Origin of the sequence: Bacillus sp. TH50 (genome assembly GCF_016650565.1) — a bacterium.
GTDB classification, from domain to species: Bacteria; Bacillota; Bacilli; order Bacillales; family Bacillaceae_G; genus Bacillus_A; species Bacillus_A mycoides.
In genome coordinates this window covers 2,535,911-2,650,491 of sequence record NZ_JAEKFM010000003.1, presented here as the reverse complement: position 1 = coordinate 2,650,491, position 114,581 = coordinate 2,535,911, and the positions used below count along the sequence as shown (strand labels likewise).

General features: G+C 35.5%; 128 protein-coding genes, 1 tRNA gene, 1 other RNA gene, 4 pseudogenes, 1 riboswitch and 1 other annotated feature (1 of these 136 cut by a window edge). Of the genes and pseudogenes, 94 read left to right on the top strand and 40 right to left on the bottom strand.

Annotation, left to right across the window (positions count from 1 at the left end):
• Window positions 1–143 precede the first annotated feature (143 nt).
• The 4 genes from abc-f to JFU23_RS13920 form a co-directional block, all read right to left on the bottom strand.
• A complete protein-coding gene (gene abc-f / locus JFU23_RS13935; RefSeq protein WP_201032112.1) occupies window positions 144–1,778 on the bottom strand; it encodes a ribosomal protection-like ABC-F family protein in 1,635 nt (544 codons plus the stop codon).
• Between the two features lie 264 nt (window positions 1,779–2,042).
• Entirely contained in the window at window positions 2,043–2,588 is a 546-nt protein-coding gene (locus JFU23_RS13930; protein WP_002016115.1) for a flavodoxin family protein, read from the bottom strand.
• Between the two features lie 4 nt (window positions 2,589–2,592).
• Window positions 2,593–2,961 carry a MerR family transcriptional regulator gene (locus tag JFU23_RS13925; protein WP_002016114.1) on the bottom strand — a complete coding sequence of 123 codons (369 nt, stop codon included), beginning with the start codon at window positions 2,959–2,961 and terminating at the stop codon, window positions 2,593–2,595.
• Between the two features lie 51 nt (window positions 2,962–3,012).
• Window positions 3,013–3,906 carry a LysR family transcriptional regulator gene (locus tag JFU23_RS13920; RefSeq protein ID WP_201032111.1) on the bottom strand — a complete coding sequence of 298 codons (894 nt, stop codon included), beginning with the start codon at window positions 3,904–3,906 and terminating at the stop codon, window positions 3,013–3,015.
• Window positions 3,907–4,058: 152 nt separating this feature from the next.
• Between JFU23_RS13920 and JFU23_RS13915 the strand changes: the two genes are divergently transcribed.
• The 25 genes and pseudogenes from JFU23_RS13915 to JFU23_RS13795 all read left to right on the top strand — a co-directional run bounded on the left by JFU23_RS13915 (window position 4,059) and on the right by JFU23_RS13795 (window position 25,297).
• Window positions 4,059–5,081, top strand: coding sequence for a YeiH family protein (locus JFU23_RS13915; protein WP_201032110.1), 1,023 nt, complete (start codon window positions 4,059–4,061; stop codon window positions 5,079–5,081).
• A gap of 80 nt (window positions 5,082–5,161) precedes the next feature.
• A complete protein-coding gene (locus tag JFU23_RS13910; RefSeq protein ID WP_000538358.1) occupies window positions 5,162–5,359 on the top strand; it encodes a helix-turn-helix transcriptional regulator in 198 nt (65 codons plus the stop codon).
• A gap of 83 nt (window positions 5,360–5,442) precedes the next feature.
• The gene (locus JFU23_RS13905; protein ID WP_201032109.1) at window positions 5,443–5,760 is read left to right on the top strand and encodes a hypothetical protein; all 318 of its coding nucleotides are present in this window, start codon (window positions 5,443–5,445) and stop codon (window positions 5,758–5,760) included.
• 17 nt (window positions 5,761–5,777) lie between these two features.
• Window positions 5,778–5,999 carry a hypothetical protein gene (locus JFU23_RS13900; RefSeq protein WP_002089582.1) on the top strand — a complete coding sequence of 74 codons (222 nt, stop codon included), beginning with the start codon at window positions 5,778–5,780 and terminating at the stop codon, window positions 5,997–5,999.
• Window positions 5,996–6,388: an ATPase gene (locus tag JFU23_RS13895; RefSeq protein WP_201032108.1), complete on the top strand. Its 393-nt coding sequence runs from the start codon at window positions 5,996–5,998 to the stop codon at window positions 6,386–6,388. The genes JFU23_RS13900 and JFU23_RS13895 overlap by 4 nt, the downstream gene beginning before the upstream one ends.
• A gap of 16 nt (window positions 6,389–6,404) precedes the next feature.
• On the top strand, window positions 6,405–6,632 hold the full coding sequence (locus JFU23_RS13890; RefSeq protein WP_063219387.1) for a hypothetical protein: 228 nt from the start codon (window positions 6,405–6,407) through the stop codon (window positions 6,630–6,632).
• Between the two features lie 100 nt (window positions 6,633–6,732).
• Window positions 6,733–7,494, top strand: a complete 762-nt coding sequence (locus JFU23_RS13885; protein WP_002129901.1) for a MerR family transcriptional regulator — start codon at window positions 6,733–6,735, stop codon at window positions 7,492–7,494.
• Window positions 7,491–8,111 carry a hypothetical protein gene (locus JFU23_RS13880; protein ID WP_201032107.1) on the top strand — a complete coding sequence of 207 codons (621 nt, stop codon included), beginning with the start codon at window positions 7,491–7,493 and terminating at the stop codon, window positions 8,109–8,111. The genes JFU23_RS13885 and JFU23_RS13880 overlap by 4 nt, the downstream gene beginning before the upstream one ends.
• Before the next feature lie 36 nt (window positions 8,112–8,147).
• Window positions 8,148–8,588, top strand: a pseudogene (locus tag JFU23_RS13875) (DUF4362 domain-containing protein).
• A gap of 151 nt (window positions 8,589–8,739) precedes the next feature.
• Window positions 8,740–10,716, top strand: coding sequence for an excinuclease ABC subunit B (gene uvrB / locus JFU23_RS13870; protein ID WP_201032105.1), 1,977 nt, complete (start codon window positions 8,740–8,742; stop codon window positions 10,714–10,716).
• A gap of 5 nt (window positions 10,717–10,721) precedes the next feature.
• Window positions 10,722–13,592, top strand: a complete 2,871-nt coding sequence (gene uvrA, locus JFU23_RS13865; RefSeq protein ID WP_201032104.1) for an excinuclease ABC subunit UvrA — start codon at window positions 10,722–10,724, stop codon at window positions 13,590–13,592.
• 58 nt (window positions 13,593–13,650) lie between these two features.
• Window positions 13,651–14,100, top strand: coding sequence for a DUF4275 family protein (locus JFU23_RS13860; RefSeq protein ID WP_002139156.1), 450 nt, complete (start codon window positions 13,651–13,653; stop codon window positions 14,098–14,100).
• 114 nt (window positions 14,101–14,214) lie between these two features.
• Window positions 14,215–14,595, top strand: coding sequence for a phage holin family protein (locus JFU23_RS13855; protein ID WP_002089574.1), 381 nt, complete (start codon window positions 14,215–14,217; stop codon window positions 14,593–14,595).
• A gap of 156 nt (window positions 14,596–14,751) precedes the next feature.
• Window positions 14,752–15,681 carry an HPr(Ser) kinase/phosphatase gene (gene hprK / locus JFU23_RS13850; RefSeq protein WP_002016091.1) on the top strand — a complete coding sequence of 310 codons (930 nt, stop codon included), beginning with the start codon at window positions 14,752–14,754 and terminating at the stop codon, window positions 15,679–15,681.
• A gap of 24 nt (window positions 15,682–15,705) precedes the next feature.
• Entirely contained in the window at window positions 15,706–16,518 is an 813-nt protein-coding gene (lgt, locus tag JFU23_RS13845; RefSeq protein WP_002034719.1) for a prolipoprotein diacylglyceryl transferase, read from the top strand.
• A gap of 66 nt (window positions 16,519–16,584) precedes the next feature.
• The gene (gene ppaX, locus JFU23_RS13840) at window positions 16,585–17,232 is read left to right on the top strand and encodes a pyrophosphatase PpaX (protein ID WP_002112826.1); all 648 of its coding nucleotides are present in this window, start codon (window positions 16,585–16,587) and stop codon (window positions 17,230–17,232) included.
• A gap of 53 nt (window positions 17,233–17,285) precedes the next feature.
• Window positions 17,286–17,792: an acyltransferase gene (locus JFU23_RS13835; protein ID WP_002139159.1), complete on the top strand. Its 507-nt coding sequence runs from the start codon at window positions 17,286–17,288 to the stop codon at window positions 17,790–17,792.
• Window positions 17,793–17,937: 145 nt separating this feature from the next.
• Window positions 17,938–19,449, top strand: coding sequence for a tetratricopeptide repeat protein (locus tag JFU23_RS13830; RefSeq protein ID WP_061689018.1), 1,512 nt, complete (start codon window positions 17,938–17,940; stop codon window positions 19,447–19,449).
• Window positions 19,450–19,529: 80 nt separating this feature from the next.
• Window positions 19,530–20,486, top strand: coding sequence for a thioredoxin-disulfide reductase (trxB, locus tag JFU23_RS13825; protein WP_002089563.1), 957 nt, complete (start codon window positions 19,530–19,532; stop codon window positions 20,484–20,486).
• 160 nt (window positions 20,487–20,646) lie between these two features.
• Complete coding sequence (locus tag JFU23_RS13820) at window positions 20,647–21,453, top strand: DUF368 domain-containing protein (protein WP_002034722.1); 807 nt, start codon at window positions 20,647–20,649, stop codon at window positions 21,451–21,453.
• Between the two features lie 215 nt (window positions 21,454–21,668).
• A complete protein-coding gene (locus JFU23_RS13815; RefSeq protein ID WP_001190080.1) occupies window positions 21,669–22,127 on the top strand; it encodes an NUDIX hydrolase in 459 nt (152 codons plus the stop codon).
• 20 nt (window positions 22,128–22,147) lie between these two features.
• On the top strand, window positions 22,148–23,029 hold the full coding sequence (gene rapZ / locus JFU23_RS13810) for an RNase adapter RapZ (RefSeq protein WP_002016084.1): 882 nt from the start codon (window positions 22,148–22,150) through the stop codon (window positions 23,027–23,029).
• Between the two features lie 3 nt (window positions 23,030–23,032).
• A complete protein-coding gene (locus JFU23_RS13805; RefSeq protein WP_002016083.1) occupies window positions 23,033–23,986 on the top strand; it encodes a gluconeogenesis factor YvcK family protein in 954 nt (317 codons plus the stop codon).
• Between the two features lie 88 nt (window positions 23,987–24,074).
• Complete coding sequence (whiA, locus tag JFU23_RS13800; RefSeq protein ID WP_002016082.1) at window positions 24,075–25,025, top strand: DNA-binding protein WhiA; 951 nt, start codon at window positions 24,075–24,077, stop codon at window positions 25,023–25,025.
• A gap of 23 nt (window positions 25,026–25,048) precedes the next feature.
• Window positions 25,049–25,297, top strand: a complete 249-nt coding sequence (locus JFU23_RS13795) for an HPr family phosphocarrier protein (protein ID WP_002016081.1) — start codon at window positions 25,049–25,051, stop codon at window positions 25,295–25,297.
• Window positions 25,298–25,941: 644 nt separating this feature from the next.
• Here JFU23_RS13795 and clpP read toward each other — a convergent pair.
• The 8 genes from clpP to JFU23_RS13755 form a co-directional block, all read right to left on the bottom strand.
• The gene (gene clpP / locus JFU23_RS13790) at window positions 25,942–26,523 is read right to left on the bottom strand and encodes an ATP-dependent Clp endopeptidase proteolytic subunit ClpP (RefSeq protein ID WP_001049163.1); all 582 of its coding nucleotides are present in this window, start codon (window positions 26,521–26,523) and stop codon (window positions 25,942–25,944) included.
• A gap of 240 nt (window positions 26,524–26,763) precedes the next feature.
• A complete protein-coding gene (locus JFU23_RS13785) occupies window positions 26,764–27,633 on the bottom strand; it encodes a DUF421 domain-containing protein (RefSeq protein ID WP_201032103.1) in 870 nt (289 codons plus the stop codon).
• 20 nt (window positions 27,634–27,653) lie between these two features.
• Complete coding sequence (locus tag JFU23_RS13780) at window positions 27,654–27,860, bottom strand: DUF1657 domain-containing protein (protein ID WP_002034728.1); 207 nt, start codon at window positions 27,858–27,860, stop codon at window positions 27,654–27,656.
• A gap of 9 nt (window positions 27,861–27,869) precedes the next feature.
• On the bottom strand, window positions 27,870–28,220 hold the full coding sequence (gene spoVAE, locus JFU23_RS13775) for a stage V sporulation protein AE (RefSeq protein ID WP_000575919.1): 351 nt from the start codon (window positions 28,218–28,220) through the stop codon (window positions 27,870–27,872).
• Complete coding sequence (spoVAD, locus tag JFU23_RS13770) at window positions 28,217–29,233, bottom strand: stage V sporulation protein AD (RefSeq protein WP_000938981.1); 1,017 nt, start codon at window positions 29,231–29,233, stop codon at window positions 28,217–28,219. The genes spoVAE and spoVAD overlap by 4 nt, the downstream gene beginning before the upstream one ends.
• Entirely contained in the window at window positions 29,234–29,710 is a 477-nt protein-coding gene (gene spoVAC / locus JFU23_RS13765) for a stage V sporulation protein AC (RefSeq protein WP_002034730.1), read from the bottom strand.
• Between the two features lie 28 nt (window positions 29,711–29,738).
• Complete coding sequence (locus tag JFU23_RS13760; protein WP_085312774.1) at window positions 29,739–30,227, bottom strand: YhcN/YlaJ family sporulation lipoprotein; 489 nt, start codon at window positions 30,225–30,227, stop codon at window positions 29,739–29,741.
• A 107-nt stretch (window positions 30,228–30,334) separates the two neighbouring features.
• A complete protein-coding gene (locus tag JFU23_RS13755) occupies window positions 30,335–30,541 on the bottom strand; it encodes a DUF1657 domain-containing protein (RefSeq protein WP_000216167.1) in 207 nt (68 codons plus the stop codon).
• A gap of 204 nt (window positions 30,542–30,745) precedes the next feature.
• Here JFU23_RS13755 and JFU23_RS13750 point away from each other — a divergent pair.
• The 9 genes from JFU23_RS13750 (at window position 30,746) to JFU23_RS13710 (ending at window position 36,261) form a co-directional block, all read left to right on the top strand.
• A tRNA-Arg gene (locus JFU23_RS13750) sits at window positions 30,746–30,821 on the top strand.
• A gap of 296 nt (window positions 30,822–31,117) precedes the next feature.
• Complete coding sequence (locus JFU23_RS13745; RefSeq protein WP_201032102.1) at window positions 31,118–31,351, top strand: mersacidin/lichenicidin family type 2 lantibiotic; 234 nt, start codon at window positions 31,118–31,120, stop codon at window positions 31,349–31,351.
• A 32-nt stretch (window positions 31,352–31,383) separates the two neighbouring features.
• Window positions 31,384–31,617: a mersacidin family lantibiotic gene (locus JFU23_RS13740; protein WP_000033704.1), complete on the top strand. Its 234-nt coding sequence runs from the start codon at window positions 31,384–31,386 to the stop codon at window positions 31,615–31,617.
• A gap of 32 nt (window positions 31,618–31,649) precedes the next feature.
• A complete protein-coding gene (locus JFU23_RS13735) occupies window positions 31,650–31,883 on the top strand; it encodes a mersacidin family lantibiotic (protein ID WP_000033704.1) in 234 nt (77 codons plus the stop codon).
• Between the two features lie 32 nt (window positions 31,884–31,915).
• Window positions 31,916–32,149, top strand: coding sequence for a mersacidin family lantibiotic (locus JFU23_RS13730; RefSeq protein WP_000033704.1), 234 nt, complete (start codon window positions 31,916–31,918; stop codon window positions 32,147–32,149).
• Window positions 32,150–32,181: 32 nt separating this feature from the next.
• The gene (locus JFU23_RS13725) at window positions 32,182–32,415 is read left to right on the top strand and encodes a mersacidin family lantibiotic (RefSeq protein WP_000033704.1); all 234 of its coding nucleotides are present in this window, start codon (window positions 32,182–32,184) and stop codon (window positions 32,413–32,415) included.
• Window positions 32,416–32,447: 32 nt separating this feature from the next.
• Window positions 32,448–32,681, top strand: coding sequence for a mersacidin family lantibiotic (locus JFU23_RS13720; protein ID WP_201032101.1), 234 nt, complete (start codon window positions 32,448–32,450; stop codon window positions 32,679–32,681).
• Window positions 32,682–32,713: 32 nt separating this feature from the next.
• A complete protein-coding gene (locus JFU23_RS13715) occupies window positions 32,714–32,947 on the top strand; it encodes a mersacidin family lantibiotic (RefSeq protein ID WP_000033704.1) in 234 nt (77 codons plus the stop codon).
• A gap of 155 nt (window positions 32,948–33,102) precedes the next feature.
• Window positions 33,103–36,261 (top strand): type 2 lanthipeptide synthetase LanM family protein, encoded by a 3,159-nt coding sequence (locus JFU23_RS13710; RefSeq protein ID WP_201032100.1) that lies wholly within the window; start codon window positions 33,103–33,105, stop codon window positions 36,259–36,261.
• Between the two features lie 37 nt (window positions 36,262–36,298).
• Here the strand turns inward: JFU23_RS13710 and JFU23_RS13705 are convergent, their stop codons facing one another.
• Window positions 36,299–36,952, bottom strand: a complete 654-nt coding sequence (locus tag JFU23_RS13705; RefSeq protein WP_201032099.1) for a response regulator — start codon at window positions 36,950–36,952, stop codon at window positions 36,299–36,301.
• 5 nt (window positions 36,953–36,957) lie between these two features.
• Window positions 36,958–39,273, bottom strand: a complete 2,316-nt coding sequence (locus JFU23_RS13700) for a sensor histidine kinase (protein WP_201032098.1) — start codon at window positions 39,271–39,273, stop codon at window positions 36,958–36,960.
• Window positions 39,274–39,389: 116 nt separating this feature from the next.
• Here JFU23_RS13700 and JFU23_RS13695 point away from each other — a divergent pair, with 116 nt between their 5' ends.
• The gene (locus JFU23_RS13695; protein ID WP_201032097.1) at window positions 39,390–39,557 is read left to right on the top strand and encodes a hypothetical protein; all 168 of its coding nucleotides are present in this window, start codon (window positions 39,390–39,392) and stop codon (window positions 39,555–39,557) included.
• A gap of 1 nt (window position 39,558) precedes the next feature.
• Here JFU23_RS13695 and JFU23_RS13690 read toward each other — a convergent pair whose 3' ends face one another.
• A complete protein-coding gene (locus tag JFU23_RS13690; RefSeq protein WP_201032096.1) occupies window positions 39,559–40,488 on the bottom strand; it encodes a polyprenyl synthetase family protein in 930 nt (309 codons plus the stop codon).
• A 270-nt stretch (window positions 40,489–40,758) separates the two neighbouring features.
• Between JFU23_RS13690 and JFU23_RS13685 the strand changes: the two genes are divergently transcribed.
• From JFU23_RS13685 to eno, 14 genes are all read left to right on the top strand, one after another.
• Window positions 40,759–41,013, top strand: a complete 255-nt coding sequence (locus JFU23_RS13685; protein ID WP_201032095.1) for a response regulator transcription factor — start codon at window positions 40,759–40,761, stop codon at window positions 41,011–41,013.
• A gap of 19 nt (window positions 41,014–41,032) precedes the next feature.
• On the top strand, window positions 41,033–43,189 hold the full coding sequence (locus tag JFU23_RS13680; protein WP_201032094.1) for a peptidase domain-containing ABC transporter: 2,157 nt from the start codon (window positions 41,033–41,035) through the stop codon (window positions 43,187–43,189).
• Window positions 43,173–44,645 carry a S8 family peptidase gene (locus JFU23_RS13675; RefSeq protein ID WP_201032093.1) on the top strand — a complete coding sequence of 491 codons (1,473 nt, stop codon included), beginning with the start codon at window positions 43,173–43,175 and terminating at the stop codon, window positions 44,643–44,645. Before JFU23_RS13680 ends, JFU23_RS13675 begins: the two co-directional genes overlap by 17 nt.
• Window positions 44,646–44,740: 95 nt before the next feature.
• Window positions 44,741–45,625 carry an ABC transporter ATP-binding protein gene (locus JFU23_RS13670; protein WP_201032092.1) on the top strand — a complete coding sequence of 295 codons (885 nt, stop codon included), beginning with the start codon at window positions 44,741–44,743 and terminating at the stop codon, window positions 45,623–45,625.
• 3 nt (window positions 45,626–45,628) lie between these two features.
• Window positions 45,629–46,849 carry an ABC transporter permease gene (locus tag JFU23_RS13665; protein ID WP_201032091.1) on the top strand — a complete coding sequence of 407 codons (1,221 nt, stop codon included), beginning with the start codon at window positions 45,629–45,631 and terminating at the stop codon, window positions 46,847–46,849.
• A 19-nt stretch (window positions 46,850–46,868) separates the two neighbouring features.
• Window positions 46,869–47,066: a hypothetical protein gene (locus JFU23_RS13660; RefSeq protein WP_201032090.1), complete on the top strand. Its 198-nt coding sequence runs from the start codon at window positions 46,869–46,871 to the stop codon at window positions 47,064–47,066.
• A 300-nt stretch (window positions 47,067–47,366) separates the two neighbouring features.
• Window positions 47,367–48,674 (top strand): RNA polymerase factor sigma-54, encoded by a 1,308-nt coding sequence (gene rpoN, locus JFU23_RS13655; protein ID WP_201032089.1) that lies wholly within the window; start codon window positions 47,367–47,369, stop codon window positions 48,672–48,674.
• A 9-nt stretch (window positions 48,675–48,683) separates the two neighbouring features.
• Window positions 48,684–48,929, top strand: coding sequence for a glutaredoxin family protein (locus JFU23_RS13650; protein WP_002191142.1), 246 nt, complete (start codon window positions 48,684–48,686; stop codon window positions 48,927–48,929).
• A 135-nt stretch (window positions 48,930–49,064) separates the two neighbouring features.
• Complete coding sequence (gene cggR, locus JFU23_RS13645; protein WP_002089545.1) at window positions 49,065–50,093, top strand: gapA transcriptional regulator CggR; 1,029 nt, start codon at window positions 49,065–49,067, stop codon at window positions 50,091–50,093.
• Between the two features lie 26 nt (window positions 50,094–50,119).
• Window positions 50,120–51,124 (top strand): type I glyceraldehyde-3-phosphate dehydrogenase, encoded by a 1,005-nt coding sequence (gene gap / locus JFU23_RS13640; protein ID WP_002016071.1) that lies wholly within the window; start codon window positions 50,120–50,122, stop codon window positions 51,122–51,124.
• Window positions 51,125–51,263: 139 nt separating this feature from the next.
• A complete protein-coding gene (locus tag JFU23_RS13635; protein WP_002016070.1) occupies window positions 51,264–52,448 on the top strand; it encodes a phosphoglycerate kinase in 1,185 nt (394 codons plus the stop codon).
• 32 nt (window positions 52,449–52,480) lie between these two features.
• On the top strand, window positions 52,481–53,236 hold the full coding sequence (gene tpiA, locus JFU23_RS13630) for a triose-phosphate isomerase (RefSeq protein ID WP_002016069.1): 756 nt from the start codon (window positions 52,481–52,483) through the stop codon (window positions 53,234–53,236).
• Window positions 53,233–54,762: a 2,3-bisphosphoglycerate-independent phosphoglycerate mutase gene (gene gpmI, locus JFU23_RS13625; RefSeq protein ID WP_002129880.1), complete on the top strand. Its 1,530-nt coding sequence runs from the start codon at window positions 53,233–53,235 to the stop codon at window positions 54,760–54,762. The genes tpiA and gpmI overlap by 4 nt, the downstream gene beginning before the upstream one ends.
• 30 nt (window positions 54,763–54,792) lie before the next feature.
• Window positions 54,793–56,088 (top strand): phosphopyruvate hydratase, encoded by a 1,296-nt coding sequence (gene eno, locus JFU23_RS13620; RefSeq protein WP_002034740.1) that lies wholly within the window; start codon window positions 54,793–54,795, stop codon window positions 56,086–56,088.
• A 49-nt stretch (window positions 56,089–56,137) separates the two neighbouring features.
• Here the strand turns inward: eno and JFU23_RS13615 are convergent, their stop codons facing one another.
• Window positions 56,138–57,088 (bottom strand): nucleoside hydrolase, encoded by a 951-nt coding sequence (locus JFU23_RS13615; protein WP_063218051.1) that lies wholly within the window; start codon window positions 57,086–57,088, stop codon window positions 56,138–56,140.
• A 284-nt stretch (window positions 57,089–57,372) separates the two neighbouring features.
• On the opposite strand from JFU23_RS13615, the gene JFU23_RS13610 reads away from it, so the two are divergent.
• From JFU23_RS13610 to rnr, 5 genes are all read left to right on the top strand, one after another.
• Window positions 57,373–57,750 carry a CidA/LrgA family holin-like protein gene (locus JFU23_RS13610; protein WP_002016064.1) on the top strand — a complete coding sequence of 126 codons (378 nt, stop codon included), beginning with the start codon at window positions 57,373–57,375 and terminating at the stop codon, window positions 57,748–57,750.
• Entirely contained in the window at window positions 57,747–58,439 is a 693-nt protein-coding gene (locus tag JFU23_RS13605) for an LrgB family protein (RefSeq protein ID WP_002129877.1), read from the top strand. Before JFU23_RS13610 ends, JFU23_RS13605 begins: the two co-directional genes overlap by 4 nt.
• Window positions 58,440–58,533: 94 nt before the next feature.
• Complete coding sequence (gene secG / locus JFU23_RS13600; protein ID WP_002016062.1) at window positions 58,534–58,767, top strand: preprotein translocase subunit SecG; 234 nt, start codon at window positions 58,534–58,536, stop codon at window positions 58,765–58,767.
• A gap of 161 nt (window positions 58,768–58,928) precedes the next feature.
• Window positions 58,929–59,669: an alpha/beta hydrolase gene (locus JFU23_RS13595; RefSeq protein ID WP_162836430.1), complete on the top strand. Its 741-nt coding sequence runs from the start codon at window positions 58,929–58,931 to the stop codon at window positions 59,667–59,669.
• 222 nt (window positions 59,670–59,891) lie between these two features.
• Complete coding sequence (gene rnr / locus JFU23_RS13590; RefSeq protein ID WP_374191752.1) at window positions 59,892–62,318, top strand: ribonuclease R; 2,427 nt, start codon at window positions 59,892–59,894, stop codon at window positions 62,316–62,318.
• On the opposite strand, the gene JFU23_RS13585 is transcribed toward rnr, so the two are convergent.
• Entirely contained in the window at window positions 62,290–62,601 is a 312-nt protein-coding gene (locus JFU23_RS13585) for a hypothetical protein (protein ID WP_207200012.1), read from the bottom strand. The genes rnr and JFU23_RS13585 overlap by 29 nt on opposite strands.
• 178 nt (window positions 62,602–62,779) lie before the next feature.
• Between JFU23_RS13585 and smpB the strand changes: the two genes are divergently transcribed.
• Together smpB and ssrA are read left to right on the top strand one after the other, a co-directional pair.
• Complete coding sequence (gene smpB / locus JFU23_RS13580) at window positions 62,780–63,247, top strand: SsrA-binding protein (RefSeq protein WP_085312769.1); 468 nt, start codon at window positions 62,780–62,782, stop codon at window positions 63,245–63,247.
• 125 nt (window positions 63,248–63,372) lie between these two features.
• Window positions 63,373–63,727, top strand: a transfer-messenger RNA (tmRNA) gene (ssrA, locus tag JFU23_RS13575).
• Between the two features lie 114 nt (window positions 63,728–63,841).
• Here the strand turns inward: ssrA and JFU23_RS13570 are convergent.
• From JFU23_RS13570 to JFU23_RS13545, 6 genes are all read right to left on the bottom strand, one after another.
• The gene (locus JFU23_RS13570) at window positions 63,842–65,011 is read right to left on the bottom strand and encodes a site-specific integrase (RefSeq protein ID WP_201032087.1); all 1,170 of its coding nucleotides are present in this window, start codon (window positions 65,009–65,011) and stop codon (window positions 63,842–63,844) included.
• 105 nt (window positions 65,012–65,116) lie between these two features.
• Window positions 65,117–65,365: a helix-turn-helix domain-containing protein gene (locus JFU23_RS13565; RefSeq protein WP_201032086.1), complete on the bottom strand. Its 249-nt coding sequence runs from the start codon at window positions 65,363–65,365 to the stop codon at window positions 65,117–65,119.
• A complete protein-coding gene (locus JFU23_RS13560) occupies window positions 65,355–66,350 on the bottom strand; it encodes a DNA primase family protein (protein WP_242483501.1) in 996 nt (331 codons plus the stop codon). Before JFU23_RS13560 ends, JFU23_RS13565 begins: the two co-directional genes overlap by 11 nt.
• Before the next feature lie 35 nt (window positions 66,351–66,385).
• Window positions 66,386–66,871, bottom strand: a complete 486-nt coding sequence (locus JFU23_RS13555; protein WP_201032085.1) for a hypothetical protein — start codon at window positions 66,869–66,871, stop codon at window positions 66,386–66,388.
• Window positions 66,858–67,154 carry a hypothetical protein gene (locus JFU23_RS13550; protein ID WP_201032084.1) on the bottom strand — a complete coding sequence of 99 codons (297 nt, stop codon included), beginning with the start codon at window positions 67,152–67,154 and terminating at the stop codon, window positions 66,858–66,860. Before JFU23_RS13550 ends, JFU23_RS13555 begins: the two co-directional genes overlap by 14 nt.
• A complete protein-coding gene (locus JFU23_RS13545; protein ID WP_201032083.1) occupies window positions 67,151–67,420 on the bottom strand; it encodes a hypothetical protein in 270 nt (89 codons plus the stop codon). The genes JFU23_RS13550 and JFU23_RS13545 overlap by 4 nt, the downstream gene beginning before the upstream one ends.
• A 288-nt stretch (window positions 67,421–67,708) precedes the next feature.
• On the opposite strand from JFU23_RS13545, the gene JFU23_RS13540 reads away from it, so the two are divergent.
• Window positions 67,709–69,049, top strand: coding sequence for a hypothetical protein (locus JFU23_RS13540; RefSeq protein ID WP_201032082.1), 1,341 nt, complete (start codon window positions 67,709–67,711; stop codon window positions 69,047–69,049).
• 109 nt (window positions 69,050–69,158) lie between these two features.
• Here JFU23_RS13540 and JFU23_RS13535 read toward each other — a convergent pair whose 3' ends face one another.
• The gene (locus JFU23_RS13535) at window positions 69,159–69,617 is read right to left on the bottom strand and encodes a JAB domain-containing protein (RefSeq protein ID WP_201032081.1); all 459 of its coding nucleotides are present in this window, start codon (window positions 69,615–69,617) and stop codon (window positions 69,159–69,161) included.
• Between the two features lie 131 nt (window positions 69,618–69,748).
• Between JFU23_RS13535 and JFU23_RS13530 the strand changes: the two genes are divergently transcribed.
• Window positions 69,749–70,129: a hypothetical protein gene (locus JFU23_RS13530; RefSeq protein ID WP_201032080.1), complete on the top strand. Its 381-nt coding sequence runs from the start codon at window positions 69,749–69,751 to the stop codon at window positions 70,127–70,129.
• A gap of 32 nt (window positions 70,130–70,161) precedes the next feature.
• On the opposite strand, the gene dcm is transcribed toward JFU23_RS13530, so the two are convergent.
• Together dcm and JFU23_RS13520 are read right to left on the bottom strand one after the other, a co-directional pair.
• Window positions 70,162–71,412 (bottom strand): DNA (cytosine-5-)-methyltransferase, encoded by a 1,251-nt coding sequence (dcm, locus tag JFU23_RS13525; protein WP_201032079.1) that lies wholly within the window; start codon window positions 71,410–71,412, stop codon window positions 70,162–70,164.
• Between the two features lie 141 nt (window positions 71,413–71,553).
• Window positions 71,554–73,038: a MutH/Sau3AI family endonuclease gene (locus tag JFU23_RS13520; RefSeq protein ID WP_201032078.1), complete on the bottom strand. Its 1,485-nt coding sequence runs from the start codon at window positions 73,036–73,038 to the stop codon at window positions 71,554–71,556.
• A gap of 387 nt (window positions 73,039–73,425) precedes the next feature.
• Between JFU23_RS13520 and JFU23_RS13515 the strand changes: the two genes are divergently transcribed.
• The 10 genes from JFU23_RS13515 to JFU23_RS13470 all read left to right on the top strand — a co-directional run bounded on the left by JFU23_RS13515 (window position 73,426) and on the right by JFU23_RS13470 (window position 84,179).
• The gene (locus tag JFU23_RS13515) at window positions 73,426–74,793 is read left to right on the top strand and encodes a DUF262 domain-containing protein (protein ID WP_201032077.1); all 1,368 of its coding nucleotides are present in this window, start codon (window positions 73,426–73,428) and stop codon (window positions 74,791–74,793) included.
• A gap of 5 nt (window positions 74,794–74,798) precedes the next feature.
• On the top strand, window positions 74,799–75,290 hold the full coding sequence (locus JFU23_RS13510; protein ID WP_201032076.1) for an HNH endonuclease family protein: 492 nt from the start codon (window positions 74,799–74,801) through the stop codon (window positions 75,288–75,290).
• A 533-nt stretch (window positions 75,291–75,823) separates the two neighbouring features.
• Window positions 75,824–76,501, top strand: a complete 678-nt coding sequence (locus JFU23_RS13505) for a response regulator transcription factor (RefSeq protein WP_002034688.1) — start codon at window positions 75,824–75,826, stop codon at window positions 76,499–76,501.
• Between the two features lie 430 nt (window positions 76,502–76,931).
• A complete protein-coding gene (locus JFU23_RS13500) occupies window positions 76,932–77,945 on the top strand; it encodes a siderophore ABC transporter substrate-binding protein (protein WP_201032075.1) in 1,014 nt (337 codons plus the stop codon).
• Window positions 77,946–77,964: 19 nt separating this feature from the next.
• The gene (locus tag JFU23_RS13495; protein ID WP_085312767.1) at window positions 77,965–78,981 is read left to right on the top strand and encodes an ABC transporter permease; all 1,017 of its coding nucleotides are present in this window, start codon (window positions 77,965–77,967) and stop codon (window positions 78,979–78,981) included.
• Window positions 78,978–80,042, top strand: coding sequence for an iron chelate uptake ABC transporter family permease subunit (locus JFU23_RS13490; protein WP_085312766.1), 1,065 nt, complete (start codon window positions 78,978–78,980; stop codon window positions 80,040–80,042). Before JFU23_RS13495 ends, JFU23_RS13490 begins: the two co-directional genes overlap by 4 nt.
• The gene (locus JFU23_RS13485) at window positions 80,039–80,791 is read left to right on the top strand and encodes an iron ABC transporter ATP-binding protein (RefSeq protein ID WP_201032074.1); all 753 of its coding nucleotides are present in this window, start codon (window positions 80,039–80,041) and stop codon (window positions 80,789–80,791) included. Before JFU23_RS13490 ends, JFU23_RS13485 begins: the two co-directional genes overlap by 4 nt.
• Window positions 80,792–81,358: 567 nt before the next feature.
• Complete coding sequence (gene alo, locus JFU23_RS13480) at window positions 81,359–82,897, top strand: anthrolysin O/cereolysin O family cholesterol-dependent cytolysin Alo (RefSeq protein ID WP_201032073.1); 1,539 nt, start codon at window positions 81,359–81,361, stop codon at window positions 82,895–82,897.
• Window positions 82,898–82,992: 95 nt separating this feature from the next.
• Window positions 82,993–83,289, top strand: a complete 297-nt coding sequence (locus JFU23_RS13475) for a transposase (protein ID WP_201031948.1) — start codon at window positions 82,993–82,995, stop codon at window positions 83,287–83,289.
• Window positions 83,290–83,297: 8 nt separating this feature from the next.
• Complete coding sequence (locus JFU23_RS13470; protein ID WP_201031949.1) at window positions 83,298–84,179, top strand: IS3 family transposase; 882 nt, start codon at window positions 83,298–83,300, stop codon at window positions 84,177–84,179.
• A gap of 74 nt (window positions 84,180–84,253) precedes the next feature.
• On the opposite strand, the gene JFU23_RS13465 is transcribed toward JFU23_RS13470, so the two are convergent.
• The 3 genes from JFU23_RS13465 to JFU23_RS13455 all read right to left on the bottom strand — a co-directional run bounded on the left by JFU23_RS13465 (window position 84,254) and on the right by JFU23_RS13455 (window position 86,748).
• Window positions 84,254–85,534, bottom strand: a complete 1,281-nt coding sequence (locus JFU23_RS13465) for a purine/pyrimidine permease (protein WP_201032072.1) — start codon at window positions 85,532–85,534, stop codon at window positions 84,254–84,256.
• A 127-nt stretch (window positions 85,535–85,661) separates the two neighbouring features.
• Window positions 85,662–86,111: a cyanase gene (cynS, locus tag JFU23_RS13460; RefSeq protein WP_201032285.1), complete on the bottom strand. Its 450-nt coding sequence runs from the start codon at window positions 86,109–86,111 to the stop codon at window positions 85,662–85,664.
• 55 nt (window positions 86,112–86,166) lie between these two features.
• On the bottom strand, window positions 86,167–86,748 hold the full coding sequence (locus JFU23_RS13455; RefSeq protein ID WP_201032071.1) for a beta-class carbonic anhydrase: 582 nt from the start codon (window positions 86,746–86,748) through the stop codon (window positions 86,167–86,169).
• Window positions 86,749–86,915: 167 nt separating this feature from the next.
• Here JFU23_RS13455 and JFU23_RS13450 point away from each other — a divergent pair, with 167 nt between their 5' ends.
• Window positions 86,916–87,347 (top strand): Lrp/AsnC family transcriptional regulator, encoded by a 432-nt coding sequence (locus tag JFU23_RS13450; protein WP_088079693.1) that lies wholly within the window; start codon window positions 86,916–86,918, stop codon window positions 87,345–87,347.
• Between the two features lie 279 nt (window positions 87,348–87,626).
• Here the strand turns inward: JFU23_RS13450 and JFU23_RS13445 are convergent, their stop codons facing one another.
• Window positions 87,627–88,592, bottom strand: a complete 966-nt coding sequence (locus JFU23_RS13445) for a DUF4822 domain-containing protein (RefSeq protein ID WP_201032070.1) — start codon at window positions 88,590–88,592, stop codon at window positions 87,627–87,629.
• A gap of 429 nt (window positions 88,593–89,021) precedes the next feature.
• Between JFU23_RS13445 and JFU23_RS13440 the strand changes: the two are divergent.
• Window positions 89,022–89,450: pseudogene (locus JFU23_RS13440) on the top strand (Lrp/AsnC family transcriptional regulator); the annotation flags it as partial.
• A gap of 45 nt (window positions 89,451–89,495) precedes the next feature.
• On the opposite strand, the gene JFU23_RS13435 reads toward JFU23_RS13440, so the two are convergent.
• From JFU23_RS13435 to JFU23_RS13425, 3 genes are all read right to left on the bottom strand, one after another.
• Window positions 89,496–90,053 (bottom strand): cysteine hydrolase family protein, encoded by a 558-nt coding sequence (locus JFU23_RS13435; RefSeq protein WP_201032069.1) that lies wholly within the window; start codon window positions 90,051–90,053, stop codon window positions 89,496–89,498.
• Between the two features lie 434 nt (window positions 90,054–90,487).
• The gene (locus JFU23_RS13430; protein ID WP_002129863.1) at window positions 90,488–90,727 is read right to left on the bottom strand and encodes a DUF896 domain-containing protein; all 240 of its coding nucleotides are present in this window, start codon (window positions 90,725–90,727) and stop codon (window positions 90,488–90,490) included.
• Window positions 90,728–90,861: 134 nt separating this feature from the next.
• Complete coding sequence (locus JFU23_RS13425) at window positions 90,862–91,509, bottom strand: nitroreductase family protein (protein WP_201032068.1); 648 nt, start codon at window positions 91,507–91,509, stop codon at window positions 90,862–90,864.
• Window positions 91,510–91,673: 164 nt separating this feature from the next.
• Between JFU23_RS13425 and JFU23_RS13420 the strand changes: the two genes are divergently transcribed.
• The gene (locus JFU23_RS13420; protein WP_201032067.1) at window positions 91,674–92,030 is read left to right on the top strand and encodes a winged helix-turn-helix transcriptional regulator; all 357 of its coding nucleotides are present in this window, start codon (window positions 91,674–91,676) and stop codon (window positions 92,028–92,030) included.
• A 71-nt stretch (window positions 92,031–92,101) separates the two neighbouring features.
• Window positions 92,102–92,506: a phosphate-starvation-inducible protein PsiE gene (gene psiE, locus JFU23_RS13415; protein WP_002129862.1), complete on the top strand. Its 405-nt coding sequence runs from the start codon at window positions 92,102–92,104 to the stop codon at window positions 92,504–92,506.
• A 105-nt stretch (window positions 92,507–92,611) separates the two neighbouring features.
• Here the strand turns inward: psiE and JFU23_RS13410 are convergent, their stop codons facing one another.
• A complete protein-coding gene (locus tag JFU23_RS13410) occupies window positions 92,612–93,085 on the bottom strand; it encodes a DUF4362 domain-containing protein (RefSeq protein WP_201032066.1) in 474 nt (157 codons plus the stop codon).
• A gap of 229 nt (window positions 93,086–93,314) precedes the next feature.
• Here JFU23_RS13410 and JFU23_RS13405 point away from each other — a divergent pair, with 229 nt between their 5' ends.
• The 8 genes and pseudogenes from JFU23_RS13405 to JFU23_RS13370 all read left to right on the top strand — a co-directional run bounded on the left by JFU23_RS13405 (window position 93,315) and on the right by JFU23_RS13370 (window position 96,784).
• Window positions 93,315–93,812, top strand: coding sequence for a hypothetical protein (locus JFU23_RS13405; RefSeq protein WP_201032065.1), 498 nt, complete (start codon window positions 93,315–93,317; stop codon window positions 93,810–93,812).
• Between the two features lie 29 nt (window positions 93,813–93,841).
• Window positions 93,842–94,435, top strand: coding sequence for a DUF4367 domain-containing protein (locus JFU23_RS13400; RefSeq protein ID WP_201032064.1), 594 nt, complete (start codon window positions 93,842–93,844; stop codon window positions 94,433–94,435).
• A gap of 182 nt (window positions 94,436–94,617) precedes the next feature.
• Window positions 94,618–94,806 (top strand): annotated as a pseudogene (locus JFU23_RS13395) (phosphate-starvation-inducible PsiE family protein); the annotation flags it as partial.
• Between the two features lie 142 nt (window positions 94,807–94,948).
• A complete protein-coding gene (gene speG, locus JFU23_RS13390) occupies window positions 94,949–95,470 on the top strand; it encodes a spermidine N1-acetyltransferase (RefSeq protein WP_002112781.1) in 522 nt (173 codons plus the stop codon).
• A gap of 154 nt (window positions 95,471–95,624) precedes the next feature.
• Window positions 95,625–95,834, top strand: coding sequence for a DUF3955 domain-containing protein (locus JFU23_RS13385; RefSeq protein ID WP_002129860.1), 210 nt, complete (start codon window positions 95,625–95,627; stop codon window positions 95,832–95,834).
• A 31-nt stretch (window positions 95,835–95,865) separates the two neighbouring features.
• Window positions 95,866–96,345: a DUF2975 domain-containing protein gene (locus JFU23_RS13380; RefSeq protein WP_201032063.1), complete on the top strand. Its 480-nt coding sequence runs from the start codon at window positions 95,866–95,868 to the stop codon at window positions 96,343–96,345.
• Window positions 96,346–96,356: 11 nt separating this feature from the next.
• Window positions 96,357–96,569, top strand: coding sequence for a helix-turn-helix domain-containing protein (locus JFU23_RS13375; protein ID WP_061690041.1), 213 nt, complete (start codon window positions 96,357–96,359; stop codon window positions 96,567–96,569).
• On the top strand, window positions 96,569–96,784 hold the full coding sequence (locus tag JFU23_RS13370) for a DUF3955 domain-containing protein (protein ID WP_201032062.1): 216 nt from the start codon (window positions 96,569–96,571) through the stop codon (window positions 96,782–96,784). The genes JFU23_RS13375 and JFU23_RS13370 overlap by 1 nt, the downstream gene beginning before the upstream one ends.
• Before the next feature lie 76 nt (window positions 96,785–96,860).
• Here JFU23_RS13370 and crcB (JFU23_RS13365) read toward each other — a convergent pair whose 3' ends face one another.
• Complete coding sequence (gene crcB, locus JFU23_RS13365) at window positions 96,861–97,217, bottom strand: fluoride efflux transporter CrcB (protein ID WP_201032061.1); 357 nt, start codon at window positions 97,215–97,217, stop codon at window positions 96,861–96,863.
• The gene (crcB, locus tag JFU23_RS13360; RefSeq protein ID WP_201032284.1) at window positions 97,214–97,618 is read right to left on the bottom strand and encodes a fluoride efflux transporter CrcB; all 405 of its coding nucleotides are present in this window, start codon (window positions 97,616–97,618) and stop codon (window positions 97,214–97,216) included. Before crcB (JFU23_RS13360) ends, crcB (JFU23_RS13365) begins: the two co-directional genes overlap by 4 nt.
• 54 nt (window positions 97,619–97,672) lie before the next feature.
• A riboswitch (Fluoride riboswitch) is annotated at window positions 97,673–97,732 on the bottom strand.
• A gap of 218 nt (window positions 97,733–97,950) precedes the next feature.
• Between crcB (JFU23_RS13360) and JFU23_RS13355 the strand changes: the two genes are divergently transcribed.
• The 5 genes and pseudogenes from JFU23_RS13355 (at window position 97,951) to JFU23_RS13335 (ending at window position 102,607) form a co-directional block, all read left to right on the top strand.
• Window positions 97,951–99,009, top strand: a complete 1,059-nt coding sequence (locus JFU23_RS13355; protein ID WP_002068235.1) for an endonuclease/exonuclease/phosphatase family protein — start codon at window positions 97,951–97,953, stop codon at window positions 99,007–99,009.
• A gap of 34 nt (window positions 99,010–99,043) precedes the next feature.
• Window positions 99,044–100,546, top strand: a complete 1,503-nt coding sequence (locus JFU23_RS13350; protein WP_201032060.1) for a DUF4077 domain-containing protein — start codon at window positions 99,044–99,046, stop codon at window positions 100,544–100,546.
• 108 nt (window positions 100,547–100,654) lie between these two features.
• Window positions 100,655–101,050, top strand: coding sequence for an SET domain-containing protein (locus JFU23_RS13345; protein WP_000573650.1), 396 nt, complete (start codon window positions 100,655–100,657; stop codon window positions 101,048–101,050).
• A gap of 602 nt (window positions 101,051–101,652) precedes the next feature.
• Window positions 101,653–102,299, top strand: a pseudogene (locus tag JFU23_RS13340) (hypothetical protein).
• 20 nt (window positions 102,300–102,319) lie between these two features.
• Complete coding sequence (locus JFU23_RS13335; RefSeq protein WP_201032059.1) at window positions 102,320–102,607, top strand: DUF3986 family protein; 288 nt, start codon at window positions 102,320–102,322, stop codon at window positions 102,605–102,607.
• 92 nt (window positions 102,608–102,699) lie between these two features.
• On the opposite strand, the gene JFU23_RS13330 is transcribed toward JFU23_RS13335, so the two are convergent.
• Window positions 102,700–102,819: a DUF3967 domain-containing protein gene (locus JFU23_RS13330; RefSeq protein WP_002016020.1), complete on the bottom strand. Its 120-nt coding sequence runs from the start codon at window positions 102,817–102,819 to the stop codon at window positions 102,700–102,702.
• 350 nt (window positions 102,820–103,169) lie between these two features.
• Between JFU23_RS13330 and murB the strand changes: the two genes are divergently transcribed.
• Both murB and tyrS read left to right on the top strand, forming a co-directional pair.
• Entirely contained in the window at window positions 103,170–104,087 is a 918-nt protein-coding gene (murB, locus tag JFU23_RS13325) for a UDP-N-acetylmuramate dehydrogenase (protein ID WP_201032058.1), read from the top strand.
• Between the two features lie 105 nt (window positions 104,088–104,192).
• Window positions 104,193–104,409 (top strand) — a binding site (T-box leader).
• Window positions 104,410–104,466: 57 nt separating this feature from the next.
• Window positions 104,467–105,729, top strand: a complete 1,263-nt coding sequence (tyrS, locus tag JFU23_RS13320; protein ID WP_201032057.1) for a tyrosine--tRNA ligase — start codon at window positions 104,467–104,469, stop codon at window positions 105,727–105,729.
• Between the two features lie 264 nt (window positions 105,730–105,993).
• Here the strand turns inward: tyrS and JFU23_RS13315 are convergent, their stop codons facing one another.
• From JFU23_RS13315 to JFU23_RS13305, 3 genes are all read right to left on the bottom strand, one after another.
• Window positions 105,994–107,172, bottom strand: a complete 1,179-nt coding sequence (locus JFU23_RS13315) for an NAD(P)/FAD-dependent oxidoreductase (protein WP_002016002.1) — start codon at window positions 107,170–107,172, stop codon at window positions 105,994–105,996.
• A gap of 44 nt (window positions 107,173–107,216) precedes the next feature.
• Window positions 107,217–107,657, bottom strand: a complete 441-nt coding sequence (locus JFU23_RS13310) for a DUF1641 domain-containing protein (RefSeq protein WP_002016003.1) — start codon at window positions 107,655–107,657, stop codon at window positions 107,217–107,219.
• A gap of 429 nt (window positions 107,658–108,086) precedes the next feature.
• A complete protein-coding gene (locus JFU23_RS13305; protein WP_097871450.1) occupies window positions 108,087–108,434 on the bottom strand; it encodes a winged helix-turn-helix transcriptional regulator in 348 nt (115 codons plus the stop codon).
• A gap of 394 nt (window positions 108,435–108,828) precedes the next feature.
• On the opposite strand from JFU23_RS13305, the gene JFU23_RS13300 reads away from it, so the two are divergent.
• The 7 genes from JFU23_RS13300 to JFU23_RS13275 form a co-directional block, all read left to right on the top strand.
• Entirely contained in the window at window positions 108,829–109,992 is a 1,164-nt protein-coding gene (locus JFU23_RS13300) for an MFS transporter (RefSeq protein WP_161939635.1), read from the top strand.
• Window positions 109,993–110,008: 16 nt separating this feature from the next.
• Window positions 110,009–110,848 carry an aldo/keto reductase gene (locus tag JFU23_RS13295; RefSeq protein WP_207193023.1) on the top strand — a complete coding sequence of 280 codons (840 nt, stop codon included), beginning with the start codon at window positions 110,009–110,011 and terminating at the stop codon, window positions 110,846–110,848.
• Window positions 110,849–110,971: 123 nt separating this feature from the next.
• A complete protein-coding gene (locus JFU23_RS13290) occupies window positions 110,972–111,910 on the top strand; it encodes a thioester domain-containing protein (RefSeq protein ID WP_085312747.1) in 939 nt (312 codons plus the stop codon).
• A 148-nt stretch (window positions 111,911–112,058) separates the two neighbouring features.
• Window positions 112,059–112,676 (top strand): DUF1361 domain-containing protein, encoded by a 618-nt coding sequence (locus tag JFU23_RS13285; RefSeq protein WP_201032056.1) that lies wholly within the window; start codon window positions 112,059–112,061, stop codon window positions 112,674–112,676.
• Between the two features lie 17 nt (window positions 112,677–112,693).
• Window positions 112,694–112,864 (top strand): hypothetical protein, encoded by a 171-nt coding sequence (locus tag JFU23_RS30250; protein WP_207200006.1) that lies wholly within the window; start codon window positions 112,694–112,696, stop codon window positions 112,862–112,864.
• 178 nt (window positions 112,865–113,042) lie between these two features.
• On the top strand, window positions 113,043–113,510 hold the full coding sequence (locus JFU23_RS13280; RefSeq protein ID WP_201032055.1) for a GNAT family N-acetyltransferase: 468 nt from the start codon (window positions 113,043–113,045) through the stop codon (window positions 113,508–113,510).
• Window positions 113,511–114,031: 521 nt separating this feature from the next.
• Window positions 114,032–114,581, top strand: the beginning of a protein-coding gene (locus JFU23_RS13275; RefSeq protein WP_201032054.1) for a M60 family metallopeptidase. The gene runs 2,084 nt beyond the window's last position; 550 of the gene's 2,634 nt are visible here — the first part of the coding sequence; the start codon lies at window positions 114,032–114,034; the stop codon falls past the right edge of the window.

The following is a 114,581-nucleotide window of genomic DNA, read 5'->3' as shown; positions in this document are numbered from 1 at the left end:
AGCGGGATAAAGTGAAAAGCCGTGCTGGTGCACGGCTTTTTGTTGTTATTGTGTCTAAAATGATAGGTAGGGTGATATTCTATGTCGAAGCCTCGATATTTCTTGGGAAATGCGGAAGGTCCCGTCGATATATGGGGAAGACATTAGAGCGCTTCTTTACACTGCCGAATTCGAACTAATAATTTTTCGTATTCTTGTTCGAGAAATGTGATGTCATCATGCTGATTTGGGATAGAAATCCGGCTGATGATTTCTGTTAATTTTGTTTGTAATCGCAATAATTCTTGTTCAGTAACGTTTACAGAAGCTTGGGTGGTTCTTTTTGTGTATTGCTCGTAATTGCCGTGGAATATTCTTGGTTCGCTCTCATCTATTTGTAGAATATGGTTTGCAACAGAACGAATAAAGGCACGGTCATGGCTAATGAAAAGTATTGTACCAGGATACTCCTGTAACATGCTTTCTAATTCTTCTTGCGTTGCCAAGTCTAAATAGTTTGTCGGTTCGTCGAGCAGAAGCATATTATAGTTTCCTAAAAATACTTTTGCGAGTGCAACCTTCATGCGTTCTCCACCACTTAAGATGTGCACAGGTTTATGAACATCTTCACGGCGGAATAGGAGCCGTGCAAGTATTGTTCGAACGAACGATTCTGTATAGTTTGTTTCTTCTAGAACGTTTTCTAAAATTGTTTTATCTGTTTTTAAAATAGATAATGTTTGTCCAAAGTATCCAATTTTACAACTTTTCGAAAGCTGAATGCCACGCTCGTTCGCGAGAAGCATTTTGAACAAAGTTGTTTTTCCGCTTCCGTTTTCCCCTAGAATAGCAAGCTTTGCCCCAGGGACAATTGTTCCATTCATATTTTTAAATAATGTGCGATCCCCTATTTTCTTCGTTGTTTTATTAAACTGAACAACTGCTTTACTATGAATTGGTGTGTGGTATTGTACGTCAAACTGAGCTTGAGAAAAGTCCTTCGGTTTTTCTTTCTGTTCCAACTTTTCAAGGCGTGTTTCTAGTGCTTTCGCTACTTTGCTAACATTTTCTTGCCCATGAGCCCCGCTGCACTTATAAAGTTTAGATTCAGATGAACTGAACCGTGTTGGGATTTTTGTCATGCTAGAAGCACGTTGCTTTCTTTGTGAAATTGACTGTTCTAACCGATTTTTTTCTTGTATATATTGATTATATTCTGCCTGCTTTTGTATTCGCTCACGTTCTTTTTGCTTTCGATAGTTTGAATAATTACCTTTATATTCTTGAATAGTACCGTCTTCAACTTCGATGATTTTTGTACATATGGCATCTAAAAGATCACGATCATGCGATATTAAAACAAGTGCACCTTTATAAGATAAAAGTGCCTTTTCTAATTGCTCTGTACCGAACATATCTAAGTGACTTGTTGGTTCATCAGCAAATAGAATGCCTGCATCTTGTTCGAGGGCATGGGCGATCTTTAGGCGCATTCGTTCACCCCCGCTCATTGAATTTGCGACGTTTGAAATATTCCATTTGCCCTTAGCGAGGGAAGAAGCGGTTTCCGGTATCCCCTCGCTAAGCTGTGGAATGATGGCGATAGAACTATGGTGAGTTACTGTGCCTTTGTCAGCTTCTATTTCTTTACTTAATATTTGTAATAACGTAGATTTTCCAGCTCCGTTGACTCCGACAATTCCTATACGATCGTTTGCTTGAATTTCTAGTGACGGTAACGTAAATATGGTGCGATCACCAAAGCTCTTTTCGATATTACGTGCGATTAAAATAGTCATAAAAAAACCTCCCTAGTTTCACTAGAGAGGATAAATGTCGCCCTTCAATGTAAAAATCGTACATAAATAAACGATTTTTTACATGATCGTATCGAAAGAAAGTATCGACAAATGGACAGACTAATCCTCTGCTAGTTTTCATCATTTTTGTTCACTATTTGTGATGGATGAAATAAATAAGAGAATTAGAACTTCATTGGTCAAAGTACCTTCCTTTCATAATATTATTTTTATTGTATGCGCATACAAATGGATTTGTCAAACTTATTTCTGTGTGCTATTTTTGAATTTATTATTATACAATTGTGCTTTTGCCAGTGCCTCAGCATCGTTCTTGATTTCATCTAGTCCATTCGCATCCCCAATAATATACCCTTCAAATGATGAACCAACAAAATCAAAGATATATTGAAACTGGGCGATAAGCGGCAATGCTTTCAGTTTTGGACTGTCTCCGCCAACGATGACAACGTACATTTTTTTGCCTTTCATTTTTTCTTTGAAATGAAGAGATTTATTACGCAAGCTTTGTGACCAGCGATCAACGAAGTTCTTCATGTGGCCGCTCATTCCGTACCAGTATAGCGGTGTAGCGAAGATAATCGTGTCGTGCTCTAGCATGCGTTTGGTTAACTGCTCGTAGTCATCATTTACAGGTTGAAATCCTTCTACATCATGGCGCTGATCTATGATTGGGTGGACGATATGATCACGCAAGTAAATTTGTTCTGTTTCAATCCCATCAATCACCATATGTGTTAAAGCTTCCGTATTTCCGTTTTGTCTTGAACTGCCATGTATAACAAACATGTAATCATCCCTTTTCTTTTGCTTGTTTTAGGAGTGAAACGTGTTTTTGTAAATTCGTTTGAATGTTGGAAAGTAATGTGATTTGCTTCGTTACCTCATCAAGTTTGTCTTCGTAAAGTGCAAGGATACTACTACACGGATTTTCGTAAAGATGTGGCTCGATTTCAAGGCAACGTAGCATTCGTTCTGTTTCTTCTAAATTTAAGCCGATTTGCAAGTACATTTGAATCAGCTCTACTTTTTCGATTGCACTTTCATCAAAATCACGGTAGCCATTTGCTAGGCGTTTCGAAGGGAGTAATCCCTTTTCTTCATAATGTCTTAGTGCCCTTTCGCTAACCCCAGTTTCTTTTGATAACTCTCCAATTCGCAATGCGTTTCACTCCTTTTACATGTATTGTAAACCTTCACACTAATGTGAAGGTCAACTCTGTTTTTTCGCAAAAGAATCTACGTGTTTTAAAAAGACTTGAATAGCTTTAGACGGGATAAAATATTTGCCGCGCACGATGGAGAATGGACGGATTAGCTCTTCGTTCGGAACAGGGATGTGGAATAGTTCTTTTGCTAATAGTTCTTTTCGAACAGTCCAATCTGAAAGGATGGCGATGCCAAGACCGGCTGCAACGGCTTCCTTCACGCTTTGAATACTGCTAAATGTAAAGAAGCGTTTCATTTTTAAATGATGTTGGTGTATAAATCGATCGCTATAGGCACGTGTGCCAGAGCCGCTCTCCCTTAATACCCAGACTTGGTCTTGCAATGCATTTTCGTTAATCCCCTTGATATGGAGCAATGGGTGGTTTGGCGGGACGACGAGTTTCATTTCATCTTGCATAAAAGTTTCAACATCTACGTCAGCGTATACGACTTGGCCTTCCACTAAGCCGATATCAATTTGATTAGAGCGGAGGCTTTGCAAAACTTCTTCCGTATTGGAGATAAATGTATGAACTTCGACGTGTGCATTTTCATTGGCAAAGCGCGCAAGTATTTTTGGAAGTAAGTATTCGCCAATTGTAAAGCTAGCGCCGATGCGAAGTGTTCCTGTTACGACGTTATGGAGCGCATTAATTTCCTGTTTTGCATCTTCATAAAGTGAGAGCATCTGCTTTGCGTGTATGTATAATATGTTTCCAGCTTCCGTAACTTGGACGTGCTTTGGGGAGCGCTGAATAAGTGTAGTCCCAAATTCATTTTCCAGGTTGCGAATGTGCATACTAACGCCAGGTTGTGAAAGGTTTAATAGTTCCGCAGCACGCGAAAAATGTTTTTGTTCAATGACAGTAACAAAGATCTTTAAAATGTCGACGTTCATTTGTTAGGCCCCTTTATTTTTGCTTTTATTTTATCATAAGTATTTCTGATGATAGGTATTCAATATTGATATTAAACTTATTATTAAAACTCTCTTATAATGTAACTAGAAAGAACATGCATGTTCCAATACGATTATTGGGGTGGTACAAAGTGGAACAAACACTTGTTATACAAAAGAAGAAGGGCTTTGGATTTTCGCAAGGTATTGGGATTACGTTATTAATCGCAATCGCCGCGAAATATTTAGCAGAGCTTCCATTTTTAAATATTATGGGACAATTAGTAATCGCTATTCTAATCGGGATGGTTTGGCGCGCGGCAATCGGGATTCCTCAAGAAGCGATAGCGGGAACGAACTTTGCGAGTAAGAAGTTGCTACGCTTTGGGATCATCTTACTCGGAATGAGGTTAAATCTTGTAGATATTGCGAAGGCGGGGCCGAAAGTATTGGTCATCGCAGCGGTTGTTATTACATTTACAATTTTCGTTGTATATGGACTAACGAAAGTATTTAAAGTAGAACAGAAACTTGGAATTTTAACAGCATGTGGGACGGCAATTTGTGGAGCTGCAGCGGTCGTGGCAATTGCACCGCAAGTGAAAGCGAAAGATGAAGAAACAGCAGTCGGGGCAGCAATTATTGCAATTTTAGGTACAATATTTACACTTATTTATACGCTATTATACCCAGTGCTTGGCTTCTCACCCTACGGTTACGGGGTGTTCTCAGGGGCGACGCTGCACGAAATCGCTCACGTTATCGCGGCTGCAGCGCCAGGAGGTAGCACGGCTGTAGACATCGCGGTTATTGTGAAGTTAACGCGCGTAGCGATGCTTGTGCCAGTAGCGATTTTAATTGGATTATGGTTTGGTAAGAGCGAGGAAAGCAAGGGAAAAAGATCGTGGCGCGACCTTCCGATTCCTTGGTTCATCTTCGGATTTTTAGCAATGAGTGCGGTGCATTCGATTGGGATTATCCCAGAAGTTGTTGCCGGATATATTGTAGTAATTGCGTACATGCTTATTGCAATGGCAATGGCAGGGCTAGGTTTAAATGTAGAGTTTAAAACGTTCCGCAAATTAGGAAGTAGGGCATTTGTGGCAGGGTTGATTGGCTCGGTTTGCTTATCTGTTCTTGGGTACGTTCTTGTGTATGCTTTAGGATTTATGTAGCAAAAAAAGAGGCATCTTATAGATGTCTCTTTTTTTTACCTTTTTTTGTAAAGATATCTTTACTTTCGAAGGTGGAGCCTATGGGTGTGAAAAATAAAATTAAGGAATTACGAAAACAACATCATATAACGCAAGTGGAAATGGCAAAGGCGATGCAGGTGACGCGGCAGACGATTGTGGCGATTGAAAACCATCATTATAATCCGAGTCTAGAGCTATCCCTAAAAATCGCCAAATATTTTGGGATGAAGGTAGAGGAAATATTTACGCTGGAGTAAGGGGAGAGAAAATGAACGACACTAAAAAGTTGTATATCGCTACTGTCTTAGGATTATGAGGAGGGGACGTTTTAGTTCGTATTATGGACCCATCCATACCGATGTTATCGCTTATAGTTAGTACCATTTTAGCAATTGTATTTCTGATATTGTATACGAATTACAAAAAGCGGAAGTACAAAAAAGAAGAACTTCTAGATATAGATGAGCGGGTAAATGAAAATATAAAAAAGTATGTAAATGTCTCATTTATATTCGTATTTCTTTTGCTTATTGTTTATATTGTTGCAAGCAAAGCGGTAGGGCGAATTACTATACCGATTCCAGAAATATTCATTGTATGTAGTTTCTTATTTGCTGGTAGTCTCATCATAGGAGTAATGGCGGGAAAACGAGCATAACGATAGGAGGAATGAAAATGCAAGATGAATTTGAGAGATTTCAGTCAGATAAAGCGTTTAAATATTTAGGGTTGTTTTTAACAATGAGTTTAGCGGTATGGAGTTTGTATAATTTAATTGTTTATGGAAATGCGGGCATGCCGTTTGTTTTATTTGTATTAGGACAGTTTGTTTATTTCTTTGTGAACTATTGGCCGAAATGGAAATATAGAAATCAAAAAGAGGCTGATCATGTATGAGTAAGCAAGATATTATACGGTTCATAGGAAGTTTGTTTTTAGCGGGTCTTGTTTTAAATGTGAGTTTAATGATTTTAAGTATTTCGTGGGGAACGATCTTCATATCGAATGTAGCACTAGTCATTTTATATGGCATTTCGGAATATAGAGAACAGAAGCGTTTGAAAGAAGAGAGAGTACCGTCAATTGATGAGCGATTTGTGAACAATATGAAGTCATATTTTACGATTTGTATTACAAGCTGCGTTTTTTTGTTCATTATGTATCTTTGTGTAAATAAGTATTTAGATAGGCAAGTAGTACATGTAAATGAGTTATTATATATTGCTATTTTTGGTTTATTAATAAGCATGGCATCGACGAGTGTGTTAGCAACAAGGAATAGATAGAAAAAGGGGAACTGGGATGGGATTACCGGTATTATGTGTCGCTACGGCTATTTTTGCTTTGTTTTGGGGAATACAAAACTTCTCTCGTAATCCAGTGCCAAGTGTATGTATTATGATTGGTGCTGTAGGTTTATCATACTATTTATTAATTTTAGCGCATTATCATAAAACAGCAACAAGTGTTGTTGTAGGAGCAATTATTTTATTTTGTGGTCGTACTATACAAAAGGGGTTATTTCCATAAAAGCTGTTTATACAAAAGGTATAAACAGCTTTTTGTATTTTTTTTACAAACCACTTGAAAGTTACGTTACGTCATCTTTTATAATGAAGGAGAAGAGGTGATGGAGTTGATTTCAATTCAAGAACTAACGAGGGAAACAGGGGTTACAGTAAGGACGTTACGTTATTATGATCAAATTGATTTATTAAAGCCGAGTGGGAAAACTGATGGAGGACATCGGTTATATAGCGAGAGAGATGTTGTTCGTTTGCAGCAAATTTTATTTTTAAAAGAAATGGGTTTTTCATTAAAAGAGATTACGAATATGTTAATAACGGATGAGCTCAATTTAAAAGTATCGCTTGAAAAGCAACTTAGATTTGTACAGGAAGAACAGAAAAAATTTAATCGAATGGAACGTATTTTACAGGCAGTTGTTTATTCAGTAGATGTGGAGGGAGAACTGGATTGGAAAGTTATGTTTGAACTCATTCAGCTTTCGAAACAGTCTCCGCGGATACGTGAGATGTTTCAAAATGAAGTTTTTTCTAAGGGAGAACAAAAGTTGCTTCATAATTTGCCGAACATGAGTGAAGAAGATCCGAATGTTTTAGAATGGGTAAATTTATTGAAGCAACTACGTAACTTTATGAAAGACGGTAAGGAAGCATCATGTGATGAAGTACAAGGCGCAACAAAGAAATTAATGCAGAAGTGTTTAGAGATGGCAAATGGTGATGAAGCATTTTTAGATAAACTGTGGGAAGTAAGAAAGTCAAAAGAAGATTCACAGAAAATGAGTATGTATCCAATTGAGGAAGAGCTTCTAGTATATATGGATGAGGCTTTTCGTATATATGATGAAAGGGAGAGGGATAAATGAGTATACTCGCAGAATATCGATGGTATTTTTTAATTGGTGCAGAGATTGTATTTTGGCTATCAGCTATTGGATTCTTTTTACTAAGGTATGGATTTCGCTTGAAAAAGGCGAGCTTTATTATGGGGATTGTGCTACTCATAAATGAAGTGTTTATTTTAACTTTAGGGGTATTGGACTATTATCAAACAGGGAAGTTCTCTAATTTTCAAATCATTACGGTAATCATTTTATTATATGCAGTTTTTTATGGGAAAAAGGATTTGAAGAAATTAGACATATATGTACAAAAATTAGTTGCGAACTGGCGGAATGAACCGGCGCCTATTATCGAAGAACCACTTGAAGTAACAGGGATGGCGCATGCGAAGCAGGAAATAAAAAATTGGATTTTACATCTTATTTTGTTTATTGCGGTTCATATATTCTTTTTCTTCATGTATGGGCTTATTCCAGTAGAACAGTGGGGGAATTGGTTAGAGTCAGGAATCGTTTTAAATAAAACAGCAAGCCGTGTAAGCCAAGTATGGGCTATTATTCTTTTAGTGGATACTGCGATTTCATTTTCATATGTTATTTTTCCGAAGAAGGAGAAAGGAAACAAGAAGCTACTTTCATAGAGGAAAGTAGCTTCTTCTAGTATACCAATAGTTTGTATAGGAGAGGATAACGATAGGAAAAGAACAGGTTTTATATGTCTATTTCTCTTTAGTTTAGTAGCATGTTCACAACCTAGCAGTGCAATTGATAAGAAGAATGATGTCGTTGCAAAGGGGGCAGAAATTTCTAATCTAGATAAATTCGAGAAGTTCGTTTGAAATGTGGAACAAGGGGAAGTTGGTAAAATAAGAATTGTACAGTATACACATGAAGGTGACCCGATTTTTCAAACGTTAGAGCATAGTGAGAAAGATATACTTTATGTGTTAGATAATAGACAAGATCAATTTGCTGGTGACCATAAAGGGTTACATAAAGATAGTTGTAAAAGGATTGTTAAAGAGCAATGTGAATCAGAAACGGCATATAGGTTAATAGATTGTACGAATGAAAATGGGCGCAATGGATATGACTTATTATATGTACTTAAAAAATAGAGTTAGTAAAGGAAGGAAGTATTTATTCCTTCCTTTTTCTATATATAACTTGTCGAAAACTTTACCGAATATCTGTTCGTTTTTTTAGGTTTTTTATGGGCATTCGTGGTAAAATAATAATACAGATTTTTATGAGGAGGTCGGTTTTTAGTTGGAACATCCATTTGAAATTATCTCAGAGTATTCCCCGCAAGGTGATCAGCCGGGAGCGATAGAGAAGCTTGTAGAGGGAATTAATAGTGGAAAGAAAAAGCAAGTGTTGCTTGGAGCGACAGGAACGGGTAAGACATTTACGATTTCAAATGTCATTAAAGAAGTGCAGAAACCAACACTTGTAATGGCTCATAATAAAACGTTAGCAGGACAGTTATATAGTGAGCTGAAAGATTTCTTTCCTAACAATTCTGTGGAGTATTTTGTTAGTTATTACGATTATTATCAGCCGGAAGCGTACGTACCACATACGGATACGTTTATTGAAAAAGATGCGCAAATTAACGATGAAATTGATAAATTACGCCACTCGGCAACGTCTTCCTTATTTGAACGAGATGATGTTATTATCGTTGCGAGTGTTTCGTGCATATACGGTTTAGGTTCTCCGGAAGAATACCGCGAGTTAGTTGTTTCGCTTCGAGTTGGTATGGAAAAGGACCGCAATCAATTGCTTCGTGAACTTGTTGATGTACAGTATGGACGTAATGATATTGATTTTAAGCGTGGTACATTCCGTGTGCGTGGAGATGTAGTTGAAATCTTCCCCGCATCACTTGATGAGCATTGTATTCGAATTGAATTTTTTGGGGATGAAATAGATCGTATTCGAGAAGTAAATGCATTAACGGGTGAAGTATTAGCAGAACGTGATCATGTAGCAATCTTCCCGGCATCTCACTTCGTTACACGTGAAGAAAAGCTGAAGGTCGCTATTGAAAATATCGAAAAAGAATTAGAAGAGCGTTTAAAAGAATTAAATGATAACGGTAAGTTGTTAGAGGCGCAGCGCATAGAACAACGAACGCGTTATGATTTAGAAATGATGCGCGAGATGGGCTTTTGTTCAGGGATTGAAAACTATTCCCGTCATTTAACACTTCGTCCAGCAGGTTCAACGCCGTATACGCTTTTAGATTATTTTCCAAAGGATTTCTTAATCGTTATGGATGAGTCGCACGTATCGGTTCCGCAAGTAAGAGCGATGTATAACGGGGACCAAGCACGTAAGCAAGTGCTTGTTGATCATGGATTCCGTCTGCCATCAGCTTTAGATAATAGACCGCTCACGTTTGATGAGTTTGAAGAGAAAACGAATCAAGTTATTTACGTTTCGGCAACGCCAGGACCGTACGAGTTAGAGCAGTCACCGAAAGCAATAGAACAAATTATTCGTCCAACAGGGCTTTTAGATCCACCAATTGATATACGACCAATTGAAGGACAAATAGATGATTTATTAGGAGAAATCCATGACCGGATTGCGAAAAATGAACGTGTATTAATTACGACTTTAACGAAGAAAATGTCAGAGGATTTAACGGACTATTTAAAAGATGTAGGAATTAAAGTGAATTATCTTCACTCTGAAATTAAAACATTAGAGCGTATTGAAATTATCCGTGATCTTCGCCTTGGTAAGTTTGATGTACTTGTCGGTATTAACTTATTACGAGAAGGATTAGATATTCCAGAAGTATCACTTGTAGCTATTTTAGATGCTGATAAGGAAGGGTTCCTACGTTCAGAGCGTTCATTAATTCAAACAATTGGTCGTGCGGCGCGTAATGCAAACGGCCGCGTTATTATGTACGCAGATCGCATAACGAGATCAATGGGAATTGCAATTGAAGAAACACAGCGTCGTCGTAGTATACAAGAAGCTTACAATGAAAAGCATGGTATTACGCCGAAAACGATTCAAAAAGGAGTACGTGACGTTATTCGTGCGACAACAGCAGCTGAGGATACGGAAATATATGAAGCAACACCAGCTAAGAAGATGACGAAAAAAGAACGTGAAAATACAATTGCGAAGATGGAAGCAGAGATGAAAGAAGCAGCAAAGGCATTAGATTTCGAGCGTGCAGCTGAATTAAGAGATTTACTATTAGAATTAAAAGCGGAAGGGTGAAAAGAGTGAGTAAAGATTTTATTGTTGTAAAAGGTGCTAGAGCGCATAATTTAAAAAATATTGACGTAACCATTCCGAGAAATCAGCTTGTTGTTGTGACGGGATTGTCTGGTTCGGGGAAATCATCGTTAGCATTCGATACGATTTATGCAGAAGGGCAGCGTAGATACGTGGAATCTTTATCTGCGTATGCGCGCCAGTTTTTAGGGCAAATGGATAAGCCGGATGTTGATATGATTGAAGGTTTATCTCCAGCGATTTCAATTGATCAAAAAACGACGAGTCGTAATCCTCGTTCAACGGTTGGAACGGTAACGGAGATTTATGATTATTTACGTTTATTATTTGCACGAATTGGTACGCCGATTTGTCCGAATCATGGAATTGAAATTACATCACAAACAGTGGAACAGATGGTAGACCGTGTTCTTGAATATCCTGAACGTACGAAGTTGCAAGTGCTAGCGCCTATCGTGTCAGGGCGTAAAGGTGCGCATGCGAAAGTATTAGAAGATATTAAGAAGCAAGGTTATGTTCGTGTGCGCGTTGATGGAGAGATGCTGGATGTATCGGAAGAGATTACTTTAGAAAAAAATAAGAAGCATTCAATTGAAGTTGTTATTGACCGTATTGTTGTGAAAGAAGGAATTGCAAGCCGACTTGCAGATTCACTAGAAAGTGCTTTAAAGCTTGGCGGGGGCCGAGTTTTAATCGATGTAATGGGAGAGGAAGAACTTCTATTTAGTGAACATCATGCTTGTCCACATTGTGGTTTTTCAATCGGAGAATTAGAGCCGCGTATGTTCTCGTTTAATAGTCCGTTCGGCGCGTGTCCTTCTTGTGATGGTCTTGGATCGAAGTTAGAGGTAGATTTAGAACTTGTTATTCCGAACTGGGATGTATCATTAAATGAACATGCGATTGCTCCTTGGGAACCGACAAGTTCACAATATTACCCGCAATTATTAAAATCTGTGTGTAATCATTACGGCATCGATATGGATATGCCGGTGAAAGATATACCGAAGGATTTATTTGATAAAGTGCTGTACGGAAGCGGGGAAGAGAAGCTTTATTTCCGCTATGTGAATGAATTTGGTCAAGTAAAGGAAAATGAGATTTTATTTGAAGGTGTTATTCCGAATATTGAGCGTCGTTATCGTGAGACGAGTTCTGATTATGTTCGTGAGCAAATGGAGAAATATATGGCAGAGCAAGCTTGTCCGAAGTGTAAAGGTGGACGCTTAAAGCCTGAGAGTTTAGCTGTTTTCGTTGGTGATAAAACGATTGCCGATGTAACGAAATATTCTGTTCAAGAAGTACAGGAATTCTTCTCGAATGTTGAGCTAACTGAGAAACAACAAAAAATTGCGCATTTAATTTTAAGAGAAATTCAGGAACGTGTTGGGTTCTTAGTGAACGTCGGTTTAGATTATTTAACGTTAAGTCGTGCCGCAGGAACTTTATCAGGTGGTGAGGCGCAGCGTATTCGTTTAGCGACACAAATTGGTTCTCGCCTTACTGGCGTACTTTACATTCTTGATGAGCCTTCTATTGGTTTGCATCAGCGTGATAATGATCGTCTTATTCGTACATTGCAGGAAATGCGTGATTTAGGAAATACGTTAATTGTTGTTGAGCATGATGAAGATACGATGATGGCTGCTGATTATTTACTTGATATCGGACCTGGTGCAGGTATTCATGGTGGTCAAGTTGTATCAGCAGGTACACCAGCTGAAGTTATGCAAGACGAGAATTCATTAACTGGTAAATATTTAAGCGGTAAAGAGTTTATTCCGGTACCACTTGAAAGACGTAAAGGTGACGGACGTAAAGTGGAGATTGTCGGTGCGAAAGAAAATAACTTAAAGAATGCGAAAATGTCATTCCCTCTAGGAACATTTGTAGCAGTAACAGGCGTATCTGGCTCTGGAAAAAGTACGATAATTAATGAAGTACTATACAAATCATTAGCTCAAAAGCTATATAAGGCGAAAGCGAAGCCAGGGGCTCATAAAGAAATTAAAGGTCTTGAGCAGTTAGATAAAGTGATTGATATTGATCAATCACCAATCGGGCGTACACCACGTTCAAATCCGGCGACATACACTGGCGTATTTGATGATATTCGTGATGTATTTGCGCACACGAATGAAGCGAAAGTACGTGGGTATCAAAAAGGACGTTTCAGCTTTAACGTAAAAGGCGGCCGTTGTGAAGCGTGCCGTGGTGATGGAATTATTAAAATCGAAATGCATTTCTTACCAGACGTGTATGTTCCGTGTGAAGTTTGTCACGGTAAACGTTACAACCGTGAAACGTTAGAAGTGAAATATAAAGATAAGAATATTTCTGAAGTGTTAGGGATGACAATTGAAGATGGGGTAGAGTTCTTTGCTAATATCCCGAAGATTAAGCGTAAACTTCAAACGCTTGTAGATGTAGGGCTTGGTTATATGAAATTAGGACAACCAGCTACGACGTTATCAGGTGGTGAGGCGCAGCGTGTGAAATTAGCTTCTGAATTACATCGTCGTTCTACAGGGCGTACGTTATACATTTTAGATGAGCCAACGACTGGCTTACATGCACATGATATTGCACGCCTTCTAGAAGTGTTGCAACGTCTTGTTGAGAGTGGTGAGACGGTACTTGTAATTGAGCATAATTTAGATGTTATTAAAACAGCTGATTATATTATTGACCTTGGACCAGAAGGCGGAGACAAAGGCGGACAAATCGTTGCTTCCGGAACGCCAGAGCAAGTAGTGAAAGAAGAGCGCTCTTATACAGGTAAGTATTTAAAAGAGATTTTAGATCGTGATAAAGCAAGAATGAAAGAGAAAATAAAAGAAGTAGAGTTATCACAATAAGTTGTTAATGAAAGCCGAGTGGGAATTGCACTCGGTTTTTATTTCATCGGGGGAGAAAATGGAGTTTATAGAGGTATTGAGAAAGAAAAATATGAAGGTAAGGGAATTTCAAAAGTGGGGCGTATACTTTAGAAAACGCTGGGAGGATAACTTTGCGAATCATTTGAGTTATGAAGAGAAAGAAGAGATTCATTTATATGGGGATAAATATAGCTGTGGTTACTTGTGGCACATATTCAGTTATGAAAAGAAAAAGTGTTTAGAAGGTAAAGAAGCGGAGAATATGTTTCATAATGAAATGAAAAAGGAGTGTTACATCTTCTTTCAACATTGTGATGAAGTACTGCTAATAAAGGATGCGAGTTTATTACGTATGGATGATATATTACGTGAGACAGACGATGCGTATAAAGGCGATATCTATATTGTAGATGAAAATTTCACTTGGACCTTTGTGAAAACTCATGAACATAGATGGTGTGGACCTTATTTTACAAGGAAATGTTAATAGGTATACAAGCATGAAGGGTAGAATAAGTTGATATAAGCGCTCGTATGATACTTGCGTTTATTGTCTATTAGCGTATGATGAAATATATATGTTAAAAGGATGTGTAAGGAAATGAGATGGATTGTATCACTTCTTGTAAATAGCGTTGTGTTAATCGCTGTATCCGGACTTTTAAAAGGGGTTGCACCAGACGCATTTTACATAGCAAATATACAAACTGCAATTATTGCGAGTATTATATTGGCGATTTTAAACGTATTTGTAAAGCCGCTTTTAATTTTAATTACGCTACCGATTACTCTTGTAACTTTCGGTTTCTTCTTAATTGTTATTAATGCGATTACGTTAAAGATGACGGATTCGTTATTAGGGGACGCCTTTAATATATCTGGATTTGGTGTAGCGATTGTTGCGGCAATTTGTATTTCTATTTTTAATATGATAATTGAAAAAGTAATTGTTGAACCATTACATGAAAAAAAGAGAAAATGACAAAAAGAAAAACATTTCATGATTCATATGAAATGTTTTTTTCTATTTATTAGAAACCGAGTTTCTTGTTTCCAGAAAAAAATGGTACAATATCCGATAGAATGGAATTTCACATCAAATGAGACTGAACCCGCAGCGGAGTGGAGGTTTATACATATGCCGAAAGTAAGGACAAAAGATTTAATTGAACAATTTCAATTGGAGTTAGTAAGTGGTGAAGAAGGGATTCATCGTCCGATTGATACGAGTGATTTATCGCGACCTGGAATTGAAATGGCAGGATTTTTTACATATTATCCAGCTGATCGTGTGCAGCTTCTTGGAAAAACGGAGCTTACGTTCTTTGATACGTTAACGACAGAGCAAAAGCAAGAGAGAATGAAAGCGCTTTGTACTGAGGAGACGCCTTGTATTATTGTAACTCGTAATCAAGATGTACCGGATGAGTTATTACAAGCATCACGTGAATCAGGCGTGCCTTTATTACGCTCTGCTCAAACGACGACGAGATTATCAAGTCGTTTAACAAACTATTTAGAAGGTAAGTTAGCGCCAACAACAGCTGTTCATGGCGTGTTAGTAGATATTTATGGGGTTGGTGTTTTAATTACAGGTCAAAGTGGTGTCGGGAAAAGTGAGACAGCGCTTGAACTTGTAAAGCGTGGTCACCGCCTTGTTGCGGATGATAGCGTAGAAATTCGTCAAGAAGATGAAGATACATTAGTAGGGAGCTCACCTGATTTAATTGAGCACTTATTAGAAATTCGTGGTCTAGGTATCATTAACGTAATGACGTTATTCGGTGCAGGGGCAGTACGAAATTATAAACGTATTACACTTGTTATTAATCTTGAAATTTGGGATCAAAAGAAAAATTATGATCGCTTAGGTCTTGATGAAGAGAAGATGAAGATTATTGATACAGAACTTACGAAGATTACACTTCCAGTTCGTCCTGGTCGAAACTTGGCTGTTATTATTGAAGTAGCAGCGATGAACTTCAGATTAAAACGTATGGGAGTCAATGCGGCACAACAGTTCTCTGAACGATTAATGAGTGCGATTGAGTTAGGAAATCAAGAGTAGACTCTGGAGAGGGAGGTCATATATATGCTGTTAGGTTCTGTACCACAGCTTGACCGTATAGCAGTCCAACTTGGGCCGTTCCCTGTTTATTGGTATGGGGTTATTATCGGTACAGGTGTGCTATTAGGTCTTTGGCTAGCAACTCGCGAGGGAGAAAGGCTTGGTATTCACAAAGATACATTTATCGACCTTGTATTAATCGCAGTACCAATTGCCATTCTTTTTGCGAGAATGTATTATGTCATTTTTGAATGGGAATATTATTCGCAAAATCCGAGTCAAATTATTAATATTCGTCAAGGTGGTTTGGCGATTCATGGTGGTTTAATCGGGGCTGTTATTACAGGAATCCTTTTTGCGAAACGACGCGGGCTTTCATTCTGGAAGTTAGCGGATATTGCTGCGCCGAGTATTTTACTAGGACAAGCAATTGGCCGATGGGGAAACTTTATGAACCAAGAGGCGCATGGTGATGAAGTAACGAGACAGTTCTTAGAAGGTCTTCATTTACCAGATTTCATTATTAATCAAATGTACATTGATGGTGTGTATTATCACCCAACGTTTTTATATGAATCATTATGGAACTTTGCAGGTGTTATTTTACTACTCGCGTTACGAAAAGTGAATTTACGCCGTGGTGAATTATTCTTCACATATTTAATTTGGTATTCAGTGGGACGCTTCTTCGTAGAAGGTTTGCGTACAGATAGTTTAATGTTAGGACCACTTCGTATTGCACAAGTAATGTCTATTGGAATTGTTGTTATTTCTATCATTTTCATTATTGTGAGACGAAAAATGGGGCAAGCTGATAAAAGATATTTAGAAAATTAGAGAAAAGTAGCATCTTATATAGGATGCTGCTTCTTTCATATTCAGGTAATGAAAGGATTAAGGACGATGAAAATAAATACAGTGTTATTTGATTTAGATGGAACGTTAATTAATACAAATGAACTTATTATCTCTTCTTTTTTACATACGTTAAATCACTATTATTCTAATCAGTATAAGCGTGAAGATGTATTGCCATTTATCGGTCCATCTTTGCATGATACTTTTAGTAAGATTGATGCAAGTAAGGTTGAAGAGATGATTACATGTTATCGTCAATTTAATCATGAGCATCATGATGAATTAGTGGAAGAGTATGAGACTGTATATGAAACGGTTCAAGAATTGAAGAAGCAAGGTTATAAGATCGGCATCGTTACAACGAAAGCGAGACAGACGGTTGAAATGGGATTAAAGCTTTCGAAACTTGATCAGTTTTTTGATGTTGTCGTGACGATTGATGATGTGGAACATGTGAAACCACATCCAGAACCACTTCAAAAAGCACTCGAATTATTAGATGCAAAGCCAGAAGAAACATTGATGGTTGGTGATAATCATCATGATATCGTCGGTGGACAAAATGCAGGTACGAAAACAGTAGCGGTTTCATGGACATTGAAAGGTAGAGCGTATTTAGAAGCGTATAAACCAGATTATGTGCTAGATAAAATGAGTGATTTACTACCGATTTTGTCCCGCATTAACGGGTAGTAAGATTCCTGCCGGTTAAAGTGTCACTTTATATAAGTAGAGGAGAGAGTTCAGTGCGACGGACAACGCGCTATCCTGTTTCAGGAGAAAATTCATTGTGGAATGTGTATAAAACAGTTTCTTTTTGGAAGGTAATGAAAAACTTTATTATCATCCAAATCGCACGTTACACGCCATTTTTATCCGTAAAGAATTGGTTATATCGCACGTTTTTACGGATGGAAGTAGGAAAGAAAACGTCGTTTGCACTTATGGTAATGCCAGATATTATGTTTCCAGAAAAGATTACTGTGGGAGACAATTCAATTATCGGCTATAATACAACGCTTTTAGCACATGAATATTTAATTCGTGAGTATCGACTCGGAGAAATCGTCATAGGGAATGAAGTTATGATTGGAGCGAATACGACAATTTTACCAGGTGTGACAATTGGAGATGGAGCTATCGTTTCTGCAGGCACACTTGTCCATAAAGATGTACCAGGCGGCGCTTTCGTAGGCGGAAATCCGATGCGTATTATTTATACGAAAGAGGAAATGGCCACTAGAGAAGGTTGATGTTAAAAATGTAACATTTCCCTTCTGTTTTTATGAATAAAAAGGAAATAATTGATTATAATATACTGTTTTGTTTTTTACGGAATCGTTTATACTTATAGATAGAAGAATGTGTGAACGAAGAAAACAAAAAACTGGAGGATATATGGGGAAAAATCAAAGAATATATAAGGAGAACGGACAAGTTATCTCTTTTAATCAGTTAGCGGACTTCTTTTATAAAAAAGGGATGAGGGCTTATAAAGGGCAAAAATTGCAAGATGCAATTAAATATTTTCGAAGAGCAGCACAAAGCGAGAAGGAGCCGTTTATTTTATGCCAACTAGCAATAGCATTATCTGAATCTGGTGAATATCAAGAGTCGAATCAGATATTTCTAAAGCTTGTTAGATCCAATCCAGAACTTGAGCAATGCTATTATTTTATTTCAAATAATTATGCATATATGGGCTTGTTTCAACAGGCGAAGAAGTATGCAGAGCGATATTTAGAAGTTGCGGAAGAGAAGGAATTTGTAGAAGATACATTAGAATTGCTTGAGATTATGGAAGAAGATGCAATGGGTGCGGAAGAGATTGAGGATGAAGATGAGCTAATTGTTATGCAAGAAGAAGCGAACCGCTACATTCGTAACGGACAATTAGAAGAGGCGATTGCTACACTAGAAGTTGTTACGAAAGAATATCCAGAATTTTGGTCAGGACATAATAATTTAGCGATTGCACATTTTCAATCAGGTAATGTAGATCAAGCGCTTAAGTTAACAGAAATGATTTTAGAGAAAAATCCTGGTAATATGCATGCGCTTTGTAATACGCTTATTTTTCTATATTCAATTGGAGAGCATAAGCAAGTAGAGTCATTAGCGGGGCAGTTAGTTTCGGTATATCCAATTTCATTTGAGCATCGTTTGAAACTTGGAACAACGCTTGCAACAATTGGTCATTTTGAACCTGCATATAAATGGTTCAAAGTATTAAAGCGTCAAGGGTATGAAGGAGACGTCAGTTTTTATTACTGGTTTGCATACTCTGCGTATATGGTGAAGGAACAGCAAGTAGCTGAAAAAATGTGGCAACATGTTGTAGAATTGCATCCTGATAAAAAAGGAAAAGAACCGTGGAATGCACTGAATTTAGCAGATGAAGGACAAAATCTTTTATTTGAAGAGTTACGAAAATCATTTCAGCAAAGTACGACGCTAGAAGAGAAAATGCTAGCTTTATATTTAATGAATGAATTGTCAACACCAGAGAAGGTTGGATTCTTCTTTGATGTAACGCAAGCGAAAAATGGTGTTCCAATCGTATCGCAACTTGCAAAATATTTCTTTTTACTTAATAGTCATAAAAACATCCCAGCTGATTTACAGCAATTTGAACAGTGCGTACGAATCGCGGATGCATTATACAATTATACGAAAAAAGACGATGAATTAATCGAAGAGTGTTTAAATTTTTGGTTTTGCACGTTCATACGTTTATATACATCTGGAGCGACTTTTACAAATGTGTACGGTTGGTCAGCGGCAATTGAATACATTGTGCGCGGCGAACAAAGAAATAAGATGACACAGGCAGAGCTTGGTGATGTATATAATGTATCTGTAGCGACTGTACGAAAGTATGTGCAGGCTGTTAAGCGCACGCACACGTAGGGTAGGCAAATCATTGGGAAAAAAATGGTGCTAACAGTATAATGAGGGTAACTTAATGTGTATGAATGGGAGTGAATAGTGTGTCAGAAGAAAAAATTTATGATGTCATTATTATTGGTGCAGGACCAGCTGGTATGACAGCTGCGGTATATACATCTCGTGCGAATTTAAGCACACTGATGCTTGAGCGTGGTATTCCAGGTGGACAAATGGCAAATACAGAAGATGTAGAGAACTATCCAGGTTATGAGTCTATTTTAGGACCAGACTTATCAAATAAAATGTTTGAGCATGCGAAGAAATTTGGTGCTGAATATGCATACGGTGATGTGAAAGCAATCATCGATGGTAAAGAGTACAAAACAATTATTGCTGGTAAAAAAGAATATAAAGCACGTGCAATTATCGTTGCAAGCGGTGCAGAGTATAAAAAAATTGGTGTGCCAGGTGAAACAGAACTTGGCGGCCGCGGTGTATCATATTGTGCAGTATGTGATGGTGCATTCTTTAAAGGGAAAGAACTTGTTGTTATTGGCGGCGGAGATTCTGCTGTTGAAGAGGGTGTGTTCTTAACACGCTTCGCATCAAAAGTAACGATTGTTCACCGTCGTGACACTCTTCGTGCACAGAAAATTTTACAAGATCGTGCTTTCCAAAATGAGAAAGTAGATTTCATTTGGAATCACACTATAAAAGAAATTAACGATGCAAATGGGAAAGTGGGAAGCGTAACACTTGTAGATGTAAACAGCGGAGAAGAACAAGAAGTTAAAACTGACGGCGTTTTCATATACATCGGTATGTTACCATTATCAAAACCGTTTGTTGAGCTAGGTATTACAAATGAAAATGGTTATGTTGAAACGAACGAGCGTATGGAAACGAAAGTTCCTGGTATTTTCGCAGCTGGTGATGTTCGTGAAAAAATGCTTCGTCAAATTGTTACGGCAACAGGCGATGGTAGTATTGCAGCGCAGAGTGCACAGCATTATATAGAAGAGTTAGTAGAGGAACTAAAGACTGTAACAGAAAAATAAGGTTATTTTTCCTTTTGAGAAGAAAGCTACCGATAGGTGGCTTTCTTTTTTTGTCCAAATGTCAAACTATTGTCAAAAACAATTAAGAATATAATGATTCTTATTGTTATACTAGAATTTACGGGAAAAATCATTATAAGAAATGAGGAATTTATTCAGTATGGAATGGCGTAATATATATCGTGGATTTTGTATGGGCGTTAGTGATTTAATTCCTGGTGTGAGCGGCGGAACAATCGCTGTTGTGTTGGGAATTTATGAACAATTGCTCGCAGCAATTAGCGGATTTTTTAGTCGTGAATGGAAAAAACATTTAGCGTTTTTAATCCCACTTGCAGCTGGTGTAGCGGCAGCTTTTCTAACGTTAAGTCACGTTATTAAATATTTATTAGCAAATCATTATGAACCGACTCAATTTTTCTTTCTCGGTTTAATTATTAGTATATTACCGATGTTAATGAGAGAAGCTGATGCAAAGGCAACGTTTAAAGGTAGTCATATTGTCTTATTAATAATTGCAGCAATTCTTGTTGCAATAACAGCATTCTTTAAACCAGATAAGGCAGCGGATCCAATTACGACGTTAACAATTTTAAATGCAATCGGTTTATTTTTCGCAGGATGGATGGCTAGTATGGCTATGCTTCTTCCTGGAATTAGTGGATCGTTTATTTTATTAATTATTGGTGTGTATCCAACAGCAATTAACGCTTTAACTACACTCAATTTACCGTTAATCGTGGTTATCGGTGCCGGCGTGATGGCCGGGTTTGTTGTAAGTAGTAAAGGAATTAGTTATTTGTTAGATCGTTATAAAAGTATGACATTTGCGGCAATTATTGGGCTCGTTATCGGGTCGATTGTCATTGTGTTCCCTGGCATTCCGACTGGTGGCATTTCAATTGTAAGTTCAATTATTACTTTTATTTTAGGATTTGCGGTTGTTACTTATTTCGGTAAGAAATAAGTGTTTTAATCCCCTTAACGATAAAAATCGTTAAGGGGATTTTTATGTGCTATTCATGGGAAGTAAGGTATTTTGATTGCTTGTTATAGAAAGAATTTTTACAATTGCTTAACGAAAGGGGACTGGCACCTTCGTTGTAGCAAACTGTTTTTGATAGTATAATGAAATGAGTATGCAGTGAGAAATTTTGCTGCAAGTAGCTGAGGTGAAGAAACATGCAAAGAGTGACAAACTGTGTGTTAATTAGAGATAATGAAGTACTCTTACTCCAAAAACCTCGCCGGAATTGGTGGGTTGCACCGGGCGGGAAAATGGAGCGTGGTGAGACAGTAAGAGATTCCGTTGTTCGCGAGTATCGTGAAGAAACAGGTATTTATTTAAAGAATCCAGCATTAAAAGGGGTCTTCACTTTTGTCATCCAAGAAGGTGATAAAGTTGTTTCTGAATGGATGATGTTCTCCTTTTTAGCAACAGATTTTGCAGGAGAAAACAAATTAGAGAGCGAAGAAGGCATCATTGGTTGGCATACATTTGATAAAATTGATGATTTAGCAATGGCACCAGGGGATTATCACATTATTGATTATTTAATTAAAGGGAATGGTATAATCTACGGTACATTTGTATATACCCCAGATTTTGAGTTGCTTTCATATCGATTAGATCCGAGTTAAACCTGCAAGGAGAGGATACGATGACAGAGAATAATGATATAAAAATGGTAATTATTACAGGGATGTCTGGAGCTGGAAAGACGGTAGCGTTACAAAGTTTCGAAGATTTAGGATATTTTTGTGTAGATAATTTACCACCGATGTTATTGCCGAAGTTTATTGAACTTATGGCAGATTCAAAAGGTAAAATGAATAAAGTGGCACTCGGTATTGATTTACGTGGCCGAGAGTTTTTTGAATATTTATGGGGAGCGCTTGATGATTTATCAGAACGTACATGGATTATTCCTCATATTTTATTTTTAGATGCGAAAGATAGCACACTTGTAACTCGTTATAAAGAAACGAGACGTTCGCATCCACTTGCGCCAACTGGCTTGCCGTTAAAGGGAATTGAAGCTGAGCGTGGTCTCTTAACTGATATGAAGGCACGAGCGAATATTGTGCTTGATACATCTGATTTGAAACCGAAAGAATTACGAGAAAAAATTGTTCACTTATTCTCAACAGAAACTGAGCAAGCATTTCGTGTAAATGTTATGTCATTTGGATTTAAGTACGGAATTCCAATTGATGCTGATTTAGTATTTGATGTTCGTTTTTTACCAAATCCATATTATATTCCACATATGAAGCCATTAACAGGACTGGATGAAGAAGTTTCGTCGTATGTGTTGAAATTTAATGAAACACATAAGTTTTTAGAGAAATTGACGGATCTTATCACTTTCATGCTGCCTCATTATAAAAGAGAAGGTAAGAGTCAACTTGTAATTGCGATTGGATGTACAGGTGGGCAACATCGTTCTGTTACGCTTACAGAGTACCTTGGGAAACATTTGAAACCAGAGTATAGCGTTCATGTATCTCATCGTGATGTGGAGAAGAGAAAGGGCCATTAAGGGATGAAAAAAGAGAGAAAACCTAAAATTGTTATCATGGGAGGTGGAACTGGACTTTCTGTTTTATTAAGGGGATTAAAACAATATCCTGTTGATATTACAGCAGTTGTAACAGTAGCCGACGATGGAGGCAGTTCAGGTAGACTACGTGATGAGCTAGAAATTCCACCTCCAGGTGATATTCGTAACGTACTTGTTGCGTTATCGGATGTAGAACCATTAGTGGAAGCTTTATTTCAGCACCGTTTTACAACTGGAGACGGACTGAAAGGGCATGCGTTAGGGAATTTACTATTGGCAGGTATGACTTCGATTACAGGAGACTTTTATCACGCGATTACGGAAACGAGTAAAGTATTAAATGTCAGAGGACGTGTATTACCAGCAGCGAATCAAAGTGCGGTACTTCATGCAGAATTAGAAGATGGAGAAATTGTAACAGGTGAATCAAAGATTCCTCATTTCGGGAAGAAGATTAATCGTGTCTTTTTAACTCCAGAAGATGTAGAACCGTTATGTGAAACGTTGACGGAAATTAAACGAGCTGATTTGCTTGTTTTCGGTCCAGGAAGTCTGTACACAAGTATATTACCGAATTTAGTTGTTAACAAAATTGGAGACGCTGTTCTTGCTGCAAAAGCGAAGAAGGTATATGTATGTAATGTTATGACGCAAGCGGGCGAAACGAAGGGTTATACTGCGTTTGATCATGTGCAGGCGTTACATGATCATTTAGGTAAACCATTTATCGACACTGCGATTGTAAATAATCGTGATATTCCTCGTGAATTACGTAAGTTATATGAGGAAGAGATGTCGGAACCAGTGGCACTGGATACAAATCGTTTTGCTGAACATAATATCGAAATCATCCAAGATCGATTAGCGAAATATGATGATCGTGTTGTAAGACATGATACATTAAAGTTAGCTTCTATTTTATATTCATTGTTATAAATGTGCGTTGCCTCATTTGAGGTAACGCTCCTCATTCATATAGGACAAGATTTTTGTTCCAAAGTAATAGTATAAGGAGGTGTTGACTGTGTCATTTGCATCAGAAACAAAGAAAGAGTTGACCAACCTTGAAATGAAGGAATGCTGCGAGAAATCAGAATTATCGGCGTTGCTTCGAATGAACGGATCGCTTTCTTTTTCAAACCGTCGCCTATCTATCGATATTCAAACGGAAAATGCAGCAATTGCAAGAAGGATTTATACGCTTTTGAAAAAAGGATATGATGTGACGGTAGAATTACTTGTTCGTAAAAAAATGCGATTGAAGAAAAATAATGTATATATCGTGCGGCTTGTTGAGAAGTCTCGCGAAATATTAGCAGATCTTCACATTGTTCGAGATGACTTTTCGTTTATTCGAAATATATCGCAGGAATTAATCGAGAAGAAATGTTGTAAACGATCGTATTTACGCGGTGCATTTTTAGCAGGTGGTTCAGTAAATAACCCAGAAACATCATCTTATCATTTAGAGATCTTTTCGTTATATAAGGAACATAATGATTCTATATGTGAACTGATGAACGGATTTGATTTAAATAGTAAGACGTTGGAAAGAAGAAAAGGGTACATTACGTATTTGAAAGAAGCTGAAAAAATTACAGAGTTTTTAAATATTATAGGTGCTCATAATGCACTTTTAAGATTTGAAGATATTCGAATTGTTCGCGATATGCGTAATTCAGTAAATCGTTTAGTTAACTGCGAAACAGCTAATTTAAATAAAACAATTGGTGCAGCGCTAAGGCAAATTGAGAACATCCGCTATATTGATGAGACGGTTGGGCTTGATATTTTGCCAGATAAATTAAGAGAAATTGCACAGTTACGAAGAGATTATCAAGATGTAACATTGAAAGAGTTAGGTGAGATGGTATCCGGGGGGAAAATTAGTAAATCGGGTATTAATCATCGTTTGCGTAAAATCGATGAAATTGCAGAGAAATTACGCGCGGGGGAAACAGTAGCAAAAAAATAAAAGGTTAAAGGGGAAATGGAGCTGTGGTTCAAAAACTGGTTAAAGTGGCATTAAAAAACGGCTTACAAGCACGTCCGGCTGCGTTGTTTGTACAAGAGGCAAATCGCTTTCATGCGGATATCTTCATCGAGAAAGATGGAAAGACAGTGAATGCAAAGAGCATAATGGGGATTATGAGCTTAGCGATCGGAACTGGTAGCATGATTACAATCACAACAGAAGGTTCAGATGCAGAAGAGGCTTTGGAAGCATTAACTGCATATGTACAATAAAGGGTTATCGCGAATGTGCGATAGCTTTTTTTATTTTTCTGTTTGTGGGGTGCGTGATACCCTTGTACATAATAAAAAGCGCCCTGTAATAGGGCGCTTCCGCTTTTAGATGTATCCAGCTCCAGCGGCTAGAATGGTCGGTGGCTTCGCTTCTTCCGTCGAGGTAAAAAGCACCTCTTTGTCAGAAGCTCCATCCCCCTCTCATTCTGAACGAGCCGCTGCCGCTTTTAATTCTATCCAGCTCCAGTGGCTAGAATCTCCGGTCGTTTCGCTTTTACATTCAAGGCAAAAAGCGCCTCGGATGTAAAAGCTCCAACGCCCTGCGATTCTGAACGAGCCACTTCCGCTTTTAATTCTATCCAGCTCCAGTGGCTAGAATCTCCGGTCGTTTCGCTTTTACATTCAAGGCAAAAAGCGCCTCGGATGTAAAAGCTCCAACGCCCTGCGATTCTGAACGAGCCACTTCCGCTTTTAATTCTATCCAGCTCCAGTGGCTAGAATCTCCGGTCGTTTCGCTTTTACATTCAAGGCAAAAAGCGCCTCGGATGTAAAAGCTCCAACGCCCTGCGATTCTGAACGAGCCACTTCCGCTTTTAAGTATATCCAGCTCCGGCGGCTAGAACAGTCGCCTCCGCTTTTAAGTATTAACGATTTGTAAAGATCTTATCGATTAAGCCGTATTCTAGAGCTCTTTCTGCTGTCATGAAGTTGTCGCGGTCTGTGTCGCGTTGTAGAACTTCAAGTGGTTGACCTGTGCGGTCAGCAAGAATTTGGTTTAATTTTTCACGTAAGAATAGGATACGTTTTGCAGCGATTTCGATTTCAGTCGCTTGACCTTGTGCTCCGCCAAGTGGTTGGTGAATCATAACTTCACTGTTTGGAAGTGCGTAACGTTTTCCTTTTTCACCTGCTGCAAGTAAGAATGCACCCATAGATGCAGCCATACCGATACAGATTGTTGATACTTGTGGTTTAATAAACTGCATTGTATCGTAAATTGCCATACCAGCTGTGATAGAACCACCAGGGCTGTTGATGTAAATGTGAATATCTTTTTCTGGATCTTGAGATTCCAAGAATAAAAGCTGGGAAACGATTGAGTTTGCTACATTGTCATCAATTGCGCTACCAAGCATAATGATGCGATCCTTTAATAGTCGAGAGTAAATATCGTAAGCGCGTTCTCCACGATTTGTTTGTTCAATTACTGTAGGAATTAAATTCATCTGTTATTTCCTCCTTTAAAAGCTTTCTTAGTCTTATAATACAATTATGGTCAATGAAGGTCAAACGAAACCACTTTAAATCAAAAAATATGTAGTTGTATCATGATTTATTCGCTATGTTTTTAAAATTCCCTGCTTATGTATCTTCAACATCATAACCGAATTACATAAATTTAAACGTGATTAATGGTGTGGGAAAGGCAAAAGAACGCCTTTTGTATAGAAGCGTTCTTTCATTTTTTATTCTTTTAACAGATAGGTTACTTTATTTAAGATTTTCTCGATTTGTTTTGCGTTTTTACTATACATATCACTCGCTGATTTTGATTTTGTTTCTAAAGAGAATAATTCAAGATCAGCATTGCATTTCTTTAAGGATGCCAATAGTAAAGGCTTGTTTTGAGGAGAAGGCATTTGGAGTTTATCATTATAGATGTCGATAGTAAGTTGTCCGTATGAATCAACTTGACCAAGAAAGACATTTTCAATGACAACACCGAGTTTTTCTAGCTCAGAATGTAACCAAGCGCGATTATGCCCGCTAGCAGAAAGAGGTTCATCTAGTACATTTCCATCCATAATAACAGTTTGCGGTTCTTTCTCATTCGGCACTTTTAATCCGAGGTCTTTTGCTGTAAGTGGCTGAGAATCTTTCTTTAATAATACATTTAATTCTCCGCTCGGTTCTAAGACAGCAAATTCGACTTCAGCTATACTGAATGCACCATTTCCTCTAAGAAGTTCAAGTAACTCATCACTTGTATATTTTTCTTTCTTTAAATTATCCTCAAGTACTTTGCCGTCCTTTATTAAGACTGTAGACTTTCCTTCAAAAAAATCTCTAGCAGTTTTGTTTTTTAAGGAAAGAATTCCTACAAAAAAAGGTACCGAGGCAAAAATAAGTATTGCAAAGACGCCGTGGAAAAATTTTGAATCAAGCCCTGTAGATACTTGGGCAGCGATGTCACCGATTGTCATTCCGGCTATGTATTCAAAAAAGGAGAGCTGAGAGATTTGTCTTTTTCCTAACCATTTCGTAATAGCGAATAAAATAATTAATATGAATACAGAGCGAAGAATGACAAGTGTCCATTCCGGCAGGTGAGACATAGTCATTTCCTCCAGTCTACTTAAAACCCTTTATATTGAGGTTCTTCACGTTCTAATACTGAAACTCTATTCTGTAAATCGGTGATGATGCTGTCCATTTCTAACATACATTCATGAAATACACGTTTTGATTCCGCGTCCTGTGAATTTAGTGAAAGGGAGCTTAAACTTGCTTGAGCGCCCCTTACACTGGCAAGGCAGGTTTTAACGCTAGCGATAACTGTCATACGAACACCTTATCCTTTCGGTTTGAATAGCAATGCTCCAATGAAGCCGAAAATAATGGCAGCTGATACACCAGCACTCGTTACTTTAAACATGCCGGTAATAACGCCGACGATGCCATGTTTGGCTGCTTCCTCCATCGCACCATGAACGAGGGCATTACCGAAACTTGTAATAGGTACAGTTGCGCCAGCGCCTGCAAAGTCTATTAATGGTTCATACAGATTGAATCCATCTAATATAGCTCCAGCAACAACGAGTGTTGCCATCGTATGAGCGGGGGTTAGTTTGCCGACATCAAACATAAGCTGTCCGATTACGCATATGAGTCCACCAATGACGAAAGCCCAGAAAAAAATCATTGCGTTGCACCTCCAAATTCAATCGAAACAGCGTGAGCGATACACGGAATCGTTTCTTCTTGTTGGAATGTAAGTGGAGATAGTAAAGCGCCTGTCGCAACGACAAGTATTTTTTTGAATTCTCCTCTTTTCATTCGGTTTAATAAATGTCCGTATACGACTGTTGCTGAACAGCCTGGACCACTTCCACCAGCTATGACAGGTTGACCTTCTCTATAAATGATGATTCCGCAATCTTGAAATTGCTCGCTCTTTACCTTTGTTCCATGTTTATGTAGTAGGTCGTAAGCGATTTCGCGACCGACATGTCCAAGGTCACCTGTTACGATTAAGTCGTAATAAGAGGCGTCAATTTGTCGTTCGCGTAAATGAGCTTCAATCGTATCGACAGCAGCTGGGGCCATCGCACCACCCATATTAAAAGGATCTGTTAGTCCCATATCAATAACTCGTCCAATGGTGGCCGATGTTACTTGTGGACCATATCCAGTGTCGCTTAAAATAGCCGCGCCTGCACCGGTCACTGTCCACTGAGCCGTAGGAGGTTTTTGACCGCCATATTCAGTTGGATAGCGGAATTGTTTTTCTACCGCAGCGTTATGACTTGATGCCCCAGTTAATAAATACTTTGCGCCTTTTGCATTTACGATACTTGCGCCGAGTGCTAAGCCTTCCATAGAGGTAGAACAGGCGCCGAATAAACCGAGATAAGGTGTTCCGAGTGTGCGGCATGCAAAGCTCGTTGGAGTTATTTGGTTAATTAAATCCCCTGCGAGTACGAATTGAATATCGTCTTTACGGAGCTTTGCCTTTTCGGTAGCGCGGCTACAAGCTTCTTCAAATAAAATTTTATGCGCCTTTTCGTAAGAATCTTGTCCGAGCCATAAATCTTCATGCAGGGTATCGAAGTCTTCAGGGATTTTTCCATTTGCCTCAAATGGGCCACCGACTACACCTGTTGAGATGATAACTGGTTTGTTTTCGAATACCCATGTTCGGTGTCCTTGTAACATTTACAGCCCTCCCCATTGAAAGAGAATCGTTTTAATAAGTGCGATGACGAAAGCGGAAAATACGCCAAATAAGATGACCGATCCTGCTAGTTTAAACATGTTACCACCAACGCCGAGAACGAACCCTTCTGTACGGTGTTCAATACACGCGGCAATAACAGAGTTACCAAATCCAGTAACGGGAACTGCGGTACCAGCACCAGCAAATTGTCCGAGGCGATCGTAGACGCCAAATCCCGTCAGTAGCATGGAGATAAAAATAAGAGTTGCAACAGTAGGGTTCCCGGCAGATCTTTCAGTGAAATCAAAGTACGTAATATAAAAGGTGGAAATCAGTTGGCCTATTAGACAAATTAATCCCCCGACGAAAAAAGCTTTTATACAATTTTTTAAAACGGGGCGCTTCGGTTCGCGCTGTTGTTCGAATTTTTTATATTCTTGTTGTACAGGTGTTAAATTTTTATCTTTACTAGACATTTGAATCCTTCCTTCTCTTTTAGAAAGCTTAAATATTAGATCCCATTTCTGATTGAATGAGTTTTAACTGTTCTTTAATGCCATCCTTACTCACTTTCTTTTTCTTAATTTTGTTTTCAAGTTCTTCTATGAGCATAAAGATCTTTTTGTCTGTACTTACACGAATATCGAAAGTAGGGTTTTCATCACTTAGCTTCTTTTTTAATTTACTTCGTAAAGGTTTTAAACCAAATCTTTCGTGATGTTCAGGTTTGATGGCTATGTAAAGATCTAAATTTGTATTAACTGCGGTAGCTTCTATAATTCCCTCCATAGCAAGAGCTTTTTTCTTAGAGTCTTGCGATATAGATTGATTAAAGGATTCTGTACTCATTTTTGTTAACTTAGGGCCCTTTTTCTCATCTGTTCGCTTAGCTTCTTCTTTCTTTACTTTTTTATCTAACGGGCTATTATCACATCCGGTAAGTGAACCGAATAGGAGCATAAATAACGCGGTTATGATTCCAAGTTTTCGCATTATAATCATTCCATTTCTATTGCAGTATGTAATGTGAGAGAAAAAGGATGATTGCATATCATCCTTTTTCTCAAATTGTGTACCATTAGATGAAATGGCACTTTTGATTATTGCTGTGTGTATTGTGGTTCTTCTTGCTGGACTTCTTCAACACGCGGGTTTAAAGAATCGATAATTGTTTGCGTTTGCTGCGCAGCTGTTTGGAAAAGTTGCTTTGCTTGTTGGTTATCCGTATCAAGAGCGAATCCCTCTAAACTAGCTTGTGCACTTTTTAATCCAGAAACAGTTTGCTTTAGTTTTGTAATTACAGTCATTGAATGAAGCCCCCTTTGGAATATCAATTCAAAGATTATAATTTGTGGGTTTGGGTGAATTTATGTTTGGAAAATTAAGGTGAAGGAATGTGTTTAATATAAATATTGCTATGGAGTATAAAGGAAGTATGGGATATTTTTATTGATTTAGATGGGTTTTATTGCTATTATTATGAGAAGAAAATGAAGTGTTTTTATAATCATGCGCCCATAGCTCAGTCGGATAGAGCGGTGGTTTCCGGTACCACGTCTGCCGGGGGTTCGAATCCCTCTGGGCGCGTTATATAAACTTTAATATTATTTTGTGCAGAAGCCCTTTGTATGTGGTAAGTAAAAATACCATGTGCAAAGGGCTTTTTTGATGTTATCGTTAGCCAATTATTGTTTATTTAATGTTGAATATAGAGCTGAAATTCCTAATTTACATTTTGTAGATTAGGAATTTTTTGTTTTGAAAATGTTAAAAATATGCAATTTTGCGAAGTTACCTAAAAAATTAGAATCTTGTAAATTTATAACTGTAGAGAACAACAAACAAACAAATAAATAAATAGAAAAAACAAGAGGAGGAATGAAATGGTAAAGAAATTCAAATTTACAAAAGAGGAATTAGTAGAAGCGTGGAAAGACCCACAAGTAAGGGAGAAATCAAAGGGTTTACCGAACCATCCATCAGGGAAAGTACTAAACGAATTAAGTGAGGAAGAGTTAGCGGAAGTCCAAGGAGCATCAGATGTGCAAGTAGCTACAACACCGATGTGTGTAAGGTTAACGGTTTTACCTGCAACGTCAATTAAGATTTGTAAATAAAAATAAAAAAACAAAACGAGAGGATGAATGAAATGTCAAAAGGATACAAATTTACAAAAGAAGAGTTAGTAGAGGCGTGGAAAGATCCACAAGTAAGAGAGAAGTTAAAAGATTTACCGAAACACCCATCAGGAAAAGCGTTAAATGAATTAAGTGAGGAAGAATTGGCGGAGATTCAAGGGGCATCAGATGTACAACCAGAAACAACACCACTTTGTGTGGGAGTAATTATAGGATTAACAACGTCAATTAAGATTTGTAAATAAAAATAAAAAAACAAAACGAGAGGATGAATGAAATGTCAAAAGGATACAAATTTACAAAAGAAGAGTTAGTAGAGGCGTGGAAAGATCCACAAGTAAGAGAGAAGTTAAAAGATTTACCGAAACACCCATCTGGGAAAGCGTTAAATGAATTAAGTGAAGAAGAATTGGCGGAGATTCAAGGGGCATCAGATGTACAACCAGAAACAACACCACTTTGTGTGGGAGTAATTATAGGATTAACAACGTCAATTAAGATTTGTAAATAAAAATAAAAAAACAAAACGAGAGGATGAATGAAATGTCAAAAGGATACAAATTTACAAAAGAAGAGTTAGTAGAGGCGTGGAAAGATCCACAAGTAAGAGAGAAGTTAAAAGATTTACCGAAACACCCATCAGGAAAAGCGTTAAATGAATTAAGTGAGGAAGAATTGGCGGAGATTCAAGGGGCATCAGATGTACAACCAGAAACAACACCACTTTGTGTGGGAGTAATTATAGGATTAACAACGTCAATTAAGATTTGTAAATAAAAATAAAAAAACAAAACGAGAGGATGAATGAAATGTCAAAAGGATACAAATTTACAAAAGAAGAGTTAGTAGAGGCGTGGAAAGATCCACAAGTAAGAGAGAAGTTAAAAGATTTACCGAAACACCCATCTGGGAAAGCGTTAAATGAATTAAGTGAAGAAGAATTGGCGGAGATTCAAGGGGCATCAGATGTACAACCAGAAACAACACCACTTTGTGTGGGAGTAATTATAGGATTAACAACGTCAATTAAGATTTGTAAATAAAAATAAAAAAACAAAACGAGAGGATGAATGAAATGTCAAAAGGATACAAATTTACAAAAGAAGAGTTAGTAGAGGCGTGGAAAAATCCACAAGTAAGAGAGAAGTTAAAAGATTTACCGAAACACCCATCAGGAAAAGCGTTAAATGAATTAAGTGAGGAAGAATTGGCGGAGATTCAAGGGGCATCAGATGTACAACCAGAAACAACACCACTTTGTGTGGGAGTAATTATAGGATTAACAACGTCAATTAAGATTTGTAAATAAAAATAAAAAAACAAAACGAGAGGATGAATGAAATGTCAAAAGGATACAAATTTACAAAAGAAGAGTTAGTAGAGGCGTGGAAAGATCCACAAGTAAGAGAGAAGTTAAAAGATTTACCGAAACACCCATCTGGGAAAGCGTTAAATGAATTAAGTGAAGAAGAATTGGCGGAGATTCAAGGGGCATCAGATGTACAACCAGAAACAACACCACTTTGTGTGGGAGTAATTATAGGATTAACAACGTCAATTAAGATTTGTAAGTAGATAGGTTTCATTCGAAAGGGGTGTTCATCTCCTTTTGAATGAAACAGATTCCAATATTCGAATGCGAAAAATCGAATGTTGGAATCTGTTTCTCCTTAAGGGGGACCAATTTATTGGAATATGGATTTTAAAATAAGGAAGGGGATTAAATTATTATGTTAATTCACTCATATATAAATGAAAAGGCATTTGCGAAGAGTCTTAATTTGAAAGAGCGTTATAAAACGCTAATGAGTAGAAGAGATTTATTATTATCGGAAGAGTTAAATTTAGACCAATTAAATAAATGGATAGATAAAATGTTTAGAAGTAATAAAGCTGATTTTGATTATAAATTAAAGATGAATGAAATGACAAAAGAAGAGTTTGCGAGTTTAATTGAGAAAATCCCTGAATTCAAAGAGCATTTATATATAGATGAATTAAATGAATATGTGAATTTGCGCTTGTTAGAAATGGGAATAGAGTTGTGTGAAAGTAAACCATTAAGTGCAGAGGAAGATTTAGGGTTTATAGAATTTGTTAGGCCGTTTGCACTTTATGCAGCCGAAATGATAGATAGTTCGTTGAAATATAGATTAAATAAGATACGTTATGAGCATGAAGAGATTAAAGAAATGTTAGTTCGATCTTTAGTAGAAGAGTTATTAAATAATGCGGTGCGATCACTAGTCTTAGAATTTAATATTGTAAAACTAAGGGAAGAACTAGTAGGAGAGACTCCAGAAGAACGATTTCTATCCTTTGTCAGAGAGAAAGCTAGAAATAAGGAGAATTTAATTGCATTCTATGAGGAATATGCAACATTAACACGAAGGTTAATTTTGAGAACAGAGTATTTTATACAAAATGTTCAAATGTTACTATTTCGTTTGAATGAAAATTGGCTACAATTACAAAAAGAATTTCAATTGCAGGATGCATCATTAAGCGAAATTAAGGTTGGATTAGGAGATACACATCAAGAAGGAAAAACGGTTGTTCAGCTTGTATTCTCTTCAGGTAAAGAAATTTTATATAAGCCAAAGTCCATGGGAATTACGAAATCGTACCATGCGTTTTTAGAATGGATGAATGAGGTAAGTGGAAGTATACAACTTCCATCATATAAAGTTTTAGACTTTGGTGAATATGGATGGGAAGAAAAAATATTTTATAAACCATGTTCTTCTAAAGAAGAGGTGGAGCGCTACTATTTACGTTTTGGTAAGTTGATTGGGTTAATGCATATGTTAAAAGGTGCTGATTTGCATTTTGAAAATATAATTGCTCATGGAGAGTATCCATACATTATTGATTCGGAGACGATTTTTCATCAATATCCAAAACTGAATTTTCCGGATAGTGCGGAAGTAAAATTGAAGTATGAACAAAGCGACTCAGTGATAGGATCTGGATTGCTGCCACAAGCAATGTTTCAAAACATCGATGGAAAAGGTATAGATTTAAGTGCTTTAAATGGAAAAGAGCAAGATTTGCCGTTTAAGGTGTTGGCTTTAAATCAAAATAGTAAGGATGAAATGGAATTTACTATGAAAGAAGCTAAAAGTCAAAGTGCTAAAAATCTACCGAAACTTGGAGTAGAAGAAATTTATGTAGAGGATTATTTAACCTTTATTATTGATGGTTTTCAGGAAATGTGTAAATTTTTTATTGAGTATAAGGAAGAGATTTTATCAGAAAGAGGACCTTTAATTACATTTAAAGAAAATAAAATTCGCATTGTTGCTAGAGCTACTCAACAATATTGTAATTTCTTACAAGAGTCTACACATCCAGACTATATGAGAGATTCAATTTTATTGGAACAATTATTTGAAAGAGTATGGTATTACCCATACGAAAATAAGGAACTAGTCATTCATGAGATTCAAGACTTATTACGTGCGGATGTTCCTATATTTACGACTTTTACAGATTCACGAGATTTATATAGTAGTACAGGTGAAAGGATGGAAGATTTTTTTAAGGAGAGCGGTTATGAGCAAGTATATAATAGAATTTATCATTTTGATGATAAGGAATTGGAAAAGCAAAGAGGATGGCTGAAGTTGGCAATACAGGGAAATAGAGATGTTGATATTAAAGTGAGAAGAAAAGAGGATTACAGAAGTGAATTGTTAGAAAATCATCAGGAGACAATCTTGCAGGAAGCTATAAATATCGGAGAGGCCTTATTAGAGAATGTAGTATTATCCGGTGATAGAACAACGGCTTCATGGTTACAAGCAAATGTTATTCACGACAAGTGGTATGTTGCTCCTATGAAACAAAATTTATATGACGGTTTAGGTGGCGTAGCACTATTCTTATTGTATCTAAATAAGGTTACAGGTAACGAAAAATATTTAGAGGTTGCTCATAAGGCGTTGAAATCAGCGATGAACCCTTTATCGAAAGCGAAGGGGCTTCTATCAACCTTCTTGGGTAAATATTCATTGTTATATCCATTAGCACATTTTCAATCTATAAGTCCTAGAAAAGAATATCAGGATTTTTTAGAAGAAATAAAAGTAGAATTAAAAGAAAGGCTCGAAGAAGAAGAAGAGTTTGATTTGTTAAGTGGTTCAGCGGGAGTTATTCAAGTGGCCCTTAATTTATTTGAAATGACAAAGGATCCAGATTATTTAAATCTTGCTGATATGTACAGTAAGCATTTGGTGGGAAATGTATCAATATTAGAAAGTGGAGTAGCGTGGAAGAATAAACATACTAACAGTTATTTAGGTGGTTTTTCTCATGGGACGAGTGGTATCGCTTGGAGCTTATGGCGTTCAGGGATTATGAATAGGAATCAAGAATATATTAATTTAGCTAAAAAAGCACTTGCTTATGATCGATCATTATTTGAAAAAGAAGAAAGTGCGTGGAAAGACACAAGAGAGAGTGAGAAGAAGTGTTTACATCAATGGTGCCACGGTTCCACTGGAATAGGATTGAGTAGGGTTTTAGTAAGAAGCTATGAAGAAGATGTAGAAATGGACGAAGAAATTCGAGTAGCTGTAAATAATATACGAAAGTATGGATTTAAAAATAATGATACATTATGTCATGGGAATATGGGGGACACGGAATTACTATTGGCTGTTTCACAGTTATATGATAATAAAGAATTGTATGAACAGGCGATGCAAATTGGCATACAAGTCATTAATAATTATAGAGAAACTGGTAGTTATCAATGTGATGCACCAGATGATATTCAATCATTCGGTATGTTTGTAGGGATAGCAGGAGTTGGTATGCAGTTATTAAGACTAGTACAGCCGAATGAAATTCCATCCGTTATGACATTAGAAAATGTAAAAGGATAAATGAAAAGAAATTCTACCTTTTGGTAGAATTTCTTTATTATACATTTACATTTATTATACCTTTTCGAACAGCTTCAGCTAGTGCTTCAGAACGAGAACTCACCTTGAACTTTTTAAACAGTTTCGTTAAATTATATTCAACAGCCCTAGAACTCATATATAATTCATCTGCAATTTGTTTATTACTTTTTCCTTTTGCGATGGATTCAAGAATTTCTAATTCTTTTTGTGTAATTGTAACATGGCTTGATGCTCTTTTCGGATCTAAGTTATCAACAGTCATATCTTCAACTCGAAGTTGTCGCAATAGAGAAATTGGAATTAAAGTATACCCATTTAAGACGGCCCGAATAGCCATTAATAACTCTTGCTGTGATGCTGATTTGCTAACAATACCGCTAATACCAGAATCTATTAATAAATTAAATTGTGATAAATATTCGAAGCCTGTGTAGAGAATGATTTTTGCATCTGGTTGTATGTGAAAAAGTTTTTGAGCTACATCAAGTCCACTATAATTAGGCATGTTCATGTCTAAAAGATATATATCAAAAGGTGTTTTTGAACTTTGAGAAATTGCTTCCTGTTCGTTTAAAATGTATGTTGCTTGAATATCTTCTTCTAACTCGATCATGTTTTTCGTGCCTTCACCAACTATTTGGTGATCGTCTACAATCAAAACGTGTATCACTTTATTCACCTCGGTATAGTAATATTTACTTGTAGTCCATTTCCTATTTCTGAAATAAGCTGAATTTCGCCTCCTATTCCTTGAACGCGCCCTTTAATTCCAGATAAGCCCATATGTTTATTTGAAGAATAGGGGGCTTGTGTATTAAAACCGATGCCATTATCACGATAATCTAGATAAATACAATTATTCTCTTCCCATAAAAATATATTAATTAAATTTGCATTAGAGTGCTTATCAGCATTGTTTAATAATTCTTGGATGATACGATAAATAGATAAAATTTTATCAAATTCGTAATGATTCTCCTGTATTGAGTCGTATTCAAATTGAATTCGGAAATTAGTACGTAGTTGCATTTGTGCTAATAGCTCTTTAAGCGCACCTATAAGACCAATTTCAGATAGAAGAGCGGGTTTTAATTCATTACAAGTGTCACGAATTTGTTGAATAACATCAAACATACCGAATTTTATTTTTTCTAATTGTCCCTGCAATTCACCTGGTACAGTATGTTCTTTTAATACGGTTTCTAGTTTCCGATACCAGACAATTTGGTCTTGCAGGGCAGCGTCATGAAGATCTGCAGCGAGTCGACGCCTTTCAGTCTCTGAGATTTGAAATAGTAGGCGCGAAAGAGTTGCTGAATGTGTTTTATTTGCTAGGCTTTTTTTTTCTAAAGATTGAATGATCTGGTTAACTGAATTTAGGTTTTCATAAACGAGACGTACATATTTTACGATAGCAATAAACCAAGTTTTTTCATTGATATTAAATTTAATATTGTTGGTTTTATTTCCAACCCAAATGTAATGCTTTGTATTTTGAGTAGAATATAAATAGATGCCGATACATCCGTCATCTTCTAATAAATCATTTACATATCCCGATTCCATTCCCCATTGTTTCTTTTTCGAAAGATTAAATTTTTCTGTTTCTCCGTAACTTTTATAACAATTGTATGTATTTTGTTTTATATCAAATTCAATAAATTGTATAAAACATGGTTTTAGTAGGGAGATAATTTCATTCATAAATTTTTTCTCTAAATCTTTTACTTTCATAATGGAAGAAAGTTGTTGTGCGAATTGATCAATACTTACATGTAGATTGGTTTTGCTTCTGAATAATTGATTGCGAAATGTGAAATCTAATCGTTCCTTTATTATAAGAAACAGTATGTTTAAAGGGAAAATGATAATAAAATTTTGCATGAGTCTAATAAAGAAGCGTTCGTCAGGATTAATACCCCAACTTATAATTAACGTAATAATGATAGTTGGAAGTAATGAGAGCATAGAGTAGTATCGAACACGATCAAACATAAAATCAATATCAAAGATTTGCTTTGTTAATATTAAATAAAAGTAGCCAATTGGAATGCAAAATAGGAATAATGCTGCAATATCAGCCCTAATAATGGCTGCATTAAATAATATCCTTGGGAGAGCATATAGTATTATAAATGGCCCGAAGGAAATACATTGGATAACTAACATAAATTTAAAAAAAGGTCTGTGTAAAGTATTTCTATATTTTATGTATCCTTTTAAAAGGAAATATACACTTAAAAGAATACTAAAACATAAATAAGCTAAATCTGTGTAAGCAGAGACTTGTTGCAAATTTGGAAAAAAGGTAACGGATAATAAGCCAGTAGTAACAACGGTCATGTATAGACAAATGTGAAATCTAACCACATTTTTATGTATAATAATAATTTCCTTCCGCTTAAACAGTTGATATAGAAATAAAGTAAGAAATAAAGATACACTTTGAAAAGAGATACTTATAATTAAGAGTCCGCCAAAATCAGATTTACTAGATATAGAAGAGGCGGAAAGGCTAATAGAGGTTGCTAATAAAAAAAGCATAAAATAACGCTCTTCTCGCCTTATAGCTTTATTTCTATAGACAATAAAACATAAGCTTAAAATGGTTAGAGAAAAAATCATTGGTAAGTATAATGTAATAAGTAGCTCTTTGTTGTCTGAAGTAGCTGTTGTGCTATAAGTAGAGATCCTATCATTCTTTATAGTTTGAATTTCGGTTGCATTTAAAAATTGATTTTGGTACCGCTTGAAAACCCCTAAATAAGGATTCTCCCCATTCACTTTGTAAATTTCATCACCTGCTTTTAATGCTGTTTTTGCAGCCCAACCCGAAGTATCAATTTGACTGATTGTATATGTCTTATGGTTTTCTTTAGAAGCGATAATGCCACTGTAAGGCTGATAAAATTTGTAGAGGATGTAACTTTGTATGATTAAGTAAAAAATTATTAATGAAATTACGAAATAAATTGGACGTTGTTTAATCATTGCTAGAACTACCTCACTATCATATATAATTTCGGAATCCCGCAATAGGATTGCGGATAATAGCAAAAGAATATGTAATAATATAAAACTATAAAAATTGGTGGGGTGAACGATATATGATTAGGGAATTAGTTGAACGTATATTAGAAGATATTCAATTTAAAAATGTGTGTAGTCAAGGAACAATAGCCATTGATGGTATATCAAAAAAAGAATTAGAAATTATATTAGGTACTTTAAATAAATCGACTTTACTTAGTAAAGCTGCTGAGACATGGAAGTAAACTAAATTAGAGTATCAATTAACCTATCCTTATTTGCTTGACTGAGTGAAAGTTGTTCGATGTATCCTTGGCATTTGTATACATATAGGTTCTGCATAACGGAGCAATACTCCATCGATCCACCGTATAGTAATATGTGTTTTAAAGAATCTAATGCTTGATTATTTAATTCATCATATTGTATCTCTTGATTAAAGAATTTTTTTATAAGTATAAAGTTATCATTTTTACTATTTAAATAATATAGTATTGGTAAAGTTTTCTTTAAATTAAGAAAATCATTTTTCTTATCCCATTGCATAATATCACGCATGTCGTTTTTTATTTGATTAATAACACCTATACATAGTGCGTAGTTTTCAATTAAAGAACGCTGGATAGGGTTGATATTCCCTGTTCCTAATAAGCATGCAAGTTTAATTAGATATCCAGATTTGTGAGTTACCATATCGATATAATCTTTTTCAGAATGGATTTCATTTTTAAGATCTAGCTGTTGTCCATTAATAGAGTTTAAAATACAAGAGTGTATTTCATTTTTGAGCCAGTTTTTCATTTGAATTGAAAGGGAAGATTTGTCAATTTCTTGCAAACAAATAAGTAAGAATCCCATAATTATATTGAGATTTGTGGCAATTGGATGTTTTGTCCAAGGTCCTTCTAAGAAATCTTCATCTTGAATATCATCCATAATATCTAGAGAGAGCATAAGTAATTCTATAATTGTTAGCAGTAATTGTTTTTCTTCTTCATTTTGGTTATCCTGAAATATTTCATAATGTACGAGAGTGATGTTAGCAAAACGAGTAGAATCATTGAATTTGTATTCGATATATTCTGAAGAACATTGACGTAATGTAGATTCGAAAAAATGTCCATAAACCAGTTTTTTTGCACGCAAAATTAATTCGTTTTGTAATGAATAAATCACTCGCAGCCCCCTTTTTTTACGGAAAATTCGTAATATTCAAATTGTAACATAAGAAGGAGATCTTCACAATTAAGCATATCGCAAATGCGATGTGTTTTTTTTATGAAGATGTTGCGGAGAATCGCGCTAATTTGTTTGCGGTAACTACAACGTGCATTGCGGACAATAACGTTTAAAAGAAGGATATGATATGAGTACAGATTAAGACAACACAGTTTAATAAACGAGAAAAAATAATCTAATATGGTTTGAGAATAAAGGAGGAGAATGATGAAGAAAGTTTTAAGTGGTCGAGAAAAAGAAGTAGCTGTGTTGATTGCACGAGGTTTGAAGGATGTTGAAATAGCAAGGGAGTTATTTATTAGTAGAAGGAGGGTGGGGGAATTAGTAGCCTCAATTAAAAGAAAGTTAGAAATACATTCAAGGGTCCAAATCGGAATAGCTGCATATTTTTTAGGATTAATTACATTTGAATTTAATTTTAATCAGGGTAACCATGAGGGTGTTGCCATGATTAATAGTTAAAGAGATAGGGGGGAATAAAATGGCAAAGGTGCCCTTTATAGAACAGATGGAACATAGCGAATGTGGATTAGCCTCATTGGCGATGGTCTTTAGTTTTTATGAAAAGCATGTTTCGTTAGCGGAATTAAGAGAAGAGTTTGGTGTCCCAAAAGGTGGTACATCTTTATACCAGCTTATGCATATTGCTAGAAAAAATGGTTTTCATGTAAAAGGATATAAAGCTGAATATGAGGCTTTAAGTGAAGTTAAATTACCAGCAGTTATCCATTGGGAGCATAAACATTATGTAGTCCTAGAGAAAGTGACAAAAAAAGGGGCTATAGTTATAGACCCTGCTTACGGAAGAAATAAAATCTCTAAAAAAGAGATGGAGGAAAAGTATTCTGGATTTGTATTAACACTTGAACCAGATGAGTCATTTCAAAAACAAAAAGGTGTCTCTCATTTGCAATTCTTTTTATCGTTTGTGTTAGGAAAAAAGAAATTAATAGCTTTAATTGTATTAGCATCTTTAATAATTCAGGCTTTTGCGCTGGTGATTCCATTTGTAACAAGTTGGATGACCGACCATGTAATTGTTCCGAGAGATCCGAGCTATATGAATATGATAGGTTACAGCATTTTAGTATTGCTAATAAGTTATCAAGTATTTGCTTCGTTAAGAGGCTTTCTAATAGCGAAGTTGCAAACGGCAATTGATATGTCTTTAATGCAAAGTTTTATAGAAAAACTATTAAGTCTTTCTTATAACTTTTTTGAGAATCGATCTATGGGAGAACTGTTATTTAGAGCAAATTCCAATGTATATATTAGACAAATATTATCTACTAAGGTAATTTCCTTTCTTATAGATGGAATTCTGCTTTTCACTTACTTATTCTTCATGTTTCATTATTCGACCTTATTAGGATTCGTTGTGTTAGCAGTTGGGATTGTTATATTCGCCCTACTTGTCATGAGCACGACTGTTTCTAAGAAGTTAGCTGATAAAGAGGTTTCGGCTCAAGCTCAAGTTCAAAGAATTTTGTCTGAGAGTATTAATGGGATTAGTGATGTGAAGGTTATGGGATTGGAAAAGCAAGTATTTACAGAATGGCAAGAACGCTTTGGTTCTCAACTTATTCATGCAGAGAAGAGATCTATCTGGACGGCGTTGATGAATACATTAGCGGGTTCTATTCAATTTATTTTACCGTTGTTTCTACTTTGGTTCAGTGGACAACAGGTGCTAGCTGGAAATATGACATTAGGAAGTGTACTCGGCTTTAACGCATTAGCGATTTCGTTTATAACACCGATTATTTCCATTGGGAGTGGCTATGGTGAATTGATTTATATTAGCTCCTATATTCAGCGGATTTACGATGTAATGCATGCGAGATCGGAGAGAGAGGTAAATCAATTTTCAGGAATTAAAAAACTGAATGGTGATATTGAGTTTGAAAATGTTTCTTATCGTCACAATTATTTCAGTGAAGATGCAATTCAGAATGTTTCATTTAAAATCAAGGCTGGTGAGAAGGTCGCAATTGTTGGGGCGTCTGGTTCTGGAAAAAGTACAATTGTAAAAATGCTTCTTGGACTATATACACCAACGAATGGGAAAATCCGATTTGATGGGATAGAAAGCGAAAAGTTGAATTTGAAATTTTTAAGGAAATCAATAGGAGTTGTTTTCCAAGAAGCGAGATTGTTTAACAAAACGGTAGGAGAAAATATTATCGCGCAAAGGAAAGGTGTGCCTCCGAATGGAGTAATTGAGGCATCAAAGCAAGCGAATATATTTGAAGATATTATGATACTACCATTAAATTTTCAAACGATGGTATCTGAATTTGGAGTTAACTTCTCTGGTGGGCAAAGACAAAGGTTAATATTAGCTAGAGCATTGGTAACAAACCCATCTATTCTAATATTAGATGAGGCGACAAGTGCCCTCGATACATTGTCTGAAAGAGTTATTGATGAGAATTTAACTGATATGTCATGTACAAGGATTGTCATTGCACATAGGTTAAGTACGGTTAAGAATGCAGATAAGATTATTGTAATGGATAAGGGAGCAATTGTAGAGATAGGATCACATACAGAGTTACTTGAGAAGCAAGGATATTATTATCAATTGTCAAAAGCTCAGGAAGTAAAAGGAGGGATTAAAAGTGAAAGATTGGCCTAAATATCGAAACACTATAGCGAAAATAGGTGCTGGAATTACAGTAGGATTATTATTAAACCTTCCTATAGTTGGAGTTAGTACGATAAGCGCTGAAGAAATGAAACATAATCAAATTAAAGAAAATTCGTATGTGTTTACATTGAGGCAAGGTGAAAATACGGATGAAATGATAAAGGAAATTAGAGATAAATATCCAGATTTAAAGCTAGAAGTAATAAAAGAAATTAAGATGCTGAATATTGAAGGTGATAATTTAGAAAGAGTACAAGAAGCGAAGCAGCATTTATTAAAAAATTATAAAGGGATAATTGAAAAAGCAGGTAGAGAGGATGTAGTGGAATTAAAGCCACCCACTATAGTGAAGAAACCTTCGAATATAACAAAATACGCACCTTCACAATTAGAACAAGAAGAGGTCGATTATAGCAAATGGAAATGGGATATCGATAAGGTAACAGAAAATGGGGAGAGCTATAAAATTGAACAAGGAAATCATAGTGTAAAGATTGGTGTTATTGATAGTGGAATTGATGTAAATCATCCTGCGTTAAAGGGGAATATAGTTAGTCAGGGGAAAATTTTAGTTCCGAATGTAGAATCGATTGAAGATAATATTGGTCATGGAACAATGATTGCGGGGCTGATAGCTGCTGATGGGAAAATAAAGGGTGTAGCTCCAAAAATCGGGATTGTACCGTACAAAGTATTTCAAGGTAGTTCTGCGGATTCAAGCTGGATTATTAAAGCTATTGTAGAGGCTGCAAATGATGGGATGGATGTTATTAATTTAAGTTTAGGAACATACAAGTCCATTAAAGATCCAGAAGAAGGAGCTGTGTATTTAGCTTACAAAAGAGCAATAGAGTATGCGAATAGTAAAGGGAGTTTGCTAGTGGCTTCCTCTGGAACAGAAGGGTTCGATATTTCAAATCCTTTTCAATTAGCTAAGCAAAGAGGATATGAAAACGACTTGCAACTTCATATGCCTGGAGGTTTACCGGGGGTAGTAACTGTTGCGGGAACAAATAAAGATGATCGATTAGCTTATTACTCTAATTATGGAACAAATGTTGATATTGCAGCTCCATCAGGAGATTATGGATCTTTGTGGGAAAGTGAAAAAGTGGGAGATGAAACAGCTATGGTATTAACCACATACCCTACAAACCTTCCGCAATCTCAGCTAAGTGAATGGTTAGGATTTGATAGAGGGTATGAGCTGATGATTGGAACGAGTCTAGCAGTTCCTAAAGTATCTGCTACAGCTGCACTTGTAATTGCGGAATATAAAGAAAAATTTAGGCTGAAGCCTAGTAATGGATTTGTTAAAACAAGATTATATCAGGGGGCCAAACCGGTATTGGATGACGGGAAAAAATACTTTGGAAAAGGCATTGTAAATGCGAAGGGTGCACTTGATTTTCGAAATACAAATTTTAAAAAATGGGAGAGATAAAGATGAATTTTAAAAAATTTTTACTCATGATTGGCGGAATTGCTTTAGGAATGGCAGTTATTTACTTTATTAAACAGTAAAAGGGGATGTTATATATGGCATTTGAAATTCAAGGATTAAATAAAACATTTGGTGAATATAAAGCCGTTAACGATTTAAATATACGTGTAGAAGAAGGCGGGATTTTAGGGATGCTGGGCCGGAATGGTGCTGGTAAGACGACAACAATTCGTATGATTTTAGATTTAATTAAACCGGATAGCGGCCAAATTCTATGGAATAATCGCCCTTTTTCAAAGAAAGACTTGTCTATCGGTTATTTACCAGAAGAGCGTGGATTATACCCGAAAATGAATGTAGTGGAGCAATTAGTGTATTTCGGAAAGTTAGAAGGAATGCCAGCTAATCTTGCAAAAAGGCATACGTTACAATGGCTAGAAAAATTAGAAATGACACCACATTTAAAGAAGAAAACAGAGGAATTGTCAAAGGGAAATCAACAAAAAATCCAATTGATTTCAGCGATATTGCATAATCCGGAATTCATCATACTAGATGAGCCATTTAGTGGATTGGATCCTATAAATGCAGAGATGTTAAAAAATGTTGTGCTCGAGTTAATCGCACAAAGAAAAACGATTATCTTTTGTAGTCATCAAATGGACAGTGTAGAAACGTTCTGTGAGGAAATTTGTATTATGAAAAACGGTCAACTTGTATTATCGGGTGCTTTGTCAGATATTAAGAAAAGTTATCAATACAAATATATGACGTTGCAAACGGAAGGAGATATTGAACCTATTCTCAAGGAAAAAAATTTCAATTTTGAAAAAAATAATCGTACGTTCATGATTAAAGTTAATGATGGAGAGGATGCATTTTCGCTGCTTGAAGATATTAAAACTAAACAATATATCCGAGATGTTTCAATTAAAGAACCTTCTTTACATCAAATCTTTGTTGAAAAGGCGGGTGCATAAGTAATGAGGAATTTCTGGATTGTTTTAGGGCAAACGTACTGGGATCGTGTGAGAACGAAAATATTTATTGGGATGACATTGTTATTAATAGGAGGCGGGATATTTTTATTCTCTTTTCCAACTTTAGTACAAAAGTTTTCTGGAGAGAAAGAAAAAGAAAAGGTTGTATTTATTTCTGAAGCACCTAATGTTACGGTGGATCAATCTAATCTTAGTAAAGCTTTTCCAGAATGGGATTGGTCTTTGGGAGATAAAACAAAATTAAATCAATATAAGCAAGACTTGTTAGATAAGAAAGTCGAAGCGCTCTTTATATTAAAAGAGGGTGCGGGTGCTGAACCAGTATTAGATTATTTCATGAAGCTGGATAATCCTAAGTTGATTCAAAGTGCACAGGTATTTGTACAAAATCAGTATTTCCAAAGTACAGTAGTTAAACAACAGTTATCAGAAGAGGCTGTGAAATCACTTACGATGAACGTGCAAGCGAAAAAGCAAAACTTAAATAACGAAGAAACAAGTTCATTTTTACTAGTATATTTATTAGTAGCGATTATGTACTTAGCGATCACTTCATATGGAAATGCTATCGCGACAGCAGTTGCGTCAGAGAAAGCCTCACGTGTTATGGAAGTGATGGTAACAAAAGTATCTCCTGTCCATATGGTTTTCGGAAAAATTTTAGGGGTCGGTCTTGCTAGTTTGACACAGTTATTTATTTTCTTCCTTAGTATGGCGCTATATATTAAATCGGGAGTTTTTAAGGTATCGGATTCATTTTTTGGAGTGAATATTGATGTGAATATGATTACAGGTGAGCACGCTGCATATTTCTTGTTATATTTTGTTCTCGGTTACTTCGTTTATGCAGCGCTTTTCGCAGTGTTTGGTTCCATGGTCAGCAGGCCAGAAGAATTATCAGGAACAACGATGCCGATTACCCTTATATTGATGGGAAGCTTAGTGGTGGAGTTATTAGTAGTACTTGATAATCCTGAGGGGCTAGTATCAAGGGTGACATCATATGTACCATTTACAGCCCCGATTAGTATGGTAGTTAGGATTATTAATGGATCTGTTGGGAGTTTAGAAATTATTACATCTATGGTTGTATTACTGGCTAGCATCAGCTTAATTGCTATGTTTGCAGCGAAGGTCTATCCGAAAGGTGTATTAAGAAGTGGTAAGAGCCTTAAATTTAGTCAATTGTTAAAAAATAATTAATTGTAAGGGGGAATAAAAAATGGGATTTTTTTCGAAAAGAAAACAAAAAATGATGGATAGTAGTGGCGAGAGAAGCGTGAAAAAAATAGTTGAGTTGTCTGTGGAAGAGATGAGAGGAATTCAAGGAGCGTCTAGTGAATCGAACGATTATCTCTATGATTCCTATGTAATTAGGAATCAAAGTTCCTTAGCTTTAAATAAGAGGTTTCTTACTTAATAGGAATCATAAAAGAGTAGTTAGGCATAGTGAAGTGTCACTATACCTAAACTGCTCTTTTTATTTTGGAATTGAACAGAGATAAATTTAATGTTGTTATATATAAAATTAAGGGTTACTATTAGTATGTGGTAATAATTTTTATACGTTATTATTTTCTTTCAATATTATTCAAATTTAGGTTGTAAGATGTAAATCTCATTAATACATATAAATTAATAATATTTTGGAATGGGTGTCTGCGATAGGATTCTCCTTTTACCAAACTTATTGTACAATAGAAACAAGGGGGAGATTAGTTTGAAGGCAAGTCTTTTACAAGAACAAAGCTTACGTTTGGCAATGACACAAGAGTTAAGGCAAGCGATTACAATGCTCCAGTATAATGTACAAGAATTATCGGAGTTTTTGTATGAGCAATCGTTAGAGAATCCCCTTATTGAGTTAGGTGGTTTTGAGAGGGAGAAGAAAAAGAGCTCTAACACAAGTAAAAGTACCCGCAAACAAGTCGATAATCAAATGGAAATCTACAGTGTGGATTCTACAACGATTCAGCAACATTTATTAAATCAACTACAGTATTATAAAATAGATGAAGAAGAGCGAAAAGCAGCTTCTTTCATTATTATGAACATGGATGGAAATGGCTATTTACAAGAAACAAATGAAGAGTTATCAGAGCTTCTTTCTGCGCCAATTGATGTAGTGGACTGTTCCGTGGAGCTTGTTCAATCGTTAGAGCCAGCAGGGGTAGGTGCGCGTAATATTCAGGAATGTCTATCAATCCAATTGAAGCGCTTACAAAGAAGAAATGGGTTAGCGGAAGAAATTATAGATGATCATTTTAATTATTTCGTTAAGAAAGATTGGCGAAAGCTCGTTCAAGTGTTGAAGTGTACCAACGAGGAATTACAGGATGCGGTGAACTGTATTACATCATTGCAGCCGAAACCAGGTCTTGCATTTTCTTCTGATAAACCACTTTATATTGTGCCTGATATGGCGGTGAAAAAAGATGGCGATCATCTCGTTTTACAGATGAATGAGAGAAATATGCCAAGAATTGAAATTCACTCTGAGTATAGTGCGTTACTAAATAATAGTGAAAGTGAAGTGGCTTCTTACGTATCGGAGAAGTATCAGCATGTGCAATGGATTATGCGCAGTTTGAAACAGAGAAAACAAACACTCTTACAAGTGATGAATATTATTATGGAAAAACAGCATGATTTCTTCTGGGGAGGTCCAGAGTATTTAAAACCACTTGCTTTAAAAGAGGTGGCGGAAGAGTTAGGTGTGCATGAGTCTACAATTAGTCGTGCAACGCGTAATAAATATGTGCAAACGCCGCACGGTTTATTTGAGATGAAATCGTTCTTTAGTAATTCTATTTCTACGACGGAAGATGAGGCGGTTTCTACAAAGCGTGTGAAACAATTCATTCAAACGCTTGTTGGAGCAGAAAATAAGAAAAAGCCACTTTCGGATCAAAAGATTTCAAAATTATTAGAAGAAGAGCATGAAATAGTTATTTCTCGAAGAACGGTTGCGAAGTATAGAGAACAAATGCATATTCCTGCTTCGTCTCTAAGAAAAACAATTGGATAGGTGAAGAAGATGAAGGTTGTACTATATACAAAAAAAGATTGTGGTCTTTGCGTGAAGGCGAAACAAGTTTTAAAAGAAGTACAATATGAATATTCTTTTCAAATTGAGGAAATAGATATATATGAAGATAATGACCTTTTAGAGAAATACCATCTAATGATTCCTGTTGTAGAAATAGGCGGAAGACAAGTAGAATATGGTGACATTCACAAAGGTGTCATAATAAACTATATAAACAATGCAGTTAAGAGTTGAATAAGTTTCTGTCTCCTGTTACAATAATACACGTAGCAGGGATTATTTTTTTAACCTAAGTGGGACGTAAAATGTCACTATGGGACATAAAGTGACCACGGAGGGAAATGAACCGATGTAGTGAGGAGAAAAGATATGCGCTCATGGATTCAGAACACAAAAAAATTATTACCTGATCTGCTACCTGTTATGCAAACGAGAATGCAAGTGCTTCAGTACATTAGGCTTATGCAGCCGATTGGAAGAAGAAACTTATCTGCAAGTCTCGGTATGACAGAACGAGTATTGCGAAGTGAAGTTCAAGTTTTGAAAGAACAAAACTTAGTTCACGTCGCTTCTTCTGGAATGACTTTGACAGAAGAAGGAACAGCTTTAGTTCTTGCTTTGGAAGACTTTATGAAAGAAATTTCCGGGTTAAAGGTTTTAGAAAAACAACTTAAGGAAACATTAGACTTGGATGAAGTTTTCGTTGTCCCTGGTGATAGTGATGAATCACCTTGGGTCAAACTGGAGATGGGCCGTGCTTGTGTGACTTGTATAAAAGACCGTCTGACAGTGAATAATATCGTTGCTGTGGCTGGAGGAACTACGCTAGCTGCTGCTGCGGACATGATGCAACTTGATTGCAAAGATTTACATATGCTATTTGTCCCAGCACGTGGTGGAATTGGAGAAGGTGTCGAGTTAGAAGCCAATACCATTTGCGCCAAAATGGCACAAAATACGATGAGTAATTATCGCTTATTGTATGTTCCGGATCACGTTAGTAGCGAAGCATATGCGTCTATTGTAACAGAGCCCTCCGTGAAAGAAGTTCTTGAGTTGATTCGATCTTCCAATATCGTCATTCATGGAATTGGTGATGCGTTAACAATGGCACGTCGCAGAAATACTTCAGAAGCAGATTGGTTAAAGATTCAGGCAAGCGAAGCAGTTGGCGAAGCTTTCGGTTACTACTTTAATGAACAAGGAAATGTTGTTCATAAAGTAAGAACAGTTGGTATGCAACTTGAAGATTTACAACATGTATCTCACGTTGTCGCAGTCGCTGGAGGTTCTTCAAAAGCAAAAGCAATACAGGCTGTAATAAAGCAAGGGCACACTTCAATTCTAATTACAGATGAAGGTGCAGCAAAACAATTAACAAAGGGTATTACCCTTTAATATAATCCCCCAAGGAGGAAATTTAAATGACTAAAATTGGTATTAATGGATTTGGACGTATCGGACGTAACGTATTCCGCGCAGCTCTTAACAACTCTGAGGTAGAAGTAGTAGCAATCAACGACTTAACAGATGCTAAAACATTAGCTCACCTTTTAAAATATGATACAGTTCACGGAACTTTAAATGCAGAAGTATCTGCTAACGAAAACAGCATCGTTGTTAACGGTAAAGAAATTAAAGTTATCGCTGAGCGTGACCCAGCTCAATTACCATGGAGCGACTACGGAGTAGAAGTAGTAGTAGAATCTACTGGCCGTTTCACTAAAAAATCAGACGCTGAGAAACACTTAGGTGGATCAGTTAAGAAAGTTATCATCTCAGCTCCAGCTTCTGACGAAGATATCACTGTAGTTATGGGTGTTAACCACGAACAATACGATGCAGCTAACCACAACGTAGTATCTAATGCTTCTTGTACTACAAACTGTCTAGCTCCATTCGCTAAAGTATTAAACGAAAAATTCGGCGTAAAACGCGGAATGATGACAACAATTCACTCTTACACTAACGACCAACAAATCTTAGACTTACCACACAAAGATTTACGTCGTGCTCGTGCAGCAGCTGAAAACATGATTCCAACATCTACTGGTGCTGCTAAAGCTGTAGCATTAGTATTACCAGAACTTAAAGGTAAATTAAACGGCGGCGCTGTACGTGTTCCAACTGCTAACGTTTCTCTTGTTGACTTAGTTGTTGAACTTGACAAAGAAGTAACAGTTGAAGATGTAAACGCAGCATTCAAAGCAGCTTCTGAAGGCGAATTAAAAGGTATCCTTGGATACAGCGAAGAGCCATTAGTATCTATCGACTATAACGGATGTACAGCTTCTTCTACAATCGATGCATTATCTACAATGGTAATGGAAGGTAACATGGTTAAAGTACTTTCTTGGTACGATAACGAAACTGGTTACTCTAACCGCGTAGTAGACCTAGCTGCATACATGACTTCTAAAGGTCTTTAATTCTTAAGTATATAAGCAATCAATGACAAAACGAGGGAGAGGGTTTGTTCCCTCTCTCTCTTCTTTCGTTTTAGAAGCAAATGTGTTAAGCTTTTGAATGGGTTTTGTCAATCCTAACTAGTAGTCGGAGGGAAATCCAATGAACAAAAAATCAATTCGTGACGTAGATTTAAAAGGTAAGCGTGTATTTTGCCGCGTTGATTTCAACGTACCTATGAAAGAAGGCAAAATTACAGATGAAACTCGTATCCGTGCAGCTCTTCCTACAATTCAATATTTAATAGAGCAAGGTGCGAAAGTAATTTTAGCAAGTCATTTAGGCCGTCCAAAAGGTCAAGCAGTAGAAGAATTACGTCTTACTCCAGTAGCAGCACGTTTAGGCGAGCTTCTTGGTAAAGATGTTAAAAAAGCGGACGAAGCATTCGGACCAGTTGCACAAGAAATGGTTGCAGCAATGAACGAAGGCGACGTATTAGTTCTTGAAAACGTACGTTTCTATGCGGGCGAAGAAAAGAACGATGCAGAACTTGCGAAAGAATTTGCAGCTCTTGCTGATATCTTCGTAAACGATGCATTCGGTGCAGCTCACCGTGCTCACGCTTCTACAGCAGGAATCGCAGACTACCTACCAGCAGTATCTGGTTTATTAATGGAAAAAGAGTTAGATGTATTAGGTAAAGCACTTTCTAACCCAGAACGTCCATTCACAGCTATCATTGGTGGTGCGAAAGTAAAAGATAAAATCGGTGTAATTCGTCATCTATTAGACAAAGTAGATAACTTAATCATCGGTGGCGGACTTGCTTACACATTCGTTAAAGCATTAGGTCATGAAATTGGTCTATCTCTATGTGAAAACGACAAAATTGAACTAGCTAAAGAATTTATGCAACTTGCAAAAGAAAAAGGCGTAAACTTCTATATGCCAGTTGATGTTGTAATCACAGAGGAATTCTCTGAAACTGCAACAACTCAAATCGTTGGTATCGACTCTATCCCTTCTACATGGGAAGGCGTGGACATCGGTCCTAAAACACGTGAAATTTATGCAGATGTAATTAAAAACTCTAAGCTTGTTGTATGGAATGGACCAATGGGTGTATTCGAAATGACTCCATTCGCAGAAGGTACAAAAGCAGTAGGGCAAGCATTAGCAGATGCAGAAGATACATACTCTGTTATCGGCGGTGGTGACTCTGCAGCAGCTGTTGAAAAATTCGGTATGGCTGATAAAATGAGCCACATTTCTACTGGCGGCGGTGCGTCATTAGAATTCATGGAAGGTAAAGAACTTCCAGGTGTAGTGTGTCTTAACGACAAATAAGTAGCAGCCAAAGAAAAAGGACGGTGCAAAGCATGCGTAAACCAATTATCGCAGGTAACTGGAAAATGAATAAAACTCTATCTGAAGCAGTTAGCTTCGTAGAGGAAGTTAAAGGTCAAATCCCAGCAGCTTCAGCTGTTGATGCAGTAGTTTGTTCGCCAGCTCTATTCTTAGAGCGCTTAGTAGCAAAGGCTGAAGGAACTGACTTACAAGTAGGTGCACAAAACATGCACTTCGAAAAAAATGGTGCATTCACTGGCGAAATTAGCCCAGTAGCACTTAGCGACTTAAAAGTAGGCTACGTAGTACTTGGCCACTCTGAGCGTCGTGAAATGTTTGCTGAAACAGACGAGTCAGTAAATAAAAAGACTCTTGCAGCATTTGAACATGGTTTAACACCAATCGTTTGTTGTGGTGAGACTTTAGAAGAGCGCGAAAGCGGAAAAACATTTGATCTAGTAGCAGGTCAAGTAACAAAAGCACTTGCAGGTTTAACAGAAGAGCAAGTTAAAGTAACTGTTATCGCTTATGAGCCAATCTGGGCTATCGGTACAGGTAAATCTTCTTCTTCTGCAGATGCAAATGAAGTATGTGCGCACATCCGTAAAGTTGTTGCAGAAGCTGTTTCTCCAGAAGCTGCAGAAGCTGTTCGTATTCAATACGGCGGTAGCGTAAAACCAGAAAACATTAAAGAGTATATGGCACAATCTGACATCGACGGCGCTTTAGTTGGCGGTGCTAGCTTAGAGCCTGCTTCGTTCTTAGGTCTTCTGGGGGCGGTAAAATGAGAAAGCCAACAGCTTTAATCATTCTTGATGGTTTCGGACTACGTGAAGAAACTTACGGGAATGCTGTAGCACAAGCTAAGAAACCTAATTTTGATGGTTACTGGAACAAATTCCCTCACACAACGCTTACAGCTTCTGGTGAGGAAGTAGGTCTTCCAGCAGGTCAAATGGGTAACTCAGAGGTTGGTCACTTAAATATCGGTGCTGGCCGCATCGTATATCAAAGCTTAACACGCGTAAACGTTGCAATTCGTGAAGGTGAGTTCGATCAGAACGAAACTTTCCAAAATGCAATTAAAAGTGTGAAAGAAAAAGGTACTGCTCTTCATTTATTCGGTTTACTTTCTGATGGTGGTGTGCACAGTCACATGAACCATATGTTTGCTCTTCTTCGCTTAGCAGCAAAAGAAGGCGTGGAGAAAGTATATATCCATGCATTCTTAGATGGCCGCGATGTTGGACCACAAACTGCAAAAGGTTATATCGATGCAACAAATGAAGTGATTAAAGAAACAGGAGTAGGACAATTCGCGACTATCTCTGGTCGTTATTACTCCATGGACCGTGACAAGCGCTGGGATCGCGTAGAAAAATGTTACCGTGCTATGGTGAATGGTGAAGGCCCTACTTATAAATCAGCAGAAGAGTGTGTAGAAGACTCTTATGCAAATGGTATTCATGATGAATTCGTATTGCCGTCTGTAATTGTTAACGAAGATGACACGCCAGTTGCAACAATCAATAATGATGATGCAGTTATCTTCTATAACTTCCGTCCAGACCGTGCAATTCAAATTGCTCGTGTATTTACAAACGAAGACTTCCGTGAGTTCGATCGTGGTGAAAAAGTACCTCACATTCCTGAGTTCGTTTGTATGACACATTTCAGTGAAACTGTAGATGGTTACGTGGCATTCAAGCCAATGAACCTTGATAACACATTAGGTGAAGTTGTTGCGCAAGCGGGATTAAAGCAACTTCGCATCGCGGAAACTGAAAAGTATCCGCACGTTACATTCTTCTTTAGCGGTGGTCGTGAGGCTGAATTCCCAGGAGAAGAGCGTATTTTAATTAACTCACCGAAGGTTGCAACGTATGACTTGAAACCTGAAATGAGCATTTATGAAGTAACGGACGCTTTAGTAAATGACATCGAAAATGATAAACATGATGTTATCATTCTTAACTTTGCAAACTGTGATATGGTTGGCCATTCTGGGATGATGGAACCAACAATTAAAGCAGTAGAAGCAACTGACGAATGTTTAGGAAAAGTTGTAGAAGCGATTCTTGCAAAAGATGGTGTAGCACTTATTACTGCTGACCATGGTAATGCCGATCAGGAGTTAACTGCTGAAGGTGGACCAATGACAGCTCATACAACTAACCCGGTTCCTTTCATCGTTACAAAAAATGATGTAGAGCTTCGTGAAGGTGGTATTTTAGGAGATATCGCCCCAACAATGCTTACACTTTTAAATGTGGAACAACCGAAAGAAATGACAGGTAAAACAATTATTAAATAATTTGCTTATATAAAAAGGAGAGAATTTATTATGTCAACAATTATTGATGTTTATGCTCGCGAAGTCCTTGACTCTCGTGGTAACCCAACTGTAGAAGTAGAAGTTTACACAGAAAGCGGCGCATTCGGACGCGCTATCGTACCAAGTGGTGCATCTACTGGTGAGCACGAAGCAGTAGAATTACGTGACGGTGACAAATCTCGTTACCTTGGTAAAGGTGTTCTTAACGCAGTAAACAACGTTAACGAAGCAATCGCTCCAGAAATCGTTGGTTTCGACGTAACTGACCAAGCTGGTATCGACCGTGCTATGATCGAATTAGATGGCACTCCAAACAAAGGTAAACTAGGTGCTAACGCTATCCTTGGTGTATCTATGGCAGTAGCTCACGCAGCAGCTGACTTCGTAGGTCTTCCATTATACCGTTACCTTGGTGGATTCAATGCAAAACAATTACCAACTCCAATGATGAACATCATCAACGGTGGTTCTCACGCTGATAACAACGTTGACTTCCAAGAGTTCATGATCTTACCAGTTGGTGCTCCAACATTCAAAGAATCAATCCGTATGGGTGCTGAAGTATTCCATGCACTTAAAGCTGTATTACATGACAAAGGTCTTAACACTGCAGTAGGTGACGAAGGTGGATTCGCTCCAAACCTTGGTTCTAACCGTGAAGCATTAGAAGTAATCATCGAAGCTATCGAAAAAGCTGGTTACAAAGCTGGCGAGAACGTATTCTTAGGAATGGACGTTGCTTCTTCTGAGTTCTACAACAAAGAAACTGGTAAATATGACCTTGCAGGCGAAGGCCGTACTGGCTTAACTTCTGCAGAAATGGTTGATTTCTACGAAGAGCTTTGCAAAGACTTCCCAATCATCTCTATTGAAGATGGTTTAGACGAAAACGACTGGGATGGTCACAAATTATTAACTGAGCGTATCGGTGATAAAGTACAATTAGTTGGTGACGATTTATTCGTAACTAACACTCAAAAACTTGCTGAAGGTATCGAAAAAGGTATCTCTAACTCAATCTTAATTAAAGTTAACCAAATCGGTACTTTAACTGAGACTTTCGAAGCAATCGAAATGGCTAAACGTGCTGGTTACACAGCAGTTGTATCTCACCGTTCTGGTGAAACTGAAGATGCTACAATCGCTGACATCGCAGTTGCAACTAACGCTGGCCAAATCAAAACTGGTTCTATGAGCCGTACTGACCGTATTGCTAAGTACAACCAATTATTACGTATCGAAGACGAGCTAGGCGAAATCGCTGTTTACGCTGGTTTACAATCTTTCTACAATATCAAACGATAATTGTAGAAAATAACGACAGACCGTGAGAAATCACGGTCTGTTTTTTTTGCTAAAATTGTTCGTCTGTCATAAGTGACATGAAGTATTTAAAGAAGAGATTATAATCAAAATCGATAGCAATTTGCTGCGAGGGCCGATTGGTGAATGGGCTTGATCCTACTAAAGAGCGGAAATCACCGATGCTTGCTCCTTGAGCGTAAGATTCGGTCATGACGGTAATTGGTGATTTGTAGTAGGTAAACATAGAATTATCAAGTAAAGCTAATATCGGTATCGTGTCATGAAAAGGGCAGCCTTTTAATTGTGGTAAAATTTTTTCGTAATATCCATAGTAGTAATGATCGAATAGAGGTTTGACGAGAGAAGCCTTTCCTTTCGCCTCAATATATTCAGCCATATCAGGTGTAACGATGGAATACTGAGTTACATTTAACGGGTATATGTACATGTTGGATGCAGATTGTAATACAATGTTAGCCGCGATTGGATCGCCATAAAAATTCGCTTCTGATACGGGAGTTACATTACCTGGGTGCAGAAAGGAACCACCCATTACATAATAAGATTTAATTTGCTGCATTAAGTTTTTACATAAAATAAATAAAGCAGCTAGGGAAGTGAGTCGCCCTAAACTTACAATGATTAGTTCGTCTTTATACTGCTCGATAAGAGGGATAACTTCAAAAAAATTCTCCATTTCCCCGTTTTGTAACTTTTCATTTGGGATGATTGGCCCTAACCCTTCTTTACCGTGAATATTAGTAAAAAAAGCGGGTGGACCTCCATTGAGAGGACGGTCTGAACCACCAAATATTTTCATATCTCTATTTCTTGATTTTTGTTTAAGAAAATGAGCATTTTGCACGGCCATTTCTTTTGGAACATTGCCGTAATCAGCGACAATCCCAACAATTTCAATTTCATCGATAAAGAATGCGAGGAGGAGGGCTATCGCATCGTCGATTCCAGGATCACAAAAAATGAGAATTTTTTTAGACATGCGTTCACCACCTATCTTTATATATATGTGTGCTAGAGAGAAGGCAGAATAAAAATGGAGTGAAGGATTTTGTTTTATTAAAATAATAACCATCAAAATTCAGAAAATATAAACTTTATATATTAGGTCAAGGTTTTTGACGTAAATTACATTAGGAAACGCAGTCATATCAAGGGTGTAAGCGTATAATATAGTGAGTTTTCGTTGTCGATTTGATAAATTGCAGGTTTTTACAATTTATACTATGATAAGGATATTAACAGAAGATCGTATAAACATGAGGGATGATGAACATGAAACTTACAAAGATTCTTGTCCAAATTGCTGCTCTTTATGTATTTTATATGGTTGGAAATTGGGTGCAAGAAATGTTGAATCTTCCGATTCCAGGAAGTTTGATTGGGATGTTCCTCCTACTTGTTTTGCTTAGCCTAAAAGTACTTCCAGTGAAATGGTTTGATTTAGGAGCAGAAACACTCGTTGCTATCATGCCGTTTTTATTAATTCCGCCAACGCTTGGCTTAATGAATTACGGTGCTTTTTTTATGAGTAAAGGAATTTCCCTTTTCATTACAGTTGTAGCGAGTACGTTTTTAATTATTATTGTCGCAGGACATACAGGACAATATCTTGCGAATAGAAAGGAAAAAGAGACACAATGAGCCAAATATTAATCGGAATCGGTTGGGTTCTTTTTACGGTGCTATTATATCAATTATCTAAAAAAATCTACAAATTATTTCCAACACCATTTACCATTCCAATGCTTGTTGCAACAGGATTAATGGCTTTCTTATTTATAATGCTTGATATACCATATCAAAATTATATGGAAAGTGGTGGTGGCTGGATTGCGAAGCTACTAGGACCAGGTGTTGTAGCATTTGCAATCCCGCTTTATAAACAACGTCATGTTCTGCAAAAATATGTTGTACCAATTGCTGGTGGTGTATTAGTAGGTACAACAGTTGCTATTGCAAGTGATTTTGCTATCGCCACACTTATGGGAACAGATAAAAGCTTAATTTTATCTTCTTTACCAAAATCAGTGACAATGCCAGTTGCGATGAGTGTATCTGAACAAGTTGGTGGTGTCCCGTCCTTAACAGCAGCATTCGTCGTTATCGCAGGGATTACTGGAACGATTTCAGGACCAATTTTATTAAAATGGAGCCGTGTTACAAACTCAGTTGGTAAAGGGATTGGCTTTGGATGTGCGTCTCATATTATGGGTGTTATGAGAGCGATGAAAAATAATGAGCATGAAGGTGTTATTGGATCGGTAACAATGACATTAACAGCAATTTTGACATGTTTGCTTGGACCGTTATTCGCAATGATGTTCATGTAATAGAAGAAAAGTGAGAGCGATTCTATAGCTCTCGCTTTTCTATAGGATTTATGCTACATTTAAAATAACTGAATCTTTGTAGGAGGTACGCCAAGTGCATACGTTATTATCAGTTTTACTTATTATTGTATCGATTTTAATGATTGTTATGGTACTTATGCAGTCTAGTAATAGCTCAGGCCTTTCAGGCGCTATTTCAGGTGGTGCAGAGCAATTGTTTGGTAAGCAAAAAGCACGTGGAATTGAAGCGGTATTAAACCGTGTTACAGTTGTCTTAGCTGTACTATTCTTCGTACTAACAATTGGTGTTACGTACTTAAATTTATAAAATTAAAAGAAGAAGCGTTAGCGGATTATGCTAATGGTTCTTCTTTTTTTGATTTGTTATTCAAAAAAAGTTTCTAATTAGATTATAGAATTATAAATATGGTACACTAAGAATAGAAAGAATACGACTAGATTACAGAAGAGAAAGAGGAGAAGTACATGATGAAATTAGCATCTCCGAAACCATTTACATTTGAAGGTGGAGACCGCGCTGTTTTATTATTACATGGATTCACAGGGAACTCAGCTGACGTACGCATGCTAGGGCGTTTCTTAGAGAAGAAAGGCTATACTTGTCATGCACCAATTTATAAAGGACACGGCGTACCACCAGAAGAGCTTGTTCATACAGGCCCTGAAGACTGGTGGAAAGATGTAATGAATGCCTACCAGCATTTAAAAGATCAAGGTTACGAGAAAATAGCTGCGGTTGGATTATCATTAGGCGGAGTATTCTCATTAAAACTTGCTTATACATTACCGATTTTAGGTGTTGTACCAATGTGTGCACCGATGTACATTAAAAGTGAAGAAATTATGTACCAAGGTATATTGGCATATGCCCGCGAATATAAAAAGCGTGAGCAAAAATCACCAGAACGAATTGAGCAGGAAATGTTTGAATTTAAACAGACACCAATGAATACATTAAAAGCATTACAGGAGTTGATTCGTGACGTACGCAATAATGTTGATATGATTTATGCTCCAACATTCGTTGTACAAGCACGTCATGATGAGATGATTAATACAGATAGTGCTAACATTATTTATAACGGTGTAGAATCTACGTTAAAAGACATTAAATGGTATGAAGACTCTACGCATGTCATTACACTTGATAAAGAACGTGATGTGCTACATGAGGATGTATATAACTTCTTGGAGCAACTAGATTGGTAAGGTCTAGTTGCCTCTTTTTTTCATAAGGGAATTTTTATCCCGCTATTTGTGGGCTAATAATCAGTGGGAACGGACAAAAAACCACTGGTTAAAGTTACACTTTATGAAAGCTGTAAAAAATCATTGGGAGATGATTAAAGTTTCACTTTATACATCCCCCATCTTTCGGATACACTAAATAATATAAGGGTTTAAAGGAGGTATTTCTGCTTGGAAGAAATCATGCAAGAACATATTGATAAGTTGTTATTATTTATGAGGGAAGAAGCGTATAAACCGTTAACGATACAAGAATTAGAATCGGCATTTGGAATCGAAGGCTCTGAGGGCTTTAAAGATTTCGTAAAGGCACTTGTAATGATGGAAGAGAAGGGGCTTGTTATCCGCACACGTAGTAACCGCTACGGTCTTCCAGAAAAAATGAATTTAGTACGCGGTAAATTAATTGGGCACGCACGTGGTTTTGCGTTCGTCGTTCCAGAAGAGAAGAAAACAGGAGATGATGATCTTTTCATCCCGCCGACAGAATTAAATGGTGCACTTCATGGTGATACAGTATTAGCACGTGTTAGCGCACAATCAAGTGGATCACGCCAAGAAGGCGCGATTGTTCGTATTTTAGAGCGTGGAACGAAGGAATTAGTTGGTACATATACAGAGTCAAAGAACTTTGGATTTGTTATACCTGATAATAAACGCTGGACAAGTGATATTTTTATCTTGAAAAGTGCATCTATGGGCGCTGTAGAAGGTCATAAAGTAGTTGTGAAAATTACGGGTTACCCAGAGAACCGTTTAAGTGCAGAAGGTGAAGTTATTCAAATTCTAGGTCATAAAAATGACCCAGGAGTAGATATTTTATCTGTCATTCATAAACATCATTTACCTTTAGCATTCCCTGAAGAAGTGATGGAGCATGCAAACAGTGTACCAGAAACGATTTCAGAAGAAGATATAAAAGATCGTCGTGATTTACGTGATCAAATGATTGTTACAATTGATGGTGCGGATGCGAAAGACTTAGATGACGCTGTTACAGTAACGAAGCTTGAGAACGGTAACTATAAGCTTGGCGTTCATATTGCGGATGTAAGTCATTACGTTCAAGAAGGTTCTCCAATTGATGTTGAAGCAGCAGAGAGAGCAACGAGTGTATATCTTGTAGACCGTGTAATTCCGATGATTCCGCATCGTTTATCAAACGGTATTTGTTCATTAAATCCGAAAGTAGACCGTCTGACACTATCTTGTGAAATGGAAATCAACAATCTAGGTGATGTTGTAAAACACGAGATTTTCCAAAGTGTAATTAAAACGACAGAGCGTATGACGTATGCTGACGTAAGAAGCATTTTAGAAGATGAAGACGAAGCGCTAATTGAACGTTACGAGCCGCTAGTGCCAATGTTTAAAGAAATGGGGCAGTTAGCACAAATTTTACGTGAAAAACGTATGCGCCGTGGTGCGATTGACTTTGACTTTAAAGAAGCGAAAGTACTAGTAGATGAAGAAGGAAAACCGACTGATGTTGTAATGCGTGATCGTTCTGTATCAGAGAAGGTAATTGAAGAGTTTATGCTTGTTGCGAACGAAACAGTAGCGGAGCATTTCCACTGGATGAACGTACCGTTTATGTACCGTGTCCATGAAGATCCGAAAGAAGATAAGCTTGAGCGTTTCTTCGAGTTTGTAACAAACTTCGGATATGCAGTAAAGGGACGTGCGAATGAAATACACCCTCGTGCATTGCAGCAAATTCTTGAAATGGTTCAAGGTCAGCCGGAAGAAATAGTCATTTCAACAGTTATGCTTCGTTCTATGAAGCAAGCACGTTACGACTCGAACAGCTTAGGACATTTTGGTTTATCAACTGAGTTCTACACGCATTTCACATCGCCAATTCGTCGTTACCCAGATACGATTGTTCATAGATTGATTCGTGAATACATCATTAATGGTAAAGTAGACAACGAAACGCAAGCGAAATGGCGTGAAAATTTACCTGAGATTGCAGAGCACTCTTCTAATATGGAACGCCGTGCTGTTGAAGCAGAGCGTGAAACAGACGAAATGAAAAAAGCAGAGTATATGGTCGATAAGATCGGTGAAGAGTATGACGGTATGATTAGCTCTGTAACAAACTTCGGTTTATTCGTAGAGCTTCCAAATACAATTGAAGGTCTTGTACACGTTAGCTATTTAACAGATGATTACTACCGTTATGACGAAAAACATTTTGCGATGATCGGAGAACGTACAGGTAACGTATTCCGCATCGGTGACGAAATTACAATTCGTGTTATTAACGTAAATAAAGACGAGCGTGCAATCGACTTTGAAATCGTTGGCATGAAAGGCACACCTCGTCGTAAGTTCAAAGATCGTCCAGTTGTGATTGAACAGCCAAGAACAGGCAGAAAGAAACGCGGTGGACGTAGCGAACGTAGTAATGAGCGCGGTGGTGAACGCGGCACAGGAAGAAAGTTTGATCGTGGTGGACAAGGAAAAGGAAAAGCATCAGCATCTGCATCCACATCCGCTAGTCAGCCAGGGAAAAAAGATGGTAATAGTAATAGTAATGGTAAGAAGAAAAAAGGATTCTTTGAAAATGTACCAGGATTCAAGAAGAAAAAGAAAAAGCGCAAGTAAGAAAAGAGTGGCTTCGCCTTACATTCTGAGCGAGCCACTTTCGCTTTTTATTAATCCAGCTACAGTGGCTAGAATCTGTTGGCCATTTCACTCCCTCGGACGAAGCAAAAAGCGCTTCTCTGTCAGGAGTTCCAATGTCCAAAGATTCTGAGCGAGCCGCTTTCGCTTTTTGTTGGAATCCAGCTACAGTGGCTAGAATGTTCGGTGGCTTCGCTTCTTCCCAGGAGGCAAAGAGCGCCTCACGGTCAGAAGCTCCATCCACCTCACATTCTGAGCGAGCCACTTTCGCTTTTTGTTGGAATTTAGCTACAGTGGCTAGAATCTATTGGCCATTTCGCGCCCTCGGACGAAGCAAAAAGCGCTTCTTTGTCGGGAGCTCCAATGTCCAAAGATTCTGAGTGAGCCACTTTCGCTTTTTGTTTACATTTGTTACAATGGTAAAAATAGAGGAGGGACGTTATATGCCAAAAGGTTCAGGTAAGGTTATTGCGCAAAATAAAAAGGCATTTCATGATTATTTCATCGAAGAAACATACGAAGTAGGGCTTGTCCTTCAAGGAACGGAAATTAAGTCGATTCGCGCTGGACGCGTGAACTTGAAAGATGCGTTTGCACGTATACATAACGGTGAAGTATGGGTTCATAATATGCATATTAATACATATGAACAAGGGAATCGTTTCAATCACGATCCGCTACGTACAAGGAAGTTACTTCTTCATAAAAAAGAAATTGATAAGCTAGCAGGTTACGCAAAAGAAACAGGATATGCATTAGTTCCAGTTAGAATCTATTTGAAAAATGGATTTGCGAAAATGGCACTTGGTTTAGCAAAAGGTAAGAAGCAATATGATAAGCGTCACGATTTAAAAGAGAAAGAAGCTAAACGTGAAATTGCACGCGTGTTCCGTGATCGTCAAAAGATGTAATACAGATATTTACATTTGTAAAACGGCGCGCGTATGATATAATAACTTATGTAAGATTGTTGCACATTGAAAAACAGCTCTTAGTAGCTATCACGATATTTCTTCGTATGCTCCATTTTTATCATGGGGACGTTACGGATTCGACAGGGATAGTTCGAGCTTAGGTTGCGAGTCGAGGGGATCGGCCTCGTTAAAACGTCAAAGCCTATAATTGGCAAACAAAACAATCTTTCTTTAGCTGCTTAATTGCACTAAAGGTTCCTCCCTCCATCGTCCATGTGGTAGGGTAAGGGACTCAAACTAAGTGGACTACGCCGGAGTTCGCCGTCTGAGGGCGAAGGAAGAGAGCAATCAGACTAGCAACTTGGAAGCCTGTCGATAGGCTGAAGAGTTCGCGAAATGCTAATATATCGACTACACTCGTAGAAGCTTAAGTGCCGATATTTTTGGACGTGGGTTCGACTCCCACCGTCTCCACCATACATAACTGTTTGGTGGTTTTTTTATGCAATTTTCTTGATTACTCAGGGTTTTGGCTTTTTTCGATTTCATTGAATTTCAATTAATTTCATTTAGAAGTATTCAAAAACGTAGTCACATTTGCAGGTAGCTTTCAAATTTTTGGATAGCTTCTTCTTTCGCTTTTTGTGTAACATGTGTGTAGATATCCATCGTAGTTTTTATATCTGAGTGACCTAAACGATCTTGAACTTCTTTAATACTAGCTCCTGCTTCAAACAGTAGTGAACAATGTGTATGACGCAAACCATGTGTTGTAATTTGTTTTAAATGGTATTTTTTCTGTGCTTGCAATATCCATTTGCGTGTTTTTGTTGGTTGTAAAAATTCATTTTTTTCATTACTAAAAACTAATTGGTCTTTTTGAAGAGTATTATATCCTATACTCAAATAATCTTGTTTTTGGCTTTCTTTCCAGTTTTTTAGGATTTCAAGAGTTTGATTATCCATTTTAATTGTGCGAGCTATTCCTGTTTTAGTAGATTTTATATAGAGTTTATTGTTTTTACCTCTAGAAATAGCTTTATTAATTTTAATTTCTTGGTTAGTGAAGTTAATGTCGTTCCATGTTAAAGCTAAGGCTTCACCCTTACGCATACCAGAAAACGCTAATAATCGGAATAACGTGTAAGCTTTAAAATTGTCCTCTTTTTCTAAACAGTTGAGGAAATGAATTAATTCTTCACGTGTATAAAAATTTTCTTTTTCCGTTTCTTGATCTGTAAATGAATTTTTCTTAATTCTAGGTATCTCTACAAGTGTAAATGGATTGCTTAAGATATAATCACGTTTCATAGCAAAATCAAAAACTTTAGATGCATAGGATTTAACAACTCTAAACTTTTTAAGTTTAGTAGACCATTTATTCACACATTGTTGACATATTTCTACACTGATTTTTTCGATTTTATATTCGCCAAGAAGAGGGATAATATGTTTTTTAAAGATTGTACTTGTTTTAGTAAAAGTGCTTTGTTCAACCGTTTTCTCATAGTGCTGAATCCATAAATTAAATATTTCTTCAAAAGTCTCGGCTTGTATTTTTCTAAAGGTACCTTTAGAAATTTCAAGTTTAATTCGAGCCAAATCTAATTCTGCTTCTTTTTTTGTTTTAAATCCACGTCTAGTAGTTCTTTGCTGTTTACCTGTTAATGGATCGATTCCGATATAGATTTGAAATTGATATCGCTTTTCACCGTTTTTTAAATTATATGCTTTGATGATTGAGTTGATTTTTTTAGCCATAATTTTTCCTCCTATGATACTTGTGGGGACAAGGTATAAAAGGAGAGGATTACTCATCTTAATAATAATATATATTTTAATTTAAGAGAAATCCTCTCATGAATTTTAAAAGCTGAATTTATTTAAAAAATCGTCAATTTCTTTTTTTGAAACTCGTTTAATACCATCAATTTCACATATCTTTAATCCTTGGTGTCTAAATTTCACGAAAGTGTTATAGGAGACTCCTATATATTTCGCAGCTTCTGAAATGCTCATCCATTCTTGTGAAGGTGAAGTAAAATGCTTTTTTAGTGTTTTAAGAATTACAGTTTCAATTTTAGAAATAAAAGTTGCATTATCTTTAGTATTCATTAGACATTTCTCCTTCTTCTTTTAAGGTAATTCCTTTGTAACCAAATTTATTTTCATTGTGCAATCTAAATCGAGAGTAATTTAAACCATTAATATTCTTCAAGAAGTTATGGAATTGCTTATCGCTTTTTGGAACTAAATCATGGTGTTCACAGTATAGATGATAAGCTTTTATGAGTTCGTTATTGTGGATCTTAGATTTAGAATCAAATTTGCAACAAGTTTCAATAAAACTATTTACAGAATCAATTTCATAAAGATATTGGTTCTCGATATCTAAAACTTCATTGCAGGTTGTAAATTTAAAATTGTTTGCCTTCCATCGAATAAAACCTTCAACCGCCCACTTAGCAATATAATCTATTTCCTTTACCATTTTTTCGAATAAATGAATATCTTGTTTTTCTTTTGGTATAATGTTAGTAATAGGAATAATTACTAAGCGTTCACTAAAAGCATTGTGGGAATCTGCACCTTTAATTTTAGGTAAATGATTCCCTGCAAATAAAAGAGCGGCACTATTAATAAAATTTATAGGTTGTTCAAATATTCCACGAACAGTAATGGTGTCACCACCTGATAATTTTTTTAGAATGTCTAATCTGTTAAGAGAGATTTCGGATGTTTCACCACAAGTATTTAATCTCTTTCCTAATAGTTTTACTAAATAGTCTGGTTTATTTAATTGATCGAAACTGAGATTTGTAACAGAATCGGAGCCTACTAGATATTCAAGTATTCTAAGTAATATAGATTTTCCAGTATCTTTAGGACCTAAAAAAAAGGGAATACACTTTACGCTTCGAATTTCAGAAATGACGTAACCAAATAACTCTTGGATGCGATAATACAAATCCTCATTTTGTAAGGTTACATTTTGCATGAATTTTTCAAAATGTTTTCCAGGATATTGTGCTTCAATGGAATAATTAGCATTGATTTTAGAAGTAAAGTAGTAGTTTGGATTATGAACCATAGTTTTCATTGTTGATGAGTCTAATATACAATTCTTGAAAGCTATTAAATGGTTTTTTTCTGAATTAATTCAGCCTTTGCTTCTAAATCATTAGATGACTTGATCCACTGAATAATCTCTCTAATGCTATTACTATTAACTTTCCCTCTAAATTTTAAAGGTATATTTTGTCTAACGAACATTTCTGAGTATTCGTTAGACATTCCGATGTAATACCCCTTTTGATGATTCCAGTGATATAAAGTTCCATCTATCTTCAAAAATGTATTTTCTTCTAATAAAATTTGAGCTAAATCATAATTAGAAATGGATGGCTGTTTAGGAATTTTTGTATGTATATTTTCATTATTAGATTTCTCAAGAGGATTACTATTACTAAAAATCTTGCTATTTTCTATATCAGAATCAGTTATTAAATAGTTCTTAAATGATTCTCTTTTAGGAAATTTAATTTTTGTGTCAGATGGTTTATTAGTATCTAAGGAATGATAATTAAAGCCTGTTTTTGTTTTAGAATTAATTTTCTTCATGGTTTTCTCCAATTTGATTTGTAAAATGTTTTGAAAGTAAGTTTATAAATGAATTTCTTTCATTATGTGATAAAAGATTTTGAACTAAAAATCGATTACTTTGTTGAGTAGATTCATCATTTCCGAAAATAGAATTTAATGTGAAATCATTATCTGTAAGGTTTTTAAAGCCTATTGTTAAAAAAGAATGAGGGCCATATTCCCAATATAAAATGAACAAATCCTCTGGATTGAACTCAGCTTTACGCTTTAATTTGATAAACTCTGAGTTGTTTACTATCAAAACTTTGATTTTATCTTTTTTCTACAGTCTGTAATTATAATTGGATTATCTTCACTTGATTCATTTAAAGGCTCATTTAGAATATGTCCTGCAAAAATTGTTTTATCGGAGCCTTTATAATATAAAAGTGCCATATGAGTATTAATAGGAGTTTTACTAACTCCATTTGCTACTGCATTATTCGCTTCCATTTTAATAGCCTTTACTCCGGATTTTGGATCTAAGCTTTTGTCTAAACAGTCATTAATCATTTTTTCAATGTTCATTATTAAACACTCCTTAAAATTTAATTAGCTTGAGTAGCTAAGTAAATCATAAAGACTTCGAGGTTTATAAAAAACATCGGCATGATTTAAGTTCGAAAGATTATCAAAGTAGAGGTGCATTGAAAAAGTTTGTAATTTATGCTATGTAGATGCGTTCAGCTTGTTCAACATAATCTAGCTTATTCACAAATATTACGTTAAACACTATAATTATCCTAATCCTTCCTTTTTTCTTATTTTCAAATTTATGAAAAAGGTTGAACATCATGAACAGGGGGAATAGTCTTAATGAAGATAGAAGAAATTAAAGATGAACATATGGAGATGATAGCAGACTTAATTTCTGAAAAAGTTTTAAATAAAATTGATGATTATTTTAATGAAAAGAATAATATAGGACGGATAGATGTTTCTTTACCAAACAAGAAATATAATTTTTCTGAGGAATATGAGATAGAAGAGATTTTTTTTGATGACAATTATTTATGGCAAGAAAAAGATAAGGGATATCATTTAACTTTACAAAGAAATGAATCTGTAAAAAATTTCTTGTCGGATATGATAAATAATACTGAAACAATAGACGATCAAGAATATAAAAAATTTATTAAGGCAATTGCTAAAGATGCGCATGCCATGTTATTAATGGAAGTGTATAACAATATATTTAGGTATCTAGAAGATACAGAAAATGTCAATGAACAACTTGAACAAGAATTTTTTTGGATAGGTAAAGATGGATTAAATAAGCTATATAACATGCTACAGATGTTGGATTATACTCAAGCTAAAGATATAGAAGATAAAATATCAGAGGAACTAAATTTTGATTGGAAGATTCCTAAAGTTTTATTACCGTTATATACATACACTTATCTTTTTATGCCAATAGATAATAGGATATTAAATGTTCATAAACAACCATTAAATAAGCTTAATTTGGCATTGAGATTTATTGATGAATATCCTACAAAAAAATCAAAAGACTTACTTTTAAAAATGAGATCTAAGGTTGAAGACTTTTATTCTATTTTAAATGCAGAGGGCATAGCGGATTTTAATAAGTCTTTAAATCTTATTTATTTTAATAATATGACGCACCTATATAATGTAGAGTTATTCACGAAACAAATATTAGAAAAAGATAAATTAGCTCCTTTATATAAGTCATATGATGAAAAAATGGGTAAGTCAAAGAAATTTGATTATATTAAAAATATAAGTTGGTTATATTATTCTCGTAGTGGAAAGTTTTTAAATGGAACTCAATGTAAGATATTAAATAATGATTTAAGAAAGGGATTTATTCATCTAGATGAAATAGATGATGAAAAATTTGAAGATTTTAAGCGATTTTTAAAATTAATTTCTCAAAAATTAAAATCTTGTATTCTTAAAAATAAAAAAGTGGAAAAAGGTTTTGAATTGCCAAAAGAAATTGAAGATGATTACTATGTTTATAGTAAATTAGTCAAAATAGAGTTCTATGAAAAATTCATTAATAAAATTAACCCTGAAAAATTAAAAGCATTAAAATCAAACGGAACAAAAAAAGAAAAATCATTTTTTTATGGTTATCACACCGTGTATTCAACAATTTATGAATATAAAAAGCAAGAAAATAGCTAGGGCACAAGAACCCTAGCTACAGAGTTATTTCTTTTTCTTTAATAGTTCTTCTAAGATAGTTATCACAACAGAAATAATAACTTTTTTCATTTAATCACCTCCTTTATGATTAGTTGATGTACCCTTGTTCCTTTATGGAGCTGTAGTTATCAGTGCATATAATTAGATGATCAAGTAGATTCATTCCTAGAATATCGCAAGCGTTTTCTAAACGTTTAGTAACTTGAATATCTTCTGGACTCGGTGAAGAATTATCAGAAGGATGATTATGTGCGACGATAATGGAGGCAGCATTACTTAATAAAGCAGATTTTAAAACTTCTCTTGGATGTACAATACTTGAATTTAAACTACCGATGTGAACGGTTTGAATTAACGTAGGTTGATTCTTTGTATCGAGACATAGGACGATAAAATGCTCACGATCAACATCTCCTAAGAAATCCCTAAATAAATTAAAAGCATCCTTTGCGGAACGAATTTGACGTCCACTATAAAGGATGCTTTTTTCGCGTACTAATTTGATTTGAACTATGTTTACACGCTTGGCTGATGAATTAGTGGTCATAGTTATACAACTCCTTAAATTATTATCTGATTCAGATTAATAATATATATTTGAAAACAGAGAGGATGCGATGATACAGAATGCTATTCATAATGTGCTAATATATAAAGCAGCATTACGGAGGTGGAAAAATGGAAAAGATTAAGCTATATTACATAGACTTTTCAGAGCAGAAGATGCAGTACGACGTAGGTACGGTGCTTATCAATAATGAAAATAACCAAGTGCAACACGACGAAATTTGTCGCATATTAAATACGCAGTCGTATGATATTGCCGATTACAGCGACGATATTTCGATTCTAGTTGATGACACTGGCTTTTATAAGAGCGGCCTGCCGATTTGGACTGTGAAAACGCCTGATGGCATCACGTTGGACCTGGCTGGCAAGCTGCTATTTGTGCGCAATGTTGAAACAGAGTACAGCATTGATTTTGCTAGCATTACAGCTGAAGATATTTTTAATTTCCGAATTGGATTGGAGATTGAAATGAAGGGGCTTCGGAAATAGAAAAACGACTTGGAATAATCCAAGTCGTTTTCTTATATATTCAATGAAATTTGTGCAATATCGTGTGTTTCTTGAGCATCGATTTCTTTAATTGTTTTACCCATTTTTTCGATTAGGTGTGTGACAAGTGCATTCCCCATGCAGAAGTAGCGCATGCGGTCACCCATCGTTGCTGTCCAATTGTCTGGAAAGCCATTTAATCGTTCACATTCTATTGGTGTTAGGAAACGCTTGCGCCCGTTGATTTCAATGATATGTGAGCTACGGTTTGTTGTGCCTTCACTGGTCAGCATCGTTCGTCCTGGAAGGTCAAGTGAATCAACAGGGGACATACCACCTTCAGAAAAAGTGTACTTATGACCGTCTTTAGATGTACGTTCAATTTTTTTAGGACCGCGCAAGTAAGCGAATTTTTCAATAGCCGCTTCAGATAAATAAAATTTTTCATCGACCTCAGATTCATCCTGCAAAATAGCTTTTAAGGGAATTGCCTGTGGATTCAATGCCTCTGTATGAATTGTGTGGATTTCTCCCTCAATCATGATGCCGGCTGGATGATAGTTAAATGAAAATTCATCGGAGATTTCGATAATATCTTTTGGCAATTCGAATTTTTCATCACGATTCTTGTATATTTCTTCTTTCACAGGGAAAGTAGAGGCGAAAAAGCCATCTTTTAATAAAATTTCAGAAGTTGTTTTCTCTAATTGGCGTTCTGCAAAAGCTAGTGATTTATCATAAGCAAAAATGAAAATGCGACGGCGACGCTGAGCTGTACCGTATTCCGCTGCATTGATTACCCGCCATTCAACGATATAGCCTAAATCACGAAAAGTAGCAAGCATTATTGAGAAGTCACGACCACGTTGTTTAGATGGTGATTTTAAAAGACGATCTACATTTTCAAGTAAGATGTATTTTGGATGCGACACTTCTACAATACGTTTAATCTCCCAAAAAAGGACCCCTTTTTTGCCTTCAATCCCTTGTTCTTTTGATAAAGAACGTGCCACCGAATAATCTTGGCAAGGAAAGCCACCAACAAGCAAATCGATGTTCATATCTTCAAATGTTTTATTCGATACTTTCCCAATATCATCATTACAATTTAAGCTCGATGGAAAGTGTGAATTATAGCAGTCAAAAGCATCTTGAGCTTTTTTTGATGGCTCCCATTGATTGGCCCAAACAGTATCAAAAAGATTCTTATCGGCTTTTTCAAGACCTACACGAAACCCACCAACACCAGCGAAAAGTTCGACTACGTTTAAGTTTTTATTCATATATTATTATCCCTCTCTCGTTGTCTTCATTATATAAAATTGGGATAAAAAGATCAACAATTTTTTTAGTGATTTAAAGCTGCTCAAATAATTACTAATTTTATCATATTATATTGTGAATTGATAAGTTTCAAAAGTTACTTAGATAAAATCGATATTTTTAAGCATAGAAACAACAACATCTCCACGAAGCCATAGTTGTTGATAATACATGTTGATACCATTAATGACAATTGGTTTTTTTGATGCGTCACCGCCTGTTCCTCGAATAAAAAATGTATTATCTGTTGATTTAGGGAAATTAATCGATTTTTTAATAGTATTCGAACGTTTGTTGATAATGGGTTTATTGTTTTTATCTAAATCAATTGTTTCTTTCAGCTTGTTATTATTAATTAAATATCGAATTTGTTCCCAGACAGGTTTAATTGCATTTTCGATAATTGCATCATCTATAGAAAGCCGCTTAAATCCAAGAAATTTATTATCTAATAATGGAGATTTCAGAGCTGGCTCTTCGAAAACAATAAATAAAAATTGTTTTTCATGGAAGTAGTTATAGACAAATGATTTATCAAATTGTACTTTTTTATCAGTCCATTCTTCAAAGTCAATTTGGCAAAATTTCATATCTTCTGTACGGAGACCTTCAGTTGTTTGTACAATGGATTTTGGAACAATTCCAATCTTACTAAACAACTCAATTTTACTTAGTTTTTTCACTGTTCCACCGAACATTTTTACAATAATTTGTTCAGAGATAGATTTTGTTACAGATCCGCTTTTAGTTGGTAGAATGTCGAATTCTTTCATGAGCTCTCTAACCGTTTTATTTTTATATTTTTGAGTAAGATTATGTAATTTACCATCAAGTTCTTTAAAGGTTAGGTATGTATTATCTAGCTTTTCAAGTTTAGCTCCAAAATGGTTCTGCACTAGAGTGGATACGGTCGAACGTTTTAAACGGAAACGGGGTCGGTTAGGCCATTTAGGTGCTGTATCGATGAGCATCAAACTTTTTCGTAGTTCAGAAGAAATTCGAGGATATTCTGCTGTAGGATCCTCGTATGTATCTTTTAAATGCTGAATAAAATCACGTACAATGAGCCAATCATTTTTTAGAATTTCTTTATCTTCATCTGAAAAATCGTGGAAATGGTAGCCTTCGATGAAGAATTTAGCATATTCAGCAGCTGGTACAGTCTCTGGAGAGTCGTAGTGGTAATACACCAATAATAGATGCTCTAATTTATGCCAGAAGCTAGAGGTTTCGAATTCTTCATCTGTGATTAGTTCAGGTGAAACAGCTGTAATTGACATAGGCTCTTTTGCTTCATAAATGATATTAGATGTTTTGTTTGTTCTACTATTCTTCTTAGGTCTACGAATGCCTGTTGTTTTTAATTCTGTTTCAATGCCGTCTACAATTAAATCGGGTTGTTTATCTGTATCAGGTGGATAACCTAAGATGGATTGCTCTACAACATCTCCAGCTATGCCGGTGATTTTAGGTGAATTTATAGTCTTTGCAAAGACATTGTTAACATCACATTCTCCAAGCGTTTTACCAACAGCATTGCTTAAAATTATATTTAATTCTTTTCTTGTGAATTTATGTAAGGCCATGAGAAAGGACTCCTTTTTTATATGCTAAGTATATGATAAGATATTTAACCTTTTTATTCATTAAATGTTCTGAAGAACATTCTGATTTCTATCATTTTATTATAGTATAAAAATATAACATTACTAAGAGCGGCGGCAAATTTTATAAAATAGAGGGCAATTTGAATGAGAAGCTTAATTTGAAATCGGTACAGTATTCACCGAGGTTTTGAAGAATTTAATACCTTGAACTTTATATTTTCTGTTATGATTAAAATGTATGATAAAGTTGAACTTATTGTAATTTATATCTGCTATTTAGGTAAATCAATATTGTATGAATATGAATAAGGTATATATCTGAACAAGCATTTTTACTAGAATAAGTAGCAAGGAGCATGTAATATTATGAAATTCCATCCAGAAGATAAAAAAATAAAAGACATTTTCGGGTCGGGTAATATTTATCAAATACCTAATTTTCAAAGAGATTACTCTTGGAAAACAGATAATTTCGAGGATTTTTTGAAGGATTTATTAAAGGTTAGTAACGCAACATATAATAATAGTTCTTATATGTTAACTATAAATAGTGTTGAGAAATTAGAAGATTATTTTTTTGGAACTTTTTTAGTCGTAGGCGATTATTCTAGCGATAAAGAGAAAAGGATTGTAGTAGATGGACAGCAACGTTTGACAACTATGACATTATTTTTAGCTGCTATAAGGGATATTATTGAAGAAACAAAAAAAGAAAAAAATTTAGAGTATGATCATCAATATGATGATGCACTTGTTGTTAATAAAATACGACATGGTAAGTCTTCCAAAGAAGCTCGAGTTATTAATGAAAAATTAACACCTATTCTACCTGTGAATATTTTAGATATTAATGGGCATAAAAAACATGGAGCGGTACATAATCCAGAAAATGAAGGGCAACAATTACTTTTAGATACTTATAATTGGTTTAAAAAACAACTCTCGTGTATTGAATTAGCAAAGAGATTAAGTAATTCTACATTAAAAAAAGCTGATTTAGACAAAATTACAGATATTCCTACGGATGATTATTTAAACTTTCTTGATACTTTAGGAACTCAATTATTGAATGCGACTGTAATTATCATCTATTCTGAGGATGAACAATCTGCCAATGTCATGTATCGTAATTTTAACTTCCGAGGAATGCCACTAAGTGGACCAGATTTAATAAAAAATGAAATTTTTGAACTTTTAGATGATAATACAGGTTCGGCAAATAAACAATGGAAAATGACTGAGGATAATGTTTCGATTAATGAGTCGAGTAGTATATCAACGTTCTTTACACATTATTTTTCTTCTAAATATAAACAGGCTGCAAAAAAGGATTTATTCCCTATATTCCTAAAAAAATATCCTGCTAAGCTCTCGAGTTATCAATTGTTTTTAAAGGAGCTAGTTAAAGAGTCAGCACATTATAAAACAATAATTAGCCCGCAAGATGAGGATGAATTATTTGGAGAAAAAAGGTATTTTTTAGTTAATGATCACCCTATTATTAAAAGACAGCTACAAAGCCTAAATGAGTTAGATGTGACTCAAGTTAGAACGCTATTGTTAGGTTTATTTTTTGCACGAGACAACAACCATATTACATCTAAACAATTTAAAAAAGTGCTAAATAATGTGCTACTATTCCAATCATTATTTGTAATGACTTCGTCGCCAAGTAATAAAATTAGGGGTATATATTCTAAGTATGGTCGAGAATTTAGAAGTAAAAAAATATAGGTCAAATGGCAGGCGTAATTACTGAATTATTTAAGGACTTATCAAATAAGATACCTTCTAAACAAATTATATTAGGTGCAAATGAGTTAGCTTATGATCATAAAATAAAGTATAAAGATATGACTAAAACAGAGAAAAAACATAAAATCTTAATAAAACTTATTTTGACAGTTTTATCAGAAAAACAACAAAGAGAAAATGGGCAAAGGAATAACAACGATTCTTTTAAGTTTATTTCCGAATCTAGCCTAGAACATATTATTGACCAATCTACTACTACTCTAGATAAAAGGTTTTCTTTAGGCAATTTAATTTTGCTAGAACAACGTAAGCATGAAGATACAGTTGATAAAAAAGATATGTATAACAACTCAGAAATTATAATGACTAAGTCTTTTAGCAATCAAGTGGAGGATTTTCAAACGGACGAACAGATTGAAAAAAGATACCAGGAAATTTTATCTAATTACTATGATTATGTTAATCAGCAGTTCTAGGATGAATTATAATATTGTATAAAAGATTGCCCCACAAGCATTATTTTTCACTCAACGTAGTCAAATACGTAGCCATTAATTAGTGTAATATCAATAAACGCTGGTATATACCTATTTAAAAGAAGTGGGTTCGACTCCCACCGTCTCCACCAATACATAACTGTTTGGTGGTTTTTTATTTTGTATGATATGAACCATAACTTTGCCAGAGTGGCGGGGGGATGGTTCTTTTTGTTTTGTGGTTTTATAAAATGCTTAAGTTGAGGACGGTACCCTTGAAACAGAAACTGAGGGAATAGTTATTGATAATAAGCAGCTAGATAATATAGTTGCTCTTAATGATTAAATAATATGTATTTAAATCTTCATATATTTTGTGTTTTCATCCATATCTATTGTAAGATTATATATAGTTCTCCTAATAAGCTGTTATAACGGCTTTTTTAGGGATTTAATATTTATAAATCTTAAATTATTTTTTTGGGATAACTTTTTATCCAACTAAGTTATATTGAAGTAGAGGTGAACCATCGGTGAAGCAGGTGTTAGTAATTAAGAATGAACGGTCTTTTGCAAAGAAAATCGTAAGCGGTCTAACGCAAGAGGGCTATTTCATTTTAAAACTTCACAATGAAAACCAAGGTTTAAATATAGTATATGAACAAGATTGGGATATTATCATATTGGATTGGGATTCGTTAAGTATATCGGGGCCAGAAATTTGTAGACAAATACGACTTGTTAAAACGACACCGATAATTATTGTGACCGACAATATTTCTAGCAAGGATTGCATAGCAGGGCTACAAGCAGGAGCAGATGATTATATTAGAAAACCGTTTGTGAAAGAAGAATTAGTAGCGAGGGTTCAAGCTATTTTAAGGAGAAGTGACTGTATCCAGCAAAATGAGACAAACTTTTTTCAGTTTAAAGATCTCTTTGTTGATGCATCTAGCAATATTGTGAAAAAAGGTGGTAAAAATCTCACGCTTACTAAGCGCGAGTACGATTTACTTGTATTTTTAATCAAGAATAAAAATACAATATTGAGCCGTGAAATGCTTTTGAACCAGGTTTGGGGATATAACGTAGTAGTCAATCCCAATGTAGTGGATTTATATATTGGGTATGTAAGAAAAAAGTTAAAGTGCGAGAAGAGAGATAGATATATTCAAACGATACATGGCAGGGGCTATTCAATGATTGAATGATAAAAATAAATTAATAGGTAAAGTACAGTTTTTTCTATTAAACCTGATAATCAAATAGTTTCTGTGAAATATTAAAAGACGGAAACTATAAAAAGAAGATTGCTACCAGGCAATGGATTATGAAAAATTAGCTATTCATGGGCATTTTTTTGCAGTAGAAATCATGGTTTATAAGGTGCCCAATCTATTGATTAGTACGTGTGGGAGATGACTCTGGTGCGCATTAGATGAGACTGTATCTAATGTATGTTTAATTTTATTAACTCACACCATTCACAAGATTTTCACATAATTAATGACTATACTTATTAACAGGATGTTCAAATGAAAATGATTATCAATAGCAGTTTAGATGCATAAAAGTTACTATCTAATTTAATCTATGGACGTTATCATTTTCAAACTAAATTACATTATAAGGAGTATACGTATGAAAAAAACTATGCTTTTAAAATTAGTAAGTATTCTAGCAATTTTCACTTTAATGTTAGTAGCTTGCTCAGATTCAAGTAAGGAAACTTCGAAAGCTAATAAAGGTGATAGTAGTGATAAACCAAAAACGGTTGAAATCACTGATGCACATGGAACTGTTAAAGTCCCTGTAAATCCAAAAAATGTAGTTGCTTTAGATAATAGAACTTTTGAAACTTTAGCTGATTGGGGAATTAAATTAGCGGCTGCTCCAAAGGATGTAATGCCTGCAGATTCAGCATATAAAAAAGATGATTCAGTTAAAAATATTGGGAATCACCGCGAACCAAATCTTGAAATTATAGCAGCTGCAAACCCTGACCTTGTAATCGTTGGTCAAAGATTTGCTGGCCATTACGAAGAAATCAAAAAATTAGTGCCAAATGCAGCTGTTATTGATCTTAATGTTGATGTTTCTGAGAAAGCTACTAAGCCTGGAGAAAACTTAGTAAAAGGACTTAAAGATTCTACAATTTCTTTAGGGAAAATCTTTGATAAAGATAAAGAGGCTAAAAAATTAGTAGCTGATTTTGATAAATCTATTGAAGATGCAAAATCTGCTTATAACGGAAAAGATAAAGTTATGAGTGTTATCGTTACTGGTGGGAATATTGGTTTTGCTGCGCCTCACTCTGGTCGCGTTTGGGGACCAATGTATGAAATTTTCGGTTGGACTCCAGCACTAGAAGTGTCTAATTCTACTGCAGGTCATAAAGGTGATGATGTTTCTGTTGAAGCTATTGCACAAACAAATCCTGATTGGCTTTTCGTATTAGATCGTGATGCTGCAACATCTGATGCTGCTAAGTCAGCTCCTGCTCAGGATGTTATTTCTAAATCACCAGCTCTTCAAAATACAACTGCTGTTTCTAAAAAACAAGTTATTTATGCACCAGCAGATACTTACACAAATGAATCAATTGAGACTTATATAGAGTTGTTTGGAAATATTGCAAAAACTTTAGCTAAGTAGTGTAAAGGAGTACGAAGCAGTGTCAAAAAATATAATTTCTAGGGTTGAGAATAATTCTCAACCCCAGTTTTATAATCACAATAAAATATGGACAAAACCTTTTATAATAGCGATTATAGTTGTTATAATGTTGGGGATTATATCACTGTTTACTGGGGTTTATGATATACGTGGACAAGAGGACGGAATGGAGATGTTTTTCATAACTCGTGTTCCGAGAACAGTTGCATTAATGCTTACTGGAGCTGCAATGGCGATGGCAGGGCTCGTAATGCAATTAATTACACAAAATCGTTTTGTTGAACCTACTACAACGGGGACTATTGAATGGTCAGGCTTAGGCCTGCTTTTTGTATATTTATTATTTCCTGCCCCGACGTTAGTTCAAAGAATGACTGGCGCAATCATTTTTTCTTTTATAGGAACTATGATTTTCTTTCTATTTTTAAGAAGAGTTAAACTTCGTTCGTCTTTAATTGTACCGATTATTGGATTGATGCTTGGAGCAGTTATTTCTGCAGTGTCTACTTTTTTGGGACTCCTTTTTCAAATGACGCAAAGTATTGAAACTTGGTTCGTAGGTTCATTTGCTACCGTTCAGGTGGGAAGATATGAATATTTATGGCTGATTGTTATCATTACTTTGCTTATTTTTATGTATGCTAATAGATTGACTCTAGCTGGACTAGGAGAAGATGTCGCAACAAGCCTTGGAGTTAATTACAATAGAATTGTTCTTTTTGGGACTGGCCTTATCTCTGTTGCAGTTGGAATTGTTGCAGCTGTTATTGGAAACCTACCTTTCTTGGGATTAATTGTTCCAAACATTGTTTCAATGTTTAGAGGTGATGACCTTAGGAGTAATTTACCTTGGGTATGTGTGATTGGAATGGGGACAATAACTGCCTGTGACATCATTTCTCGAACAATTATAAAGCCTTTTGAAGTACCTGTTTCTTTAATACTTGCAACAGTGGGAGCAGTCGTGTTTATTACTATTTTATTGAGAAAAAGAAAACCAAGGAGGCTACGATGATCACATTAGACTATAGAAATAAAGAAAATGTCGAAATCGATTCTAGCCTTCATAATGAAAGTAGATCAGCTAGCGCTTTTCGTTCTAAGAAGGAAGCAAGACGTTATTGGATTGTACTGATAACATTGATCGCTTTAGGCCTCCTTTCTTCATATGGACTTTTAGTTTATAACAATCCAGTGCCGATAGATTCACCTTCTTTTATCCCAGTTGTTAAGAGAAGGATAGTAGCTATTGTTGCGATGATTATTGCTGCTGTTTGCCATAGCTTGTCGACAGTTGCTTTCCAATCTATTACGAACAATAAGATTATTACTCCTTCGCTTCTAGGTTTCGAATCACTTTATTCAGCAATACATACGAGTACAATATTCTTCTTTGGTGCTAGTGCATTAATAAACTTTAATGGAATTGGATCGTTTTTATTCCAAGTTGTTGTTATGGTCTTCATGAGTTTGATACTTTATGGATGGTTACTTTCCGGTAAATACGGGAATTTACAACTTATGCTTTTAGTTGGAATTATTATTGGTACCGGACTAAATTCTGTGTCAACTTTCATGAGAAAGCTACTTGCGCCTTCAGAGTTTGATATTTTACAAGCGAAATTATTTGGTTCTGTTAACCATGCAGATCCTGCATATTTTCCTATTGTAATTCCTATGATCATAATTGTAGCAGTATTAATTTTTACTCATTCTAAGAAGTTGAATATTTTATCACTAGGAAAGGATGTTTCTACTTCTTTTGGAGTTAAATATCAACCTAGTGTAATTTATACGCTTGTATTAGTTGCTATTTTGATGTCCATTTCAACAGCTCTGATTGGACCACTTACTTTCTACGGATTTTTAGTAGCAACTTTGAGTTATCAAGCGGCGTCAACTTATGATCATAGATATATTTTCCCAATGGCTTTTGCTATAGGATTTTTGATAATGACGAGTGCATACTTTTTAATGTATCATGTATTCCATGCTCAAGGTGTAGTTTCAGTTATTATTGAATTATTTGGTGGAATAGTATTCTTAACTATAGTTTTAAGGAAGAGGGCTTTATGATAAAAATTGATAATGTTAAAAAGTTCTATACTAATAAGGTAAAAATAGGACCTTTGGATATTGAAATACCAAAAGCGGGCTTTACTTCTTTAATTGGACCAAATGGCGCTGGAAAGTCTACGACACTTTTGATGATTGGAAGACTTTTAGATATGGATGAAGGTCAAATTCAGGTAGCGAATATGGATGTTTCTGAATCCAAATCAAAAGACTTAGCGAAAATTTTGACTATATTGCGACAAGAAAATCATTTTGTAACGAGGCTTACGATTAGACAACTAGTTGGATTTGGGCGCTTTCCTTATTCAAAGGGAAGATTGACTAAAGAAGATGAAGTTATCATTTCTAAATATATTGATTTCCTAGATTTAACTAGTTTAGAGAATAGATATTTAGATGAGCTTTCTGGTGGTCAAAGACAAAGGGCATATGTAGCGATGGTATTGTGCCAAGAGACTGAGTATGTACTTTTGGATGAGCCTCTGAACAACCTTGATGTTGCTCGTTCTGTTCAAATGATGGAGCATTTAAGACGCGCGGCTAATGAATTTGGAAGAACAATTTTGACTGTTATGCATGACATAAATTTTGCAGCTAAATACTCTGATAAAATTTGTGCTATGAAAGATGGACAAATTGCTGCTTTTGGAACAGTAGAAGAGGTTATGGACCCAACAATTTTGACAGATATTTTTGAAACAAAAATAGAAATTATCAATGGTCCTTATGGGCCAATTGCTGTTTATTAGTTACAAAGTGTAAAAATGAGTATGTCAAAAAAATACTGTAGCTTGCGTAAATCATGCCAGCTACTCTAGTTGAAGTTGCTGTCTGTATTTTATAGGCAGCAGCTTTTTTTAATGCGGTTGCCCATGATAACTCTTAATATTTCTGGCTGCTCGTAACAGTCCTGAATGTATTTCATTACTTCCGGTCCTGCGATGCTTCCAACAATAAACTTGTAAATTACTCATGAAATGCAAAGGAACGCTTTGTGTTTTCAAGTATTTACCAAACGAAAAATTTATCTCTGTATAACTTTTTATAAGAATTCAGCTTGTTTTTTTGTATGTAATATTGCATATAAGAGTGTATTGATAAAAGTGTAAGGGGTCACTATAATGAGGGCATAAAGATAAATCACATTTTCGTAGCAATAAAAAAGGAGGAAATAATATGGAAATCGCAATGGCAGTTTTGAAATTTGTAGGTGGCGTAATCCCGTTAATTCAAGAACTTTTGAAAGCATTTATGTAGGTTTATTAGTTAGCTATCATTTATCAATCATTATCATATCTTACTAAAAAAAGAACGGGGTGATTTTTCTGAATATTAAGAAAAACACTAAAAGAAGAAAGTTCCTTGCGTGTTTATTAGTTAGTCTATGCACTATTAATTATTCATCTATTTCCTTCGCAGAAACACAAGTAGGTAATGCAACTGATGTAACCAAAAATGCTAGTGGCATCGATACTGGTATAGCAAATCTTAAATATAATAATCAAGAGGTTTTAGCTGTAAATGGTGATAAGGTAGAGAGTTTTGTTCCGAAAGAAAGTATCAATTCAAATGGTAAATTTGTAGTAGTGGAACGCGAGAAAAAATCACTTACAACTTCACCAGTCGATATTTCGATTATTGATTCTGTGGTGAATCGTACGTATCCAGGAGCGGTACAACTTGCAAATAAAGCTTTTGCAGACAATCAACCGAGTTTATTAGTGGCTAAGAGAAAGCCTTTAAATATTAGTATAGACTTACCTGGCATGAGAAAAGAAAATACAATTACTGTCCAAAATCCGACATATGGTAATGTGGCTGGAGCAGTAGATGATTTAGTATCTACTTGGAATGAAAAGTATTCTAAAACACATACGTTACCTGCAAGAATGCAGTATACAGAATCTATGGTTTATAGTAAATCACAAATCGCAAGTGCCCTTAACGTTAACGCTAAATATCTCGATAACAGTCTAAATATCGATTTTAATGCGGTTGCAAATGGAGAGAAGAAAGTGATGGTAGCGGCATATAAGCAAATATTTTATACCGTAAGTGCTGAACTACCTAACAATCCATCCGATCTTTTTGATAATAGTGTTACTTTTGGTGAGTTAACTCGTAAAGGTGTAAGTAATTCGGCTCCACCTGTTATGGTTTCAAATGTAGCTTATGGTAGAACTGTTTATGTAAAATTAGAAACAACATCTAAGAGTAAAGATGTACAAGCTGCTTTTAAAGCCTTACTTAAGAATAACAGCGTCGAAACGAGTGGACAGTATAAAGATATTTTTGAAGAAAGTACCTTTACTGCTGTAGTATTAGGCGGAGATGCGAAAGAGCATAACAAGGTTGTTACTAAAGATTTCAATGAAATCCGAAATATCATTAAAGATAATGCTGAATTAAGTCTTAAAAATCCAGCATATCCAATTTCATATACAAGCACTTTCTTAAAAGATAATGCAACTGCTGCTGTTCATAACAATACAGATTATATCGAGACGACAACTACAGAATATTCAAGTGCTAAAATGACACTGGATCATTACGGTGCTTACGTTGCGCAATTTGATGTATCTTGGGATGAATTCACATTTGATCAAAATGGTAAAGAAGTACTAACACATAAAACATGGGATGGTAGCGGCAAAGACAAAACGGCTCATTACTCTACAGTTATCCCTCTTCCACCAAATTCAAAAAATATAAAAATCGTAGCAAGAGAATGTACTGGTCTTGCATGGGAATGGTGGAGAACAATTATTAATGAACAAAATGTTCCATTAACAAATGAAATAAAAGTTTCAATTGGAGGAACAACATTATACCCAACTGCTAGTATTAGTCATTAGATATAAAAAGGCGCCCTGTAAGTTGATATGATCCCCTTATAGTAGACAGGAAAAAGAAAGCACATTAACCTGTTTACTATGGAGGGGATTTTTTCATGGGAAAAATTAGAGTCACTTACGATGTAGAATTTAAGAAACAAGCTATAGATTTATACTTAATAGAAGGCATGAGCTATAAAACCATTGCGAAAGAATTAGGTATTCATCACTCGGTTGTAAGTCGTTGGGTGAAACACTTTGAAGCTGAAGGAATCAAAGGACTAGAAGAAAAACGCGGTAAAGCGAAAGGACCAGGTTTAGGTAGACCAAGGGTTAGACCCGAAGATCCTGAAGCTAAGATCAGACGATTAGAAGCGGAAAATGAAATGTTAAAAAAGCTCTTAGGGATGTAAAAGGAGGAATGAAAGTCGTATCCAAAATAAAAAAATTCGAAGTCATCCATGAAATGACAAAAACAGGTTATACAGTGACCATTCTATGCGATATTGCTGGTGTAACCAGAAGTGGGTACTACAAATGGATAAAACGGCATACGACGCCTTCAAAAAAACAATCAGAGGATATCGAAATTAAGAAAAAGATATTGAAGTGTCATAAAAAATTAAGAGGAATTTATGGATATAGAAGAATACAAGTTTGGCTGAAAGCCACATATAACCTTCATTTGAATCATAAACGCATCCAAAGATTGATGAGTGAACTAGGTATCAAAGCCGTAATTAGGAAAAAACGACCTTATTACGGAAAAAAAGAAGCTTATGTGATTTCAGAGAACCATCTAAATAGGGAGTTTCAAGCTTCAAAACCGAATGAGAAATGGGTAACCGATATTACCTATTTGATTTTCAATGGACAGCGCTTGTACTTATCCGCTATTAAGGATTTATACAATAATGAAATTGTTGCCTATGAAACCAGTCGTAGAAACGACTTAAAACTTGTGTTAGATACACTTAAAAAGGCAAAGAAAAAACGAAATGTGAAGGGAATCCTCTTACATAGTGATCAAGGGTCCCAGTATACATCTCGTCAATATAATCAATTACTTAAAAAATATCAGATGAAGGCAAGTATGTCTCGAAGAGGCAACTGTTGGGATAATGCTTGTATGGAAAACTTCTTCAGTCACTTTAAGGCAGAGTGTTTTCATTTACACTCCTTCCATAAAGCGAATGAGGTCAAACTTGCCGTGCGTAAATATATGTACTTTTATAATCATCAAAGATTTCAAAAGAAATTAAATAACCTGAGTCCATATAAATATAGAACTCAGGTTGCTTAGTTGCGCTTTTTTAATACTGTCTACTTGACAGGGGTCACTGCAAAGCAGGGCGCTTTTTTACTTAGTCACAAATTTTACTCTTTCCAAAACTGTTCCAATAGAATGACAAGCATGGTACCCACAAGTAATCCATTACTTAAAACATATTGTAAGGAAGAAGGAATTCCGCTAAACGCACTTTCTGGAAGAAACATTATTCCCAAACTGATTAATAATGAAATTCCTAATATAGTTAATCGGCGTTGATTTAATTCTTCACGTAAAATGGATTGAAATGAAATGCCTATTACTTGGACAAATGTTGCTAAAAGTGCAGCATTAGCAATAGGACCTGGTAGCAAGGATATAAAGTTTACAATTGAAGGAATAAAAGAAATTCCTGCTAATATAAGACTTGCTATAAGGAACGACTTCACTTTTCTTTGTCCTGTTAGTTGAATAAATCCTGCTGATGCAGGTAATGGTACAATTCCAATTGTAGAAAACAACGACGAGATAATATGTGATATACCTCCGGCCCACACGCCGCGGTTCAGTATTTGCTTTTCATTTTCTTTAGATAACGGAGCCACTTGTTTTACAGCCGAAATAGCAGCGATTGTATTTGCAACTAAAAGAAATGTAAATAAAGTTGCAGTTAGAACCATTCCAATATCTAATCTAGGTGTGCCCCAAGAAAATAGCTCTGGTAACTTAACTAACGGTGTGTGTGAAGGCATATGAGATGATTTTCCTAATACAGCATACAAAAGCCAACCACATGAAATTCCAAGTAACACAGCGTAACTTTTCATCCATCCGTTCCCTTTAATTGATAAGAAAGTAATAAGGGCAAAAACAAAGAGCGCAATAGCAGCCGTTGTATAATCAGGATGAGTTACAGCTCCTTGTAATCCCATCATTCCTTTTAGTAACACACCACTAAGCTGAAGAGATAGTATTAAAAGAAAAGTTCCTGTAACCAAGGGTGTAAATAAACGTAGAATTCGATGAACAAGCCCTGTTATACCAAGGACGAAGAGTAATATACCTGCAATAATTAATCCGCCTTCTAGAAGTTGTAATACATCCTTTGCACTTTGTCCCTGATGCATAGCGACTTGTCCCAATATGACAAATATACTTACCCATGAACCGGCTGGCCCATCCGCTATGGGATAGCGATGCCCAAACCATGCTTGTATAAATGAACTTACTCCTACAACTAAAAAAGTTCGTTGCATTAATGTTGAGATATCTTCTATTGATAAATGGAATATGCCACCAATAATTATAGGCAATGCAATTGCATTTGCTAATAAAAACACAAACCACTGTAGAATACTAAAGCTCGTATCAAAGTATTTTTTATTCATATTAGTCTCCTTTGCCGAAAAAGAATTTCATAGTAAAAATCCATCCTTTCTACACAGCTAGATTAAAAAGGATGGATTTTGTAAATCTATAAAATTACTTTAATTATATAGATGGATTTTTAATTAATTACCATGTACGGAACGGTAAGAATTTCCCGTTAAGTGTAATCACGATACGAGGGTCGCCACCTTTTGGATCTTCTTGTGTGTCCACACCTAGGTTGAAGTTAATCGCACTCATTACGCCTTCGCCGGCTTTTTCTAAGATTAACTCTCTAATAGTTGGTGCATATTGTAACATCATTTCATATAAACGATATGCAATTGGGTCAGTAGGAGGCATTTCCATTACTTGGCCGCGAAGTGGAACTACTGTTAATGCTTGAACTACTTCTTCATCTAATTCTAATAGTTTACCGATTTTTTCTGCTTCTGGACGTGTCATTGTAGCTTGTCCTAATAACGCTGTTACAACCCAAGTCTCAGAGTTTTCACTTACTTTTGCAATTTCTTCCCATGTTAAACCTTTTGCAATTTTTGCTTCTATAATTTTTTTCGTAGCTTCTGGTCGATTCATATCTAATACTTGTCTTTTCATATCTAATAACTTCCCTTCATGTAAGTAATATTAATTATTTTGTTTCACCATTTAATGCTTTATATCCATCTACCACTACATCTAATTTACCTGTATGTGGATCAATAACTAAACCGTGTACAGGAACATCTTTTGGAATAAGTGGGTGATTTCTTACTAAATCAACATTAGCTTGTGTTGAATCGCAAACATCATTGAATCCGAATAACCATTTTTTAAGGTCAACACCAGCATATTCAATCGCTGATAAAATTTCTGGTGAAGCTACTCCACGATCTAATATTTTTTGAAGTGTTCCTTTTGGATTTGTTTGGCTCGCACCACATCTATGGTGTCCGATAAGGAAGATTTCATCTGCATTTAAATCATATACTGATGCTACAACACTTTGCATAACACTATCGAAAGGAGAAGCAATCTTACCACCTGCATTTCTGATAACTTTTGCATCACCATCGTGTATATCTAAAGCTTTTGGAAGTAGCTCAATTAAGCGAGCATCCATGCAAGAAACAACAACCATACGTTTTTTAGGCATTTTTGTCGCTTCACGAGGAGCGTATTCCTTATTTTCTACAAATTGTTCATTGTACTCTAAAATCTCTTGTAATAACATATTTATAACCTCCTTTAAATCTAGATGTATTTTTTTGTTGCGTCCTCTGTGTTATAAGTAAATATAACTGATAAACAATGCGATGTAAGAGGATAAACTAAGTATAGTGAATTGTATCGACAAGCAGAATAAGTTGGCGAAACACTTTCTGGCTTTCTACTTTCACGATGAAAGGATTGGTTTATATCATTGATCAAACAGATTTTGAGATACTGAAATTATTAGGAGAAAACTCAAGAATACAATGGAAAGAACTTGGTCAAAAAATACATATGACGGGGCAGGCTGTAGGAAATCGAATTCGAAGATTAGAGGATTTAGGGATTATTGAACAATATACAATCGCAATAAACCGAATCAAATTAGGACAAGTAGTGACTGCATTTGTTACTTTATTCGTAACAACAGCTAATCACCAAGAGTTTATGAATTTCTTTCAAAAAGAAGAAGGGATTTCTGAAGTACACCGTATAAGTGGTGAGGGATGTTATTTATTAAAAACACATTTTGCTTCTAATGAAGAATTGGATAACTTTCTGGGGCGACTATTAAAGTACGGGAACTATCGTGTTAACTTATCAATAGGAAAGTTGAAATAAGGTTTCTTTTCTTTGGAGGGGATAGCAACATTATTTGCTAAACCTTATTTGTATAGAGATAATGAAGTCGTTTAATGTTTATCTTAAATAGTCAGAGCCTTACTACAATTTATGTGTAGTAAGGCTTTTTAAAGCTGTTAAAAAAATGAGAGATATTATATTCAACAATCGTGCTGAATTGTTGAGGGGGATATAAGACAATTTTTTTCAAGGGAATCATAAATGATTTTTCTTTAAAAAAATCCTGCAGCTCGGTACAGGATTTGTAATCAAACGTTCTTAAAAGCTAAATTGTGGTTTTATATCACCTTTATAAGGCTCATGTTCAACGAATATAGTTATGTCTTTACCCGCTTGGTCTTTACCAGTTCTTTTATACGTAAATTTCTTATTATTCAGTTCAGTAAGTTCAAGAGCCGTACCATATTTATTATTTCCAATTGAAACATGAGCTCTTATTTTATTTTCATGTACAACATCGAAGTAGCCATAATCACCGCGGCTTTGACCTGTTTCGCTATTGAAGAACTCGTATTTATTAGACTTGTCATCAAATTTTGCTAGACTTATAAAATTCGAATTAAACTGCGTTACATCATTACCGGCTTCATCTAATACCTTTGTTCCATGCCAAAGGGTTCCGCCTAAAATTTTATCTCCATCCACGTTTTTAACGATATCACCTGTAGTAGAGTTTAGCTGCTTATCCGGATCGGTGAAAGAAAGCTCTTTTTCTTTATATGGAACATGTTCAACGAAAACTTCTACATCTTTACCGTTAGCATCTTTCCCCATTCTTTTATAGGTAAATACATTTTTATTTAGCTTTGTCATGTCAACAACAGCTTGATACTTCATTGATTCTGAAATTAATATTCTTTTCTTCCCATCATTTGTGACAAAGAAAGTTCCTTTATCGCCACGGCTTGCACCAGTCTTAGCATCAAAAAATTCATATCTTCCTGACTTCGCATCATATTTTGCAAGACCAATGAAGTTTGCATTTTCTTTCGTTAAGTCATTTTTATCTTTGTCATACACTCTTGTACCTTGCCAATTTGTCTCGCTAAGAATATTAGCCATTTTTTGCCCTTTAGTTAACTTATTTTCCTTTTTAGTATCTTTCGCAGCTTGTTCTTGTTTTTGTTTACTATGATTTTCTTCAGCTTTCGTGCCAGCGCAACCTGTTAATGCTAATGTGAATCCTAGCAGTATGGATGATAGTACTTTTGTTTTTTTATTCATTTTTATCGTCTCCTTATTGTATGATTTTAGTTAGTACGGTTTGCGATTATAGTAGCAGTTCGTCCTTTTAAATTTTTGTTATATGAAAAGATTCAGGTGGGAGCAACGAACTTAGTTACTACGTTTATCATGTTAATCCCCGAGTATAAACTCCCTCTAAATAAATCATTAAAAAAAGATAAACTAATTCCTAAAAAATTTTCATATTTATAAAAAACAATCGCTGGCTTACTGGATGGCCCTTTCGAACGCTTATCAATTTTTTTCTGATACCTACGAGTAATCGAAAAATACATAGTAAAGGAAGAAGGAAAGCTGTTAACAGTAATGTAATTCTTAATAGAGTTAATCGAGTGTATTGTAAAAGTTTTTAAGATGAATTGTAGGGGAAATGATGATCTTATAGAAGGTGATTCCTATAGGAAGGGGATGTCCATGTTTGATTCAACAGATTTTAAAATTATAAAGTTACTACAAGAAAACGCTAGAATGAACTGGAAGGAAATTGGAGAGATAGTACATTTGACTGGCCAGGCTGTTGGGAAACGAATTAATAAATTAGAAGAGGCGGGTGTCATTCAAAAATATACGATAGATATCGACAGGGCTAAGTTAGAAGGGTCTATTATGACGTTTGTTACACTATTTCTGCATGCACCACATTATCATAATCAAATTCAAACTTTTTTTGAAAAAACGGACTTAATTACTGAAATGTATCGTATAAGTGGCGATGGGTGTTATATCATGATTCTTCACACATCTTCGCACCAGCAATTAGAAGAGACTCTTGCAGATGTTTTACATTATGGTGATTATCGTATAAATACTGTCATTAAGACAATCGAAAAAAGAAAGAATAAGAGATTTATTCTTTCTTTTTTTATATGGAACTGTAATTCTTTATTTGCTCTTGTTTATAAAACGGTTTGCCGACAGGATTTTCGCATAAATATCACCAAACTCTAACGAACTCATGAACGATTGATGAGCGTGTACTGCGGGGATCAGATTTCCTTGAAATTCTAAATCTCTTGTTGTACAAGCATCTTCAATTACAACACATTGAAATCCTAAATCACTGGCAGCACGTACTGTTGCATCAATACATACATGAGTCATCATACCGCAAATGACTAGTTGATCTATTTCTTCTTTCTTTAATGTTTCAAATAAATTGGTCCTTAAAAAACTGTTAGGGTGATGTTTTTGTATGACTCTTTCGTTAGCAATTGGCTGTACATCATCATGAATTTGAACACCTACTGTTTCAGGTAAGAAGAAAGTAGCTCCTTCATTGTTCGCAATATGTTGTACGTGAATAACTGTTTTATGTTTTTTACGAAATACTTTCAAGACTTCTTTCGCCTTTTGTGCGGCTTTTTCAGGTTGATGTAATTCCATATTGCCGCCTTCAAAGTAATCATTTTGTATGTCGACTAATAGTAACGCTTCGTTCATCATTAATCCCCCCACAATTATTTATCCCGCATTAACGGGCAGTAAGACCACCACTTCAAAATTCAGCGAAAGCAAAGAAGTTAGATGGGGGATCAACTGCCCGTAAAAGCCCGATTGGTTCAACTAATAATCAGTGGGTGATGAAGAAAACCCCTACTGATTAAAGTTTCACTTTATACAGCAAGTTATTTGTACTGTACCGTTATTATATAAATTGCAACTATGTGGAAGTAATAACGTCATGAAAAGGTTTTGACGTATATGGTTTCATTGTGAAAAAGCTAAAGGATGCAAAGAAAAGATGGGGACAATTTGTTTGTGGTTTTTTGATTTAGAAACAGAAAGTGGATGGGGAAGTAGATATTAACTTAATGATGCATCTAAGCAAACGTACTATTAGATGAATCATTAAGTAACAAAGGAGCTGGGTATTTTCATGCGTTGTTATCTGTGTTTAGTGATAGCTTTTGTTGCTCTTTTAATTTTTCAGGAGTCACGTCATTTCCTAAAGGATCTAATATTTTTAATCCTGTAACAGTGGTGTTGATTTGACCGCGAATAATTTGAAGATACTTCTCGCGTAATTCTGTGCGCTCATTTAATTCTGTTTTTGTTAAACCTTCTTCTTTTTGTTTTTTAGCTAATTCATTAATTCGATTTAAAACTTCAAGCATTGTTTTCTCCGCCTTTCTTTTTTGTATTATTCGATTAGATTGTAGTTTTGCATTATGATTATGGTTGCTACCATCATAGTTTCGTTAATAGTGTTTATCGTACTTTCATTCCAAAAGTACGATAAACACTGTGATTAAAACTCGCCATTCCAAGACGTTACTTCATCTACAGTTAATCGAACTGTTGGGAATCCTGGCTCTTTTGCTTTGCCTAATGCAATCATTAAGACGTCAGTTAAGTTTTCTGGAATGTTAAATGCTTTGCGGAATTCTTCAACGTTATAGCCAAGCATTGGGACTGTATCGTATCCTCTCGCTTTTGCAGCAAGCATAAATTGCATAGCTAGCAAACCACCGTCAAGCATTTGCCATTCTCTTTTTCCTTGTTCGCTTACAGATGCATAAAACTCACGAATACTGTTGTTCAGTCTGTTTTTAATTTCTTCTGTCATGAATCCAGCAGCTACTGCACGTTCTTTCACTTTATTGATATGTTCGAATTCATGGGCATTATTTTCGCTTAAAATTACAATCATAGCGGATGCTTCTAGCACTTGTGATTGATTTAAAGCAACTGGATGAAGTTTCTCTTTTAAGTCTTGATCTGTAATTACCATGAAACGCCATGGGTTTAAGTTGGAACTACTTGGTGCTAGCATTGCTTCTTCTAAAAGTTCTTTAATTTCTTCATCAGAGATTGTAACTGAAGGATCATAAGAGCGAACGGAACGGCGCTCACGAATCACATCATAAAAATTTGCAGTACGATTTTCTTTTTTCATTTTAAAATACCTCCACTAATTTAATGCTCTGTTATAAGTTGCTTACATGCATCATTATGGTATAGTACAGATATTATGAAAAGTACGCACTTTTCCGTGATATAGACACCATCTCGTGACATAGGCACGAGAAAGTGCCTATCAAAATACAGAAGGAGTTCAATATGAAAAAAGAGTATAACAATAGAATTGAAGTCGTTTTGGATGTGATCGGAGGTAAGTGGAAATCCCACATTTTATATCATTTAACAAGCGGACCGACAAGAACGGGTGAGTTAAAACGATTGGTAACTGGTATTACACAAAAAATGCTTACTGAGCAATTGAAAGAGCTTGAAAAAGATGGGCTTGTGTCTAGAAAAGTATATAATCAAGTACCACCGAAAGTTGAGTATTCTCTTACAGAACAGGGAGAATCATTAAAAAAGGGTTTGAAGGTGCTTTGCGATTGGGGAAGCGATTATATTAAGCAAAAATATCCGAATGGTGAAGTAATCGTGAAAGAGGACGATCATATATGATTTAACATTTCTGTAAGTATAATTTTGCTATAATGAATAAGTACTTACACGAAGGGGAGCTAAAAGAGAAAATGAAGTCATTTAATATCGATCATTATATAGCTAGCGTTTTACAGTGGATATTAAATATAGCATTAATCATATTATCCATTGTTTTATCGATTTTTTTAATTAACGAAACAATTACTTTTATTCAATACATATTTTCAGCGAAGAAGTATACATCTTATAAATTAGTTGAGAGTATCATCGTCTATTTCCTATACTTCGAGTTCATCGCATTAATTATTAAGTATTTTAAGTCGAATTATCATTTTCCGTTACGTTATTTTATTTATATCGGAATTACGGCGTTAATTCGTTTAATTATTGTGTCTCATGAGGAACCAATGGAGACGTTATTATATGCGGGATCCATTCTTGTTTTAGTTATTGCTTTATACATATCGAATATGAGAGATTTGAGAAAAGAGTAGTGCAGACTTTTGTTTGTGCTACTTTTTTATTTGCAGCTTGAGTTTGGTGTAGGAAATCTGGAACAGAAAAGAGATGGCAAAGCCATCCCTTAAGGAGATTGGATATTATTTTGAGGCTGTAATCAAATTGATAATGTCAGGACATTCTAATTTATAAGTTACTTTGTTGTCTTCAATATCTTTCTTTATTTTTTGACATATATTATTTGAATATTGAATATCTTGGTTTTCGTTATGTTTTTCATTTGTTTTTGTGTAGTCGACATCATAATAGATGGAGGTAGAGTCCTTTTCTTTTTTTACAGTTAAATCAATGATAGTAGGCTCGTTCTTGTTATTAAATTTAGTAATTCTAACTGAATCATCTTTATTTAAATTATAGTTTTCTATGAAAGTATCTAATTTTTCTATGCTATAAACTTTATCGTCTTTTTCAATAATATCGCCACGTTTTTTGGAAGCCTCAAAAGTATATGTCTTGTTTTTATTGTTGTTTTTCTCATTATTAGCACAACCAATGAGAGTAAATAAGGCTAGCGAGATTAAAGGTGACGCATACTTTCTATATTGTATTTTCATAAATTCAGCCCCTTTTCTTAATTTTTAGCAATAAATTATATTTGTAATAATATTTTATCTTACATAGAGTTAGCCTAGATTAAGCGTAATTTATTTTTTTATTAATTTACCGTAAATATCCTCATTTTTTTCATTTTTTCGTTAATAAGTTGTAAATTTCGACATGAAATTTTTATATTAGTTTATGATGTTTTTGTAACAAAAAATCTAAAAAGGAGTGATGTGATTCATGTTTAACAAATTTCTGGGAAATTCAAAGGCAAAAAAGATTTGTGGAATTGGAGCATTAGCAACTTTTATAGGTTTTTCGTCTTTAGGGTCAGTTAGTGCAGGTAGTTATGTAGATAAGTATAAGCAGTATAATGTTGGATCTAGTGGTGGTTCTTATACAAATAGTGCCGGTTTTTCTGGCGGTGGTGGTAGTGGGAATTTATCAATGACAAGTACTATTAGTAAAGACAAACGTTTAATAGGGGTAAAGTTACGCACCAGTATTGATTCTGGTGACCCTTATATACAAAGTTTTTGGGCGCAAAGTAAAACTAGTTCTAATGTGCACTATCCTTTAAGCGCCTATAATAAAATGTTACGAAATAATCCAGACCCATTTTGGGGACCTAATTTACCAAATATAACATCAGTTAACTTGCATATAAATACAGATGCTCGTAGTTCTGGAGCTGGTAATGGAGTTCAATACAGATATGTACAGATCTTTAAATATTAAATTTATATTATGAAAAGGTGGGGACCTAAATGAAATTTAATAAAAAGTTACTAGCTGTGATTTTATTTGGCGGATTAGCTACTAGTATGTGTTTAGCCAGTGGAATGGAAGAAAAAGTACAGGCTAGCGAAGAAAAGGTAGAAGCATATGTTTTAAATACAGATAGAGAATTATATAAGTCGGTATCTAAAGATGTAAAACTTCCTAAGAAAGTAATCTTTAGAGACGACCAAAAAAGTACAGGTATTTTAGGCGAAACAACTTATGGTATTAAAAATACTAATTTTATGGATAATAAAGCTGGAGACTATGTAGCAACATCTCTATCTGAGTCTTCAGAGGGAACAAAGTTTTATACTCATAGATACGAAAATAACAATGCTTCTCAAAGAATAACTTTTAATGTAATAGGGACTGAAACAAGCATTGATACAACGGATTATGATACAAAAATTGTAAGATTGAGTAATGGTATAGAGGCAACATATGCAGAAGGTGATGCAGCTCAAGTTCTGGCATTCAATAATCCAAAAGATAATTTATATTATGCTTTAATAGGTGAAAAAGATGTAGGTAAGTTTACTACTGAAGAGTTGATTGAAATTGCTAACTCGATAGAATAATAAAAAGAAACAAAAATAAAGAAAGAATACCCTGGATTGTAGGTGCTTTAAAAAGTCCTATAATTCGGGGGGTGTTTATTTTTATAAGAAAGTATTATTTTTTAGTGAGGAGGTCTGTAAAAATGGTCTGATCTATGTGGATTTTCTAACAGATTAATTAAATTTCTTGTTTGTATTGATCCGTTATATTAATTATTAAGTATTTCAAATCTAATTATCATTTTCCGTTACGATATTTTATTTATATCCGGATCATAGCTTTAATTCAATTCATTATTGTATCCCATGATGAACTGCTTGAGACAGGGGCCATTCTCGTTTTAGTCATTGCTTTATACATATCAAATATGAGGGATTTGAAGAAAGAGTAGTAGTGCAGACTTTTGTTTGTACTACTTTTTACATCTTGACCTTCAAGTTACTTGAAAGTTTACAATGTAAATAGGACGTTTGAAATCGAAAAAAATTGAGAAATTAAGTGAAGAGGTTTCTTTTACTTTGGAGGTTATAGAAATGAGTCAGGAATTGAAATTACGTCCTTTAGAACGGGAAGACTTAAAGTTTGTACACGAACTTAATAATAACGCGCATATTATGTCGTATTGGTTTGAAGAGCCTTATGAAGCATTTGTGGAGCTGCAGGATTTATACGATAAACATATACATGATCAAAGTGAGCGCCGATTTATCGTTGAGAAAGATAATGAGATGGTGGGATTAGTCGAATTAGTAGAAATCGATTATATTCACCGTAGAACTGAATTCCAAATTATTATTGATCCGAGTTACCAAGGTTACGGTTATGCAGCTGATGCAACGCGTTTAGCGATGGATTACGCTTTTTCCGTATTAAATATGCATAAAATATATTTAGTTGTCGATAAAGAGAATGAAAAAGCTGTACACGTTTATAAAAAGGTCGGATTTATAGTAGAAGGTGAGTTGCAAGATGAGTTCTTCGTTGATGGCAACTACCATAATGCGATAAGAATGTGTATGTTCCAAAAAGAATATTTTAGAGTGAAGAGGCTATAGACAATGATTGTCTATAGTCTTTTTGTTATATAAGTCAACAACTATTTATCGTAAAACGATAAATAGTTGTTGACTTATAATGCGTCGGGACTTATTATGAGGGTAGCAAAAGGAATGCGGAAAAATTAATTGTGAAATTAAAGGAGAATATATTATGAAGAATAAATTTTTATTAGCTATCGTACTAATATCGTTAGGAGTTACTTGTTTATTAATGCACGGTACAACTAGTAAAGTGGCGGATAATGGGCTTCTTGTAGAACCTTTCTTTTTCCTAGTACCAGTAAGCTACCTATTGTTCTTTAGTGGTATTGGTGTGTTGCTAGTTGGATTTATCACTTCAAAGTTGAAAAAACAACAATAGATAAGTGCTGTTAGTTTAGGAGCGGGTTTTTGTGAAACAAAACGAATTGTCATTATGGTTAAAGTTAATTATCATTCTTTGCGGATGTTTTGGTTTATTGTTCTGCATATATATTGGGCCAGAAACGGGAAGAGCGGTATTGTTAGTTTCAGAAAATTTGAAGGGACTATATAAGCCATTCGTACTGTTCATTTGGATCACAGGAATTCCATTTTTTAGCGCTTTATTTTTAGGGTGGAAAATATGTTCAGATATTGCCTCACACAAAGCCTTTACTGTAAAAAATGCGAATCGATTAAAGAGGATTAGTATTTTATCTATGACTGAAGGTGTTTTATATATCGGAGCATTACTATATATTTTCGCAGCTGGAAGTTATCATACGAGCATTTTAGTTATTCTATTACTTATTGTATTCTTCTCAGTCGTTATATCGATTTTTACTTCCTTGCTTTCTCATTTAATTAGAGGAGCAAGTGAAATAAAAGATGATAACGACTTAACGATTTGAGGTGCTCTGTTATGACGATTGTAGTAAATCTCGATGTAATGTTAGCGAAAAGAAAAATGAGTGTGACAGAGTTATCCGAGAAATTAGGAATTACAACGACGAATGTCTCGATATTAAAAAATGGAAAAGCAAAAGCAATTAAATTCTCAACTTTAGAGAAGATATGTGAAGTTTTAGACTGTCAGCCAGGTGACATTTTAGAGTATAAAAAGGAGGAATTATGATGAAGAAAAAATACTTATTAGCGTCTAGTCCGATATTTTTAGGAGTGTTATGTATAATTATGTTTAATATAATTGGTTCCGAAGTGAAGCCAGATGGAACTTTAGTAGAACCATTTTTCTTAATTCCATTAGCTTATTTATTTGTTTTTACTGGAATTATTGCGATTTTGTTCGTGGCTGTTTTCTCGATGTTTCGAAAAAAGCAAGTGCGATAAAGTTTCACTTTATTTTCCATTCCATATGGCGGGACATACTTCTTATGAAAGAAAGCGACTCAATAGAGTCGCTTTTTTATATTCCACCGAGCTTCATTCCAAGGAATGCGAATAGGATACCAATTATGTAAGTAGTACTTAAATATAAAAGGAATGTGTAAATTTTTTTGCGATTGAGAAGCTGAATGGACTCTAATTTAAGTGTCGAAAATGTAGTGAATGCACCCATGAAACCAGTACCTAATAATAATTGCCATCCTGTAGAGACTCCGCGGCCAATTATATACCCGAGTAAAAATGCTCCTGCTATATTAATAAGAAATGTAGCAATTGGAAAGGGTGTTTTATTTCTTTTTTTAAACCAATTGCTAATTGCAAATCGTGTAATCGCACCGAAAAACCCTCCAGTTGCCACTAATAAAGCTTCCATCATAAGTGATCCCCCTCCGTAAGTGATTTCTTAATTAAGAAATCACTTAGTGTATAGCCAAGACTAGACATAATGAGGCCGCCAAGTATGCTACATGATACATATAAGAAAGCCGTGCTCCATTCAGAATGATTGATTAATTGCACAGTTTCTACACTAAATGTTGAAAACGTCGTAAAGGAACCGATGAATCCAGTCCCGATGCCTGTGATAACCTCTGAAGGTAAGATGTTTAGCCGGGCGATATACGTAGTTAGCCATGCTAATAAGAAGCAGCCGGCTAAGTTAATGAGTAATGTAGCTAATGGAAAAGAATGATGCCAAAATGTATGAATAGTAAGACCTAAATAATAGCGGGAAAGGGCTCCTAATATGCCGGCGATGCCAACGATAATATAAATCAATTTTCTCACCTCTTTAAATAGCTTGCTCAAAAAAATAGACTCCTACCAGTAGTTATACTGGTAGGAGTCATTAGCTAAGCAGCGGTTATGGCGAACTCCATCACCTATGATTATTACATATAGTGTACTAAACATTGCGTTTAATTTCCAGTGGAGAAGTTGGTGCATTTTGTATTTATATAATAGTTTAAGATAGGGAATACTTACTTATAAACTAAATATAGTGATATAAGGTTTTCAGTGTGATAAAATATTTCGTATGTCTGTCATTTTTTATTTAACTGAAAATAAAGAAAAGTAAAATCGTATGTTTTAGAAAAGGAGTCGTTTGTTTGAAAAAATTATTAAAAATAGTACTTATATGTATTTTAGTAGGGGTGGGAGTTGTAGGTGGGTTTTTAGCGTATATGACACTTACAAAAGAACAGCCGGCTGATGTTATAAGCTTGAAGGTGGAAAACAATAAGGAGCGCGTAATTGCGCCTGGAAATGAATTTAAAGTTACAACATTTAATATTGGATATGCTGGACTAGATAAGGATCAAGACTTCTTTATGGATGGGGGAAAAGGGTCTGGTTCAAGTAGTAAAGAACAAACGGAAACTAACTTAAAGAATATGCTTTCGTTTTTACAAAATGAGAATAGTGATTTTGCACTATTACAAGAAACAGATATAAAATCAATGCGATCATTTGATGTAAATGGGCATGAATTTTTGAAAAAAGGATTACCTGATTATGCTTCGTCATTCGGAAAGAACTACGATACGAAATGGGTTCCGGTGCCAATAACAAATCCAATGGGATATGCTGAAGCTGGATTAAGTACATTTTCTAAATATACGGTTCAAACAGCGAAGAGATTTCAGCTTCCTGGAATGGAGCCGTGGCCAAAGCGTTTATTTGATTTAGACCGAGCGATTGTTGAACATAAAATACCTGTTAATAATGGGAAATTTGTTAGACTCGTAAATCTACATTTATCTGCTTATGATGAAGGCGGGAAAATTAGAAAACAGCAAGTAGAATATTTAAAAAAATATATGAACAAGCATTATGAAAATGGTGATTATGTCATAATGGGCGGAGACTGGAATCAATTACTTTCTAACGTTCAGTTAAGCGATCCTAAGTTTGTGAAAGAGCGTCCTGAGTGGTTAGTAGAATTACCGAAGGACTTTACTGATGGTGGCTTTAAGTGGGCTGTAGATCCGTCTGTTATGACTGTGAGAGATGATGTAAAGAAATACGTGGAAGGTGAAAACTTTGTCACGATTATTGATGGCTTTATCGTTTCACCGAATGTTGAAATTGTAAATGTACAAGGGAAAGATTTGAAGTTTGAAAATAGCGATCATAACCCAGTGAGTGCGGTATTCAAGCTGAAGTAATCGATACGTATGAGTAGAAGGTGGGGCTTCATATATGGAGTGGTTAAAGAGAACTTGTTTTTCTAACCTTGAGAAAGAATCGCAGAAAAATCATTTATTGTTGTTTATCACGATGTGTAGTTTCTTCCTTGGGATAATAGCGATTGGGTATTACGGATATATTTTTACAGAGAGAGCAATAGCATTTTGGATGTGTGGTATTTCTATCGTAGTATTTGGAACGCTGCTTACTTTTATAGAAAGTATGGAAGCAATGTATAAATACATCATGACATGTATGCTACTTATTATGTCTTTCATTATGGTACAAGCTTTTAATGAAAGCCCAGCTGTATTTCAAATGATCTATTTTACATTAGCGGTTTCACTTATTTATTTGAGTGAACGTCTTATTTTAATCCTTGGCGGGGTAGCAGTTGTTGTTACATTTATACTTTGTAGTTATTGGCCAAATCAATTTTTTGCGTATACAGCGTCATCTGAAGCTGCAAATTTCGCAAGCTTGTTAGCGATTGTAACGATTGCAATGTGGGGTGTAACGAAGATTGGTTCTAATCTGTTGGCTCGTTTAAGTGATGAGAAGCAAGCGGTGATGAAGAAAGCTCAGGAGTTAGAAGAAACGCAAAGGCTTATTGAGAGAACAGTTGTGAAACTAGATAGTAATTTCAATCATTTAAGACAAAATATGAATACATCGATGGAGTCAATGAGTGAAATTAACTTTGCTTTTGAAGAAGTAGCAGTGGGAACCCAATCGCAATCAGAGATGATGTCTCGTTCAGTAGAAGTATTGAATGATATGGAGGGAAATATTGACCAAATCATCTCTCAAGTAAGAAATGCTTCGATTCGTGTTGATGAAAGTTTAGAAATTTCAAAGGGTAGTGTAAGTACTTTAAGAAATTTTGAAGCTAACATGAGAAGTTTAAATGATGTTGTTTCACAATCAGGAACTATATTTAGAGAATTGATGACACAATCGAAACAAATTAATGAAATTGTAGATGTAATAACGAATATTTCAAGTCAGACGAGTTTGCTAGCTTTAAATGCAAATATTGAAGCTGCAAGGGCAGGAGAACATGGGAAAGGTTTTGCTATTGTAGCGAATGAAGTATTAAAGCTTGCTGAAGAATCGAATCGTTCTGCGGGGAGAATTCAAGGCATTTTGAAGGAGTTTAGTAATCAAGCAAGTAAAGTAGAAGTGCAGGTAGAGAAGTCTGAAAGAGTACAAGAAGAATGTAACGAAATGTTAGCAAGTGTTTTGACGAATGTAACGGATTTAGGGAAGTTTATTGATGCGATTAATGATGTAATGAGGGAGATTGTTGGTCATCAAGAAAGTTTCCAAGCTAAAACGACGAATATCGTAAAGGACGTTACACATGCTTCTAACGTAATTCAACAAACTTCTGCAGCTACGGAAGAAGTGTTAGCGAGTGTTGAAGAAGAAAAGCATCGAAATGATATATCGGTGAAGACGTTACATACTGTTAGCGAGCAAGTGAAGTTGCTAGAAGATATTCTAGAAAAATAATATCGATGAAAAAGACCACTTGGTAGGAATTTAATTGCTTTTCTCTGCATTTTCTGCCAAGCTTAAGGAGAAAAATACTTCGAAGAAAGAAATATATAGGTGACGCATATGATTGAAGTTAAGACTTCTGAACTTAGTGATGGAGAATTTAATAGAGGTGTATTTGCAACTCGTGATATTAAAAAGGGTGAGTTGATACACTCAGCACCAGTTATCTCTTATCCGAATGAACAGCATGAACACATTGAGAAAACGTTACTTGCTGACTACGCATTTGAGTATGGGGTAAATCATACGGCATTCCTGTTAGGATACGGCATGTTATTTAATCATGCATATAATCCGAATGCAACGTATGATATTGTCTTCGAGAATCATACGTTTAACTTCTTTGCTTACAAAGATATAAAAGCGGGAGAAGAGATTCTAATCAATTATAATGGTGAAGTTGATGACGATGAGCTATTATGGTTTGATAAGGAAAAAGAAGAGAACGAAAAATAAGTTAAAAAGTATAGAAAGGGCACATTCTGTGGGATGTGCTCTTTTTTTATGGCGTGTCCAGCTTATCTGGTCCGCTGCTTGTTGGTGAAAATCCAGTCTCTAAGTAAGAGCCAAGTCGTCTAGTAGCTGACAGGCAGCTGGTGGAGAAATCCTAAGGTTGAGCCCTGTGACAAAGTAATTTCTATTTATAGAAATGCGAGAGCGTATAGGAGTATACAGAGCCAAGAAATACACTATATTTACAACTGAATGATATGGTGAAAGGCTTAAATCGAATCTTATAAGGATTTGAAAATTACTATATCCTATCTCCAATTGGTCAAAGGTGGATCGGTAAAATAGATTGGTATGTCTTAGAATGGCTCAATTCTTTTTTCACTAACATCGCCCCTAAAGATACAGTATTGTACCTTTAGGGAGATGCTTTATTAGCTTTATATTGTAGAGGAAGAGATTTTTAGTTTATTTATTTTTAATCTTATTAAGTTATTATTTTATATAAATTAATAATAACAAATTCATCGCTTTATTTTTAGACTTGTTACAAAATATAAAATTTTATTTATTTCCCACTATTATAAAATTTGAGAGGGGAATGGTAGATGAGAATTATAGCTGGGATACTTTCTTTCGTGTTAATGTTTAGTTTTGCATTGCCATCATTTGTTGATGCAACTGTTGAATTAAATGATGATACAATTGTCGAAGAATATGTTCCTGAAGAAGATGGTGGTATTGATTTATCTAATGTCGATGTTTCTAACTTCGATTTTGAAAAATTCGAGAACGAATATGATTTTTTAGTAACTGACCCTGTATTTTTACAATTAGAAGGAGAACTAAGTAAACCAAGAGTTGAATATGTTATTGAAAAAAATCCTCTTACAGGTGAATTAATAGTTAAACAAGAAATATTACCAGCTCTTGTTATTGGAGCATTAAGGGTTTTAACTTCAAAAGCGGGAAGAACAGCTGCAGATAAAGGTTGGAAAATAGCGAGACCTTATGTACAAAAAGCATTAGACGCACCAAATAAATATATTCTTGAAGGTCCATGAAGGTCCATGAAGGTCCATGAAGGTCCATGAAGGTCCATGAAGGTCCATATAAAACTAGAATTATTCAAGTCAGATCTAAAGTTACTAAAAAAGTGTTATTTAGGTTAGATTATGGTCCAGTAAAAAATAAAGGACCATATTTACATTATCATGTCCCGCCAAATTTGAATGATCATCATATTATTTGGTAAAGGAGAGATTATTTAATAGTATGTGTAACTATGAAGGACACCAACATATGCATATAGGATATTATGAAGATGGATATGATTTAGAAGTTATTGCATATAAGAAAATAGACAAGCCAATATGGGATGTTTTTATTGAAAAATATGAAGCTGACGCGGATTTTTTGTATGAATATGCTAGTAAACATAATTTAGGTGAAAAATTTGTTGGTTACGGTTTGAAAATATTTTCAATAGGGGATAAAGATGCTACTGAAGAACAATCTAGATTAATTTTTGAAAAGTGGTTAAAAACTAATAGCATTGTTTAAAAATTGGTTTATCTTTATTCCACTAATCGAAAAGGTAGAAAAGTATACTTTTCTACCTTTTTGTAGTTTATATACAAACCTTACCAAAACTTCTACCACGGCTTTTTCTTCTCTTTCGCAACTGCCACTTCATCTTGAAATTCCTTCGTTAAATCCTTTGATTCCTGTATCTCACTTAGTATCTTCATGAGAGTCTTATCTCCCGCTTTCAATCGATTTTCTTATATGTCATAAACAAAGTAAAGATTACAAAAAAATACCACTTTTCTTTCGTATGGTATAGTAAGATATTGAAGGGTATTGCTTTGAAAAACCTATATATTTTACAAATTGTTGTCTATATGGTTACATGTCAAGTTTAGTAGCCCATTTGGGTTGCTTTATTATGCGATATATATTTTAATATGAGTGGAACCTCTTATAATTTAAGAGGTTTATAGGTGTGCTTTATGTACACTGTATTCACCACGTTAGCTGTTGTTTGTAATGCATTTTTATGTGGGGATATTATGGACCCGTATATAGCGGGATAAAAAGATTATAGAAATAGAGGAATCGTAAAATGAATATGCACGAGGTTTATAAATATTTAAGTACAGTATTGCCTGAAGGTCATGTGAAACAAGATGAAATGTTAAAGAATCATACGCATATTAAAGTGGGCGGGAAAGCGGATGTGTTCGTTTCTCCTACGAATTATGATGAAATTCAAGAAGTTATAAAGTATGCGAATCAATACAATATTCCAGTTACGTTTTTAGGAAACGGCTCTAATGTTATTATTAAAGACGGTGGTCTGCGCGGGATTACAGTAAGTTTAATTCATATTACAAATGTTACTGTAACAGGGACAGCGATTGTTGCGGGGTGTGGTGCAGCAATTATTGATGTATCACGTATTGCATTAGATCATAATTTAACGGGTCTTGAGTTTGCTTGTGGTATTCCAGGTTCAGTTGGCGGAGCATTATATATGAATGCTGGTGCTTACGGCGGTGAAGTATCGTTTGTATTAACAGAAGCTGTCGTAATGACAGGTGATGGAGAGCTACGTACTTTAACGAAAGAAGCATTTGAATTTGGATATCGTAAGAGTGTATTTGCAAACAACCATTATATTATTCTTGAAGCGAGATTTGAGCTTGAAGAAGGTGTGCGTGAAGAAATTAAAGAAAAAATGGATGATTTAACGTTTAAACGTGAGTCAAAACAGCCTCTAGAATATCCTTCATGTGGTAGCGTATTTAAGCGCCCACCAAATAACTTTGCTGGTAAATTGATTCAAGAATCAGGACTACAAGGTAAGCGAATTGGCGGAGTGGAAGTTTCTTTAAAACACGCTGGATTTATGGTGAATGTTGATAACGGAACTGCACAAGATTATATCGATTTAATTCATTTCGTACAAACAACTGTTGAAGAAAAATTCGGTGTGAAATTAGAGAGAGAAGTAAGGATTATTGGAGAAGATCTACAGTAATCTTTGAATAAAAAACGTATAAAAGTATGAATTATTTCGAAATAACATTTGGGTATTGTTGACAATTTGATTTGGATTCAATATAATGGCTAATAATTTAACAAATAATATACGTTGAAAGAGCCCAGTAGCAGTTTGTCACTGTTATTAAAGAGAGCTAGGGGTTGCTGGAACCTAGCACAAACAAACTTGCGAATTACACTCTGGAGTATCTTAGGTAACGCTAAGCGGACTAGCAATCGATATTATTGCTAAGAGTGGTATGAATAGCTATGCTATTTATGCAAACTGGGTGGTAACACGGTGAATAATCGTCCCTATGTCTATTGTAGACATAGGGGCTTTTTTGTTTTCAAAAAAATAAAGGGGATGACAAAAGATGAATATTATTGATGAATTAGAATGGCGCGGTGCTGTGAATCAGCAGACAGATGAAGAAGGTTTACGTAAGTTAGTAGAAGAGAAAAAGATTTCACTATACTGCGGAGTTGATCCGACTGGTGATAGTATGCATATCGGACATTTGATTCCGTTTATGATGATGAAGAGATTCCAATTAGCTGGTCATCATCCGGTTATTTTAATTGGCGGGGCAACAGGAACAATTGGTGATCCAAGTGGACGTCAATCAGAGCGTCAACTGCAAACTTTAGAAGTGGTGCAGCATAATGTAGATGCATTAACAGCGCAAATGAAAAAGCTATTTGACTTTGGCGGGAATAGCGAAGTGAAGATGGTAAATAACTATGACTGGACACATAAAATAAACATTATCGAGTTTTTACGTGATTACGGAAAAAACTTTAGCATAAATAGCATGTTAGCGAAAGATATTGTCGCAAGTCGTTTAGATACAGGGATTTCTTTCACAGAATTCACGTACCAAATCTTGCAAGCGATGGATTTTCATCATTTATACACAAAAGAAGATGTTCAATTGCAAATTGGTGGTAGTGATCAATGGGGAAATATTACGAGTGGTTTAGATTTAATTCGTAAGTTAGAAGGTCATGAAGCGAAAGTATTCGGATTAACGATTCCATTATTATTAAAATCAGATGGTACGAAGTTTGGTAAATCAGCAGGTGGTGCTATTTGGCTTGATCCGGAAAAGACAACATCGTTTGAATTTTACCAGTTCTGGGTGAATACAGATGACCGTGATGTAATTAAATACTTGAAATACTTTACGTTCTTAACGAAAGAGCGAATTGATGAATTAGCAGCGAAGGTAGAAACAGAGCCTCATAAACGTGAAGCACAAAAAGTATTAGCGGAAGAAATGACGAAATTCGTTCATGGAGAAGAAGCATTTTTACAGGCAGTGAAAATTACAGCAGCGTTATTTAGCGGAGATATTAAGTCGTTAACAGCTGATGAAATTGAACAAGGCTTTAAAGAGATGCCGACATTCCAATCTTCAAAAGAGACGAAAAATATCGTAGAGTGGCTAGTTGATTTAGGAATTGAACCTTCTAGACGTCAAGCGCGTGAAGATATTAATAATGGGGCTATATCTATGAATGGTGAAAAAGTAACGGATGTCAGTAGGGATGTTACTGTAGAAAATTCATTTGATGGACGATTCATCATTATTCGTAAAGGGAAGAAGAACTACAGCTTAGTGGAATTAGGAGAATAGTTCTTGTGAAAGAGCGGAAGTAGGGAAGATATCTACTTCCGCTCTTTTCATATACACAATTTCGACACAAGAAAGTCAGTATATTTCGATAATTAAAGAGGTTATATTATTCTTTTGCCGAATAAATAAGTTAGAGAAAATTACGGATAAAGTGAAACTTTAATCAGTGGGGGGTTATGTTCATCCCCACTGATTATCAGCCCGCAAATAGCGGGATAAAAATAGCCCGAACCATGCAGGGCATGATTCGGGCTTATATTCAGATTAGTAAGCTAAGCTGAATAGACCTTTAATGTGTGATAAGTAACGAACGTTACTTGCTTCTTTCATTAATGATGCTGGTAAACCTTTAAGCGGAGTATTGCTTGCTCCGATTGTAGCAACAGCATCTTTACGTCCTAGACTAGCAAGTGTTCCAGAGTTGATAGGTGCGAACTCTTCGAATGCTTTGCCTTCTAGTGCTGCGTATAAGTTGTATCCAATTAATTCACCCATTTGCCAAGCGATTTGTGCAGTTGGTGGGTATGGACGACCGTCTGGAGAGAAGACAACAGCGCTGTCTCCAGCAACGAATACGTCTTTGTGAGAAGTAGATTGTAGATGTGCATCAACAGTTGCACGACCGCGGTTTACTTCAAGACCTGATTCACCAATTAATGGGTTACCTTGTACGCCGCCTGTCCAAACGAATGTGTTAGCAACGATTTTTTGACCGTCTTTTAAGTCGATTTCATTACCAGCAACGTTTGTTACAGGAAGACCTGTTAAGAATGTAACACCGCGTGCTTCTAAGCTAGCAGTTGCACGTTCGATTAAGTGGTCTGGTAATACTGGAAGGATTTTTGGACCTGCTTCAACAAGAAGAAGTTTAACTTCTTTTGGATTTACGCCGTGGCTTTTTGCAAGTTTAGGCATAATGTCAGCAAGCTCACCAACTAGCTCAACGCCAGTTAATCCGCCACCACCGATTACGATTGTAGCATCAGCTTCGTTTTTCGTTTTAGCGTATTCACGAATACGGTCTTCAACGTGTTTGTAGATTTTGTTTGCATCAGCAGCAGATTTTAATACCATGCTGTTTTCTTCTAGTCCTGGAATACCGAAGTAAGCAGTTTTACTTCCTAAAGCAACTACAAGTGCATCGTAAGATAAAGTAGTGCCACCAGCTAGTTTGATTTCTTTGCTATCAACTGAGAATGACTCAACTGTTGCAATTTTAAGATCGATGTCTTTACCTTTGAAAAGCTTTGTAAGTGGCATTGCAATTGCTTGCTCAGCAACGTTACCAGCTGCAAGGCGGTGTAGTTCAGTGATGATTTGGTGCGTTGGGTATTGGTTAATCACTGTAACTTGTGCTTCTGATTTGCTGTAATATTTACGTACGTTTAAAGCGGCAAGAAGACCGCCATAACCAGCGCCTAAGATGACAATTTGTTTTGACATAGTATGTTATCCCCCGTCTTTACTAATTGTTGTTATAAGTTAAATTATTTATTATTACGTTCTGCACTAATTTGAAGGTATGCGTTCACAAAACGGAACATTTTTTGTGCTTGTGGGTCTTTTAATAATTTTAATAGACCGAACAGGCCGATAACTTCGTTGCTTTCATCAGCACGATCTTTCGCTTCGATAGCAGTTGCAGCCATGCTTTTCACTGTATCTTTTACAGGTTCTACAAGCTCTGTGATTGCACTAACAGTGTCGCTTTTTAATACTTCATCAGTAGCAACAGTTTGAGCGAAGTCATAAGACTTAGTTAAAATGTTAACAAGCTCAGTTAATTTTGGAAGCTGTTCCACTAGTGTTGTTAATGATTCTTGTACCTCAGGTTTTAACAACTGATCAAGTACATCAAGTTGTCCTTGGCTAGCAGAAATTTGTACAGTTTCTTGTTCTGGCTTTGTTTGAGTCATAGTTTCTGGCATCTCCAATTCTCCTTTACGATAGCAATACTCTTATTTTTGATAGATAAGATAGTAAACACTTGCGAAACTTTATACAAAGTTTCACAAAGCACAATAAAATGCCTTTAAATTTATGACAGCAAGTAAGCTGAAATCATAAATCCAAAACCATAATGTCCTACCTATTATTTATGAACTGTCCGATACATGGCTTGTCCGCATAATGGAAAGTTCCCTTATCGGAAAGTGTATATAATATATATCCTATATTATATACTATATACACGTATGTTAACATAAAAATGATTCCTAATTATTTGATATTGATTCTGTAACCTAGTACTGACAAGGCATGAAAGCGCATAAATTATTTTATCTATCTTAAAAATGTACATATATATAAAGAAAAAAGGAGGAAATGGACAAATTCATGTTCATTTCCTCCTTTTTTTATTGTTCACCTTCTGTAATTAGCATCGATGTGTTACCGCTTTTTTCAAGGTGGCATTCGCCCCAAGTACAAAGAGAATCAAGAATGGATTCTAAAGACCAACCGTAGTCTGTAAGAGAATATTCTACTTTTGGTGGTACTTGATTGTATACCTTTCTTTGAATAACTCCGTCTTCTTCTAATTCGCGTAATTGCTGTGTTAACATCTTTTGTGTAATAACAGGCATTAAACGTTTTAGTTCACTCGTTCTCTTTGTACCTTTCGTTAAGTGGCAAAGAATAACGACTTTCCATTTTCCGCCGATAACCTCTAAAGTCGCTTCAACGGGAATATTATATTTCTTCATATAAAAATCTCCTTTGATGAATGTAGATTTCAGTTCTCCAACAAAAGAAGCCAAATAATTTAAATGTTACTAAAAAGTACCTATAGCACTTTAAAGTACGTACTTTTTATCATGTTGAATATGTTCCATAATAGCATACGTAAGAGGGAAATGAGTAGTACGGTACTAAAAAGTGCCTATGTTACTTTTTAGTACCTATCGTACTTTAAAGTGCGTTCTTCAAAAAAAGAGTGAAGCCATTCATAATAGCATATATCAGCAGTAACATTATTTCTGTAGAAGATAAAAAGGCCTTTTTATCACACTATTATGATTGGATTTCTCGCATTAAGGAGGAGTTCAATTGAATTCATATACAGTATCTTCTTCAGCGGTACAGACGAATCGAAGAAGTATGTTTGCTTTATTAGCACTAGCAATTAGTGCGTTTGGAATTGGTACAACCGAATTTATTAGTGTCGGTTTATTACCATCTATTTCAGAGGATTTACATGTTTCTGTTACAACAGCGGGTTTAACCGTTTCTTTATATGCATTAGGGGTAGCGTTTGGTGCCCCAGTATTAACGTCATTAACAGCTAGTATGTCGCGAAAGACGTTATTAATGTGGATTATGATTATTTTCATTATTGGTAATGGAATTGCGGCAGTGGCAACAAGTTTTACTGTGTTGCTTATGGCGAGGGTCGTATCTGCGTTTGCACACGGCGTTTTTATGTCGATCGGATCCACAATTGCGGCTGCGCTTGTACCAGAGAATAAACGTGCTAGTGCAATAGCATTTATGTTTACTGGTTTAACCGTTGCGACGATTACAGGTGTACCAATTGGAACGTTTATTGGTCAACAATTTGGCTGGAGAGCATCTTTTATGGTGATTGTGGTCATTGGAATTGTTGCCTTAGTCGCAAACAGCATGTTAATTCCGTCTAACTTAAAAAAGGGTACACGAGTATCATTTCGTGATCAATTCAAACTTATCACGAACGGAAGACTCTTACTTGTTTTCGTCATTACTGCATTAGGATACGGAGGAACATTCGTAACATTTACGTATTTATCTCCGCTATTACAAGAAGTAACAGGATTTAAATCGAGTACTGTTACAATCATTTTGTTAGTGTACGGGATTGCAATTGCGATTGGGAATATGGTCGGCGGAAAATTATCGAATCATAATCCAATTCGTGCACTATTTTACATGTTCTTTATTCAAGCAATTGTATTATTCGTACTAACATTTACAGCGCCGTTTCAAGTAGCGGGGCTTATCACAATTATTTTTATGGGGCTATTCGCGTTTATGAATGTTCCAGGACTACAAGTGTATGTCGTTATATTGGCTGAGCGTTTCGTGCCGAGTGCCGTTGATATCGCATCAGCAATGAATATTGCAGCATTTAACGCAGGAATTGCTCTTGGGGCTTATTTGGGCGGTATTGTAACGAACTCGTTAGGATTAATTCATACAGCTTGGGTAGGCGGCATTATGGTAGTAGGCGCTGTTATTTTAACAGCTTGGAGTATGAACTTAGAAAAAAGAGATCAAGCAAAATAAAGGAGAGAAAAATATAATGAAAAATTTACAAAGTAAAACAACATTGCATAACGGTGTGGAAATGCCTTGGTTCGGTTTAGGCGTATTTAAAGTGGAAGATGGACCAGAACTTGTAGAGGCTGTAAAATCGGCGATTAAAGCTGGATACCGCAGCATTGATACAGCGGCGATTTATGGAAATGAAAAAGCAGTAGGTGAAGGAATTCGCGCTGGTATAAAAGAAGCAGGAATTTCTCGAGAAGATTTATTCATTACTTCAAAAGTGTGGAACGCAGATCAAGGATATGAAACGACACTTGCTGCATACGAAGAGAGCTTAAAAAAATTAGAACTAGATTATTTAGATTTATATCTTGTTCACTGGCCGGTAGAAGGAAAATATAAAGATACGTGGAGAGCGTTAGAAACAATTTATAAAGAAGAGCGCGTGCGTGCAATTGGCGTAAGTAATTTCCAAATCCATCACCTGCAAGATGTAATGAAAGCTGCGGAAATTAAGCCGATGATTAACCAAGTAGAATACCACCCTCGTTTAACACAAAAAGAATTACAAGCTTTCTGTAAAGAACAAGGTATTCAAATGGAAGCATGGTCACCACTTATGCAAGGGCAATTATTAGATAACGAAACATTACTGGAAATTGCTAATAAATACGATAAGACAACAGCTCAAGTTATTTTACGTTGGGATCTTCAAAATGAAGTTGTAACAATTCCGAAGTCAACGAAAGAACAGCGTATTATTGCGAATGCTAATATATTCGACTTCGAATTAACAAAAGAAGACATGGAAAAGATTGATGCTTTAAATCAGAACCACCGCGTTGGTCCAGATCCTGATAACTTTGATTTCTAATAGAGGTAAGTTCAAAGAGTGCAAAAAAGTTTGCACTCTTTTTTGTTTTGTCTATGCATAAAAAACATTTCTAACTAAATAATACATAGTAGTAAATTTGTTATTTTATAAGGGGTTGTAGACATGAAGATAAAAAGATCGTTCAAGCTAATGGCCGCTTTTTTGAGTGTTTTATTTGTATTTGCGAACTTATTATTCCCACTTCAAAAAGCATTCGCAGAGGTCATGGATCATACGAAGTATGAGATGGATTGGAGTTATAGTAGGTCAAAGAAGAAACCGATTCGAACAGAACTTATTAAAACAGCAGATGGAAAAATTGCTTTTTGTTTAAATGTAGATTTGAAGTCTCCGAGCGGCCAAGACTTACCTGAAATGGGAAAAGTGGATATTAACGTGTACCGCGTCTTATTAAATGGATATCCACAAAAGAGCCCACAAGAATTAGGTGTTTCTGACTGGAGAGATGCACATTATGCAACGCAGCTTGCGGTGTGGAATGCGTTAAAACAAATTGATATTAACGATTTAGATTTCCGTAATAAAAATGTAGAAAAAGTAACGAAAGATATCGTTGCAAAAGCAAACGCTAGTGAAGAGCTACAAGAAATTACGATGAGTGTAACTCCTACAGAAGAACAAGAAGCGGTATTAAAAGATGAATTTTTTGAAACTGGTTTATATACAGTGCAAACAAACGCTAAAAGCGGAACGTATAAAGTGCAAGCAACAGGTGCACCAGAAGGCGTGAAGTTCGTAAATGAAAAAGGCGAGGGAAAAACAGAATTTAATGTAGGAGAAAAGTTCCGCATTTTAATTCCGAAACAAACACCATCGGGTGGATTTAGTTTTAAAGTATCAGGGAATTTAACGAAACTACAAGGAATTGCACATAAAGGTACACCGACTATTCAAAATGCGGTTGTATTACTTGAGCGTAGTGAAGAGAAAACAAGTCCAGAGTTGGCGGTAAGTTGGAAGAAAGCAAATGGTCATGATAATAAACCAAATAAACCCTATACACCAAATGAACCACATAAACCGAATCAAGATAAAAGATAAAAGATTAAAGAAAAGCACTGGTATGTTCCAGTGCTTTTTTTGTATGCTTACATTTTTGTAAGGTTGCTGTAATGTATCTAGATTATAGTTTTTGCAACATGCTGTTAAAATTAAGAAATAATTTACGATATATAAGGGGAGATACACCGTGAATGAACGTTCAAAGGTGCGAATTAGTTTTTTTATTTACCTGTCTATTTTAATTATTTTTGATATAAAATACTCGTTTATGATTTTGAATATGTTCCTTGCCTTTGCTGCACTAGAACTTTCTTTTTTATTGCCATTATTTAAAGTGAAACAGAAAAGTGAAATACCGGTGAGTAGCCTATTTTATATTATTTTCATACTACTATCACCGAATGTGTTTTACGTAGTAACAGATTTAATTCATCTAAATATATATGAGTTTGATTATAAAAAAGGGCTAGTACTGGAAGAGTGGAAAAACTTTTTTGTATTAACAAGTGGAGTCATAATCGCAATTTATTATTACATTCTTATGCTGAAACAAGTGAATAATCTTTTACAGACGAAATGGAGAAAAGGTATGCTCTTTGTTTTTATATTACTTTCTAGTATCGGGATATTTATTGGAAGGTTTTTGCGTTTCCATTCGATTCATTTATTTACAGAGCCATTATCTTTAGTAAGACAGTTTGTATATGCAATGAATGGATCTTCGGTACTTTTCATTATATGGCTGACGCTTTTACAATGTACGGTTTGGTGGTTATTTGTAGATGTAAAAAGGAGGGGATTATAATCGATAAAGATATTGTAATGTTAACGATAGTACTTATAGCGATTGCTCTATTTCTTTTTATCTCACAAGTCTATATAGCGATCCTTCTGTATAAGTATGAAAAGTCTTGGTGGTGGGGAGGGCTTAGTTTCCTTTTACCGTTTGGACTTAATGTGTACATATATCAAATTATTATATTAGAAAAATGAGTAGGGATATCTTTTGAAAGGTTAAATTCAAGTGAAAGAAAATTATGGAGGAAAATATATTTTCTTGTATTGCTATAATATATGTTCTTGTTTGCATGCTTCGGATTTCTTACATCGCCAGCATTAATGTTTTGATCAGTACGGTATAATGAAACAAGAAACTAGAGAGAGATGAAAAATGAAACTTCGTATTTGTGAAATAACGACAGAAAATCGGCATGAAATTGCTAACTTAAAAGTAACAGAACAGCAGCATAAATTTATTGAAAGTACAGTTGAAAATTGTTTAGTTGATGCTGAAACAAAATATAAAGAAGATGCAGCTTCAGTAGGTCTATATGATGACGATGTACCTATTGGATATGCAATGTATGGCTGGTTTGAGGAAGAAGAAAAGGCTATATATTTAAATCAATTTGTCATCGATAGTGCATGCCAAGGAAAAGGGTATGCAAAACCATTATTGCGTTTGTTAATGGAGCATTTTAAAACAGAATATAATTACAAAGTGATGTATTTAAGCATACATTCAGAAAACAAACTCGCGCAAAAATTATATGAATCAATTGGATTCCATTTAACCGGTGAAATAGAGGATGAGTGGTTACACGGAAAAGGATTTATAATGAAACGAATGCTGGATTAATAAAAACCTGTCCGAGAGAATAGTATCTTTCGGACAGGTTTTTATTTTAAAATAACATTAAAAATCAGAAATCTAAACATTACGATTTTTGGATTAAATTCATAAAATTGTAATATTAATCTAATCGAAAAGGCTATCTAACGAGAAAGAAATCATGTACAATTCATTTTGGAAAAACTGTCCATAGATGGATGCCTATGAATGAATTGTAAAAAACAATATTTTTATACACATTTTTCATGTATAGACAACAATACTTATTAGATGTATTTCTTATCATTATCCCGTGATGAAAAAAGGAGAACTCATCATAAAACATAGAGAAAGATGAGGCGGAATTTTAGACTTAAAAGTTTTTGTTATATAAGAAAGCGAATACATATAGGGAATAAAGTTAAGCGGTATTGGGGCGCGAAGTTTTGTTGTGTATTTTAAATGAGTGTATAAGGATAAATTGATTTTGCAGTAAATGAATATATCTATGATGGTTTGCATTACAAAAAGAATAGGGGACACAGATTATGTCGAAGAATAAGAAGAGTAGGGTATTAGTAGCTGGTATATGTATATCTACATTGTTATCACCAGTAGCTTTCGAAGCATCAAAAGGATATGCAGCGCCTTTGGAAGAGAATAAAGGTGGGAATTTAGAAGAGAATAAATTTGAGCAAAGGACGTTTCAGTTGCCGGGTAAAGGTAGTGTGGAAGAAGAGAGAGAACGCTTAAAGCAGAAATGGAAGTTATCTGTTAATGAACCAACTGGAATTTATGCAAAAGAAAATGAAGAAATTAACATTGAAATAAAAGGGGATCAATCTATTAAAGCATTCATAGGGACACGTGCTTATGATAAGGAAACTCCAACAGAATTTGATTTGAAGCCTGGTAAAAATGTAATTTCATCTCCTAATGGAGGTGTTTTATACTTTTATAATTTAAATGATACGGGTGAGGTTACCGCAACTGTTACAAGCGGTGGTAGTCATTTTCCTTTGTTTATATTAGGAAAACATACGAAAAAAGATTGGGATGAAATGCTCAAAAAGTATAAAAGCCCTTATGCAGTAGAAT

Excerpts from the sequence above, each read along its gene's own strand:
- abc-f (WP_201032112.1), bottom strand. The coding sequence starts at position 1,778 with ATGACTATTTTAATCGCACGTAATATCGAAAAGAGCTTTGGTGATCGC.
- JFU23_RS13930 (WP_002016115.1), bottom strand. The coding sequence starts at position 2,588 with ATGTTTGTTATACATGGCAGTTCAAGACAAAACGGAAATACGGAAGCT.
- JFU23_RS13920 (WP_201032111.1), bottom strand. The coding sequence starts at position 3,906 with ATGAACGTCGACATTTTAAAGATCTTTGTTACTGTCATTGAACAAAAA.
- JFU23_RS13910 (WP_000538358.1), top strand. The coding sequence starts at position 5,162 with ATGGGTGTGAAAAATAAAATTAAGGAATTACGAAAACAACATCATATA.
- JFU23_RS13905 (WP_201032109.1), top strand. The coding sequence starts at position 5,443 with ATGGACCCATCCATACCGATGTTATCGCTTATAGTTAGTACCATTTTA.
- JFU23_RS13900 (WP_002089582.1), top strand. The coding sequence starts at position 5,778 with ATGCAAGATGAATTTGAGAGATTTCAGTCAGATAAAGCGTTTAAATAT.
- JFU23_RS13895 (WP_201032108.1), top strand. The coding sequence starts at position 5,996 with ATGAGTAAGCAAGATATTATACGGTTCATAGGAAGTTTGTTTTTAGCG.
- JFU23_RS13890 (WP_063219387.1), top strand. The coding sequence starts at position 6,405 with ATGGGATTACCGGTATTATGTGTCGCTACGGCTATTTTTGCTTTGTTT.
- JFU23_RS13885 (WP_002129901.1), top strand. The coding sequence starts at position 6,733 with ATGGAGTTGATTTCAATTCAAGAACTAACGAGGGAAACAGGGGTTACA.
- JFU23_RS13880 (WP_201032107.1), top strand. The coding sequence starts at position 7,491 with ATGAGTATACTCGCAGAATATCGATGGTATTTTTTAATTGGTGCAGAG.
- JFU23_RS13860 (WP_002139156.1), top strand. The coding sequence starts at position 13,651 with ATGGAGTTTATAGAGGTATTGAGAAAGAAAAATATGAAGGTAAGGGAA.
- JFU23_RS13855 (WP_002089574.1), top strand. The coding sequence starts at position 14,215 with ATGAGATGGATTGTATCACTTCTTGTAAATAGCGTTGTGTTAATCGCT.
- hprK (WP_002016091.1), top strand. The coding sequence starts at position 14,752 with ATGCCGAAAGTAAGGACAAAAGATTTAATTGAACAATTTCAATTGGAG.
- lgt (WP_002034719.1), top strand. The coding sequence starts at position 15,706 with ATGCTGTTAGGTTCTGTACCACAGCTTGACCGTATAGCAGTCCAACTT.
- ppaX (WP_002112826.1), top strand. The coding sequence starts at position 16,585 with ATGAAAATAAATACAGTGTTATTTGATTTAGATGGAACGTTAATTAAT.
- JFU23_RS13830 (WP_061689018.1), top strand. The coding sequence starts at position 17,938 with ATGGGGAAAAATCAAAGAATATATAAGGAGAACGGACAAGTTATCTCT.
- JFU23_RS13820 (WP_002034722.1), top strand. The coding sequence starts at position 20,647 with ATGGAATGGCGTAATATATATCGTGGATTTTGTATGGGCGTTAGTGAT.
- JFU23_RS13815 (WP_001190080.1), top strand. The coding sequence starts at position 21,669 with ATGCAAAGAGTGACAAACTGTGTGTTAATTAGAGATAATGAAGTACTC.
- rapZ (WP_002016084.1), top strand. The coding sequence starts at position 22,148 with ATGACAGAGAATAATGATATAAAAATGGTAATTATTACAGGGATGTCT.
- JFU23_RS13805 (WP_002016083.1), top strand. The coding sequence starts at position 23,033 with ATGAAAAAAGAGAGAAAACCTAAAATTGTTATCATGGGAGGTGGAACT.
- clpP (WP_001049163.1), bottom strand. The coding sequence starts at position 26,523 with ATGAATTTAATTCCTACAGTAATTGAACAAACAAATCGTGGAGAACGC.
- JFU23_RS13785 (WP_201032103.1), bottom strand. The coding sequence starts at position 27,633 with ATGTCTCACCTGCCGGAATGGACACTTGTCATTCTTCGCTCTGTATTC.
- JFU23_RS13780 (WP_002034728.1), bottom strand. The coding sequence starts at position 27,860 with ATGACAGTTATCGCTAGCGTTAAAACCTGCCTTGCCAGTGTAAGGGGC.
- spoVAE (WP_000575919.1), bottom strand. The coding sequence starts at position 28,220 with ATGATTTTTTTCTGGGCTTTCGTCATTGGTGGACTCATATGCGTAATC.
- spoVAD (WP_000938981.1), bottom strand. The coding sequence starts at position 29,233 with ATGTTACAAGGACACCGAACATGGGTATTCGAAAACAAACCAGTTATC.
- spoVAC (WP_002034730.1), bottom strand. The coding sequence starts at position 29,710 with ATGTCTAGTAAAGATAAAAATTTAACACCTGTACAACAAGAATATAAA.
- JFU23_RS13760 (WP_085312774.1), bottom strand. The coding sequence starts at position 30,227 with ATGCGAAAACTTGGAATCATAACCGCGTTATTTATGCTCCTATTCGGT.
- JFU23_RS13755 (WP_000216167.1), bottom strand. The coding sequence starts at position 30,541 with ATGACTGTAATTACAAAACTAAAGCAAACTGTTTCTGGATTAAAAAGT.
- JFU23_RS13745 (WP_201032102.1), top strand. The coding sequence starts at position 31,118 with ATGGTAAAGAAATTCAAATTTACAAAAGAGGAATTAGTAGAAGCGTGG.
- JFU23_RS13740 (WP_000033704.1), top strand. The coding sequence starts at position 31,384 with ATGTCAAAAGGATACAAATTTACAAAAGAAGAGTTAGTAGAGGCGTGG.
- JFU23_RS13735 (WP_000033704.1), top strand. The coding sequence starts at position 31,650 with ATGTCAAAAGGATACAAATTTACAAAAGAAGAGTTAGTAGAGGCGTGG.
- JFU23_RS13730 (WP_000033704.1), top strand. The coding sequence starts at position 31,916 with ATGTCAAAAGGATACAAATTTACAAAAGAAGAGTTAGTAGAGGCGTGG.
- JFU23_RS13725 (WP_000033704.1), top strand. The coding sequence starts at position 32,182 with ATGTCAAAAGGATACAAATTTACAAAAGAAGAGTTAGTAGAGGCGTGG.
- JFU23_RS13720 (WP_201032101.1), top strand. The coding sequence starts at position 32,448 with ATGTCAAAAGGATACAAATTTACAAAAGAAGAGTTAGTAGAGGCGTGG.
- JFU23_RS13715 (WP_000033704.1), top strand. The coding sequence starts at position 32,714 with ATGTCAAAAGGATACAAATTTACAAAAGAAGAGTTAGTAGAGGCGTGG.
- JFU23_RS13710 (WP_201032100.1), top strand. The coding sequence starts at position 33,103 with ATGTTAATTCACTCATATATAAATGAAAAGGCATTTGCGAAGAGTCTT.
- JFU23_RS13700 (WP_201032098.1), bottom strand. The coding sequence starts at position 39,273 with ATGATTAAACAACGTCCAATTTATTTCGTAATTTCATTAATAATTTTT.
- JFU23_RS13695 (WP_201032097.1), top strand. The coding sequence starts at position 39,390 with ATGATTAGGGAATTAGTTGAACGTATATTAGAAGATATTCAATTTAAA.
- JFU23_RS13685 (WP_201032095.1), top strand. The coding sequence starts at position 40,759 with ATGAAGAAAGTTTTAAGTGGTCGAGAAAAAGAAGTAGCTGTGTTGATT.
- JFU23_RS13680 (WP_201032094.1), top strand. The coding sequence starts at position 41,033 with ATGGCAAAGGTGCCCTTTATAGAACAGATGGAACATAGCGAATGTGGA.
- JFU23_RS13670 (WP_201032092.1), top strand. The coding sequence starts at position 44,741 with ATGGCATTTGAAATTCAAGGATTAAATAAAACATTTGGTGAATATAAA.
- JFU23_RS13665 (WP_201032091.1), top strand. The coding sequence starts at position 45,629 with ATGAGGAATTTCTGGATTGTTTTAGGGCAAACGTACTGGGATCGTGTG.
- JFU23_RS13660 (WP_201032090.1), top strand. The coding sequence starts at position 46,869 with ATGGGATTTTTTTCGAAAAGAAAACAAAAAATGATGGATAGTAGTGGC.
- JFU23_RS13650 (WP_002191142.1), top strand. The coding sequence starts at position 48,684 with ATGAAGGTTGTACTATATACAAAAAAAGATTGTGGTCTTTGCGTGAAG.
- cggR (WP_002089545.1), top strand. The coding sequence starts at position 49,065 with ATGCGCTCATGGATTCAGAACACAAAAAAATTATTACCTGATCTGCTA.
- gap (WP_002016071.1), top strand. The coding sequence starts at position 50,120 with ATGACTAAAATTGGTATTAATGGATTTGGACGTATCGGACGTAACGTA.
- JFU23_RS13635 (WP_002016070.1), top strand. The coding sequence starts at position 51,264 with ATGAACAAAAAATCAATTCGTGACGTAGATTTAAAAGGTAAGCGTGTA.
- tpiA (WP_002016069.1), top strand. The coding sequence starts at position 52,481 with ATGCGTAAACCAATTATCGCAGGTAACTGGAAAATGAATAAAACTCTA.
- gpmI (WP_002129880.1), top strand. The coding sequence starts at position 53,233 with ATGAGAAAGCCAACAGCTTTAATCATTCTTGATGGTTTCGGACTACGT.
- eno (WP_002034740.1), top strand. The coding sequence starts at position 54,793 with ATGTCAACAATTATTGATGTTTATGCTCGCGAAGTCCTTGACTCTCGT.
- JFU23_RS13615 (WP_063218051.1), bottom strand. The coding sequence starts at position 57,088 with ATGTCTAAAAAAATTCTCATTTTTTGTGATCCTGGAATCGACGATGCG.
- JFU23_RS13610 (WP_002016064.1), top strand. The coding sequence starts at position 57,373 with ATGATGAACATGAAACTTACAAAGATTCTTGTCCAAATTGCTGCTCTT.
- JFU23_RS13605 (WP_002129877.1), top strand. The coding sequence starts at position 57,747 with ATGAGCCAAATATTAATCGGAATCGGTTGGGTTCTTTTTACGGTGCTA.
- JFU23_RS13595 (WP_162836430.1), top strand. The coding sequence starts at position 58,929 with ATGAAATTAGCATCTCCGAAACCATTTACATTTGAAGGTGGAGACCGC.
- rnr (WP_374191752.1), top strand. The coding sequence starts at position 59,892 with ATGCAAGAACATATTGATAAGTTGTTATTATTTATGAGGGAAGAAGCG.
- smpB (WP_085312769.1), top strand. The coding sequence starts at position 62,780 with ATGCCAAAAGGTTCAGGTAAGGTTATTGCGCAAAATAAAAAGGCATTT.
- JFU23_RS13570 (WP_201032087.1), bottom strand. The coding sequence starts at position 65,011 with ATGGCTAAAAAAATCAACTCAATCATCAAAGCATATAATTTAAAAAAC.
- JFU23_RS13565 (WP_201032086.1), bottom strand. The coding sequence starts at position 65,365 with ATGAATACTAAAGATAATGCAACTTTTATTTCTAAAATTGAAACTGTA.
- JFU23_RS13560 (WP_242483501.1), bottom strand. The coding sequence starts at position 66,350 with ATGAAAACTATGGTTCATAATCCAAACTACTACTTTACTTCTAAAATC.
- JFU23_RS13555 (WP_201032085.1), bottom strand. The coding sequence starts at position 66,871 with ATGAAGAAAATTAATTCTAAAACAAAAACAGGCTTTAATTATCATTCC.
- JFU23_RS13545 (WP_201032083.1), bottom strand. The coding sequence starts at position 67,420 with ATGAACATTGAAAAAATGATTAATGACTGTTTAGACAAAAGCTTAGAT.
- JFU23_RS13540 (WP_201032082.1), top strand. The coding sequence starts at position 67,709 with ATGAAGATAGAAGAAATTAAAGATGAACATATGGAGATGATAGCAGAC.
- JFU23_RS13535 (WP_201032081.1), bottom strand. The coding sequence starts at position 69,617 with ATGACCACTAATTCATCAGCCAAGCGTGTAAACATAGTTCAAATCAAA.
- JFU23_RS13530 (WP_201032080.1), top strand. The coding sequence starts at position 69,749 with ATGGAAAAGATTAAGCTATATTACATAGACTTTTCAGAGCAGAAGATG.
- dcm (WP_201032079.1), bottom strand. The coding sequence starts at position 71,412 with ATGAATAAAAACTTAAACGTAGTCGAACTTTTCGCTGGTGTTGGTGGG.
- JFU23_RS13520 (WP_201032078.1), bottom strand. The coding sequence starts at position 73,038 with ATGGCCTTACATAAATTCACAAGAAAAGAATTAAATATAATTTTAAGC.
- JFU23_RS13515 (WP_201032077.1), top strand. The coding sequence starts at position 73,426 with ATGAAATTCCATCCAGAAGATAAAAAAATAAAAGACATTTTCGGGTCG.
- JFU23_RS13510 (WP_201032076.1), top strand. The coding sequence starts at position 74,799 with ATGGCAGGCGTAATTACTGAATTATTTAAGGACTTATCAAATAAGATA.
- JFU23_RS13500 (WP_201032075.1), top strand. The coding sequence starts at position 76,932 with ATGAAAAAAACTATGCTTTTAAAATTAGTAAGTATTCTAGCAATTTTC.
- JFU23_RS13490 (WP_085312766.1), top strand. The coding sequence starts at position 78,978 with ATGATCACATTAGACTATAGAAATAAAGAAAATGTCGAAATCGATTCT.
- JFU23_RS13485 (WP_201032074.1), top strand. The coding sequence starts at position 80,039 with ATGATAAAAATTGATAATGTTAAAAAGTTCTATACTAATAAGGTAAAA.
- JFU23_RS13475 (WP_201031948.1), top strand. The coding sequence starts at position 82,993 with ATGGGAAAAATTAGAGTCACTTACGATGTAGAATTTAAGAAACAAGCT.
- JFU23_RS13470 (WP_201031949.1), top strand. The coding sequence starts at position 83,298 with ATGAAAGTCGTATCCAAAATAAAAAAATTCGAAGTCATCCATGAAATG.
- JFU23_RS13465 (WP_201032072.1), bottom strand. The coding sequence starts at position 85,534 with ATGAATAAAAAATACTTTGATACGAGCTTTAGTATTCTACAGTGGTTT.
- cynS (WP_201032285.1), bottom strand. The coding sequence starts at position 86,111 with ATGAATCGACCAGAAGCTACGAAAAAAATTATAGAAGCAAAAATTGCA.
- JFU23_RS13455 (WP_201032071.1), bottom strand. The coding sequence starts at position 86,748 with ATGTTATTACAAGAGATTTTAGAGTACAATGAACAATTTGTAGAAAAT.
- JFU23_RS13450 (WP_088079693.1), top strand. The coding sequence starts at position 86,916 with ATGAAAGGATTGGTTTATATCATTGATCAAACAGATTTTGAGATACTG.
- JFU23_RS13445 (WP_201032070.1), bottom strand. The coding sequence starts at position 88,592 with ATGAATAAAAAAACAAAAGTACTATCATCCATACTGCTAGGATTCACA.
- JFU23_RS13435 (WP_201032069.1), bottom strand. The coding sequence starts at position 90,053 with ATGAACGAAGCGTTACTATTAGTCGACATACAAAATGATTACTTTGAA.
- JFU23_RS13430 (WP_002129863.1), bottom strand. The coding sequence starts at position 90,727 with ATGCTTGAAGTTTTAAATCGAATTAATGAATTAGCTAAAAAACAAAAA.
- JFU23_RS13425 (WP_201032068.1), bottom strand. The coding sequence starts at position 91,509 with ATGAAAAAAGAAAATCGTACTGCAAATTTTTATGATGTGATTCGTGAG.
- JFU23_RS13420 (WP_201032067.1), top strand. The coding sequence starts at position 91,674 with ATGAAAAAAGAGTATAACAATAGAATTGAAGTCGTTTTGGATGTGATC.
- psiE (WP_002129862.1), top strand. The coding sequence starts at position 92,102 with ATGAAGTCATTTAATATCGATCATTATATAGCTAGCGTTTTACAGTGG.
- JFU23_RS13410 (WP_201032066.1), bottom strand. The coding sequence starts at position 93,085 with ATGAAAATACAATATAGAAAGTATGCGTCACCTTTAATCTCGCTAGCC.
- JFU23_RS13405 (WP_201032065.1), top strand. The coding sequence starts at position 93,315 with ATGTTTAACAAATTTCTGGGAAATTCAAAGGCAAAAAAGATTTGTGGA.
- JFU23_RS13400 (WP_201032064.1), top strand. The coding sequence starts at position 93,842 with ATGAAATTTAATAAAAAGTTACTAGCTGTGATTTTATTTGGCGGATTA.
- speG (WP_002112781.1), top strand. The coding sequence starts at position 94,949 with ATGAGTCAGGAATTGAAATTACGTCCTTTAGAACGGGAAGACTTAAAG.
- JFU23_RS13385 (WP_002129860.1), top strand. The coding sequence starts at position 95,625 with ATGAAGAATAAATTTTTATTAGCTATCGTACTAATATCGTTAGGAGTT.
- JFU23_RS13375 (WP_061690041.1), top strand. The coding sequence starts at position 96,357 with ATGACGATTGTAGTAAATCTCGATGTAATGTTAGCGAAAAGAAAAATG.
- JFU23_RS13370 (WP_201032062.1), top strand. The coding sequence starts at position 96,569 with ATGAAGAAAAAATACTTATTAGCGTCTAGTCCGATATTTTTAGGAGTG.
- crcB (WP_201032061.1), bottom strand. The coding sequence starts at position 97,217 with ATGATGGAAGCTTTATTAGTGGCAACTGGAGGGTTTTTCGGTGCGATT.
- JFU23_RS13350 (WP_201032060.1), top strand. The coding sequence starts at position 99,044 with ATGGAGTGGTTAAAGAGAACTTGTTTTTCTAACCTTGAGAAAGAATCG.
- JFU23_RS13345 (WP_000573650.1), top strand. The coding sequence starts at position 100,655 with ATGATTGAAGTTAAGACTTCTGAACTTAGTGATGGAGAATTTAATAGA.
- JFU23_RS13335 (WP_201032059.1), top strand. The coding sequence starts at position 102,320 with ATGTGTAACTATGAAGGACACCAACATATGCATATAGGATATTATGAA.
- murB (WP_201032058.1), top strand. The coding sequence starts at position 103,170 with ATGAATATGCACGAGGTTTATAAATATTTAAGTACAGTATTGCCTGAA.
- tyrS (WP_201032057.1), top strand. The coding sequence starts at position 104,467 with ATGAATATTATTGATGAATTAGAATGGCGCGGTGCTGTGAATCAGCAG.
- JFU23_RS13315 (WP_002016002.1), bottom strand. The coding sequence starts at position 107,172 with ATGTCAAAACAAATTGTCATCTTAGGCGCTGGTTATGGCGGTCTTCTT.
- JFU23_RS13310 (WP_002016003.1), bottom strand. The coding sequence starts at position 107,657 with ATGCCAGAAACTATGACTCAAACAAAGCCAGAACAAGAAACTGTACAA.
- JFU23_RS13305 (WP_097871450.1), bottom strand. The coding sequence starts at position 108,434 with ATGAAGAAATATAATATTCCCGTTGAAGCGACTTTAGAGGTTATCGGC.
- JFU23_RS13300 (WP_161939635.1), top strand. The coding sequence starts at position 108,829 with ATGTTTGCTTTATTAGCACTAGCAATTAGTGCGTTTGGAATTGGTACA.
- JFU23_RS13295 (WP_207193023.1), top strand. The coding sequence starts at position 110,009 with ATGAAAAATTTACAAAGTAAAACAACATTGCATAACGGTGTGGAAATG.
- JFU23_RS13290 (WP_085312747.1), top strand. The coding sequence starts at position 110,972 with ATGAAGATAAAAAGATCGTTCAAGCTAATGGCCGCTTTTTTGAGTGTT.
- JFU23_RS30250 (WP_207200006.1), top strand. The coding sequence starts at position 112,694 with ATGTTAACGATAGTACTTATAGCGATTGCTCTATTTCTTTTTATCTCA.
- JFU23_RS13280 (WP_201032055.1), top strand. The coding sequence starts at position 113,043 with ATGAAACTTCGTATTTGTGAAATAACGACAGAAAATCGGCATGAAATT.